Annotated in this window: 82 protein-coding genes; 9 read left to right on the forward strand and 73 right to left on the reverse strand. The window is 28.4% G+C overall.

Annotated features, from left to right (window positions below; all coding sequences use genetic code 11):
* Window positions 1–717 precede the first annotated feature (717 nt).
* Window positions 718–1,725 (reverse strand): hypothetical protein, encoded by a 1,008-nt coding sequence (locus I4U89_RS05245; protein WP_195939008.1) that lies wholly within the window; start codon window positions 1,723–1,725, stop codon window positions 718–720.
* A 173-nt stretch (window positions 1,726–1,898) separates the two neighbouring features.
* Here I4U89_RS05245 and I4U89_RS05250 point away from each other — a divergent pair, with 173 nt between their 5' ends.
* The 3 genes from I4U89_RS05250 (at window position 1,899) to I4U89_RS05260 (ending at window position 4,864) form a co-directional block, all read left to right on the forward strand.
* Entirely contained in the window at window positions 1,899–3,041 is a 1,143-nt protein-coding gene (locus I4U89_RS05250; RefSeq protein WP_195939010.1) for a hypothetical protein, read from the forward strand.
* A 280-nt stretch (window positions 3,042–3,321) separates the two neighbouring features.
* On the forward strand, window positions 3,322–4,074 hold the full coding sequence (locus tag I4U89_RS05255) for an ABC transporter ATP-binding protein (RefSeq protein WP_092925721.1): 753 nt from the start codon (window positions 3,322–3,324) through the stop codon (window positions 4,072–4,074).
* Window positions 4,061–4,864 carry an ABC transporter permease gene (locus I4U89_RS05260; RefSeq protein WP_195939012.1) on the forward strand — a complete coding sequence of 268 codons (804 nt, stop codon included), beginning with the start codon at window positions 4,061–4,063 and terminating at the stop codon, window positions 4,862–4,864. Before I4U89_RS05255 ends, I4U89_RS05260 begins: the two co-directional genes overlap by 14 nt.
* 98 nt (window positions 4,865–4,962) lie before the next feature.
* Here the strand turns inward: I4U89_RS05260 and I4U89_RS05265 are convergent, their stop codons facing one another.
* The 39 genes from I4U89_RS05265 to I4U89_RS05455 all read right to left on the reverse strand — a co-directional run bounded on the left by I4U89_RS05265 (window position 4,963) and on the right by I4U89_RS05455 (window position 44,726).
* Window positions 4,963–7,401, reverse strand: a complete 2,439-nt coding sequence (locus I4U89_RS05265) for a cell wall-binding repeat-containing protein (RefSeq protein WP_195939014.1) — start codon at window positions 7,399–7,401, stop codon at window positions 4,963–4,965.
* Between the two features lie 378 nt (window positions 7,402–7,779).
* Window positions 7,780–9,270, reverse strand: a complete 1,491-nt coding sequence (locus I4U89_RS05270) for a Na+/H+ antiporter NhaC family protein (RefSeq protein WP_195939016.1) — start codon at window positions 9,268–9,270, stop codon at window positions 7,780–7,782.
* Between the two features lie 325 nt (window positions 9,271–9,595).
* A complete protein-coding gene (locus I4U89_RS05275; RefSeq protein WP_166505470.1) occupies window positions 9,596–10,381 on the reverse strand; it encodes an OAM dimerization domain-containing protein in 786 nt (261 codons plus the stop codon).
* A complete protein-coding gene (locus I4U89_RS05280) occupies window positions 10,381–11,958 on the reverse strand; it encodes a lysine 5,6-aminomutase subunit alpha (protein WP_195939018.1) in 1,578 nt (525 codons plus the stop codon). The genes I4U89_RS05275 and I4U89_RS05280 overlap by 1 nt, the downstream gene beginning before the upstream one ends.
* A 57-nt stretch (window positions 11,959–12,015) precedes the next feature.
* Window positions 12,016–13,326: a MutS-related protein gene (locus I4U89_RS05285; RefSeq protein ID WP_243279138.1), complete on the reverse strand. Its 1,311-nt coding sequence runs from the start codon at window positions 13,324–13,326 to the stop codon at window positions 12,016–12,018.
* Window positions 13,327–13,488: 162 nt separating this feature from the next.
* On the reverse strand, window positions 13,489–14,508 hold the full coding sequence (locus I4U89_RS05290) for a hypothetical protein (protein WP_195939020.1): 1,020 nt from the start codon (window positions 14,506–14,508) through the stop codon (window positions 13,489–13,491).
* 105 nt (window positions 14,509–14,613) lie between these two features.
* Window positions 14,614–15,864 (reverse strand): lysine 2,3-aminomutase, encoded by a 1,251-nt coding sequence (gene ablA, locus I4U89_RS05295; RefSeq protein WP_195939023.1) that lies wholly within the window; start codon window positions 15,862–15,864, stop codon window positions 14,614–14,616.
* A gap of 19 nt (window positions 15,865–15,883) precedes the next feature.
* A complete protein-coding gene (locus tag I4U89_RS05300; RefSeq protein WP_195939024.1) occupies window positions 15,884–16,915 on the reverse strand; it encodes a zinc-binding alcohol dehydrogenase family protein in 1,032 nt (343 codons plus the stop codon).
* A gap of 15 nt (window positions 16,916–16,930) precedes the next feature.
* On the reverse strand, window positions 16,931–17,590 hold the full coding sequence (locus I4U89_RS05305; RefSeq protein WP_195939027.1) for a 3-oxoacid CoA-transferase subunit B: 660 nt from the start codon (window positions 17,588–17,590) through the stop codon (window positions 16,931–16,933).
* Window positions 17,591–18,244 carry an acetate CoA-transferase subunit alpha gene (gene atoD, locus I4U89_RS05310; RefSeq protein ID WP_195939029.1) on the reverse strand — a complete coding sequence of 218 codons (654 nt, stop codon included), beginning with the start codon at window positions 18,242–18,244 and terminating at the stop codon, window positions 17,591–17,593.
* 21 nt (window positions 18,245–18,265) lie between these two features.
* Window positions 18,266–19,111 carry a 3-keto-5-aminohexanoate cleavage protein gene (locus tag I4U89_RS05315; RefSeq protein ID WP_195939031.1) on the reverse strand — a complete coding sequence of 282 codons (846 nt, stop codon included), beginning with the start codon at window positions 19,109–19,111 and terminating at the stop codon, window positions 18,266–18,268.
* 22 nt (window positions 19,112–19,133) lie between these two features.
* Window positions 19,134–19,514 (reverse strand): hotdog domain-containing protein, encoded by a 381-nt coding sequence (locus I4U89_RS05320; RefSeq protein ID WP_195939033.1) that lies wholly within the window; start codon window positions 19,512–19,514, stop codon window positions 19,134–19,136.
* A gap of 161 nt (window positions 19,515–19,675) precedes the next feature.
* Entirely contained in the window at window positions 19,676–20,650 is a 975-nt protein-coding gene (locus tag I4U89_RS05325) for an electron transfer flavoprotein subunit alpha/FixB family protein (RefSeq protein ID WP_195939035.1), read from the reverse strand.
* A 58-nt stretch (window positions 20,651–20,708) separates the two neighbouring features.
* The gene (locus I4U89_RS05330; protein WP_195939037.1) at window positions 20,709–21,506 is read right to left on the reverse strand and encodes an electron transfer flavoprotein subunit beta/FixA family protein; all 798 of its coding nucleotides are present in this window, start codon (window positions 21,504–21,506) and stop codon (window positions 20,709–20,711) included.
* A 22-nt stretch (window positions 21,507–21,528) separates the two neighbouring features.
* Window positions 21,529–22,653, reverse strand: coding sequence for an acyl-CoA dehydrogenase (locus I4U89_RS05335; protein ID WP_092925689.1), 1,125 nt, complete (start codon window positions 22,651–22,653; stop codon window positions 21,529–21,531).
* 30 nt (window positions 22,654–22,683) lie between these two features.
* Window positions 22,684–23,868: an acetyl-CoA C-acetyltransferase gene (locus I4U89_RS05340; RefSeq protein ID WP_195939039.1), complete on the reverse strand. Its 1,185-nt coding sequence runs from the start codon at window positions 23,866–23,868 to the stop codon at window positions 22,684–22,686.
* A 59-nt stretch (window positions 23,869–23,927) separates the two neighbouring features.
* Entirely contained in the window at window positions 23,928–24,770 is an 843-nt protein-coding gene (locus tag I4U89_RS05345; RefSeq protein WP_207744115.1) for a 3-hydroxybutyryl-CoA dehydrogenase, read from the reverse strand.
* Between the two features lie 11 nt (window positions 24,771–24,781).
* Complete coding sequence (locus I4U89_RS05350) at window positions 24,782–25,585, reverse strand: enoyl-CoA hydratase-related protein (RefSeq protein ID WP_195939041.1); 804 nt, start codon at window positions 25,583–25,585, stop codon at window positions 24,782–24,784.
* Window positions 25,586–26,198: 613 nt separating this feature from the next.
* On the reverse strand, window positions 26,199–27,641 hold the full coding sequence (gene nhaC / locus I4U89_RS05355) for a Na+/H+ antiporter NhaC (RefSeq protein ID WP_195939043.1): 1,443 nt from the start codon (window positions 27,639–27,641) through the stop codon (window positions 26,199–26,201).
* 192 nt (window positions 27,642–27,833) lie between these two features.
* Window positions 27,834–28,217 (reverse strand): hotdog domain-containing protein, encoded by a 384-nt coding sequence (locus tag I4U89_RS05360; RefSeq protein ID WP_195939045.1) that lies wholly within the window; start codon window positions 28,215–28,217, stop codon window positions 27,834–27,836.
* Between the two features lie 167 nt (window positions 28,218–28,384).
* Window positions 28,385–29,740, reverse strand: coding sequence for a DUF389 domain-containing protein (locus tag I4U89_RS05365; protein ID WP_195939047.1), 1,356 nt, complete (start codon window positions 29,738–29,740; stop codon window positions 28,385–28,387).
* A gap of 127 nt (window positions 29,741–29,867) precedes the next feature.
* Window positions 29,868–30,635 carry a class I SAM-dependent methyltransferase gene (locus tag I4U89_RS05370; protein ID WP_195939049.1) on the reverse strand — a complete coding sequence of 256 codons (768 nt, stop codon included), beginning with the start codon at window positions 30,633–30,635 and terminating at the stop codon, window positions 29,868–29,870.
* Window positions 30,636–30,805: 170 nt separating this feature from the next.
* Window positions 30,806–31,990, reverse strand: a complete 1,185-nt coding sequence (locus I4U89_RS05375) for a sodium ion-translocating decarboxylase subunit beta (protein ID WP_330615526.1) — start codon at window positions 31,988–31,990, stop codon at window positions 30,806–30,808.
* 124 nt (window positions 31,991–32,114) lie between these two features.
* Window positions 32,115–32,498: a biotin/lipoyl-containing protein gene (locus I4U89_RS05380; RefSeq protein ID WP_207744116.1), complete on the reverse strand. Its 384-nt coding sequence runs from the start codon at window positions 32,496–32,498 to the stop codon at window positions 32,115–32,117.
* A gap of 18 nt (window positions 32,499–32,516) precedes the next feature.
* Complete coding sequence (locus tag I4U89_RS05385) at window positions 32,517–32,876, reverse strand: OadG family protein (protein WP_195939051.1); 360 nt, start codon at window positions 32,874–32,876, stop codon at window positions 32,517–32,519.
* A gap of 14 nt (window positions 32,877–32,890) precedes the next feature.
* Entirely contained in the window at window positions 32,891–34,438 is a 1,548-nt protein-coding gene (gene mmdA / locus I4U89_RS05390; protein ID WP_195939053.1) for a methylmalonyl-CoA decarboxylase subunit alpha, read from the reverse strand.
* A 49-nt stretch (window positions 34,439–34,487) separates the two neighbouring features.
* Window positions 34,488–34,898, reverse strand: a complete 411-nt coding sequence (gene mce / locus I4U89_RS05395; RefSeq protein WP_195939055.1) for a methylmalonyl-CoA epimerase — start codon at window positions 34,896–34,898, stop codon at window positions 34,488–34,490.
* A 9-nt stretch (window positions 34,899–34,907) separates the two neighbouring features.
* Window positions 34,908–35,846, reverse strand: coding sequence for a methylmalonyl Co-A mutase-associated GTPase MeaB (gene meaB / locus I4U89_RS05400; protein WP_195939057.1), 939 nt, complete (start codon window positions 35,844–35,846; stop codon window positions 34,908–34,910).
* Window positions 35,847–35,856: 10 nt separating this feature from the next.
* Complete coding sequence (locus I4U89_RS05405; protein ID WP_195939059.1) at window positions 35,857–36,258, reverse strand: cobalamin B12-binding domain-containing protein; 402 nt, start codon at window positions 36,256–36,258, stop codon at window positions 35,857–35,859.
* A 20-nt stretch (window positions 36,259–36,278) separates the two neighbouring features.
* Entirely contained in the window at window positions 36,279–37,949 is a 1,671-nt protein-coding gene (locus I4U89_RS05410) for an acyl-CoA mutase large subunit family protein (RefSeq protein ID WP_195939061.1), read from the reverse strand.
* A 62-nt stretch (window positions 37,950–38,011) separates the two neighbouring features.
* Window positions 38,012–38,542, reverse strand: a complete 531-nt coding sequence (locus I4U89_RS05415) for a 2-oxoacid:acceptor oxidoreductase family protein (protein ID WP_195939063.1) — start codon at window positions 38,540–38,542, stop codon at window positions 38,012–38,014.
* An 18-nt stretch (window positions 38,543–38,560) separates the two neighbouring features.
* Entirely contained in the window at window positions 38,561–39,373 is an 813-nt protein-coding gene (locus tag I4U89_RS05420; RefSeq protein ID WP_195939065.1) for a 2-oxoacid:ferredoxin oxidoreductase subunit beta, read from the reverse strand.
* Entirely contained in the window at window positions 39,355–40,503 is a 1,149-nt protein-coding gene (locus tag I4U89_RS05425) for a 2-oxoacid:acceptor oxidoreductase subunit alpha (RefSeq protein WP_195939067.1), read from the reverse strand. The genes I4U89_RS05420 and I4U89_RS05425 overlap by 19 nt, the downstream gene beginning before the upstream one ends.
* 12 nt (window positions 40,504–40,515) lie before the next feature.
* Complete coding sequence (locus I4U89_RS05430) at window positions 40,516–40,716, reverse strand: 4Fe-4S dicluster domain-containing protein (protein ID WP_243279139.1); 201 nt, start codon at window positions 40,714–40,716, stop codon at window positions 40,516–40,518.
* Window positions 40,717–41,070: 354 nt separating this feature from the next.
* The gene (locus I4U89_RS05435) at window positions 41,071–41,238 is read right to left on the reverse strand and encodes a hypothetical protein (protein WP_195939069.1); all 168 of its coding nucleotides are present in this window, start codon (window positions 41,236–41,238) and stop codon (window positions 41,071–41,073) included.
* Between the two features lie 14 nt (window positions 41,239–41,252).
* A complete protein-coding gene (locus I4U89_RS05440) occupies window positions 41,253–42,776 on the reverse strand; it encodes a polyamine aminopropyltransferase (RefSeq protein ID WP_195939071.1) in 1,524 nt (507 codons plus the stop codon).
* A complete protein-coding gene (locus I4U89_RS05445; RefSeq protein ID WP_195939073.1) occupies window positions 42,776–43,198 on the reverse strand; it encodes a DUF350 domain-containing protein in 423 nt (140 codons plus the stop codon). The genes I4U89_RS05440 and I4U89_RS05445 overlap by 1 nt, the downstream gene beginning before the upstream one ends.
* Before the next feature lie 12 nt (window positions 43,199–43,210).
* Window positions 43,211–44,308 (reverse strand): DUF4178 domain-containing protein, encoded by a 1,098-nt coding sequence (locus I4U89_RS05450; RefSeq protein WP_195939074.1) that lies wholly within the window; start codon window positions 44,306–44,308, stop codon window positions 43,211–43,213.
* A 235-nt stretch (window positions 44,309–44,543) separates the two neighbouring features.
* Window positions 44,544–44,726, reverse strand: a complete 183-nt coding sequence (locus I4U89_RS05455) for a hypothetical protein (RefSeq protein ID WP_195939076.1) — start codon at window positions 44,724–44,726, stop codon at window positions 44,544–44,546.
* Window positions 44,727–44,921: 195 nt separating this feature from the next.
* Between I4U89_RS05455 and I4U89_RS05460 the strand changes: the two genes are divergently transcribed.
* The 3 genes from I4U89_RS05460 (at window position 44,922) to I4U89_RS05470 (ending at window position 48,110) form a co-directional block, all read left to right on the forward strand.
* A complete protein-coding gene (locus tag I4U89_RS05460) occupies window positions 44,922–45,503 on the forward strand; it encodes a DUF2284 domain-containing protein (RefSeq protein ID WP_195939078.1) in 582 nt (193 codons plus the stop codon).
* A 305-nt stretch (window positions 45,504–45,808) separates the two neighbouring features.
* Window positions 45,809–46,699, forward strand: a complete 891-nt coding sequence (locus I4U89_RS05465; RefSeq protein WP_195939080.1) for a TetR/AcrR family transcriptional regulator — start codon at window positions 45,809–45,811, stop codon at window positions 46,697–46,699.
* A complete protein-coding gene (locus I4U89_RS05470; RefSeq protein WP_195939082.1) occupies window positions 46,689–48,110 on the forward strand; it encodes an MDR family MFS transporter in 1,422 nt (473 codons plus the stop codon). Before I4U89_RS05465 ends, I4U89_RS05470 begins: the two co-directional genes overlap by 11 nt.
* Window positions 48,111–48,201: 91 nt before the next feature.
* Here I4U89_RS05470 and I4U89_RS05475 read toward each other — a convergent pair whose 3' ends face one another.
* The 15 genes from I4U89_RS05475 to I4U89_RS05545 all read right to left on the reverse strand — a co-directional run bounded on the left by I4U89_RS05475 (window position 48,202) and on the right by I4U89_RS05545 (window position 63,092).
* On the reverse strand, window positions 48,202–48,684 hold the full coding sequence (locus I4U89_RS05475; protein WP_195939084.1) for a zinc ribbon domain-containing protein: 483 nt from the start codon (window positions 48,682–48,684) through the stop codon (window positions 48,202–48,204).
* Between the two features lie 92 nt (window positions 48,685–48,776).
* A complete protein-coding gene (locus I4U89_RS05480; RefSeq protein WP_195939086.1) occupies window positions 48,777–49,253 on the reverse strand; it encodes a threonine/serine exporter family protein in 477 nt (158 codons plus the stop codon).
* Window positions 49,253–50,041: a threonine/serine ThrE exporter family protein gene (locus I4U89_RS05485; RefSeq protein WP_195939088.1), complete on the reverse strand. Its 789-nt coding sequence runs from the start codon at window positions 50,039–50,041 to the stop codon at window positions 49,253–49,255. The genes I4U89_RS05480 and I4U89_RS05485 overlap by 1 nt, the downstream gene beginning before the upstream one ends.
* Window positions 50,042–50,349: 308 nt before the next feature.
* Window positions 50,350–51,915, reverse strand: a complete 1,566-nt coding sequence (abc-f, locus tag I4U89_RS05490) for a ribosomal protection-like ABC-F family protein (protein ID WP_195939090.1) — start codon at window positions 51,913–51,915, stop codon at window positions 50,350–50,352.
* 444 nt (window positions 51,916–52,359) lie between these two features.
* Window positions 52,360–52,659, reverse strand: coding sequence for a (2Fe-2S)-binding protein (locus tag I4U89_RS05495; RefSeq protein ID WP_195939092.1), 300 nt, complete (start codon window positions 52,657–52,659; stop codon window positions 52,360–52,362).
* A gap of 160 nt (window positions 52,660–52,819) precedes the next feature.
* Window positions 52,820–53,848: an ABC transporter ATP-binding protein gene (locus I4U89_RS05500; RefSeq protein WP_195939094.1), complete on the reverse strand. Its 1,029-nt coding sequence runs from the start codon at window positions 53,846–53,848 to the stop codon at window positions 52,820–52,822.
* A gap of 20 nt (window positions 53,849–53,868) precedes the next feature.
* On the reverse strand, window positions 53,869–54,663 hold the full coding sequence (locus I4U89_RS05505; RefSeq protein ID WP_195939096.1) for an ABC transporter permease: 795 nt from the start codon (window positions 54,661–54,663) through the stop codon (window positions 53,869–53,871).
* An 8-nt stretch (window positions 54,664–54,671) separates the two neighbouring features.
* On the reverse strand, window positions 54,672–55,532 hold the full coding sequence (locus I4U89_RS05510; protein WP_195939098.1) for an ABC transporter permease: 861 nt from the start codon (window positions 55,530–55,532) through the stop codon (window positions 54,672–54,674).
* Entirely contained in the window at window positions 55,522–56,742 is a 1,221-nt protein-coding gene (locus I4U89_RS05515) for an ABC transporter substrate-binding protein (RefSeq protein WP_207744117.1), read from the reverse strand. The genes I4U89_RS05510 and I4U89_RS05515 overlap by 11 nt, the downstream gene beginning before the upstream one ends.
* 180 nt (window positions 56,743–56,922) lie before the next feature.
* Entirely contained in the window at window positions 56,923–57,279 is a 357-nt protein-coding gene (locus I4U89_RS05520) for a hypothetical protein (protein WP_195939100.1), read from the reverse strand.
* Window positions 57,280–57,422: 143 nt separating this feature from the next.
* A complete protein-coding gene (locus I4U89_RS05525) occupies window positions 57,423–58,487 on the reverse strand; it encodes a sulfurtransferase (protein ID WP_195939103.1) in 1,065 nt (354 codons plus the stop codon).
* A 391-nt stretch (window positions 58,488–58,878) separates the two neighbouring features.
* A complete protein-coding gene (locus I4U89_RS05530) occupies window positions 58,879–60,057 on the reverse strand; it encodes an MFS transporter (RefSeq protein WP_195939106.1) in 1,179 nt (392 codons plus the stop codon).
* A gap of 260 nt (window positions 60,058–60,317) precedes the next feature.
* Entirely contained in the window at window positions 60,318–61,076 is a 759-nt protein-coding gene (locus I4U89_RS05535) for a hypothetical protein (protein WP_195939108.1), read from the reverse strand.
* A gap of 199 nt (window positions 61,077–61,275) precedes the next feature.
* Window positions 61,276–62,319, reverse strand: coding sequence for an ABC transporter substrate-binding protein (locus I4U89_RS05540; protein ID WP_195939109.1), 1,044 nt, complete (start codon window positions 62,317–62,319; stop codon window positions 61,276–61,278).
* 125 nt (window positions 62,320–62,444) lie between these two features.
* A complete protein-coding gene (locus I4U89_RS05545; protein WP_195939111.1) occupies window positions 62,445–63,092 on the reverse strand; it encodes a 4Fe-4S binding protein in 648 nt (215 codons plus the stop codon).
* A 280-nt stretch (window positions 63,093–63,372) separates the two neighbouring features.
* On the opposite strand from I4U89_RS05545, the gene I4U89_RS05550 reads away from it, so the two are divergent.
* Window positions 63,373–63,558: a hypothetical protein gene (locus I4U89_RS05550; protein WP_195939113.1), complete on the forward strand. Its 186-nt coding sequence runs from the start codon at window positions 63,373–63,375 to the stop codon at window positions 63,556–63,558.
* Window positions 63,559–63,592: 34 nt separating this feature from the next.
* Here I4U89_RS05550 and I4U89_RS05555 read toward each other — a convergent pair whose 3' ends face one another.
* From I4U89_RS05555 to I4U89_RS05605, 11 genes are all read right to left on the reverse strand, one after another.
* Window positions 63,593–64,450 (reverse strand): kinase, encoded by an 858-nt coding sequence (locus tag I4U89_RS05555; RefSeq protein ID WP_195939115.1) that lies wholly within the window; start codon window positions 64,448–64,450, stop codon window positions 63,593–63,595.
* Window positions 64,451–64,725: 275 nt separating this feature from the next.
* The gene (locus I4U89_RS05560) at window positions 64,726–65,418 is read right to left on the reverse strand and encodes a DUF554 domain-containing protein (RefSeq protein ID WP_195939117.1); all 693 of its coding nucleotides are present in this window, start codon (window positions 65,416–65,418) and stop codon (window positions 64,726–64,728) included.
* Between the two features lie 24 nt (window positions 65,419–65,442).
* Window positions 65,443–65,931 (reverse strand): prolyl-tRNA synthetase associated domain-containing protein, encoded by a 489-nt coding sequence (locus I4U89_RS05565; protein WP_195939119.1) that lies wholly within the window; start codon window positions 65,929–65,931, stop codon window positions 65,443–65,445.
* 51 nt (window positions 65,932–65,982) lie between these two features.
* The gene (locus I4U89_RS05570) at window positions 65,983–67,071 is read right to left on the reverse strand and encodes an SIR2 family protein (RefSeq protein ID WP_195939121.1); all 1,089 of its coding nucleotides are present in this window, start codon (window positions 67,069–67,071) and stop codon (window positions 65,983–65,985) included.
* A 149-nt stretch (window positions 67,072–67,220) separates the two neighbouring features.
* A complete protein-coding gene (locus I4U89_RS05575) occupies window positions 67,221–67,679 on the reverse strand; it encodes a DUF1905 domain-containing protein (protein ID WP_195939123.1) in 459 nt (152 codons plus the stop codon).
* Between the two features lie 25 nt (window positions 67,680–67,704).
* The gene (locus I4U89_RS05580; RefSeq protein WP_195939125.1) at window positions 67,705–68,088 is read right to left on the reverse strand and encodes a VOC family protein; all 384 of its coding nucleotides are present in this window, start codon (window positions 68,086–68,088) and stop codon (window positions 67,705–67,707) included.
* A 348-nt stretch (window positions 68,089–68,436) separates the two neighbouring features.
* Entirely contained in the window at window positions 68,437–69,777 is a 1,341-nt protein-coding gene (locus I4U89_RS05585) for a TldD/PmbA family protein (RefSeq protein WP_195939127.1), read from the reverse strand.
* Window positions 69,778–69,779: 2 nt separating this feature from the next.
* Window positions 69,780–71,171, reverse strand: a complete 1,392-nt coding sequence (locus I4U89_RS05590; protein ID WP_195939129.1) for a TldD/PmbA family protein — start codon at window positions 71,169–71,171, stop codon at window positions 69,780–69,782.
* Between the two features lie 102 nt (window positions 71,172–71,273).
* A complete protein-coding gene (locus I4U89_RS05595) occupies window positions 71,274–72,083 on the reverse strand; it encodes a YjjW family glycine radical enzyme activase (RefSeq protein WP_195939131.1) in 810 nt (269 codons plus the stop codon).
* A 2-nt stretch (window positions 72,084–72,085) separates the two neighbouring features.
* On the reverse strand, window positions 72,086–73,579 hold the full coding sequence (locus I4U89_RS05600) for a YjjI family glycine radical enzyme (RefSeq protein WP_195939133.1): 1,494 nt from the start codon (window positions 73,577–73,579) through the stop codon (window positions 72,086–72,088).
* 27 nt (window positions 73,580–73,606) lie between these two features.
* The gene (locus I4U89_RS05605; protein ID WP_195939135.1) at window positions 73,607–74,302 is read right to left on the reverse strand and encodes a Crp/Fnr family transcriptional regulator; all 696 of its coding nucleotides are present in this window, start codon (window positions 74,300–74,302) and stop codon (window positions 73,607–73,609) included.
* 343 nt (window positions 74,303–74,645) lie between these two features.
* Between I4U89_RS05605 and I4U89_RS05610 the strand changes: the two genes are divergently transcribed.
* Window positions 74,646–75,215, forward strand: a complete 570-nt coding sequence (locus tag I4U89_RS05610; RefSeq protein WP_195939137.1) for an HD domain-containing protein — start codon at window positions 74,646–74,648, stop codon at window positions 75,213–75,215.
* A 120-nt stretch (window positions 75,216–75,335) separates the two neighbouring features.
* On the opposite strand, the gene I4U89_RS05615 is transcribed toward I4U89_RS05610, so the two are convergent.
* Together I4U89_RS05615 and I4U89_RS05620 are read right to left on the reverse strand one after the other, a co-directional pair.
* Window positions 75,336–75,476, reverse strand: a complete 141-nt coding sequence (locus I4U89_RS05615; RefSeq protein ID WP_176698675.1) for a hypothetical protein — start codon at window positions 75,474–75,476, stop codon at window positions 75,336–75,338.
* Window positions 75,477–75,761: 285 nt separating this feature from the next.
* Window positions 75,762–77,003 carry an AraC family transcriptional regulator gene (locus I4U89_RS05620; protein WP_195939139.1) on the reverse strand — a complete coding sequence of 414 codons (1,242 nt, stop codon included), beginning with the start codon at window positions 77,001–77,003 and terminating at the stop codon, window positions 75,762–75,764.
* Between the two features lie 169 nt (window positions 77,004–77,172).
* On the opposite strand from I4U89_RS05620, the gene I4U89_RS05625 reads away from it, so the two are divergent.
* Window positions 77,173–79,428: a glycoside hydrolase family 3 protein gene (locus I4U89_RS05625; RefSeq protein WP_195939142.1), complete on the forward strand. Its 2,256-nt coding sequence runs from the start codon at window positions 77,173–77,175 to the stop codon at window positions 79,426–79,428.
* Window positions 79,429–79,494: 66 nt separating this feature from the next.
* Here I4U89_RS05625 and I4U89_RS05630 read toward each other — a convergent pair whose 3' ends face one another.
* The 5 genes from I4U89_RS05630 to I4U89_RS05650 all read right to left on the reverse strand — a co-directional run.
* The gene (locus I4U89_RS05630; protein ID WP_195939144.1) at window positions 79,495–80,802 is read right to left on the reverse strand and encodes a TRAP transporter large permease; all 1,308 of its coding nucleotides are present in this window, start codon (window positions 80,800–80,802) and stop codon (window positions 79,495–79,497) included.
* Window positions 80,803–80,839: 37 nt separating this feature from the next.
* The gene (locus I4U89_RS05635) at window positions 80,840–81,370 is read right to left on the reverse strand and encodes a TRAP transporter small permease (protein WP_195939145.1); all 531 of its coding nucleotides are present in this window, start codon (window positions 81,368–81,370) and stop codon (window positions 80,840–80,842) included.
* 22 nt (window positions 81,371–81,392) lie between these two features.
* The gene (locus I4U89_RS05640) at window positions 81,393–82,400 is read right to left on the reverse strand and encodes a TRAP transporter substrate-binding protein (RefSeq protein WP_195939147.1); all 1,008 of its coding nucleotides are present in this window, start codon (window positions 82,398–82,400) and stop codon (window positions 81,393–81,395) included.
* Between the two features lie 19 nt (window positions 82,401–82,419).
* Window positions 82,420–83,820: a glucuronate isomerase gene (uxaC, locus tag I4U89_RS05645; protein WP_195939149.1), complete on the reverse strand. Its 1,401-nt coding sequence runs from the start codon at window positions 83,818–83,820 to the stop codon at window positions 82,420–82,422.
* A 165-nt stretch (window positions 83,821–83,985) separates the two neighbouring features.
* On the reverse strand, window positions 83,986–84,438 hold a 453-nt coding region (locus I4U89_RS05650), incomplete at its 5' end, for a mannonate dehydratase (RefSeq protein ID WP_195939151.1).

Genomic DNA, 84,438 nt, shown 5'->3' on the forward strand with positions numbered 1-84,438 from the left:
GGACCTATCTTACCTTCTGGTCCTTGATCTCCCTTTTCTCCTCTTGGTCCCTGTGGTCCTATCTTACCTTCTGGTCCTGGCTCTCCCTTTTCTCCTCTTGATCCCTGTGGCCCTATCTTACCTTGAGGTCCTTGATCTCCTTTTTCTCCTTTTGGCCCTTGTGGACCTATTTTACCTTCTGGTCCTTGATCTCCCTTTTCTCCTCTTGGTCCCTGTGGTCCTATCTTACCTTCTGGTCCTGGTTCTCCCTTTTCTCCTCTTGGTCCTTGTGGTCCTATCTTGCCTTCTGGTCCTGGTTCCCCTTGTTCTCCTCTTGGCCCCTGTGGTCCTACCTTACCTTCTGGCCCTTGTTCTCCTTGTTCTCCTCTTGGCCCCTTTCCTACTATTTCTCTTTTATATTTTTCATACGTACTATCCATAACTTTAGAATTATTACATTCTATATCATTACTTGATGAACTACCGCTGGATGATTTGCCATTTTTCTTATCGTATTTATTTACTTCATAATTATCAACTGATTTTGAATATGAAGCATACCTTTTATATTTATCCAACACGCTCTCCTCCTTACCTACTCTCAATTATATAATATCTTTCTATCACTATAATTTATATGCTATAAATATAATCTTAAATTCTTAAAATATTACTAAAACAAGTATTAATATTTTATATTTATACTTGTTTTTTATATTCTAAATACATCAATTCCTTTTATATGCCAAGTATATTTATATAATTTCTACAGCCATATACAGTTGATACTTTATATTCTTTATCTGCCTCGCAATTTGATTTATAGTAATATCTTATAAAGGGGTACTCCATACCGTCATCATCTATAATAGGCGTATCCCATGATTTACCAAAATCAAAAGATTTACTTATATTTAAATTTCCATATTCTATCCATTGCATATGTAACACATTTTTATGTTCTATTATATGAGGAATATTACAAGCTGAGGATTTATTTACATATACACTGTCATTTATCAATATGCCTTCTTTGTTTAAATCAACTCTTTTATAGATTGGTTGGTATTTACTAGAATTGTTTTCTGAATATGCTATATGGTACGTATTGTTTGTTCCTTTTGTAACTGATAAATGGATTTTTTCTTTGTTTGAATTGGTTATTTGTATTGGATTATACCAAATTGAGTTTTCATGATTTAAAGTACACAAAAATACTTCCTCGTATCCTTTTACTACTTTAAAGTAAAACACACTTATGTTGGTATTATCACATATTACAGTAAAATTATTTATATCTTCATATCCGAATATATCTATAATTGACATTATATCTTCTTTATCTCTTTTTATATTATGAACTAATTTGTATAATTTACTTTTATTATCCTTTAAATAATATATGATATGAATATCTTTACCTATCTTACTTATATATGGAAAGCTTATTGTATATTTAGAATTATCATAATTAATAATACTAGCTTTATTTATTTTATCATTATTTATGTCTATTTTAATTAAGCTTCCTTGCATATCATCATATATTCCATATATATTATCTTGTTTATCTATATCAAACCATATATATGTAATTCCTTTTATATTATCAATTACTTTACTTGAAGATATTAACTCGAAGTTTGAATCAAAATTTGCTATATTAATTCCATTATTAAAAAATATCTTTGATATACACTTATCTGATTTTCTTATTAATATCTCAGTATTTTGTATAAATGTCATTCTACCCCCTCCTTAATAATACTACAATATATTCATATAGATAATATTTATACCTTGTTAAAAAATATTTTATTTAGATACAAGCTGTAACAATTACTCTTTTATTTCATATCATAAGGGTAAGAAGATTAAAATCTTTTTATAAATTAATATAATTGGGAGGATATTTATAGATGGATGACTTTAGAGGTTTGACAACAAAAAAATTTGTGCCATCAGATTATTGTTCTGACGGATGCTGTAAAGGTTTAAAATGGGATTGTAAGGATACATTATGCTACCCAATATTAACTAATAGAATATTTAGCTGTGCAATTTTAAAAAGTGCAACACTATCAACAATTTTAAGAAATGCCACATTTAAAGTAGTAACACCTTTGACTTATGGTTTAGCTGGTGAAAAAGTATGTATAAAAGAAGTAGTAGGTGTTAAATATAAATGCTTAGGTTTAAGAAATAATTATAGCGATGATCCAAAGCACCCTGATGCTATCCTTAAAGAGTGTTTAGACGATGAAGATTTATGTTTTAAACCTATTAGCGGACCTATTTGCTCTTGTAAAGGTCATGGGGGTTCCCCTCAAAAATTATACAACGAATATATATCAAAAGAAAAATTTCAAAAGCACTATTGTATAGATGATATTTGTAATACTAAAGGTTGTGATGATGAATCAGAAGGAATTAAGATAAAAATATATCATAATGATGTAGAATATTACGTATGTGATTTTAAGGTAATAGTAAAGGCTCAATTAAAAGACTGTCCAGATAAAGAGTTTTTAGGTGTATTTGAAATTCCTGGTCTTACAAAGTTAAGTGCTCCTATAGATCTTCATCATCTTAATACAACAGGTTTAGGGCTTTCATCTCCTTATTTCTACGGTAACCTATGTGTTCCTTTTGAAAGAGACTCTTTAATTTACAAAAAATTTGATGGTAAATTTAAGGTAGATTGTGTTACTAGAGCTAGTGAATTATGCCCTATATATAGTTCTTCTAGTTTAGAAAACTCTGAGTCTGATTCTGGTGAATCAGAAAACTCTGAGGTTAGTTCTAGTGAATTAGTAAACCTTAAATCTGGTCCTAATAAATATAAATTTAAAGCTGATATAGTATTATGCTTTAGCCCTAAAGAAACTGTATATACTATAATAAAAGATGTAATAGGTGTAAAAGGAACTCTTGATATAGAATGCGATTGCGATATTTCACAACCTGGTAATAATGATTGTTGTGATAATCACCATGGTTGTCACGATTCAAAACCATGTAAGTGTGGATCTTCTGATACCTATGACGAGATTGAAGATTAATTAATAAAAACTATTAATAGATAATAAAAAGATAGCGTGGTAATTATCACGCTATCTTTTTTATCTATTAAACTATATCTACTAAGAAGTCATAAAATTATTTTTTTGACTTTGCTATATTCACTAATTTACTAGTTATATCTTATATATGTTTAATTAGTCATCTTTATTGAAATATGTTTATGCTTATATAAACTATAAATATTTTAAAATAGGTACAAATCCACTCATACTTTAATAATATAATATATACCAAAAATCTACTTTAGGGGTGAATTACATGAATGAAATTGTAAAAGTTAGCGACCTGTGTCAAACTTTTTACACAAAAGACGGAGAACTAGAAGTTCTAAAAGACATAAGTTTCTCCCTAAACGAAGGACAAATTCTAACTCTACTTGGACCTAGTGGTTCTGGAAAATCAACTATACTAAATATATTAACAAAACTTTTAAAACCTACTAGTGGGGATATTAATATAAATGGAAATATAGGATATATGTTTCAAAAAGACCATTTACTTGAGTGGAGAAATATAATCGATAATATAACAATTGGACTTGAAATCCAAAATATAAAAACTGATAAAAATATATCTCGTATTGAAAATTTATTAAAAACTTATGGTCTTTGGGAATATAGATATATGTACCCAAAAGAACTTTCAGGAGGAATGAGGCAGAGGGTATCTCTTATTCGTACTCTATCTGTAAATCCAGATATATTACTTTTAGATGAACCTTTTTCAGCCCTTGATTACCAAACAAGGATTTTAGTTAGTGATGATGTTTATAAAATAATTAAAAATGAGAATAAGTCTGCTATATTAGTAACTCATGATATAAGTGAAGCTATATCAATGTCAGACAAAGTAGTAGCACTATCTAAACGACCTGCAACTGTTAAAAATGTATATAACATAGACCTAAGACAAAATGAAGATTTAACACCTCTTCAAACCAGAAAAGTTCCTGATTTTCAAAAATACTTTGACATACTATGGAAGGAGCTAGATAGTGATGAGATTAAGTAAAGATTCAGATGGATATAAAAATTACCTAAAAAATGTTAAAAAAGAAAAAACTAAAATTCTTTTATATCAGATATTAATATTTGCAGGATTTTTAATTCTTTGGGAAGTACTTGCTAATCTAAATATAATAAATACATTCCTATTTAGCAAACCTAGTGATATATACTCGCTTTTTATAAGCTATGTTCAAAATGGTCAACTTCTAACTCATGTTGGAATATCAGTATATGAAACTCTACTTGGTTTAGTTATAGGTACAGTGCTTGGAATATTAGTTGCAATAGCACTTTGGTGGTCTGAAAAATTATCAAAAATTTTAGACCCATTTTTAGTTATATTAAATGCTCTTCCTAAAACAGCTCTAGCTCCTATTATTATAGTTTGGGCAGGTGCTGGTATTGAAGGTATTGTAGTTACTGCTGTTACTATATCTGTTGTTGTTACTATACTCTCTGCTTATAATTATTTTATAAATGTTGATGAAGAAAAAATTAAAATGTTAAGAAGTTTTGGTGCTACTAAGTCACAAATATTATTTAAACTCATAATCCCTTCTAATATTGGTAATTTAATAAATCTTACTAAGATAAATATAGGTATGGCTTGGGTTGGTGTTATAGTTGGTGAGTTCTTAGTATCAAGAGCTGGTATTGGTTATTTGATAGTTTATGGAAGCCAGGTATTTAAGTTAGATTTGGTTATGATGGGAGTATTTGTACTTGCTTTTTGTGCTTGGATTATGTATGCTATTTTAAATCTTATAGAAAAGTTTTATAATTCCAGAAGATAAATAATCATGTTTAAATATACCTATTACAAAAACACCTCGTTTCAAAACGAAACGGAGGTGTTTTTATATTTTAGTATAAAATTGTTTAAAGTATATTTTTATCTTTTTATCATATTAGAAACTTCTTTAACTATACCTTCATTTCCATTTCCTCCAACCTGAGTTAGAGATTTTATAGTTTTATTTCCTAAAACTTCTTTTTGTTTATCATTTAATTTATCACTACCTATTAATATAGGAGCATTTTCTTTAGATGCAACAACCCCTAATGCTAGTGCATCTACTAAATCTTGTTCTCTATTCATTCCATTTTTGGCTACAAATAAATTTTTTATTTCTATATCTTTATAGAAGTTATCTATTATCATAGCATTAGTTTCATCTCTGTCTATTCCACCTATTCTTTGTGGATTTGGAAGTGTTTTTGCTATATCTTCTGATATAGATCCTTCTTTTCCTATTACATAAGATTTTGTTATTTGTTCATCCTTTATAAATTCATCAAATACTTTAGTTCCATTAGTATCAGACGCTAATAATATAGGCATATTTTTATTTGCTGCAACTGGTGCTATACTTACTGCATCACTAAGTCCTCTTACCCCATTTACTACTACTACTTCACTTACATCACCTAGTTTTTTAGCTATTTTTAATGAAGTTTCATATCTATCTTTTCCACTTATTCTTTCAGTAGTTAAATTCATAGTTTTAAGTTCATTAACAACATTTTCATTAACAACGCTATCTCCACCTACTATGTATACATTTTTAGCACCTAATCTTTGTATTTCAGCTTTAGTTTCGTTGCATAACTTAGAACTTTCTGTTAATAATACTGGAGCATCCTTAAGTTTTGCAAATGGTGTTGCGCTAAGTGCATCTGACATAGCATTTGAATTTACTAATACAACATTGTCTGCCTTTTCAAATCCACTTAAGCTTATTTTAGTTGCAGTATGATATCTATTTTCCCCAATTAATTTTTCTATTACTGATGTTATTCTACCTTCAACTTTAGGTGATACAGTACCAATTTTCTCTAAATATTTTATTAAAGCCTCATCTAAGCCACTGTATTCGTTTATTATTGGCTCATCGTTAAAACATGGATAATCATCTCCACCAACTGCCATGAAATCGTTAGTAGCTACTGTATATTTTTTATTCATATCTACTTTTTCATTATTTATAGTTATATCTACTACTCTATTTCCTACTTCATTTCTAGGATCTACTACTATTTTCATTCCACCTATATGTGTAAATGAACCTGCTGGTGTTCCATAGTCTTTAACTCCGTGTTCTAATACTTTTTTTATTTGAGCTCCAGTTAATTCTTTTGTTACTATGTAGTTTCCAAAAGGAAGAACTTTTATTACCTCTCCTTTACTTATATCTCCTATATTTATACTATCTCTTATTCCTCCACCATTAGTTATAGCTACATCTGCATTAGTTTCTGAAATCATTGCATCTGTTATAAGGTTTCCTAAGTTAGTTTCTTTAGTTCTAACATTTTCCCTTCTTCCTTCTAAATGAACATCCGTATTCCCTACATTGGCAGATAATATTTTATCTTGAGCTTCTTCTATTTCTTTTATTTTATTTTCAACAACACTATCTGAGGATATCTTACTTGCTTGTTCTTTAGTAATATGACTTGCATTTGCATTAACAACTTCATGCTTTCCATTTACACTAGATACCTCTAACTCTACTTTCCCTATATTCTGCATATATTCTCCAGTACTAACTATTAAAGTATCCTTTACTTTTTTACCATTTGGTAAATTTGAATGGCTATGTCCATCTACTATAACATCTATACCTTTTACTTCATTTGCTATGTCTATAGTTGTCGGATCGCTAGATTCATCTATTCCAACATGTGCAAGCCCTACTATTACTTCTGCACCATTTTTTTCTAGATCCTCAACTTGTTTTTTTGCCATTTGAACTGGATCTTCAAATTTTAATCCTTTAACATTATTAGGATTTGTTTTGTATGCAGTTTCTGGAGATGATAGTCCAAATATACCTAATTTAACTCCATTTATTTCTTTTATAGCATTTGGTGTAAATACACTTTTACCATCTTTAGTTACATTTGATGATAAAACCCTCATCTTTTGTTGTCCATTTGTTAATTCAAGTTTTTTAACAAGTTCTAATAATCTCTCATAACCATAGTTAAAGTCATGATTTCCTGGTGTCATAAAATCATATCCTGCTGCATTCATTAAATCAACTGCATCTTGACCTTTATTTAATGTTACAAATGGTAAACCATGGATTGTATCTCCTGCATCTAATAACAATGAATTTGGAGTTTGTTTTTTTATACTTGATAATACATCTACTCCTATTGTCTTATCATTTTTAACAAATCTACCATGTATGTCATTAGTATGAAGTATTGTTATTTTTTTATTTTCTTCTAATGCCCTTACTTCTGATGGATATAACATTGGTATTGATAATCCTAGTACTAATGCTAATGATGTCACTTTTCTTAAATTTAGTTTTTTACTCATTTTATCCTCCCCAAGATATATGATTATATATTATATAAACTATATAAATATTTTAATAGTTTATAATAAAACTTAATTATATAAGGTAAACTTATATTAAATTTTTATTTTAATTACCATAAGCTTTAACTACTTTTACCCTTTTTTACATATTTTAAATAATTTAATATTCAAATCATTTGTATAATATTTAATTATATAGTATAACATTTTTAATATTTAGTAAACATTTTTCACCTAAATTTGCTAATATTTTGTTTTTTATGCATAATTTCTTTTATATAGTACACTTTTTATCTTTACATTAACAAATGAAAATAAAAAATACCCACTAGGTTATATAACCTAGTGGGTATTTTTTATTTTCATATATTTAACTTATGAATATACAGTCATACTTTCTTTTTCTTCTTTTTGTTTCTTCTTTAATCTAATATTTGGCTCACTTGGTAAACCAAACTTAGGAATAAATTTATCAAGTCCAGTTAATGTTAATATAAGTATAGATCCAACTGTAACGTATGCCATAACATTGTATTTTATTATATCAAATGCTACGAATTGATGAAGTGGATACACAGCTGTTAGTATACCTAAATAGAACCCTATATAAACATGCCATGGTATTAATTGAGAACCAAATACCCCTAGAGAACTAGAAAAAGTAGCATTTCTTAAACGTAGTTGATATAAATCTTCTTCACTACCCTCTACATTATTTTCAACTAATTCTTTAGTTATAGGTCCTACTGTAACAATTTGTGCCATTTCATCTGCAAGTGCAGCATTTCCTACTAAACATAATAAACCATTCATAAACATTAATTGTTTTACATTTCTAGCAAGGAACATAACTAAATTTGATAGTGGTTCAAAAGCCTTCATCTTAGACATTATTCCCCCAAATGCTCCAACCCACATCATCATTACTATAACCCAAGAACCTGCGTCTGCAAATCCACTCATCATCAATTTTAAAAATCCGTTTAAAGAATCTACAGTTCCTGCAAAAATTCCAAATATAAATGATGATACTATACCAACAGATAAACATGCTAATGTAGGTAAACCTTTAATAGCTACTGCTAAAACAAGTAATAATGGTATTGCCATATAGTATGGCACTCCTGTTTTTACTTGATTTAAAAGTTCTACTGCTGATGGTCTTTCAACCCCTAAATCAGTCATTACTTGAGCTGGTATTTGATCTATTGCTAGTGCAGCATTTGCAGATTCTGTTGGTAACCCCATAGACATACTTAATCCATATATAAATATTATAGATATTATTAAGCATACTATAGACCATGGTCCTTGAGATTTGATTCTATCTATTACTTCAACACCTTGCATACCAGAACTTACAACTGTTGTATCTGATATAAGCCCTATATTGTCTCCAAAACAAGCTCCTCCAGCTATAGATGCAGTTGTCAATAATATACTACCACCAACCATATGGTTTAACCATAAAAATATTGGAGCACATGCTGCAAAAGTTCCCCATGAAGTTCCAGTAGCTACTGAAAGTATACCAGTAACTATAAATGCAACAACTGCAACAGTTCTACCTGTTACTCCTAGAGAAAGTGCTATATTAACTATCGAAGCGCCAACTCCTGTAGCCATAAATGCTTCTGCCATAGCATAAGCAAGCATTAATATAAAGAAAACTAAATTTAAATGTTTTACATTGTCAACTGCACAGTCAACTAAATCATTAAATTTAAGCTTATCTGTTATTGATGCTACAATAAATGCATATATTGTAGCTATTGGAGCTGCTATTAAGCAGTCCATACCCGAAATCATTAGACCTGCCAGCATAAATACTGGTGAAAATTTTAATAGTCCAATCCAAAACCCCATAAAATGAGCCCCCTTGATATAATGTATAATTGATAATGTATTTAATTTAGGTTAAACCTAACACTATCCAGTAACTTTTCAGACTTATACATTATATCCTAATGCATAAGTCTGTTAATTTTAACCACAAAGCACTACTTATATTTTGGTTACTTAGAAAATATTGTTACATCCTATAAATAAACATTATACTTATTCTAATTGTCATTATGTTATGTCAGTTTTTGTTTAATTTTATATAACATTTCTATAAATTTTTAATTATTTTCATCAGATGCTGTAGTATAATAATTTCCTCGGTTGATTTATAAATATATGATTTTCATTATACTAAGTTTCTATTTACTAACTCAGTTACAAAGAAACTTCCTACATCTTGTGCAAATTTACCTGGACCAAATCCTGCATCATATCCTAATTCTTTTGCAAGTTCATGACTTATTCTTGGTCCACCACAAAGAAGTACTACTTTATCACGTAAACCTTCAGCTTCTAATAATTCTACTAAGTTAGTTAAGTTTTCTATATGAACATTTTTTTGAGTTACAGTTTGAGAAACTAATAATACATCAGCTTTAAGTTCTACTGCTTTTCTTATAAACTCTTCATTAGGAACTTGACTTCCTAAGTTATAAGCTTCTATTCCTTCATATCTTTCTAGTCCATAGTTTCCTGCATAACCTTTCATATTCATTATTGCATCTATTCCAACTGTATGTGCATCAGTTCCTGTACTTGCACCTACTACTACTATATCTCTTTTTATATTTTCTTTTATATACTCTTCTATTTCATATTTATCCATAGTATCTTCTTGTGCTACTTCTACATGTATATCTTCGTAGTTTACACCTTTTTCTAAACTTCCATATACAACATAGAAAGTAAATTCACTATCAAGTGCTTTATGATGTGCTACATTTATATCACTAAGCCCCATATTTTTAGCTGTAAGTTTTGCTGCTTCTATACCTTTTTCATCATCTTTTATTGGTAATGTAAAACTTACTTGTACTTTAGCATCGTTTAATGTGTCTCCATAAGGTTTTAAATTTTTTAAATCAAGGTTTTTATCATATTCCTTATTGTCCATAGAATATAGTCCGCTCATTAACAATTCCCTCCTAATACTAACTCTTTTTCTAACATTAGTTCTATAAATGGATTGAAGTACATAGCTTCTTTCATAACAACTCCATCAAGACCTTTTCCCCCATCTATTGGTCTTTTTATACCTGCAAATTTACCTTGTTCTAATGTTTTAAATAATCCATCTTTTTCTATTTGAGAAATTAATTCATATGCATTGTTTAAAACTTCATTAACTCTATTACACATTATTCCATCTTTTTTAAACTCTATTTCACTTCCTAGATCTTTCATAGTATTAAATATATACTTAGCATTGTCTATTGAAAGTGCTCTATCTGATATAAATGGAGTATGAATTGCTTCTGTAAGCATTCCTAATAAGTGTAATTTTTGATCTGTCATTATAGTTACCATATTAAATAATGCATCTTGTACTTGACCTTTAAATATATCACCAGTCATAAACTTAGTTGGTGGCATATACTTAAGAGGTGCTTTAGGGAATATTTCTCTAGCCATTTGAGCTTGAGCTAATTCATATAAGAATCCATTTTCAACATCAGGGCTTATTTCAAATGCATGTCCAAGTCCCATTTGTTCTTCAGGCAATCCTGCAACTAATGCAAATTGTTCATTTATAAATTGAGATGCAAGTACAGTATGCGCTTCTTCTACTGCATCTGCTGTTGTTAAGTAGTTATCTTCACCAGTGTTTATTATAACTCCGGCAAATCCATTTATTATTCTTGAGAAGTATTGGTCTATCATTGTTCTTTTCATATTTATATCTCTAAATAATATTCCATATAAAGCATCATTTAGCATAACGTCTAATCTATTTTGTGCTCCTAGTGCTGCTATTTCTGGCATACATAATCCTGAACAGTAGTTGCAAAGTCTTATGTATCTTCCAAGTTCAGCTCCAACCTTATCAAGTGCTTCTCTCATTAATCTGAAGTTTTCACCTGTTGCATAAGTTCCTCCAAATCCTTCAGTCGTAGCACCATATGGAACATAGTCAAGTAAACTTTGTCCAGTTGTTCTTATAACTGCGATTATATCTGCCCCTTGCTTTGCAGCTGCTACAGCTTGAGTTATATCTTCGTATATATTTCCTGTAGCTACTATTACATATAAGTATGGTCCACTTTTATCTCCATACTCATTTAAAAATTCTTCTCTTTTATTTCTATTTGCCTTTATTTGATCTACACTTTGTTTAGCTATTTCATTTATTTTAAGCTTAACATCAAATACATCATGCTCTTTAAGGGCACATAGATCTAATTCTCCTTGTGATACTTTTTGTGCTATCTCTTGTGGAGTAAGTCCTGTATTTATCATAGCATTACCTATATAATAAGCAACTCCCATACCTAAAGAGCCATTGTTTGAGTTTTTGATGCTATCTACAACTACGTTTGGAAGTGGCACACCAAACTCATCTACTCCATCTACGCCAAGTAGTCTAAGTATACTTCTTTCAACTGTTACTGTAGTGTGTTTGTTTATAAATTCTTGTGTATCTAACACTATATTACGCGCTGATTCACGAGCTTTTTCCACTATACTAAAATCTAAATTTAACTTACTCATATTAATCCCCCTTAAGCTTTATTTACTTAGTTTGTCAGCTATATCTACAAGCTTTATTTATTTACTTAGCTTATTAGCTATATCTACTATTTCATTGTCTAATCCTAATAATCTACATATATTTATAGCATCTTTTGGAACTTTAGTTTCTTTACTTACTTTCTCTAATCTGTAATCCATGTATTCTTGAAGTATTTGTACACCTTTTGAACTTTTGCCTACTCCAATCTTTAAATCTATTTGACGTTTTAAACCATCAAAATCTACATTTTTAAGACCTACTACTTGGTAATAGGTAACATCATCTATATTTATGTCATCTAAATGTGTAGATATTAAACTTATAGAATTGTACTTTTTAAAATATTCACATATTGCTTTTAGTAGTAATCTTCCCTCTATCGGATTGGTTCCTCTTGCAAATTCATCTAATGCGATAAATCCATCCCTTAACTTCATAAGTTTTGTTATTTCTTTTAATTTTATGATCTCTGCTCCAAATGTACTTAGACCTTTATTTATATCTTGCATATCATCACTTATTATATATATAAAGTCTAATACACATAAGTTAGCTTCTTTAGCAAATACATAAAATCCACATTGGAATAAATATAGGTTAAGTGCTATGGTTTTCATACTTACACTTTTTCCACCCATATTAGCACCACTTATTATAGTAATTTTTTTATCTATATCTATGCTTATTGGAATATATTCCTTATTTTGTGAACTTAAAATTGTCTGAAGACTTGGATTTATAAGATCTTTAAAGAAAATTTTATTTTCTTTATTTATACTAGGTTTTATAGCATTATACTTAAGTGCTAAATTTGCCTTAGCAATAAGTAAATCTAATTTCCCTATAGATTTTATATTTTCATTTATATCATTTAAATAGTTATACAACTTTTCACTTAGTGCTTTTCTTATTCTTAACTCTTCTTGTTCTTCATTTACAACAATTTCTAGTCTTTCTTGTTTTAATTTTTCTATGTTATCTTTATCAGTTTCTTTAAATATTTGCTTTTCAATATTTAGCTTATTTTGTCTAATATGTAATAACTTTTTACTATATGCACCATATATTTGAAATGTAGTTAAATTTAATTCATCTGGATCTAACATCTTTACAACTACATCTAAGTTTTTAAAGTTTATATAATCTATATTAATATTCAATTTTAAATAGTTTTTTATTATCTCATTAGTATTTATAGCAAAGTTTTTTATTTCAAACAGTTCTATTTCGTCTAATGCATTTTTCTGTTTTAACCTATTTAGAGTATTTGTTATATTTTTAATTTTACAAAACTCATATTGTATATTATCATACACCATGTCATTTTCTTTTAAGCTATTAATCATATTTTCTATATAATTAAGTTCTTTTATTAATTTTTCACTATTTTCTTTTTTATATATTTTTATATTAGCTTTTTCTTTTTCTCCATATGGTGTAATTGTATTTACTTCGTTTATTATAAATGACTTAATATAATCACCTTCTTGTTTATAAAAGCTTAATTTCTAAACATTCATAACATTAAATACTTTTATATTAGTTTTACTTTGTATACTATCTATAAAATATTTATCATCAAAGCTATATCCTTCTATTGATGTTGGGTTTATACTTAATCCTATTAGATTGACTTTATTTATAACCTTAATACTTCCTTTAAGCTTTATAAACTTATCAAATATTTCCTTATCTAAAAATATCTTTGTACTATCGCTGACCAATATAGTTATATTTTTATAGTTATTACCACTTTTTATAAAGTTGTTTATAAAATTATTAGTAACTATTCCATTTACAACTATATACTTAGTATTTTCATCTACACTATCTATAATTTCTTTAGAAGAATTTAGAGTTGTATTTATATTTAGGCATTTGTATGAATAATCTTTATTTACTAAGCTAATCTTATATTCTTTTATATTTTCATAAATTTCATAGAATTTAACATCATTTACTTTTTCAAGATTTAATATATTAGCTTCATATATTATCTTTTCTATTGCCTTATTTATATCTTTATTTATTACAGCTCCACTACAAAATATTGTAGAATCTGTTATAGATGGTGAGCCTAGCGTTTTTCTAGATAAAGCCCCATCAACTATACTTAAGTCTGCACCATAGTGATTTAATCTTTCACATATGTACTTTATTTGAGTGTTTATAGATGGACCTGCAAGTTCTATATATCCATCGCTTAAGGATCTAAATATAACTATATTTCCTAGTGGTGTTGTTATATTTGTAAGTTCTAGAATTTCTTTGGTTATATCACTACTTAAAGCTAAACTATTAGCTGTAGCTATTATAGTATTTTTATTTACATATATTCTAGGTTTATCAGTTTTAGTGACAACATCTACCCCTTCTCCATCTACACCTATTGATGTAAGTCCTAGTATTATATTTTTATTTATACACTCTTTTAATATGTAATTTAAAGTAGTAGTTTTACCTACGTTTTTGTAATTTCCTATAATAGACATACTCTTATATTTTAATATTTCATTTAATATATCCATAATTATATCCTTAAAAATTTAATCTAAGCGATGTAGATTTTAATAATTTTTCTAAAAGATATTATAGGTAATATTACCTATAATATCTTTTAGTGTTAGTTTTTATTAACCTAATTGAGTACTTAACTCTCTTTTCTTTCTATCTAATTCAGTTGGCTCAAGTACCATTCTTTCATTATTTAAAAGACCTGCTACCCCTACCTTATGAACTTCTTTTTCACCTTTGCAAACTTCACATTCACATGTATGCTTATAGTTTGTTGGCTCTGTATAAGTAGTTATAACCCCTTCAAAGTTTCTAAGTATTACTTTATCGTAACTTTGAGATATTACATAGTTTGGCATAACTGGAGTTTTACCTCCACCACCTGGTGCATCTACAACAAATGTTGGTACACAGTATCCTGATGTATGTCCTCTTAATCCTTCTATTATTTCTATACCTTTAGATACTGGAGTTCTAAAGTGCTCTATTCCATTAGATAAATCACATTGATAGATGTAGTATGGTCTAACTCTTATTTTTACTAAATCATTAACTAATTTCTTCATTACGTGCATGCAATCGTTTACCCCACGTAGTAAAACACTTTGATTTCCTAAAGGTATACCTGCATCTGCCATCTTTTTACAAGCTTCTATAGATTCTTTAGTTATTTCATTTGGATGATTAAAGTGAGTGTTTAACCATACTGGATGATATTTCTTAAGCATATTCACTAAATTATCAGTTATTCTTTGTGGCATAACTACTGGAGTTCTACTTCCTATCCTTATTATTTCAACATGTGGTATCTCTCTTAATTTACTTATGATATACTCTAATCTCTCGTCACTCATTAAAAGTGCATCACCACCTGATAATAATACATCTCTTATAACTGGAGTATTTCTTATATATTCTATAGCCTTATCTATTCTATCAACTGGTTGAGCTCCATCATTTTGTCCAGCAAATCTTCTTCTTGTACAGTGTCTACAATACATTGCACATTGATCTGTTATTAAAAGTAATGCTCTATCTGGATATCTATGAGTAAGTCCTGGTACTGGTGAATCTCCATCTTCATGAAGTGGATCATCTAAATCAGCTTCAGAAACTTTAAGTTCACTTGCAACTGGTATAGCTTGCTTTCTTATTGGATCATTTGCATTAGTTGGATCTATTAATGATAAATAGTATGGTGTGATACTCATTCTAAGAGTTTTAAGACATTCCTTAACTCCTTCTTCTTCACTTTCTGTAAGTGGTATATATTTTTTTAATTCTTCAACTGTTGTTATTCTATTTTTTACTTGCCAAGTCCAATCATTCCATAATTCATTGCTAACATCCGTAAATATTTTTCTTTCCATAATCTCCACCCCTTATATTTTATACGTATAATTTTTTGAATATATTTCTTATTGTTTCACTTTCTCTTAAAGCTGCTATTGTAACATCTGCATGACCTTTAGTGTATCCATTTCCTATTATCATATCTACATCTTTACCTACACCTTCAGCTCCAAGTGCTGCTTTTGTAAATGCTGTTGCCATTGAGAAGAAGTATACTACTCCACCATCTCTAACAGGTAGTATTGTGCTCATTTCTGTATTTTGGACATTTACACAGTTTATAGCTAAATCTACCTCTTTTCCTTCATTAACTTCTAATACATTCTTAAGTACTTCATTAGGATTTTGTGCATCTACAGCTATAACTTCATCTACAAGGTTATTTTCTTTTAAGAATGCTTTTTGTTTTTCATCTCTAACAAGTCCTATTACTCTACCATTTTTTCCAGCTTTCTTTTTAGCCTCATAACAGCAAAGCATTCCAGATTTACCAGCAGCTCCAAGTATTAAAACACTATCTCCTTCTTTAACTAACTTTTGTGTTTGAGCAGGAGCTCCGGCAACATCAAGAGCAGCTAATGCTAAGTTTTCTTCCATATCTGTTGGTAACTTTGCATATATACCACTTTCAAATAATATAGCTTTTCCTTTTATTTCAACTCTATCTATATCTGCTTTTATGTCTATTATTTCATCTATTTTTAATGGAGTTAATGATAATGATACAAGCGTAGCTATCTTATCTCCTATTTGTAAATCTGTTTTTCCTACTAAATCAGATCCTATTTTTTCTATTGTTCCTATTAACATCCCACCAGAACCAGTAACTGGGTTTTGCATTTTTCCTTTCTCTTCTACTATTTCTAATATTCTTGACTTTATTTTTTCTATATCATGGTTGCACTCTTCTTCTATTTGAGTAAAGCTTGCTGAATCTATGTTTAAAGCTTGAACATCTATTAATATTTCATTATCATAAATATTCATATCATTGTTTATTTTTTTAGCTGGTTGTGGAAGTACATTTTCTCCTATAACTCTGTGTGTTCCGTATTTACATCCTTTCATGACTAATCCCCCTTATTATACTGTTTGTGCTTGCATATATACTAAATCATCAGATATTATTAAATCTGCATCTGTCATTTCCCTTAATTCTTCAATTGTTACATCTTCACTTATTTCTCTTACAACTAAGCCTTCTTTTGTTACTTCCATAACAGCAAGTTCAGTTATTATCATATCAACTACACCTTTTGCAGTTAATGGAAGAGTACACTCTTTAAGTATCTTAGATTTACCTTTTACAGTGTGTAGCATTGCGACTATAACCTTTTTAGCTCCAACTACTAAATCCATAGCTCCACCCATACCTGGAACCATTTTTCCAGGTACTATCCAGTTAGCTAAATTTCCATGTTGATCTACTTCTAAAGCTCCTAAAACTGTTACATCCACATGTCCTCCTCTTATAAGGCCAAAAGACATTGATGAATCAAAGAAAGCTCCTTCTTCATTTATAGTTACAAATTGACCACCTGCATTAGTTATATATGGATCTACTTCATCTTCATTAGCAACTCTACCCATACCAACCATTCCATTTTCTGATTGGAAAATTACATTTATGCCTTCTTCTATGTAGTTTGCAGTTAATGTTGGAAGTCCTATCCCTAAATTTACTAATTGATTATTTTCAAATTCTTTAGCCACTCTTTTAGCTATAATCTCTTTAGGATTCATTTATTTTGCCTCCTTTATTATGTAATCTACTACTACACCTGGAGTCATTATCATCTCTTTATTTAAACTTCCTACTTCTACTACTTCTTCAGCCTCAACTATTACTAAGTCACTTGCCATAGCTATCATTGGGTTAAAGTTTTTAGTAGTTCCTTTATAAACTGTATTTCCAAATGTATCTACTAGGCTACCTTTCACAAGTGCTATGTCTGCTCTTAATGGTAGTTCTAATAAATATTCTTTGTCATTTACAGTTATCTTTTCTTTATTTTCTTCAACTAAAGTTCCAACTCCTGTTGGAGTTAATATTCCGCCTAAACCAAATCCCCCTGCTCTTACTCTTTCTATAAGAGTTCCTTGTGGAGATAATTCAACTTCTAGTTTACCTTCATTCATTAATCTTCCTGTTTCTGCATTTGTTCCTATATGAGAGGCTATAACCTTTTTAACTTGGTTATTTACTATCAGTCTTCCTATTCCCTTATCCACAAAAGAAGTATCATTTCCTATTATAGTTAAATTTTTAGCACCAGATTCTATCAGTGAATCTATAAGAATTTCCCCTGTTCCACAGCCTAAAAATCCACCTATCATGATAGTCATATCATCTTTAAAAAGATCTTTTAGTGTTTCTAAAGATACAACTTTACTCATTTTAGCTTCCCCCTAAATTGTTTAAGCTTCTTGTGTGCTTAATATATTTGCTTTCAAACCTAGTATTTCACGAGCTTCTTTAGGTGTTGCTACTTCTCTTCCAAGCTCTTTTACTATATTTGCAGCTTTTTTAACTAATTCTCCGTTTGATGATGCTGGGACTCCTTTTTTCATATATACATTATCTTCAAATCCTACTCGAATATGTCCACCTAATAATATACTTAAAGCCACCATATCAAATTGAGATCTTCCTATTCCACTTACTGTAAATGTAGCATTTTCAGGTATGCTTTCTCTCATAAACATTAAATCTCTATAAGTTGCGCTTATACCTCCATTAACTCCCATTACAAAATTAAAGTGCATATTATCATTTATAAATCCTTTTTTGTTAAGCCTAAGAGCCATATCTATCATCCCCTTATCAAATACTTCTATTTCTGGCTTAACATTTAATTCTATCATTTTCTTTCCGAACTCTTTTATAGTATTTTCAGTGTTCACAAAGATTTCATCTCCACCAAAGTTACAAGTTCCGCAATCTAGAGTTGCCATTTCAGGAGATAGATTTACTGGTTGAATTCTTTCTTCATTGCTCATTCCAACTGCTCCTCCAGTTGAAGGTTGAACAATTGCATCAGGACAAGCAACCTTTATAGCTTCTATACATTCTTTAAATCTATTTATATCTTGTGTTGGAGTTCCATCATCTTTTCTTACATGAAGATGTATTATACTTGCTCCAGCATCATAAGCAGACTTTGCTTCTCTTACTATTTCTTTAACAGTATATGGAACATTTGGATTATGTTCTTTTGTTACCTCTGCACCACATATAGCTGCAGTTATTATAACCTTTTGCATATTAAAGTTTCCCCCTAAGTAACTATAATCTTTGTTTGTCTTTAGGCACTACACAAGTTCCACTAGCTTTACATACTACTATTGGATTTTCTAAAACTTCTGCTGCTGATTCATTTATATCAGTTCTTGGTACTATAACTTTTCTAGCTTCAAATATCATCTTTCTTGAGCTATTTCCTACATTAACTATTTCACCAACTGCTTCTATATAATCACCAGCATATACTGGAGCTAAAAACTCTACACTATCATATGCTTTAAATAATCCTTCATCACCATCATTTTGTATTAGTAATTCAGTAGCTACATCTCCAAATAATTGAAGCATTTTAGCACCATCTACTAAATTTCCACCATAATGAGCGTCATTACTTCCCATTCTTATTCTTATCATTGCTTTCATGTGAAAATCCCCCTTTATGTTTGTTTATATATTTAATAACTGGGATAGGCCTTTTTTAGCAACGTACATAGCCGTTTAAGCAACGTGTTGGCGAAGCACTTAAGCGACATGAGCGTAGCGAATTTTTGCTAGACCTACACCAATTAGTAAATTTAAGTTTATTATGCTAATTCTTGTATTAAATTTTTAATAACTTTATTAACATCTCCTACTATAGAAACATCTGCAACTTCAAATATAGGTGCTTCACTATTTTTATTTATAGCTATTATAAATTCAGATTCTTCCATACCAGCCAAATGTTGTATAGCTCCTGATATACCACAAGCGATGTAAAGGTCTGGTCTTACAGTTTTACCAGTTTGTCCTACTTGACGAGCTTTATCAACCCATCCTGCATCAACTACAGCACGAGAAGCACTTACTTCAGCTCCTAATATATCTGCTAATTCATATAAAGCATTCATATTTTCTTTAGAACCTATTCCTCTTCCTGCTGATATAAGTATATTAGCATCTTCTATATTAACTTTCTTTACAGTTTCTTTTATATATTCTAATACTTCTACGTTTTTACCATTTTCACTAAAATCTACTACAAAATCTTCAACATTTCCAGTTCTTGTACTATCTTTTTTTAACTTTTTCATAACTCCTGGTCTTACAGTACTCATTTGTGGTCTATGATTTGGACATATTATAGTAGCCATTATATTTCCACCAAATGCAGGTCTAGTCATTAAAAGTCCACTAGTTTCATCATCTATCTCAAGTGATGTACAGTCTGCTGTAAGCCCTGTTCCAATAGTTGCACTAACTCTTGGTGCTAAATCTCTACCTATTGTAGTCGCTCCTACTAAAACTATTTCTGGATCTTTTTTATTTATAACATCACAAAGTGCTTTAGTGTATGTATTAGTCACATATACATCTAAGTTTTCATCATCTACACAAATTACTTCATCTGCACCATATTGTATAAGCTCTTCACTTAAACTTTTAACATTGTGTCCAAGAAGTACTGCACTTACTTTACTATTTAATTTATCTGCTAACTCTTTACCTCTTCCTATTAATTCCAAAGAAACATTTTGGATCTCACCGCTTCTTTGCTCAACAAAAACCATTACACTCATTATTTTTCCTCCTATAATCACTACTCTTTGAGAAATATTTCGTCAAATTGTTTAGTTTTTAAGCCTTAGCTTCAGTTATTATAAACTTTTCTTTAAGAGCATTTACTATTATTGATGCTCCTTCTTTTTCATCTACATCATAAAGTGTTCCTTTTGCTTTAACGCCCTTAGTAAATGATTTTTTAACTTTTGTTGGAGAACCTTTTAATCCTATCTCTTCTAAACAAACATCTATATCTTTTAAAGTCCAAGTTTCTATTTTATCTTCTCTCATACAATCATATATTCTAGAAACTCTCATATATCTTGGAGTGTTCATTTCTTTTAAAGTAGTTATAAGAAGTGGCATTTTAGCCTTTATAACTTGATATCCGTCTTCAAAAGCTCTATTTACTATTACATGTTCACCTTCTACTTCTAACTTTTCAACATAAGTTATAGATGGTATATCAAGATGATTTGCTATTTGAGGACCAACTTGTGCTGTATCTCCATCTATTGCTTGTCTTCCTGCTATTATTAAATCATAGTCTAGTTTCTTTATAGCTCCTGCTATAGTTTTTGAAGTAGCTAATGTATCAGCTCCTGCAAAAGCTCTATCTGTAAGAAGTATTGCTTTATCAGCACCCATTGCTATTGCTTCTTTTAATGCATTTTTAGCTTGAGGTGGTCCCATTGTTAAAACTGTAACTGTAGCACCCATTTTTTCTTTTAGGTTTACTGCTTCTTCTATTCCTGCTTTATCATCAGGGTTTATAATACTTGGTACACCATCTCTTATTAATGTACCAGTTTTAGGATCTAATTTTACTTCTGTTGTATCTGGTACTTGCTTTACACAAACTAATATATTCATATTCTTTCCTCCTAAAAATTTGCTATTTAAGTAAGTCTGCACTTATAACCATTCTTTGTACTTCACTTGTTCCTTCGTATATTTCAGTTATTTTTGCATCTCTCATCATTCTTTCTATATCATATTCACGAGTGTATCCGTATCCTCCGTGAAGTTGAACTGCTTTAGTTGTAACTTCCATTGCTACTTCAGATGCATAAAGTTTTGCCATAGCAGCATCTACACTATATGGTTTACCTGCATCTTTTTTACTTGCAGCCTTATATACTAAAAGTCTTGCAGCTTCTATTTTAGTTTTCATATTAGCAAGTTCAAATTGAGTATTTTGAAACGCCGATAAACTTCTACCAAATTGCTTTCTTTCTTTTACATAATCAACTGTAACATCTAATGCACCTTGTGCAATTCCTAATGCCTGTGCAGCTATTCCTATACGACCACCATCTAGTGTCTTCATAGCTATCTTAAATCCTTGTCCAACTTTACCTAATAAGTTTTCTTTAGGTATTACACAGTTTTCAAATATAAGTTCACAAGTTGCAGAACCTCTTATACCAAGTTTTTTCTCTTTTTTACCTATTGTAAATCCTTCTGTTCCTTTTTCAACTATGAAAGCTGATATTCCACGAGTTCCTTTTGATTTATCAGTCATAGCCATAACTATATATATATCAGCAGGACCTGCATTAGTTATAAATATCTTAGTTCCATTTAATATATAATTATCTCCATCTAAAACTGCAGTAGTTTGTTGAGCCGATGCATCTGTACCTGCATTAGGTTCAGTTAAACCAAAAGCACCTAATTTTTCTCCTTTTGCAAGTGGAACTAAAAACTTTTGCTTTTGTTCTTCTGTACCAAATTCATATATTGGATTAGCACCTAGTGATGTATGAGCAGATAAAATTACACCTGTAGTTCCACAAGCTTTTGAAAGTTCTTCAACAGCTAATGTGTATCCTAAATAATCTCCGCCTTCTCCACCATATTCTTTTGGAAAAGGTATTCCTAACATCCCGCATTCAGCCATCTTATCAACTGTTGCATATGGGAATTTTTCTTCTTCATCTATTTCATGAGCTATAGGAGCTACCTCATTTACTGTAAACTCTCTATACATTTGTTTTAATAATTCATATTTTTCCATAAATATCTCCCCTCTTTTGAATACACTATATTAGCATTTTTTTATTATTAAACTAGTACCTTGTCCACCACCTATACAAAGTGTAGCAAGTCCTAGGTTAGCATCTTCTCTTTTTTGCATTTCATGTATTAAAGAAACTAATATTCTACATCCACTAGCTCCCACTGGATGACCAAGTGCTATTGCACCACCATTTACATTTACTTTTTCCATATCAAAGTTTAATCCTTTTGATACTGATAAAGCTTGTACTGCAAAAGCTTCATTTGCTTCTATTAAGTCTATATCATCTAAGTTTAAGTTTGCTTTTTGAAGAGCTTTTTCTGTTGATGGAACTGGACCATAACCCATTATAGATGGATCAACTCCTGCTGAAGCATAAGAAACTATACTTGCTAATGGTTTTAATCCTAATTCATCGCACTTTTCTCTACTCATAAGTATAACCATAGCACTACCATCATTTATTCCAGATGCATTTCCTGCACTAACAGTTCCATCTTTTTTAAATGCTGGTCTTAATTTAGATAATCTTTCTAGAGTAGTATTATGCTTTGGATGCTCATCAGTATCAAATACAATAGGATCACCTTTTCTTTGTGGTATTAAAACCTCAACTATTTCATCCTTAAATCTATTGCTTAATTGAGCTTGTTTAGCTTTCTCTTGACTTAAAAGAGCAAATTTATCTTGTTCTTCTCTAGTTATACCAAACTTTTCTGCTAAATTTTCTGCAGTTATCCCCATATGGTAATTATTAAAGGCATCTGTTAATCCATCATTTACTAAAGAGTCAACTATTTTATTATCCCCTAATCCATATCCATATCTACCTCTATTTAATAAATATGGTGCATTACTCATACTTTCACATCCACCAGCAAGTACTACATCACAATCTCCAAGAGCTATAAATTGTGCTGCCATACTAACTGCTCTAAGTCCAGAACCACAAACTTTATTTATAGCAAGTGCTGGAGTTTCTACTGGGACATTAGCTTTTATAGCAACTTGTCTTGCTACATTTTGTCCAAGACCTGCACTTAATACATTTCCTATTAACACCTCATCTATTATTTCAGGATTTATATTAGCTCTTTTTATTGCTTCTTTAGCCGCTATACTTCCTAATTCTACAGAACTTACATCTTTAAGTGCCCCACCTAAAGAGCCTATAGGAGTTCTAACTGCTGATACTATAACAACTTCTCTCATATTCTTCCTCCCTTGACAGTGTCAAATTTTTTTATTTATTTAATGAATTTTATAATTAATTATTGATAATTATAAAATCCTTTTTTAACTTTTCTTCCTAATATTCCACCTCTAACCATTTTTTTAAGAAGTGGATGTGGTCTATATTTTGAATCCCCAAATTCACTATATAGTACTTCCATTATATTTAGGCATACGTCTAAACCTATAAGGTCACCTAACGCTAATGGTCCTATTGGATGATTTGCTCCTAATTTCATTGCATTATCTATATCTTCTGCACTTGCAATACCTTCTGCAAATATTCCTATTGCTTCATTTATCATAGGTACTAGAATTCTATTAACTACAAATCCTGGTGCTTCAGATACACTTACAGGAGTTTTATTTAATTGTTTACATAATTCAAATATTGTATTGTGGGTTTCTTTTGATGTTAGCATACCGTCTATTACTTCTATTAATTTCATAACTGGTGCTGGATTGAAAAAGTGCATTCCTATCACTTTTTCAGGTCTATTAGTGCTTATTGATAGGTCTGTTATCGACAATGATGATGTATTTGTTGCAAATATTGTTTCTTCTTTACATATTTCATCTAGTTCTTTAAGTAATTGTTTTTTGATTTGTATATTTTCAACTATAGCCTCTATTACTAAATCACAATCTTTTGCTTCTTCTAATTCTACAGTTGAATTAAGTCTTTTTAATATTTCATTTTTTTCTTCATGTTTTATCTTCTCTTTTGCTACTTTTCTTTCTAAACTTTTTGTTATTAACTTAATCCCTTTTTCTATACTGTCATTGTTTAAATCTCTAAGTATTACTTGATGTCCATTAGATATAAGTACCTCTGCAATACCACTTCCCATAGTACCGCTTCCTATTACCATTATTTTCATGATATTTCCCCCTATAATGAACTACTTACTTTTTTATCACAATGTATATTAAATTTTGGATCTCTTTTTTCTAAAAATGCACTCATACCTTCTTCTTGGTCATAACTTGCAAAGCATAGCCCAAATAGATAGCTTTCTAGATTTATAGCATTATCTATATCTATTTCATAACCTTTATTTATTGCATTTTTAGCATATCTTACGGCAAGTTGACCTTTAGATGCAATAAGCTTTGCCATATCTATACACTCTTCTAGTAAAGTTTCATGTGATGTAACCTTATTTACTAGATTTATGTTTAATGCATCTTCTGCTTTTATTATTTGTGCACTATATATAAGTTCTTTAGCTTTCCCTATTCCTACTATTCTAGATAACCTTTGAGTTCCTCCAAATCCAGGTAATATACCAAGGTTGACTTCTACTTGCCCAAATTTTGCTTTTGTGCTTGCTATTCTAATATCACAACTCATAGCAATCTCTAATCCTCCACCTAAGCAAAATCCATTTATTCCCGCTATTATAGGTTTCTCACAGTTTTCTATTTTTCTAAATAATTCATTTCCAGTTTTTGAAAACCTTCTTGCTTCTTCAAAATTCATATCTTTCATAGCTTCTATATCTGCCCCTGCTACGAAAGCCCTTCCTTGACCTGTTATTATACCTACATAAATTTCCTCATCTTTTTTGATGATATCAATAGCTCTATCTAATTCTTTTAGTACTTCTTCATTTAAAGAATTCAAATATTCTTCCCTAGCTATCTTGATTATGTATATATTCCCCTCTTTAGTGCAGATTAAATTTTTAAACATATCTTTTCCATCCTTATATCCTATTTACTAATAGTAACACAGATGTCTTATTCCCTCTCTTAGCTATTTACTACTTTAGTAATTTATAATTGTAGTTTTCAACTAAATATTTCCTTATGCTTTTAATATTCTGCATTTATTTCTATATTCCTTCTTTTATTTTTATTTTTTTACATTTTTTTAATTTATAGCTAAAATTTTAGGATAAATATTTTCTTATGTTTATTATATTATATATTTATTTCTATATCCCTTCTTTTATTTTTATTTTTTTACATTTTCTTTTTATATTATATAATATTCTACTTTATTCTTCATATTCCTTCTTTATATTTTACATTTTTTGTATATTATTTTTTTTATATATAAATCAGCATTACATATACTTATAATTATTCATAAGCATAATTTGTTATTAATCAAAAATTTTTATCCTAACGTTTGTTAATAAATTTTACATATATTATTTTTATTATATAAATATTCTTTACTTTTTCTTAGACTCCTTCTTTTTTATAAAAATTTGTCATATAAAGTTTAAAAATAGATTTTTTTTGAAAATTTTCTATTAATACGAAAGAGGCTAATCTTTAATTAAGATAGCCTCTTATGTTTATAGTATACCTTTTTCTATTTCTTCTTTAACTTTTTTCATTTCTTCTTGAGGTAAATTTTCTATAGTTATACCGGTAGATGCATATATTAAAGATATTATAGGATTTATTAAGTTTAAAAATGCAAATGGTAAATAAGCAAATGGATGAATTCCTAAAGTTACCCACATATAAGCACCACATGTATTCCATGGGATAAGTGGTGATGTTAGTGTTCCACTATCTTCTAGTGCCCTTGATAAATTCTTTGGATGATATCCTCTTTTTCTATATTCATTTTTATACATTCTTCCTGGTAAAACTATTGATAGATATTGATCTCCAGTAGCTAAATTTACTCCTATACAAGATACTATAGTAGCTAAAACTAATCCAAAAGAACCTTTTGCAAATTTTAAAAGTGCACTTGATAGTGCCTCTAGCATTCCAGTTTTTTCAAGTAATCCTCCCAAACTAAGTGCACATAATATAAGTGAAACTGTCCACATCATGGAATCAAGACCACCACGACTTAATAATGCATCAACGTCAGCTACTCCTGTTTCTGATACATATCCATAATGAGCAGCTCCTACTATATCAGTTAAGTTAGATCCTTGACAAAAATATGCAAATATTGCCCCTAGTAGTGTTCCTATTAATAATCCTGGTATGGCTGGTACTTTACATATAACAAGTATTATTACTAAAATAGGTGGTATAAATAGTATCGGTGATAAAGTATTATATGAATCACTAAGTGTACCTCTTATAAGTTCAATGTTTGCCATATCAAGTTCTTTACCTGCATATTTCATACCTATTATTCCATAAAGTATAAGTGCTATTATAAGTGCTGGTCCTGTAGTGTATATCATGTGTTTTATATGTTCAAATAACTCTGCTCCTGCCATTGCTGGCGCTAAGTTTGTAGTATCTGAAAGTGGTGACATTTTATCTCCAAAATATGCTCCAGATATTATTGCTCCTGCTACAAGCGGAGCCGGCATTCCAAGACCTTGACCTATACCAATAAGCGCAATTCCAACAGTTCCTGCTGTAGTCCAAGATGAACCAGTAGCAAGTGATACTATCGCACATATTATTGTAGTTGCTGGTAAGAATATTGCTGGTGATAATATTTCAAGACCCCAATAAATCATTGATGGTACTGTTCCACTTAATATCCATGTTCCTATAAGTGTACCTACTATCATAAGTATAAGTATTGCCTGCATTGCCATTTTTATAGTTTCAAGTATTGTTCCCTCTAACTCTTTCCAGCTAAATCCTAGTCTAAATATTCCAACACAACCTACCATAAGTGAACCTATTATAAGTGGTATGTGTGGATCAGCATCGAGTTCTATCAATGAATATGCTAATACTATAACTAAAAGTATTAATGGTATTATAGATTCTATAAGAGTTGCTTTTCTCTGGGTTTTTGGGTTTGCTTTCAAAATATTTCCCCCTTATTTTTATATTTTATTAATCCATATTAAATTTTCTGAAAATTATACCAATTTTTAGTTAGTTTTTAGTATATTCCTATATAATATTTTAATATATACCTCAACGTTTCATTTTCCCTTATAACTTATGAATTCTATATTTACAGACTTTAATAAAATTTATCTGACTAATTTATATTTTCATCTATTTTTTTGTTTATCTTTAGGAACTACACAAGTTCCACTAGCCTTGCATACAACTATAGGTCTTAGTAACACCTCTCCTGATGAATTATTTATGCCTGATACTGATTGTATAACCTTTCTAGCTTCAAAATTCATTTTTCTAGATGTGGTTCCAAAAGATATTAATTCTCCACTAACCTCTATATAATCTCCTGCATATACAGGTGCTAAAAACTCTATATTATCGTAAGCCCTAAATAAGCCTTCATCCCCATCATGCTTTATAAGTATTTCTGCGGCTGCATCTTTAAATAATTTAAGTATCTTTGAACCATCTACTAAGTTTTTGCCATAATTAGCATCATTTGTCCCTATTCTAACTCTTATTAAAGACTTCATTAACTCGTCCCCTTCCTTAATTTAATTTTTGACCTTTAATAAATACTATGAAATAGACTTAGGCATATATTACATAAACAACTATATATTAATTTGTAAAAGATACTACTTTTGTAATATGTAAAAAAGCACTAAAAATCATAATTATAATTTTTAGTGCTTTTTATCTATTGATTTAATTCTTTATTAATGCCTTCTTTTTTATATTTATTGTCAACTTTAGATTCTTTTTCAGTAGAAATCATTTGTACATAAACTTTGACCCTATCCTCTTTAGTTCTAGCTTTAAACCAGTTTTCTATAGTATGTATACTTTCAGTTAAGGTTTCATCATTGGTATATAGTATAAGTACTGGTACTTCTTTTGAACTATTAGTATCACTAGTTACATATCCTGAGTATACCTCTTTTATCTGAGGATAAATAACCTTTATTTCTTTTGATATTTCTTGTACATTTATATCTTCTTTTATGTCTCCTGACTTATTAGATACATTATTATCTTTTATAAATGTATTGTTTTGATTTTTTATATCAGATATGTACTTTTCTATGTCAGATATGCTTCCCTCATCTTGCTTTATTATTAAATCCATATCTTCAAATCCATAATTATGTAAATTATTTTCTAAAGTTTTAAATTTATTTCTTGATATTTTTTCTCCAATTAATGCTAAAGTTATAGTGTTATTTTTTGTATTTATGCTTTTTTCTATTACATATTGATCTTTTAATTCTGCATTAATAAAAGCGTCTAAATTACTTTCATCTATTGTTTCTTGTATCATATTAAGTGCAGAAAATACGCTAGGTATCATAACTATTACAGCTGTAATTAATATAATTCTTTTAACCTTGTGTTGTTTTTCATCATCTAAATTAGTTCTAGCTGGTAAATTTAATGCTTTTGTAACTATAAAAGTTGATGTTATTATAAAAAAGCAATTAATAAAAAATAAATATCCTGCACCAAGAAATATATGATAATTTTTAGTAGCAAGTCCATATCCTGCTGTACAAAGTGGTGGCATAAGTGCAGTGGCTATAGCTACTCCCGGTATTACGTTACTAATTTTATTACGAGTTAGCCCAACCATTCCTGCTATACCACCAACAAAAGCTATTATAACGTCCCATATAGTTGGACTAGTCCTTGCTAATATTTCACTACCTGCTGTTGTTATTGGTGTTATTGAGAAATATAATGTAGATGTTATTATACTTATAAAAACTGATATTGTTAGTATTTTAAAGGCTTCTTTTAATAACTTTAAATTATAAGTACCTACACCATAGCCTATACCTATGATAGAACCCATAAGTGGTGATATAAGCATAGCACCTATTATTACTGCAGTAGAATTCATATTAAGTCCAACAGATGCTATTATTATTGCACATATTAGTATTATAAAGTTTGCACCATGTACATTCATTCCTTCTAATATATTTTCATGTATCTCCTCATTGGTGGCTTGATTTCTAGTAAATTCATATATAAAATTTTCTTTACTAAATTTCATAAATTTCCTCCTAAGCTATATAATGTCCTATTTAATATATTTAAATTTACTATATTATGGTACAATTTGCAAGTAATTAGATTTCTAATATATATTTTATATATTATATATGCTTATGTTATATTATTTATAATTTTATTGCCTTCGTAGCTATATAAGTATCTATATATTTTCCTAATATATCATCTTCTATTTTATCTTCATAAAATCCACATATTACAAAACCGGCTTCAATTTGACCGCCTATTTGACTATAAAGTGTATGTCCAAACTCTAAAGGTTCTTTATTTTTTATAAATTCTTCTAGTTTTTCCTTTGGTAGTTGATTTATATCTGAATAAGGTATAGTATTTGATACTATTAAGTTCCCCTTTTCCCATTCGCATAAGTCAAATATATATACTATAGGATTTGTAAATCCAGCTACTAATACGCCATCCTTTTTAAGTATCCTGTAGCACTCTTTCCAAATCTTTTCTATATTATCTATAAATGTATTTGATACTGGATGAAATATAAAATCAAAGCTTTCATCCTCAAATCTTGATAAATCTCTCATATCACCTTGTTCTAAATCTATTTTAAGATTATCTCTTTTACTTACAAACTCATCTCTTAATAGCTGTTCTTTGCTATTATCAAATACTGTTACCTTTGATCCTAATGCAGAAAATATTGGTCCTTGTTGTCCTCCACCACATGCTAGACAAAGTACCTTTTTACCCTTTATATTCCCTATCCACTCTTTAGGTACTAATTTTGTTGGTGTTAACAATAGTTTGTATTCACCGTTTCTTGCTTTATCTACATCTTCGCTACTTACAGGCATTGTCCACTTATTTCCTCTTTTAACTTCATTATCCCATGCATTACTATTATATTTTAATATATCCATTGATAGTTCTCCTTCATTCTAGTTATTTATAATTTCTATAAGTTAATTATATAGTCCTTTATAGTTTATTGAATCTATATAATTAACTATAAATACTGTATTTGAACTATAAAAGGACATCTCTTTAAATCTTAATATAATTAGAGATATCCTTTTATAACTAAATATATTTATCCAAATAAACTAAGAAGTATTCCTGCTGCTACTGCTGAACCTATAACCCCAGCAACATTTGGTCCCATGGCATGCATAAGTAGAAAGTTACCTGGATTTTCTTCTTGTGCTACTTTATGAGCAACCCTCGCAGCCATAGGAACTGCTGATACTCCAGCTGCCCCTATAAGTGGATTTAATTTATCTTTACTAAATTTATTCATTAGTTTTGCAAATAATACTCCTGAACCAGTTCCAATACTAAATGCTACTATACCTAGTGCAAATATTTTTATAGTCTGCATACTTAAAAATATTTCTGCCTCTGCTGATGCTCCAACTGCTAATCCTAAAAATATAGTTATCATATTCATTAAAGCATTACTTGCAGTATCTGATAATCTATCTGTAACCATACACTCTTTAAGTAAATTACCAAACATAAGAAGTCCTATTAATGTAGCTGCTGATGGCAATAATAATGATACTACTATTGTTACTGCTATTGGAAATATTATCTTTGCTTTTTTAGATACTGGCTTTGATTGTGTCATAACTATGCTTCTTTCTTCTTTAGTTGTTAGTGCTTTCATAATAGGTGGTTGGATAATTGGTACTAATGCCATGTAAGAATATGCTGCAACTGCTATAGGTGCTAAGAGATGCGGTGCTAGTTTTGTTGTTAAATAAATTGCAGTCGGACCATCAGCTCCACCAATTATACCTATTGATGATGCCTCAAGTCCAGTAAAGCCTAAAAGTAGTGCTCCTATAAATGTAAAGAATATACCAAATTGAGCTGCTGCTCCTAATAACATAGTTTTAGGATTTGAAATTAATGGACCAAAGTCTGTACATGCACCTACTCCTAAAAATATTAATGGTGGAAATATTCCAAGCTTTGCTCCTTGGTATAAATAATGTAAAAGCCCTCCTGGTGATTTAGTGGAAATAGTTCCATTTATAGCTTCATTTGTTAATTTTAGATTACTAATTGATGATACTGGCTCGCTCATAACACCTGCTAGTGGTAGGTTTGTAAGCAACATCCCAAAAGCTATTGGTACTAATAATAATGGTTCAAATTCTTTTTCTATTGCTAAGTATAGTAAAACACAAGCAATAAAAATCATAACAATTTGTTGCCATGAGATATTAACAATCCCCATAGATGAAATAAAATTATTTATAACTTCTATCACGGGTAAGTCCCCCTTTTTCTATTATAGGAAATTGTAAATTTCCCTTGTTGTAATAAGTTTAATTTTTATGTAACATAAAATATGCCTTTAGTTAAATCTAAAGTATTTTTGATTATCTTACAAGCTATCCTATAGTTAAAAGTATATCTCCAACGCTTACAGATTCTCCTTTTGATACATTAACAGATGTAACTATACCATCAGAGTCTGACATTATTTCATTTTCCATTTTCATAGCTTCAAGTATCAATAATACTTGACCTTTTTTTACACTATCTCCTACTTTAACTTTAACATCAGATATAGTTCCTGGCATTGGAGCATTTATATTACCAGAACTATTTGAAAATGTAGATGGTGATTCAAATTTATTTTGTTCTTGTGGTGATGGCTGTGCTACTAATGTGCTTTGTGTTGTTTTTAAAACTTGACTTGCTATACTTCCCACTTCTTCTACTTCTACTTCATATGTATTTCCATTAACCGTTATATTATATTTCTTTATCATAATTACCCCCCTGCTACTTTATTTAGTAGTATTTTTAGTCATTCTTTCCCAATTTGTTTTTGAGTTATTAGTTCTAGATATTTTCCTTACTATTATGTTATTTGTACTATTTCCTGTTGAAGTAGCTATTGCTGCAGTTATTACAGATACTAACTCTTCTATATTTTCATCTTTTTTAACTTCTTTACTTTCTATAGTAGTTTCTTTTTGTAATTTTTCACTTTGAAGTGATTTTATTATAGCTGTTATAACTAATAAAACTATAAAAACTACACTCATAGAAATAAATGCTACACTAACACCCGCTACTAAAGCCTCTCCCATTGAGAGTGTTACTGTAGAGTCTTTTAAAGTTTTTAATAATTGACTAATATTCATATATTACCACCTTCCTATAAAGGTATATTTCCATGTTTTTTAGGCGGTCTTTCTTCTCTTTTAGATGATAATGTATCAAGTGCATCTGCTATTCTAATTCTTGAGTACGCAGGTTCAATTACATCATCTAAATATCCTCTTTCTGCTGCTTTGTATGGAGTTGCAAATTCATCACTATATTCCTTTATCTTTATTTCTCTCATTTCTTTAGGATTTTGGGCATTTTTTATATCATTTTTAAATATAATATTTGCTGCACCACTTGGACCCATAACTGCAACTTCAGCACTTGGCCAAGCAAATACCATATCAGCCCCTAAGTCTTTTGAACACATTGCAAGATATGAACCGCCATAGGCTTTTCTAGTTATTAAAGTTATCTTAGGAGTTGTAGCTTCACTATATGCATAAAGCATTTTTGCACCATGTCTTATTATTCCTCCATACTCCTGAGACGTTCCTGGTAAAAATCCTGGTACATCTACTAAAGTAAGTATTGGAATGTTAAATGCATCGCAAGTTCTTATAAATCTTGCACTTTTATCTGACGCATTTATATCAAGTGAACCTGCCATAATCTTTGGCTGATTTGCAATTATACCAATACTTTCTCCGTTTATTCTTGCAAAACCTGTTATCATATTTTGTGCAAAGTACGGTTGAACTTCATAAAAATCACTATTATCTACTATCTCATATATTATTTCTTTCATATCGTATGGCTTATTAGTATCATCTGGTATTATGCTGTTTAATATATCATTTTTTCTATTAGCATCATCTAGGGTATCTATTATCGGGGATTTTTCTGAGTTATTTGATGGTAAAAAACTAAGTAGTCTTCTTATTTGCTCTATACAATCTTTATCATTACTAGCTATAAAATGAGCTACCCCAGAAGTCGTATTGTGTGTTGATGCCCCACCTAAGCTTTCAGCACTTACTTCTTCCCCTGTTACAGTTTTTATAACTTGTGGACCTGTTATAAACATTTGGCTAGTTTTATCTACCATATATATAAAATCTGTCAGTGCTGGTGAATATACCGCTCCTCCTGCACAAGGTCCCATTATTGCAGATATTTGTGGTACTACACCTGATGCTATTGTGTTTTTATAAAATATTTCTCCATATCCAGCTAGTGCATCAACGCCTTCTTGAATTCTAGCTCCTCCTGAATCGTTAAGTCCTACTACTGGAGCCCCAACCTTAAGTGCCATATCCATAATTTTTCCTATTTTTTTAGCATGCATCTCACCTAAAGACCCACCAAGTACTGTAAAGTCTTGTGCAAATGCACAAACAAGTCTTCCATCAACTTTACCATACCCACATATAACGCCTTCACCTGGTGCTTCTTGTTTTTCCATACCAAAATTTGAACATCTATGTTTTACAAATGCATCTAATTCAACAAAAGTATTTTCATCAAATAATAAATTTAATCTTTCCCTTGCAGTTAATTTTCCTGATGCATGTTGTTTATCTATTCTCTTTTGCCCACCTCCTAGCTCTATCTTACTTCTTTTTTCATAAAGTAGATTTAACTTTTCTTGTGACACAAAACCACCCCCAAAACTTTAATTAATGTATTAAATTGCAAAGTTAATTTTATTTTCTTTCACTTAACTCAAGTAATATTCCATCAGTTCCTTTTGGATGGCAGAAAGCTATTTTTGCATTTCCTGCTCCATATCTCGGTACTTCATCTATCATTTTATATCCTTTAGCTTTAACTTCTTCTATTGCTTTTTCTATATTATCTACTCTTATTGCTACGTGTTGTATACCACCATGTCCACCATTTTTAGCTATAAATTTAGCTATAGGTCCATCATCACAAGTTGATTCTAATAATTCAAGTTCAGTATCTCCAACTGGTAAAAATGCCACTTTAACTTTTTGGTCGCTTACAATTTCTATACCTTCACACTTTATCCCTAATACATCTTCATAAAATTTTAAACTTTCTTCTAAGTTATTTACAGCTATTCCCACATGGTCTACTTTTAATATATCCATAGCTTCCTCCTAATCATTAATTATCTTTTCAACTAATATATCGCTAAGAGAATATATATCTATTTCCTTAGTTATAGTTTTTTCTAAAAGCTCATTAATTTCGTTTGTGTATTCTAGTTTTTTAACTAGCTTTGAAATCTTTCTTTGTACTAATTCTTTTACTTCTAATTTATTTCGCTCAAATCTTTTTTCAGTTAATTTCCCACTGCTTTTTAAATAATTTTTATGTTTTTTTATATTTTCAAAAGCAGTTTCTATGCCTTCTCCAGTTTCCGCTACACATAAGTTTACTGGAGGTCTAAAATCCCAATCTTTTTTAAAATCAAGCATCATTTCTATTTCTAAAGCCGTTTTTTTCGCTCCGTCCTTATCAGCCTTATTTATAACAAATATGTCTCCAATTTCCATAACACCAGCTTTTATTGCTTGTATATCATCTCCAAGTCCTGGAACCATAATCATAAGTGTTGTATCAGCATTTTTTACTATATCAATTTCAGACTGTCCAACTCCTACAGTTTCTATAAATATAAAATCACATCCATAAGCATCAAGTATTTTTACAGTAGATTGTGTTGCATTTGATAGACCCCCTAAACTACCTCTTGTCCCCATAGATCTTATAAATACCTCTTTGTCTAAGCTTAAATCATTCATTCTTATTCTATCTCCAAGTATTGCTCCTTTTGTAAAAGGGCTTGTTGGGTCTATTGCAATTATTCCTACTTTCTTTCCTTTACTTCTTATATGTTTTGCTAGTTTATCAGTCATTGTAGATTTACCTGCACCGGGAGGGCCTGTTATTCCTATGACATAAGCCCTTCCAGTATATTTATATATTTCTTTTAGATACTTTTCATATCCATTCATTTCATTTTCTACAATAGTAATAAGCCTAGCACAGTCTCTTTTTTTACCTTCTATAATTTTTCTTACTATATCACTCATAATCTCACCTTTATGCTAATTCTCTTTTAAGATTTTCTTTTATAAATTTTATAGTAACTGTTGTTGGAGTCCCTGGCGTAAATATCTCAGCTATTCCTTTTTCTTTTAAGAAAGGTATATCTTCTTCAGGAATAACGCCTCCACCTATTACCAAAATATCATCTGCTTCTTCAGATTTTAATAACTCTACAACCTTTGGTAATAAATGATTATGTGCACCAGATAGTATGCTCATAGCCACAACATCTACATCTTCCTGAATTGCAGCTTGAACTATTTGATATGGAGTTTGACGAAGGCCTGTGTATATGACTTCCATCCCTGCGTCTCTTAGAGCTCTAGCTATTACTTTTGCACCTCTATCGTGTCCATCTAATCCTGGTTTTGCAACTAATACTCTTATTGGTCTCATTTGTACTCCTCCTTAAATCACTATATCATTGCCGTTTGTTTGTATTCGCCAAATTCAGCTCTCATGACCTTGCATATTTCTCCTAATGTAGCATAACTTTCAACTGCATCTAATATGTATGGCATTACATTTTCATTAGAGTTACAAGCTTTTCTTAAAGCTTCTAAAGTTTTTTGTACTTTTTCATTATTTCTACTCTCTTTTAACTTTCTTATCTTTTCTTTTTGTCTTTCACCAACCATAGGATCAACCTTAAGAAGTCCCTTTGGCGCTTCTTCCTCTATTTGAAATTTGTTTACTCCAACTATGATTCTTTCATTATTTTCTATTTCTTTTTGGTATTTGTATGCACTATCCATTATTTCTTGTTGAATAAATCCCTTTTCTATGGCTTGTGGTGCTCCTCCTAGGTTGTCTATTTTATTTATTAATTCTAAAGCTTTTTGTTCTATATCATTAGTTAAGCTTTCTACATAATAAGAACCAGCTAATGGATCTATGCTATCTGCTACTCCACTTTCATTTGCTACTATTTGTTGTGTTCTAAGTGCTACTCTTACTGAATCTTCTGTTGGTAGGGCTAATGCCTCATCTTTTGAATTAGTATGAAGTGATTGTGTTCCTCCAAGAACTGCGGCTAATGTTTGAATTGCTACTCTTACTATATTATTTTCTGGTTGTTGTGCTGTTAGTGTACAACCTGCTGTTTGGGTGTGAAATTTAAGTGACCATGATTTTGGGTTTTGTGCATTAAATCTTTCTTTCATTATTTTTGCCCATAATCTTCTTGCAGCTCTAAACTTAGCAACTTCTTCTAATAAGTTATTATGTGCATTAAAGAAAAATGATAATCTTGGTGCAAAGTCATCAACATTGAGTCCTGCTTCTATAGCAGAATTAACATAAGCTATACCATCAGCTAAAGTAAATGCTACTTCTTGAACTGCATTTGCTCCAGCTTCTCTTATATGATAACCCGATATACTTATAGTGTTCCATTTTGGTACTTCTTTTGAACAATATTCAAATATATCAGTTATTAGCCTCATAGAAGGCTTTACAGGGAATATATAAGTTCCTCTTGCTACATATTCTTTTAATATATCATTTTGAATAGTTCCTCTTAATTTGTCAGCACTTACACCTTGCTTTTTTGCTACTGCTATATACATTGCAAGAAGTACTGATGCTGGTGCATTTATAGTCATTGATGTTGATACCTTATCTAGAGGAATTGAATCAAATAATATTTCCATATCAGCTAGCGAATCTATGCAAACTCCAACTTTTCCTACTTCTCCTTCAGATATATCATCATCTGAGTCATATCCCATTTGAGTAGGTAAGTCAAATGCTACTGAAAGACCCATGGAACCTTGGTCTATTAAATACTTGTATCTTTGATTTGATTCTTCAGCAGTTGCAAAACCTGCATACATTCTCATAGTCCAAAACTTACTTCTATACATTGTAGGCTGAACACCTCTTGTAAATGGATACTGCCCTGGATAACCTAAATCTTTTTCGTAGTCCACATCCACATCAATTGGTGTATATAGTCTTTTTACTTCTTCTCCTGTATCGAATGTAAATGTTTCTTTTCTTTCTGGAAATTTACTTAAAGTCTTATTAACCTTATTTTCTTCCCATTTTTTAAAGTTTACTTGTATCTCATCTTTGTTATTTGTCATAAGCCCCTCCTTATACCTAATTAACAAAATTAAAATATCTAATATTTTATTAAACTTTTAATTTATTTTCCCAGTGAAATTCCCATTTCAAAAGCTCTTTCATTTAATTCTTCTGTTCCTTTTGGAACTCTACTTAACATAGATTTTTTTACTTGTTCTGTATCTATTTCTGTTATCATATTGCATATAACTCCAAGTGCTACCATATTAGCTACCATTTCTTTTTTTAATTCATACTTACTTTTATATATAATAGGTAATTTTAATACCTTAACTTTATCATTAATTATATCTTTTTCATCAATAGAAGAATCTAAAATTATAATTCCATTATTTTTTACTGTGTGATAATATTCATCAAATGCCTTTTGTGTTAAACATAATAGCATGTCAGCTTTTCTTACCTTTGGAAAATTTATTTCTTCATCACTTACTATTACTTCAGCCTTACTAGCTCCCCCTCTAGCTTCAGGCCCATATGATTGAGTTTGTACTGCATTTAGATTTGAAAGTATAGAGCCTTCTGCAAGTATAATACCTGCTAGAATAAGTCCTTGACCACCAGAACCACTAAGCCTAACTTCTTTTCTCATAATATAATCTCCTTATACTTACTTGAATTTATTTATAATTTTTTCATATTCCTCAGTATACTCTGGCATAACACTATCTTTGAATACTCCATAGAAAGTTTTGTTTTCTAATTTTTCTTTAGGTAATTTATCTTTGAGAGATACATCTACGTAATTTTCTTTTAGTAGGTTCATTAAGGATACTGCTGACCCCTTCTTATTTTTTCTTCCATAGTATGTTGGACATAAACTCATTCCTTCTATTAAAGAAAATCCTTTATGATTTATTCCTTTTTTAATATAATCTATCATTTGCTTAGCATGATATGCTGTAGCCCTTGCAACAAATGTGGCTCCTGCTCCTATTGCTAGCTCACATATATCAAAAGGTCTATCAATATTTCCATATGGAGCTGTTGTAGCTAAATCATTAGTATTAGTAGTTGGAGAGTATTGACCACCTGTCATCCCGTATATATTATTATTAAATACTATTGTCGTTATATCTATATTTCTTCTACAGGCATGTATTAAATGATTTCCACCTATTGCACTACAGTCTCCATCACCAGTTATAACTATAACATGCATATTAGGACTTGCAAATTTTATACCTGTTGCAAATGGTAACGCTCTACCATGAGTAGTATGAAGGGTATTAAAGTTTAAATATCCAGATGCCCTTGATGAACATCCAATACCAGATACTACACAAACATTTTCCTTAATAAGACCTAACTCTTCTATAGCTACAGCTATAGCTCTCATTAATATCCCATGACCACATCCAGGGCACCATATATGTGGTAGTCTCTTTGTTCTAAAATTATTTTCTATGACTGTACTAGGCATCTTTTTACCTCCAATATTTTATCTACAATTTCTTCTGGAGCTATAATATCTCCATTATATTTGTTGATTCCATAAATATTGCAGTCTTTTGAACTTACTCTTTCTACTTCTAATCTTATTTGACCACTATTTAATTCAGGTACATATATATTTTGAACTTGTTTACTTAATTCTCTCACCTTTTCTTCAGGAAATGGCCATACTGTCTTTATACTTAAAAGTCCAACTTTTATTCCTTCTTCTCTTAGAGCATTTACTGCATCTTTGCTACATCTACTCATACACCCAAAAGTAACTATAAGTTCTTCACAATCGTTTGTTTTATATTCATCATATATTAATATATCATCTAAGTTGTCTTCTATTTTTCTCATAAGCCTATCCATTAATATTTTTGCTTTATCTATGCTATTAGTTGGAAACCCTACATCATCATGCATAAGTCCTGTTATATGATATTTATAGCCATCTATGAAATTTGCCATAGGAGGAACTAAGGAATTTGAATCATAAATCTTGTATTCTTTTTTAGAAGCTGTAACTTTTATTCTATCTATTACTTCTAATTCATTTCTTTCTGGTATTTCTACTTTTTCTCTCATATGTCCTATAACTTCATCTAAAAGTAATATAACTGGGGTGCGATATTTTTCTGAAAAATTAAATGCTTTTACTGTCATGTCAAATGTATCTTTAACACTTATTGGAGATAATACTATTATTGGATGGTCACCATGAGTTCCCCACTTAGCTTGCATTAAGTCACCTTGTGCTGGGGATGTTGGAAGGCCTGTACTTGGACCACATCTTTGAACATCAACGACAACACATGGTATCTCAGCTAAACATGCATATCCTATATTTTCTTGCTTTAGAGAAAAACCTGGTCCACTAGTAGCTGTCATTGATTTTAGTCCTGCAATTGATCCACCTATAGTGGCAGCCATAGAGGCTATTTCATCTTCCATTTGAATAAACTTACCTCCTACTCTTGGAAGCATAAACGATGAAATTTCTGCTATTTCAGTAGATGGTGTTATAGGGTATCCTGCAAAAAATTTCATACCTGCATAAAGTGCGCCATGTACACAGGCTTCATTTCCTTGTAATAACTTTACTTTCCTAGACATATTCTCACCTCTTTAATCCTCAGAAGTTTGTGCTATATATATAGCATAATCTGGGCATCTAAGTTCACATAATCCACAAAATATACAATCATTTTCTTTTCGTATTTGTACTTTACTACTTGCTAGTTTTAATACATCCTTTGGACAAAATTCTACGCAGATTCCACAACCTTTGCACCACTTTTCATTTAGCATAAGTTTTTTATCAGGCAATATTATCCCCCCCCTTATAACCTTTATATTTGAAATATTAGATATATATTTTTAATTATCTTTTCAGTTTTTAATCCTCACTCTATTCCTATATATTCTTTTGAATTACTGTATATTCTTTTATTTATAATAAATATACAGTAATTCAAAAGAATACCATCTTAATTTTTATAAAGAAGAATAAAACTTGATATAAGGCAAAATTTGAAATATACTTATAGTAAATTTTTATTTTTATAAAATTAATTAGCTTCTGTTTTTTAGATACTTAGAATCTAAAAAATACCATCAACATAAATTTATGCTAATGGTATTTTTATATGATTAAACTTATACTGTTTTTTACATACACTGCTATTTATTTTCTAATTCATTAACTCTTTTCTCTAAATTAGAAATTCTATTATTTATTAATGCTTTCTTTTCTTTTTGTTTCTTTATAAATCTATATATAGCAATAGGAATCAGTATCCATATTAATGTATTAAATATTTGAAAAAAAAGTTCATATGTAATATACATAAAGTACCTCCACACTAGTTCCAGTTTTTGACTGATTCTTCATAATAATTTATAAGCCTAGGATGAGATAAAGTATTAGTATCTATACTACTACTGTCAATAATTTCATCCTGTGCAAAATTGAACATACTTTCAATAGAGTCCTTATTTAAATACTTAGTACTTATGTTAATTTTAATATTTTCTAAGTTCAAATCTTGTTTTGAACAAAGATTAAATCCCCACTCTCCAAAAGATGGCACTTGAACATGGTATGGATATACATTAAAACCTTCAGACTTTAAAGTCTTATTTATACTCCAAAATGCTTTTTTAGCATAATATGGGCTAGTAGATTGTACTGTCATTACTCCATCTTGAGCTAATGCATTTTTACATAGTCTATAAAATATATTAGTATATAATTTATTTAGACTGTCATTGTTAGGGTCTGGCAAATCAACTATTATAACATCATATACATCTTTAGTATTTTCTAAAAATTCAAAGGCATCTTCATATACCAATTTTACCTTTTCACTAGATAAAGAATTTTTATTAATCTCAGTTACAAGTGGATTAGTTCTACACAAATCTACCATATCTTTATCTATATCAACTAATGTAATATTTTTAACATCATCATACTTTAATAATTCACGAACTGCTAATCCATCTCCACCACCTAGTATTAATACATTTTCATGATTTTTGACTGCTCCCATAGGTATATGCACTAATGCTTCATGATATCTATATTCATCTTTAGATGAAAACTGTATATTTCCATTTAGATATAATCTTAAATCATCTTTGTGTTTTGTCATAACAATCTTTTGGTACTGTGTTTGATTTGATAGTACAACCCTATCACGATATAGTGAATTTTCAATACTACGTGATATATTTTCAGAAAATAATGCTCCTAAAAACATAAATGCTAGTGCTATATATGAAACTATCTTAAATACTTCAATATTTTTTATATAGCTTTTATAATTATGAATTATAACTATAGCTATTACTATGTTTATTGTTCCCACTAAAAAAGATGTAGCAAAATACCCTAGGGTAGGAAGTAAAAATAGTGGAAATGCAAGTGAACCTATAAGCCCCCCTATATAATCAAAGCTAAATACATTTGATAAAGTTACTCTTAAATTGTCACAGTTTTCCTCTATAATCCTTGTAAGTATAGGAATTTCAAGTCCCACCAAAGTTCCTATTAAAACTATCTGTATATACATTATAAATTCACTAGATGCTATATATACATTAGATAAAAATAGTACTAATGAAGATATACCTCCTAGTATACCAACAGCTATTTCAACAAATACAAAAAAATCAAATAAGTTCTTTTTAACATATTTCGAAATATGAGAACCTACTCCCATAGCACACATATAAAGCCCTATTGTTATAGAAAACTGCTTTATACTATCTCCTAGTAAATAGGATCCTACAGCACTTATTAAAAGTTCATAAACTATTGAACAACCTGATATTATAAGTGTTGTTAGCATTAAAAGTTTATAATTAAATTTATAATTTTCCATTACTGTATAGCACCACTAATTAGTATAGAAAGGCCTATAAATATTCCAGAAACCATAAGCCCTGCTGCACTATTTCCATTTCCAATTTCTTCATTTAGATTGTATTTTTTGTTAAATATTAATATTGATAGGTAACCTAATATACAAAGCACTATTCCAAGTACAAAGTATATAACTGTTGAAGTTAAATCTTGTAGTATCGTTGTATTTGCATTTTGGCTAACTGGAGATGCTATAACACTTCTTAAAAGTATACCTACTGCTATTGATGATGCTGCACTTATATATCCTACTGCTTTATTTCCTCTTTTTATTTCTGTTGGAAAGTGACAAGGTATAGCCAAGTCTACTAAAAAGTTTCCAACTAGCATAAGTATAAAACCTATTACTGAATAGATTATCGTTCCTAAAATTCCCTCCATATATTCCTCCTATTATTTTCCACTACTAAGTCCACCACCAGAAGATGGCCTTGAAAATACACTACCTCTTTTAACACTTTGGTTTGAAGTTTGTAATTCTCTATATTTATCATTAAAATCTTGAGATACTACATTTCCTTTATAAGTGTTAAATGGAGATACCCTTCTTTTGTATCTATTGTAGTCATCTCTATAGCCAAAGGTATAATAAAAATCTCTATAGTATGCATTTGATGAAGAATGACTTGTGTTATATAACTCATTATTACTAGCATATATATATTCTCTAGGACATACTTGTATATAGGTCTTATCATCCATACCTACATAAACTACAGCATATTCATCTTTTGTGAGTATGGCTACACTATATTCATCATCGCTACTTTGAACTTCTTCTATTAAAGTTGTTGCTTTGTCTATTATATCCTTTACTGATTCATCCATTGACATAGATGTATAATATACATCAGCTTTTAACTTGCTATCAGCATCAGAAGTTATAGATGTGTAATAAGTATACTTTGATGGCTCATTTTTAAGATAGTTTTGTATAAAATTTTTATCACTTATAGTCATATATACTATTAATATAATTATAGGTATTGAAAGTAATAAAGCATATTTTAGATATGGCACTTTTTTCTGTTCTTTTTTAGGACTACTTTCTTCTTTGTAATTATCTTGTAGTATTTCTATATTATCTACTTCAATACTTTCACAATAAATAACTTCATCCTCCCAAGTTTCTACTGAAAATATTTTTTTAGATTCTTTTTGTTCATATTCTTTAAATACTACTTTTTCATGCAAATCTACATCTGCTTTATAAAAGTTCGTAACTTCTGCTTTTAAGTCTTCTTTTAGTTTGTACCCCGATTGGTATAACGTATTTTCTGATTTTTGATGTGTTTCTTTAAATAAATATAAATAATCATAACTTATTCCAACACTTAGCCATAATACTTTATTACCACTTATAAGTTCATATTCTATAAAGGTTGAATTTTCTTCATCTTTGTATACTATATAGGAATTTATTTTATATACATTAGATTTTATTTTTATCCTTTGCTCTATTTCTAGTTGCCTAAAGTTAGCACTAACCATAATTTCACCTCCCTAATATTACATATTTTTCCATATAATCATTATATCATATAAAAATTTTATTGTTTGAAATTTGTATACAGATTTCACTTCGTAAATAGTCGTATTGACAAATATCTTTTTATAGCCATATATTTGTTATTTAAGTTTTTTAATCTTAGTAATCACCTTAAAATATCCCATATAAGTTTTGCTTATATGGGATATTTTAGTTATAATTATTAAATATTTTGCATTAACTATTTCTACTTCTTTTTTGTCTATGTATATTCTCACCTAATAAACTTTCATCTAGTTTTCCTCTATAATAAGCTATTATAGTTTCTAAATCTATATTAGTTTCTTCCATAATTATTTTAATTTCATATATAGTTGGATTTTCAAACATTTGAAGTATTTCTAATTCCTCTTTAGTCAATTTTAGACCTTCTTTCTTAAATAGTTTTATTTATATATATTTTTAATGACTATCCTTTATGTATTATTCTTATCTACAATTATACTCCTATATATTAATTTAAAACACCTTTATTTTTATTTCTAATCTAGTAGTAGTTGACATAATAAGATTATGGTAATAAACTCTACTTAAAATAATATTTAGGAGCTTATTATGATAAAGTTAAGTTTTAATAAAGATAATAATAATATAAATTTAAAAGCAAATGTATGTGATAATGATATATTAAAAGGCTATATGGACTTCGAGTACTTTACAGGACTTTGTAGAGATGGATGTCCTCACTATAATTTAAGCTATACATGTCCTCCAAATAGTCCAAAATTTACAGAGTACACTAAAGATTATAAATCTTCTTTAGTTATAGCTATGTATATGAATGTTCCTAAAGGTAAAACCATAAGTGAAGTTCATCCCTATTTAAGAAGAATATTATCTGACTTATTAATACCATTAGAGAAAGTGCTTAATGGATTACTTACAGATGGTGGTCGTTGTATATATTGTGAAAAGTGCACATATATAGATAATTTACCTTGCAGATTTCCCGAGAAATTAAGATTTAGTATGGAGGCTATGGGACTTGATTTAGATAAAGTTTGCAAAAATGTACTAAATCATTCTATTATGTGGAATGAAGATGATAAAAATAGTTACTGTACTGTTATGGGCTCTATTAATTTTAATGATATATGTGAAGATAATTTAAGAGATACTATATTAAAGTTAATATAATTAAAATTCCCCAGTGTTTTTTATATCTGGGATTTTAATTATATTTTATTCCTACTGGGAATTTTTATATCACTAAAATAATACGTACTATTACTACCTGTTTCATATTTATAGTATATATTACTATTGTCTAATTCTTTGTATATATTTCGTTCATAAAAATTATGATTAAACATAGCTATATTATTTTATTAACGTTTAATAGTATTAACCCTACAGCTTGACAAAAATAATAAAAATATACATAATAGTACTATAAAGTATCATTCAGTACTTTTTAGTACTATTTTTTTAAGAGGTGATTTATGAGTAGTAAACAAGAAGTTATTATGCAAGTTGCTCAAAAATGCTTTAATAAGCAAGGATTAAAATATACATCAATAGATGATATCGTAAAAGAATGTAAGATATCTAAATCTACATTTTATAAGCATTTTTCAACTAAAGAGGACCTAGTCTGGGAAATGCTAATTTATTCTAACAAAAAATTTTCTAATGCATCTATATTGATAGATACTGATGATAGCAAAACGCCACATGAAAAGTTAAAAGAAAAAATAAAGCTTGTATCAGATTATCTAAAATATAACTATTCTTTTAACTCACATATCCTAGGAGAATTTTCAGAAATTAAAGGTAGTTCTTTAATAGAGATAAGAAATAACTTAAGGTCTAATATAATAAACTGTTATAAAATTCCTTTAATATTAGTTTATGGTGAGGAAATAACTCCTTTTATATGGGAGTTATTATTTGTTATAGATAGTTTAGTTCATGAATTTAATCTTGTAATGAAAATGAATAAAAGAAATATTAGTGAAGAATACATATTCGAGTTTATAACTAGACAAATAGATTTAAATATAAAAAATCTAAGATACAATAAAAGTATTATAAATGAGAGTATTTTTTACTCTATAGATGAAATTGGTGAAAATAATTATAAAGATTCTATAAAAGATGTATTTTTAAATGTAGTATATTCTATAAAGGAATACACTAAGTTAAATGAAAATGAGAAACTCTCTGAAGCAATTATAAAAATAGAAGAAGAATTTAATTTAGGTAACTATAATTCATTGACTATGGATGCTATGATAGCATACTTAGAAAAGCAAGAACCTCTAAGGGAATATGCAGCAAAATTAAGTAGATTAATATCTAAGTTAGGAGAGGATATAATAAATGGAGAATAAAAAATTAAGGAATTTAATAGTTTCAGTACTAATGTTAGGTTCGTTTTTAACAGGACTTAATCAAACTGTACTAACTTCAGCGCTACCGAGTATAATGCATGATTTTTCTGTAAATGCAGATACAGCTCAATGGTTAACATCAATTTATATGCTTGTTTTAGGTATTATGATCCCTGCAACAGCATATTTAATAAGTAACTTTTCAACTAAAAAGCTATATATTAGTGCTATGTTACTATTTTCTATTGGATGTACAATATCTATATTTACAAATAACTTCTCATTGCTAGTAGTATCTAGAGTCTTTCAAGCAATGGCTTCTGGAATAATAATGCAATTAGTTCAAGTTGCAATGCTAAACCTATACCCTAAGGAAGAAAGAGGAGCTGCAATGGGTATGTATGGTTTTGTTGTCGGTGTTGCTCCAGCAATAGGACCAACATTAGCTGGATATGTAATAGATAACTTTGGATGGAGAATTTTATTTTATATTTTGGCATTTATTGCAGTGTTAGATATGATATTTGCACACTTTACATTAAAAAATATTACAGAAATTAAAAAATCTAAACTTGAATTTATATCTCTAATATTATCAACTTTAGGATTTGGAGGATTATTAGCAGGGGTTTCTAATATTGGATCGTATGGAATATCAAATCCTATAACATATATACCAATAGTAGTTGGAATTATATCACTTATACTATTTGTAATAAGACAATACAAGGTTGAGGTACCACTTTTAAACCTTAGAGTATTTAAAAGTAAACAGTTTGTAGTATCAGTTATATTGCTAATGATTACTTATGGAGCATTTACATCTGCAACTATGATTTTATCTTTATATATACAATCAGCAAGAAAGATGTCAGCTATGGTACCAGGATTAATGATGCTTCCAGGTTCAATACTTATGTCTTTATTAAGCCCAGTATCAGGACGTATGCTTGATAAATATGGAGCAAGAATTCCAGTTTTATCAGGATTTTTATGTTTAGGGATAGGTACATTTGCATTTTCAAACTTAAGTGAAACAACATCTATTTTAACATTAACTATTATGTATTCATTTAGAATGCTAGGAATAACATTTTTATTAATGCCAGTTACAACTTGGGGACTTAATTCACTTAAACAATCTGAACTAGCAGATGGTAGTGCTATAAGTTCAACACTTAGACAAGTTTCTGGAGCAATAGGTGCATCTATGCTTATATCTATAATGACACATGTATCAAATAGTAGTTTAAATACGTCTCGAGTTCTTTCTGATATAAAAGGAATGGATGCTGCATTTAGAGTGGCTACTATATTAGTAGTAATTGGATTAATAATTGCAATAATATATGTAAAAGATAATAAGAAAAAATCTAAAAAAGCATGTAACGAGAATTTGGCATTAGAATAAATTATATATTTTATTAACAGTTATAATAAAATATATAAACTTAAATAATAAAAAGATGGTGTCGTAAAATCCGATACCATCTTTTGTGTATTTATTTTAATTTTTCTACTTCTTCTATAGTAAGTCCAGTTTTTTGTGCTATTACTTCAACAGGTAATACATCTAGTAATTCCTTTGCAATTTCTGTAGCCTTTTCTTTTCTTCCTTGTTCTATTCCATTTTTTCCAAGCTCCAAATCCTCTAGAGATTTGTTAATTTCTTCAGGTTTATCATAATTAAAATAATTTCTGTTTTCTAAATCAATAAATTCTATATCATCTACATCTAAAGATACTTTTTCTTTCTTTTCGATTTTTCTTCCGATTTCATTATCTAACTTTCCTACTTTGTTACAGCAATTCATTTTGACAAAGTATGTTTTGTTCCATTTAAAAAGAGGTATGAAGAAAAACATAAAATACCAATATGATATATATACTTCTACATGTCCATACTTTCCACAGCATCTGCATATAGTAAATTCATCAAAATCTAGTTTTTTCTCTTCTTGACTTACACCCATTATAAAAAACATTTGTTTCCTCCAATAGTATTACTGATATTTAGTAATATTATACCAAATTAATTACTTTTAAAATACTAATTCTATTTTTATTGTTAGATAATTTATGAAACCTTATGAATTTCTACTTTTTCTGTTTTTTTACTTAAGTTTTTATAATATGTCCTAAATAAAGAAGAAACTACTATAACACCAAGGGCTATAGAGCCACTTGCAAATAAAACATTAGCTCCTGTGGTAAATGATTCTTGGAAATTTCCTTCTATAACATAATACATTGTGTTGTATAATCCAAGACCTGGAATTAAAGTTATTATTCCTGGAACTACAAATAATATAGTAGGCTTTTTCATCTTTCTTGCTAAGATCTCACATAATAGGGCTGCAATTGATGCTGCTATAAAGTTTGCACTCATCATATCAAAATTAATTCTCATTAAAATTATATATATAGTCCATGATATCATTCCTACAGCACCAGATATATATAGTGTTTTTTTAGGTGCATTTAAAAATACTGCAAAACCAACTGCTGCTAAGTATGAAAATATTATATGTATATACATTGGCATCCAAATCATTATAACAATCCTCCCCATTTTACATATATATTCATTGACATACCAACACCAACTGCAATAGCTGTGGCAATAACTCCTGCATCAATTGCTCTTCCTACCCCTGACATTAACTCCCCTGATACTAAATCTCTTATGGCTTTTATAAAAGGAACTCCTGGTAAAAGTGGCATTATAGATCCTACTATTAGCATCTTTGGCGTATTTAATATACCTAGTTCTACAAGACCTATTCCACAAAATCCTATAATTATAGATGAAATTAATGTTGCAAAAACAGGTATATTTGTTATTTTTTTTACCTTATTATAAGTAATCATAGCTATTACTGATGTTATAAGAGTTAGCATAAATGTTATTACGTTATCTCCTCCAACTAATACGGCAAAACTAGAAGAACCTATTGCAGTCCATATATTTACCTCTCTTTGTGTATGTGGTGATTTATCTTCTAAATTTTTTAATTCTGCTATTGCATCATCTATTGACATATCTATATCATTAACAAATTTTCTTGAAAATTCATTAAGTAAGTCAATTTTATTTAAATTTATACACCTATTTTCTATTACTTTCATAAATGTATATCCATCAAATCTATCATCAGAAACTATAATGGTATTGGGTGCCATAAACACATTTATATGAGAAAATCCTCTAGATTTACAAATTCGTTTTACAGTATCGTCTACTCTGTAAGTTTCTGCTCCATTACTAAGCATTAATTGCCCTATAAATGTGGCTAATCTCAAGACATCCTTTTTGTATTTGTAATTAATACTTTCTGCCATAGTTGACCCCCTCATTTACATATTATTTTTATTAGAAATTAATTATATCACTTCTATTTAGATATATAAAGTAAAATTTTTACACTTTAAAATAATTAATATTTTTAAATATTTTAAAATACTTTTCATTATTATAAATAATTAAATCAGTGAAATTATATTTAAGAATGCTTCATTTCTATTAATAGTTTATTATTATAAAAAAGATAGAGTCGCAAAATACAACTCTATCTTTTTTATAATAATTCAATTTTATTTATCATTAAATAATATAATAAAATTGTAAATACATTTAATATATACTCTTTCTATATTATATCTATAATTTTAGTAGCTATCTTATCCCCAAAACATTTATCATGTTCTACAAAGAGCATAGTGGGTTTTTCTTCAAGAATCATGTTTTCTATTTGTATACGTGAAATTACATCAATAAAATTAAGTGGCTCATCCCAAATATATAGTTGAGCTTGTTCGCACAAACTTGTAGCAATAAGTAGTTTTTTCTTTTGTCCCTCACTCCACTGTTCTATATTCTTTTCAAATTGAATATTATTAACACCTAATTGATTCAAACTACTTTTTAAATGCTGCATATTTATTCTTTTTTTTACGGAAAAATCTTCAATTTTTCCTTTTAAAAAACCTGTTTCTTGAGAAACATATGATATATTATTTATCTTTTCTACATAACCTGTATGATTAATTTCTTCACCCATTAATAACTTTATTAAGCTTGATTTACCGCATCCATTTTTTCCTCTTAGCCAAATACGCTCTCCCGGTTTAATTTTAAAACTTATTGGTTTTTTAAATATTTCATTTTGATATACTATTTGTAAGTCTACTACCTCTAATAACTTATCTGAGCTTGCCTCTATATTGCCTATTTTGAGTTTTTCTACCTGTTCTATATTTTTTAACAATTTAGATTTTTCTTCTATAGCTTTGTTTTGACGTTTTTCTAAAGATTTAGCTCTTTTCATCATCTTTGATGCTTTATGACCAATATATCCCCTATCTACAGGACCACATCCTATTTTGGTGGATTCTAATTTATTAGACCAGTTAGATTTTTGTTTGGCTGCTCCTTTAAGTCTTTTAATATCTTTAAGCAATTTCTCGTTTTCTGCTTTTTCAAACTCATCTCGTCTATCATTATTTAATTGCCATGTAGAGTAATTACCTTTTTGTATGTCTATATTACTTTTATTAATAGATAAAACATGATTAATTACTTTATCTAAAAAATTTCTATCATGTGAAACTAATATAAAACCTTTCTTATTATTTAAATATCTTGCTACACATTCTCTACCCTCTGCATCTAAATGATTAGTAGGTTCATCAATAAGTAAAAAGTTATTTTTTCTAAGAAATAATGCTACTAATAGTAGCTTTGTACGCTCACCAGAACTTAATGTTTTAAAATTTCTATTAAGTATCTCTGGTTCTAACCCGATTTTTCTTACTTCTTTTTCTATCATTTCATTAATAATATATCCATCATATCTTATAAATCTATCTAATACTTCCCCATATTCTTTTATATATTTAATATTACTTGAATATTCTTTTAATTCTTTTTCCCACTTAGTAAAAGGTGCTATTGCCTGTCTCATAACTTCTAAAGCTACTTGATTATCATTATCTACATCCATAGGAAAATAATCAAAGCTTACTGGACTTATTATTTTCCCACTATATTTATATTCTCCTTTTAGTAATTTTAAAAAAGTTGTTTTTCCTCGACCATTTCTACCTATTAATCCAAGTTTCCAGTCTGTATCTATATTTATAGATACATTTTTAAATATATCATCTCCATGATTATCATATTGAAAGCTTAAATTATTTATTTTAATTTGTGCCATAATTATCATCTCCTTTGTTAAGGAAATAAAAAAACTTCCTTAACTTAAATAGTACTTTTACTACTTAAAAGATAAGAAAGTTATTATATTTAAATATTATGACATGCAAATAAAAGCTATGATTGCTTTTATTTGAGTGATTTATTTATAACATTTAATCTTATTCTTAACTTTAAGTAGTTTATAGGGTAGCTTAATAAAACATCTATTTTTGATGCTTTAAAACCTAATTAAACTATATTATTGTTATTTTGAATAAGATTAATTGTTCATTTTATCTAATCACCTCTATATGTATTTTATATTATTATAATATTATGGTAACTTAATTTCAAGTACTCATATGAATTTAAAGGATTCTATAAATTAATTTTTTAAGATTTTAAATTAAAAAAGGATATGTAGTAAAACATATCCCTTAATTATAATAGAATTATAAATTAATTATCTTTTATTTTCTATTATGTTTGATATAATACCTTTACATCTTCCACATCCAGTACCTGCTTTAGTAACTTCTCCAACTTTTTCAACAGTGTCAGCTCCATTTTTTACTGCTTCTACTACTGTCTCTATTGATACATTTTTACATTTGCATGCATTCTTTATAAGAGCCTCTACTTCTTTAAGTTCTTCTTCATTTTCAATAACTATATCAGATATTTTTTTAAGTTCTTCAATAGTTCTAGCTCCCTGTGCTTGAGCCTTTCTAACTTTTGAATATTTTTCCATATCTAGTGCCATATGTATTTCTCCTAACTTTTAAATTTATTACTTAATATATTATATTTATACCCAATATTAATATATAATAAGCAAAATTCTTTAGATTAAATATTTATCTAATATATAGTTTAAAAGTAGATTCCTAACTCTTTGTAATAAACATACTTTATAAATTTCATTAAGTAAAATAAACTACATTCTCTAAATTAAAGTTTATTTTTACATTTTGGTTAACTTCATAAAAATGCTTATTTGAACTAACCTTTATTATTGAATCTAATGTATCTACTTCATAAATTGTATTTTCACCTAAATATGTTTTCTTTTTAATTTTTCCTATGACTCCACTTGGATAATTTTCATTATTAATTTCTATATTTTCCTTAGATATCATAAGTTCTACATTATCTAAACTTTCATTTTTATCAATATCTAAATTTAGCTTAATATATTCATTTTCAAATAATACACTATATATTTTACCACTTATATAATTTCTTTCTCCAAATATATTCGCAACTGCTTTGCTATTTGGTTTTTCATATAAGTTTTTTGGAGTATCAAATTGTTTTATTTCTCCATTTACCATAACTGCTATTTTATCACTCATCATCAAAGCTTCTTCTTTGTCATGAGTTACTAATATTGTAGTTATTTTTAATTTTTTTTGTAAATTTAATACAAACTCTCTCATTTCTTGTCTTAAGTTTATATCTAAATTTGAAAAAGGCTCATCTAAAAGTAGCACCTTTGGATTTATCGCCAAACTCCTTGCTATTGCTACTCTTTGTTTTTGACCTCCCGAAATTTGTGAGGGATACTTTTTTTCATATCCATTAAGTTTTACTAAATTTATTAATTCTTGTACTCTTTTATTTCTCTCAGTTTTTTTTATTTTCCTCATTTTAAGTCCAAACTCGATATTTTCGAACACATTCATATGAGGAAATAACAAATAATCTTGAAATACCATAGCTACATCTCGTTTTCCTGTAGGTGTATTTTTTATACTATTTCCATCAAATAATATATCTCCTTTATCAAAATCAAGTATTCCTGCTATTATTTTTAATGTGGTACTTTTACCACATCCTGATGGTCCTAGTAAAGAAATTATTTCACCTTCATTTATTGATAAATTTATATTTTTTAATACATCTATATTTTTAAAACTTTTATTTAAGTTAACTATTTTAACACTTGACATTGTATTCTCCTTAAATTGGCTTATCCTAAAAAGTAATTGTTTTTATTATCTAAATAATACTTTTTTATTTTTCCTTCTACAAGTATTAGTACCACTACACTTACAATTAAAAATACTAGACTGTATAGTGCTGCTACTGTTCTATCCCCACTTTGTATATATGGAAACATAACCATAGGATATGTAATTATATTTCCTCCTCCTATTAGCATAGTTAAGAAGTATTGACTAAATGAAATTATAAAACACATACTAGATGCGCCTATTATTCCTGGAAGTATTAAAGGAAGTGTTATGTATCTAAATGTATTTATTGAATTTGCTCCTAGAAGCTTTGCTTGTATTTCTAATTTATCTCCTACTAAATTATATACATCAGCTATCATTTTTACTGCATAAGGAATACAAGGAAGTATATTTATAATTATTACTCCTATTATGTTATTTGCTAGACCATTTCTTAAAAAGGTAATGTGAACCCCCATAGCTATAGATATCATAGGTACAATTATTGGTGATAGCACTAAAATTTCAAATAGTTTCTTTCCTTTAAATTCATATATTGATATAGCTTTAGCTGCTGGTATGCTTATTATAATCGTTATTAATATCACTATTATTGATATTAATATACTATTAATTAGTATTTTTATATTATAAGTGTTTAATATATATTCAAATCCTCTTAAAGAATAGTCTGTAGGTATTAGCTTTGGATAAGTCCACCTACTAGTTATTGTCCATATTAATAGTATTGAAATTGGTATTATAAGTACTATTAATAATATATCTAAAATTAATTTTTTACTTTTCATAATTTCACCTATAATTTATACTTATAAATTTTCGAAAAAACTTTGTTATATATTATTAATAAAACAAAACTTATGCCTGATAATATAATATTTATAACCATAGATAATGCCTTTTGGTTAAAATCCGTGCTTATATAATTATTGTAAGCTAATACTGATAATGCTTTAGGTGTACTTGGTCCTATTAAAAATGGTACTTCATATGACCCAAAAGCAAAGGTAAATAATATTATAAATGAAGATATTATAGATGGCATAGCAAGTGGCAAAGTTATATATATAAAACTTTGTAATTTACTAGCACCTAAATTTAGTGCTACTACCTCTAGCTTCTCATTTATATTTCTTAGTATATTATAAGTAGTTATAGCTACAAAAGGTATTCCTTTGTATAAATATACAAGTATTATTCCTATACCATTTTTATCAGATATTAAATTTATAAATTGTGATGAATCAGATATTATACCTAAATTATATAAAAGTCTTGATATTATTCCAGATTGAGAAAATATTGTCACCATAAAAAATACTACTACTATATGTGGAATTATTATCGGCAAGTTTAGCATGGTATTTCTAAAGTTTGAATACTTATCTTGAGCTAGTAAATAGGCTAAGAAAACACCAAGTATTACAGATATTAAGCTTGATATTAATGATGTATTTAAACTAAATAGAAGAGACTTTAAGAAAGAAGTCTCTCTTAAAATCTCTTTATAATAACTAAAATTTATTTCATTAAAACCTATTTGTGGAAAGTATCCTAAACTTTGTAATAGACAATTTATTATTCCACACCCCATTATAAACAACAGAAGTATAGCTGTTGGTGCTATGAGTATATATGGTTTTATTTTATTGTTCACTTTCTAAAACCTCTTTTGTCCATATTTTTTCTATTATTGGAACAAGCTCTGCTCTTAATTCAGGAACAGCATTTTCTATTACTATAATTTCATCACTAAATTTACCTTTTTCACTTTTAGGTATTTTGTTCATATCTAATATTGTTGAATCTCCCCAGTTTTTGCTAAATGTTTTAGAACCTTGTGCATCTATACTCATTAAGTAATCTATTAAAACCATAGCACCAGCTTGATTTTGAGTATTAAATGGTACTGTTAAGAAATGAGTATTGCTTATATTTCCTTTTTCAAATTCTATTATCTTAGTATCAGGACTAAACTCTTTACTTTCTATTTTAGATGGTATTACATTTGGCGAATATGTCATTGTAAAATAAACTTCTTCATCTGAATACATATTATCTAATTGTGAAGTTGTTGAAGGATAAGTTTTACCTTTATTCCATAAGTATGGTTTTATCTCTTTTAAATAGTTAATAGCAGGTTGAATTACTTTTTTTACCTTTTTTTCATCTGCTGGTAAATCTTTTACATTTTCATATCCTACTATATCGTATATTACGTTTCTTACAAAAGCACTACCCGTAAAATCAGGAGGTGCTGGGTATGTAAATTTACCTGGATTTTTCATTATTACTTCTTTTAAATCATTAGTGTTTTTAATTTCTTTATCTACTTTAGAAGCATTTTCTATTATTGTAAATTGTGCTTTACCCCAAGGTGCTTCCATATTGTCTACTTTTGTCCCAAAGTCTGTAGTTATATCTTCTGAAGCTGTGTCTACATATTTATTAAAGTTTGGAAGTTTTTCAGTAAACTTTCCTAATAACAAATTGCTATCTTTTGCAGTTTTAAAGTTCTCTCCATTTATCCAAACTACATCCATATTTCCCTTTAAGTTGTTTGCTTGTTTATCTGATAATAAACTGTTTAATATTTCATCTATATTCATACCTACTCTTTTTACAGTTATATTATACTTTTCTTTCATTTGAGGTATTATGTAAGTATCAAACCATTTATTCATTACTTCATTACCACCATAACCATAGAAATTAACAGTAGTCCCTTTGGCTTCTTCTAATAATTGTTCATATTTTTTATCTGAAACATTTATGTCTTCTGGTTTTGTAGATGGTTTTGAACATCCAATTAAACTTATGGTCATAACTATACTTAAAATACCTGCTATCTTTTTTTTAATTTTCATATTTATCTCCTTTTATATTATTTTATTTTTTATAAATATTATATTATGTTATATATCTGTTTTTTATTTTTTTATATGTATTTAAAAAAGTATTGATGACTTCATCAATACCTTTTTGTAGATATATAGACTATAATTATTTTTACTACTTTCTAAAAATATCTAGCATACCATTTATTTTTAATTTTTATACCAAATAATTCCTATAAAAGTCTTAATAATCTGTATTAATGTCATTAAACCAATCATAAAACTCATATAATAAAATGCTCTTATTTCTTCTGCTGAATATATTAATATAAATCCTGTAAAGAAAAGTACAAATATAACCATAGTAATACTCATAGTAGTCACTATTTTTTTTAACTTTGCTTTTCTCTTTATGTATAGTATTAATACTAATAGCATTAATATTATCAGTGCTATTATGGAAATATATTGTATAGTTTCTATAGGATATTTATTTTCCCAAACATAATTTTTATGTACGACATGTCGTAACATTCCCATCTTCTTATGAGTAAAATAATTTACCATATATGCTCCAATTAAGAGCAAAATTTCTAATATGGTAGTCAGTATATAAAAAATCTTTTTTAATTTTTCCATATAAATATCAACCTCATTATCTATAATTTAAAATAATCACTACAATTATTGCAGTGACTATTTTAAATTATTTATTTTGCAGCTTTATCTGTTGGTAGTTTACCCACTGTAGTATATACACAATTACCACTATTTGGATCTCCTACTTGTACAGGAAGATTATTATGCATTTGCCATTCATTCCAGCCACCATCATAAACAGTCATCTTATTCCATCCTGCATCATAAGCAATTAACCAAGGAACTGATGCTCTCCAACCTGTTCCACAGTAAAATGAAAGTTCATTATTTTTATTTATATCAGAATCTGACCATAACTTTTCCATTTCTTCAGCAGTTATAACAGTTCCATCTTTATGTGTATAATCTTCCATATTGTATGGATTACTTCCTGCATGTCCCCAAACTGCACCTTTAGGTTCACCAGCTCTATCAATATAAGTGTATCCACTTGTTTTACCATCAAATTCTTCTTTACTTCTTATACTTACTAAACGGAAGTTTGAATCATTCTTTAATTTATCTTGAACTTGATCTATAGACATCCAATATTCTGGATGTGCTGGAACAGTTGTTCCAAAATCTTTTGCTGGTGTTGCTTTTTCAACTTTAGTTTCTGTTTGATAACCTGCTTTTTTCCATGCATCAAGTCCGCCATCTAGGACTTTTACATTATCAACACCTGCCCAAAGATATGCATATGCCACTCTACTTACCGCTGAGATATCTGTTCCATATAAGATAACAGTTTTATCTTTTGTAACTCCTAAATCTAACATACCTTTTTCAACTACTTTAGGGTCTGATATGTTCCAAATTGGTTCAGATTCAACACTTGAAGTATCTACATGTAAAGCTCCTGGAAGATGTCCTTTTGTATAAGTTGGACTGTCTTTATAAGTCCCCCATGAAACTTCTAATATAGTATAATTTTTAGACTCTGGTTGATTTCCATCTATTACACTTTGCACCCACTTAGGTGATACAAAGACTTTTTTTGTATCTACCTGCTCTGCCTTTACATCTGATTTAGTTTCTGTTGTTTTTTGAGAATCATTTGAGGGATTGCTACACCCCACCGCCATTGTTGCTATCATTGTGATACCAACTAGCGCACTAATTAATTTTCTTTTCATAATTGTCCTCCGTTACTTTTTATCATCTTCTTAAAATGATAGTGCCTTTAGGTGATCTTAATATCACTCTCAATTGTTTAAACACATAGAAAAATTGCTACCATAAAAATAAATCTAAAAGATTTGAATTTACTGAAATTTGACCTCGATAATTTTATCATAATTCATATAAATCTCCAATACTTATACAAAATTCAAATACTTAATATTTGTATTATTTATATTTTCTATATATTAACATTAGTACATTATTATATTCATCATTCTCAATTAATATTGGTTTACAACTTTTAAATTAATAAAAGCCATGTATATAGAATAAACTTCTATATTCATGGCTTTTATTAGTATTTATCATTTTATATAATTTATTTTGTTTGGCGATTTTAATCTATGCAATAACTTTTTCAGTTTTTTCTTCTAAACACACTCTTGGTACAAGTAAACATACTGTCATACAGCATATCCCACTTAATATAAATGGTAATTTATTACCTATATCAAATATAAATCCAGATGCTAAAGACCCTACAATCATACCAATAGCTTTATATGAGCCTTGTATACCCATTATTTCACCATAATTTTCCCTTGCAAGTTTTGATACTATACTTTGTTGTATAGGAGTAATTAAAGCGCTACTTCCAACGAATACCATTATAAACATAAAGCTAATTAATATGTTGTTAAATAATGATGCTACTATCATACTTATCCCAGATACCATACAAGCTACTATTAGGGTGTATTTTTCATTATATTTTTTACTTAGATATGGATTTATACATAAGTTCATAATTAAAGCTACAACCCCAGCAAATGCCATAACAATACCATTAACTGTAGTTGGCATATTTAGCACTGATTCTATATAATAGTTTATAGTTGAATTGTATGAAGTTGTTGCTATAGTTATTAAAGTCATAACTATCATCATAATACTTAAAGTAGGATTTAATGAAGTTGACTTATTTCCTTTTTTAAGATGTTTAGTATAAATCTCTATTTTACCAAGCTTTTTATCAATAGTTTCATCTAAAACAAAGTATATAACCCCTGCAACTAATAAACATAATATAAACTGAGTTAAAAATGCAAATTTATAACCTAAATTTCCACTAAATCCCCCCATAAGAGCTCCAACAGAACTTGCTATTGATGTAGTCGCTGTGTGATATGACATATATTTTGTTCTTTCTTCTTTTGAAGATATATCACTAACATAAGCTATACAAGTAGTTATAAATGCTACTGACATCGCTCCACCAGTTATCCTAAACATAAGTATAAGTGGTGTACTTTCTATAAATCCAAATCCTAATTGGCTCATACCATAACCAATTACCCCAATAACTAAAAATTTCTTTCTCCCTCTTTGGTCAGATAAACTTCCCCATATAGGTGACATTACAAAATGAGATATTGCCATAGTTGAGTATAGTACTCCAAACATATATGTAGGTAAACTAAGGGCATTTATAAGTGATGGTGTTACAGGATGTGCCATATTAAAGGTTGCCATAGTTATGAAATTTATAAATAATATCTTTCTCATTTTTATCTTGTCCATATTTACTCCTTAAGTCATTTTATTTTAAATCTTAATAATTATATCACAAAAACATATAAATGTGTAAAACATTAAATACTTAAATAAACATATATCATAAAATATTATATTCAAACTCAAAACCTCTGTCATAACACCAAATCAATTTTGTGTTTGTTTATAACATTTAATTTTATATATTCAGAATAATATTTGCTATTTTCTATTTATTCAAATAAAAAATAAAAAGTAGATTATAAATCTACTTTTTGTTTTTTAATCTATTTAAAATATAGTGGTGTTATAACCCCAATTCCAGTTTCAATATCTATTGCAACTGTAATATATTTATTACTTGGTATAATATATCCTGGGAATCTTATACATGAAATAGCCCCTTCTTTAATAAAATAACCTTTATTTAAATTTATTATATAGTTATTATATCCACAATTTTCTGACATAATATTTTTAGCTTCTTCTCTAAATACTTCTGGGTCTAAATTATTATTTTTACAAAACTCGGTTAATCCAATAGCATTTTCAAATTCAACATTATTTAAATGTTGATTAATATCAGAATATATATCTTTAAAATTATTAATAACATCTACTTCAACTTTTTTTATATCTTTACCTCCATGTAAATAAACACTTTCGTTGATATCTAAATTATGTATCATTTCATCTAAACCATATATTTTAACAGTAAATGTTCCGTCTTGACTTTTAAATTCATTTACTTGATATTCATAAGACTTATTTTTTTCATCAATTCTTTCCATTATATATTCTCTTTCTATAGGCATCTTCGAATAATAAGAATATAATTTAGCCACATCTGATATTTCTCCTTTTTCATGAGCTATAGTATCTCTTTCATATTGAACTTTATCATTACTATATCTCGGTAAGTAATACATTTTATAATTTTCTTCTCTTTCAATTTCAGAATCAGCTTCAGATTCACAACCTGTTAAACTACAGATTATTATACTTATGACTAAACTAAATAACATCATTAATTTTATTCTTTTCAAATTTAATACCCCCATTTTAATAATTTATACATTTTAATAGCTCAATATTAATTAATATATATTGATAAGTAGATATGATAAAGATATGTCAAATGTCATAATTTTACTTTGAATATTTATGTATTAAATAAAAATAAAGGAGTGTAGACTTTGTCTACACTCTGAAAGTAGCTAAAATTAGCTACCTTATTTATCTATATTAATCAATACTTTTTATTGCTTTATCTGCAAAGTCGGTAGTTACTATATCACTATATGAAGGTTTTTTATCTAATTCACCAGCTTCAGTCATAACTTCCATTAATTTATTTAAACTTTCTTCTTTTAATGTAGGTTCTTGACACCATGCATCTATTTCTTTATATCTATCAGCAACTGATATTAAATCATCTAAGCTCATATCATCAAAGAATGGTTGCATAGCTTTAGCAATCTCTTCTGATGATGCACTTTGAACCCATAATTGTCCTTTATATACTGCATTAGTAAATCTTTGTATTAAATCTTTATTTTCGCTCATAAAAGACTTAGTAGCACAATATACAGTATATGGAATTTCACCAGAATCTTGACCTACTGATGCTACTATATAACCAGTGCCTTCTTTTTCCATAGCTGTACCTGTTGGCTCAAAAGCAGTTGTAAAATCAGCTTCTCCACCAACAAAAGCTCCAGTCATTACTCCAAACTGCACATCTGTTCTTACATTTACTTCACCAGCTTTTGTATTTTCACCTATTGTAAGTCCATTTTGTTTTAGTACATATTCTAGTGTCATTAAAGGTACTCCACCTTTTCTTCCACCTAGTATTTCTTTTCCTTTTAAATCTTCATATTTAAAATCAGGCATTTCTTCTCTGGCTATTATAAAGCTTCCATCTCTTTTAGTAAGTTGTGCAAAATTTATTGCATAATTTTCTTCTTCTTGATTGTAAACATAAATGGATGCTTCAGGTCCCATAAGACCTACTTGTGCTTCTCCTGATATTAATGCTGCCATAGTTTTATCAGCTCCTTGAGCATTTATAAGGTCTATGTCTATACCTTCTTCTTCAAAGAATCCTTGAGTTATAGCTGCATATTGAGGTGCATAAAATACTGAATGAGCAACCTCAGCTATTGTTACTTTATCTAGTTTTTTCTCACTAGTTTTTTTTCCCTCACTAACATCTTGGCTACATCCTGTTATGCATAATAATCCAACTGCTAGTGAACTTATAAGTGTAACAGCTTTTTTAAACATGATATCCCCCCTATGTTGATATTTGACTACTGATATATAATATTATTTCTTTATTGAAATTGTTACATTGTAATAAATCAACTTTACTTAAGGAGATTTGTTTTAAATTACATTAGCTATATTTTTTAATACTTATTTTCAATAAATTTTTTATTTAACGTATCTTTAATATAATCAATTCCTATGCTATTAATCATTTGAGAAAAACTTTCATATTTATCATAAATATTTTTATAAAAATCTAATAATTTATCTATAAACTCAAGTAACTCATTTTGTGTATTTACTTCAATTATTAATTTATTCTTTATATATATCTTATAATTTGGTTTATCTCTTTCTACTATTTTAAAATGACATCTTTTAATACATTCTCCACATCCTATACATTTTTCTTTATCTATATGAACTTCCCTACAAATTCTTTGCATTGCTCTGCTTTTGCAATTTCTTATAGACGGACATGTTTTGCAGTAAAAACACATACCGTTATGCATACTTACATTTTTCTTTATTAATATGGATAAGTCATACTCATTAATATCAAAATTATCACTACAAGATTCACTTACACTTATATTTATCCTATGGTTTCGCTTTATTTTCTTAGTATTTTTGTCAATCTCTTTATATATCCTATTAACTAAATCAATATCTTCACTCACAGAATATATATATATATTATTAATACAATACATAAAAGATTTTATATATTGGTTGTATGTTTTTAATGTATTATGTTCTTTTAAATATATAGCTTTATTATCTTTCATAAAATACTCCCTCAATCTAGATTATTTATGATTATTAACTTTAAACTCTTTCAGTATAAAGTATATTTTTCTTATTTTCTAATTATGTACTTATGTTTTAAAATAATATATTATTTTTATTAAAATTTGAATCAATTTAGAAGGTGTATAATAAAATAGTTTATATTTATTTTAAAAATTTTTTATATGAATATTTATCTATATATGTATTAATAATAATTATAAGAATATAATAAGTTGGATGTATTAATATCTGACTTTAAATTACGAGGTGCTTATTATGAGATTATCTTTTAAATCATCTAAAAAAAATAGTATATTAAACTTACTAAACTTCAATGATTTTACATATGATAATGATGTTTTATCATATGATGATGAATATTTTGAAGAATACGACTACTATACAAATAGTATTCATGACACAGATTATGGATTTGAAAAAGATGATATCTTATATTATTAATATAAAAAAGGACTAGAATCACCTAGCCCTTTTCTTATGCATTTTCAAAAGTATATATAGCATCTATTCTAGCTGTATATATAGATGAATTGCTACAACCTACATACTTTGCATACTTTTCTATTTTTTCCTTATCTATTTCAAGATTATAAGAATGTTCTTTTAATAGCTGTTTAACATAATTATCCATTAAATAATCTTTATAATCACTTATATCATACCCTAAGTAAGTTGTTAATCTTTCTATTTCTTTATTAAAATCTCCATCTTCTTTTATTAAAAACTTATACACATCTTCTCTATATGGATTTAAATGTATTATTTGTTTAACTATTTGAGCTTCATTTAGTCTAGTTATAAATCCATCTTTGTAATTATTAAATAGTGCATTAGATTTTTGCTTACTTTCTTCATCTATGAAAAGGCCTATTTTATCTACTTTATTTTCTACAAGTGCATCTACTACTGCCATATGTATGTTAAAGCAATCATTATATAAATTCTGAGATAATGATTCTAGTATTGATTTAGTTTCATTATTTTTAAAGTTGTTTCTCTTCCCTTTACTTTTAAATAAATTATTGCACATTCTTTCATAGTTTAAGTATTTTTCACAATAACTTTTTTTAAATACGTCTATGTCTATTGTTATTACATTAAAGCTAATTATAGTTTCTATAGCTTTTTTTAGCCCTTCTTCTATGTATTTATAACCATCATTTTTACAGTACTCTTGTAGATTATTTATATTTTGAATATGTTTAATCCCTTCATTGTAAAAACTTTCACTAACTTCTATAGCATATAGCTTAAATAATCGTCTCACTTTATTGTAATTATCCATTTTTTCATCAAACTCTACAACTGCTCCATTTATATCAAATGTAACCATTTAATTTCCTCCTATCAATATAAAACCTTCTATATTTCTAATATTTGATTTTAAAATTTATTTTCCTTTTAAATACGTAATTTGTCTAACGTTTTATTTTTTCTATTTAAATATATGGTGTTATTTTATATTAATAAGAGGTCTTTAGTAATATTTTGCTAGTACTATATACAAAATTCGATTTTTTATTAAAACAATTAATAATATTTTTTCAAAAACATAAAAAATGAATTATCTTATATCTTAGATAATTCAATCTTTTTACGAAGTATTATTTATATAATATTTATCATACCTGCTATAATAGGTAAAAATACTGCTATAAGTAAATTAGCTACCTTTATATTAGTAACTTTTAACATATTAAGCCCAAGACCTATTATAAGTAAACTACCTATAGCAGTCATAGAATTTATAACAGGTGTTGAAAGTATTCCCGACAAATTAGATGAAAGTATTGTTATAATCCCTTGATATAAAAATACAGATACTGCTGAAAATAAAACACCTATACCAAGAGTTGATGTAAATATAATAGCACTAACACCATCTAATATAGACTTAGCAAATAATGTTTCGTGATTACCACTTAATCCACTTTGAAGGCTGCCAACTATAGCCATAGCTCCAACACAAAATAATAAACTAGCAGATACAAATCCTTCAGATATAGATACAGCTTCTTTTTCTTTACCTTTATTAAACTTTACTTCTAAATAATCTCCTAATTTATTTAGCCATTTGTCTATGTCTATAATTTCCCCTAATAAAGCCCCTAAAGCTATACAAACTATAGTTAAAAGTGTATTTTCTCCTTTAAAGGAACCCTCTATGCCTATGTATATAACACAAAGTGCTAAACCATTCATTACAGTATTATTTATTTTTTCACTTAGTCTTCCCTTGACAATAATTCCTATTATACAACCTAAAACAATAGATATACTATTTACAATAGTTCCTATCATAATATCCCCCCGATATTTTAATCTTTAAACTTCTACAGGTATTAAATTATATCCCATACTATGCACAAACTTTTCAAGACCTTCTAATGATAAATTAACCATCTTTGTATTTATATTAGGATGAAAGTTTAGATTTTGTCCATCTAGTACATCTTTATCTATACATAAGGTTACTTTTTTCTCCTCATCATTTATTATAGAAAATGGATTAACACTACCTGGTGTAAGTTTTAATGTGTCATATAGTCTTTCTGGTGATGCAAAAGATAATCTAGTACTTCCTAATTGTTCTTTTAATATTTTTAAGTCTGCTTTTTTATCATCTCTAACTACTACTAGATAATATCTATCTCCTTTAGAATTTTTTAAAAATAAATTTTTACAATGATTTCCCTTAGCCACATCTTTTATAATTTCTAACTGCTCTGCTGTATATATTGGTTCATGTTCAAATACTTCATACTCAATATTTAAATCATCTAATATTTTGTATACCTTATTTTCTATGTTCATATATTTCTCCTTATATCTTTTGTGATTATATATTATTTATATTTAATTATACTAAATATTAGTAATTTCTTGTAAGTACTTTAATGGATTTCTAGAAAAATCTTGAAAAGATCCTTCTGTATATATCACATCTTCCCCTAAGAATCTTTTATATCTTTTTGCTTCCTTTCTCATAGAGTAATCTTTTTTTCCTTCATGGTTATTAAATACCATAATCTTTAAAGGAGGTTTTTTTCTACTTCCTTGAACTCTTTTTAACATATACTTTATATGTATATCAGAGTCAGGAAAAGAATATCCACAAAATACAAGTATATCCGCGTTTCTTAAATTCTTTTCTACTTCTCTCCAAACATTAGATATATAAACATTTGACATATCTTTAAAATATGTAGGCGGTATTATTATAGGTATAGTAGTTTCACCACACTCTAAACATTTAGCATCTTCTATATTATATAATAATCTCATAACCCCTCCTTCATAAGGAGTTAATGTTAAACTGTTACATATAGGACAATATAGCCAATTTAGCGATCCATGTATTTTATATAGTTTTATAGTTTTTCCAAATGGTTTTCTCCATCCATCTTTTACATAAAAATTAGTAAAGTCAACTCCATAATCTAGCATTATATGATTTTTTTCTTCACTGTATAAAGATGCTATGGTGTTGTCTACATGTATATCATAGTTTGCACTTATAAATGTTGTCTTTTCTATTAAGTTAGCTTTAGATAAATTATCTACTAATAGCTTATGATATTTGTTGTTTCTATTTTCACTTTCATGTATTGCCTTTGCCATTAATAAAATCAAGTATTGTCTTAAAAATCTTATACTATCACTTTTATTACTTAAATTTTCCATACCAAAGTTTTTAAAAGCTTCTCCTCTTTTTTCTGCTAAATCAAGAAGTCCTAGCACTTCTTCAAAGGTTGGAAAGTTTACTTTATCCATATCATCTTTTGTTATATCTATATCAAACATTTGTTTAAAGAATTTGTATAGTTCTTTATTCATGTCACTTTCAAAATCATTATCTTTTAAACTTTTAAAGTAATCTACAAAAAGGTCACTTTGTATTGGCAAATTTTCAGCAGCAGATGCTCCTGCTCCAAGAAATATACTTATATTCATTTTGTCCTCCTTTACTAATTTAAAGTCTTTATTTATTATATTAATTTTTTTAAAATTTATAATTCATCATAAATCTTCTTATTATATAATAGGCTATGTCTATTAAAGTATGTAAAAAACCACCATTAAGGTGGTTATAATTTTACTATTTATAATTTAACATTTGATTTTAATTTTAAAACTGCTTCTCTTATTCTTTTTTCTCTAGTTTCTTGTTTTTTAGCACTTGTTATCCATTGATAGTATTTTTTCTTTGAAGAGTAAGATAAACTTTTATAAAATTTCATAGCATCTTCATTTTCACTAATAGCATTTTTAAAATCATCTGGTAATTCAATTACTCTTTCTTCTTCATCTTTTTCAATTTCAACAAACACTTTATCTAAGGCTTCTTTGCCTATTTCTTTTCTTATCGCTTTAGTTATCCCTATTATATAACATCCTAGACCCATATTTACTATAGACCCTCTATATTTTACTCCATCAAATTTAGCTTTTACTTTTACCCTTTTTGCCTTAAATTCTGCTTCAACATCAAATGGTATTTCAATGAATGTGGCGTCTTTGTCTGGCATTTTCTGTATAACTGCTTCAAACTTATAGCTCATATTACACCCTCCAAACAAAACTATCTTAGTATATATCTTCTCTAACTAGATAATCATTACCATCTTGGTCTTTAAATGAGAACATCTTTCCATAAGGCATTATCATTAGTTCTCCTACTTCGACTTCATTTAATTTCATTTTATTATAAGTATTTTCTATATCACTAGTACTTAAAATTATACTAGGATGATTAACATTTGCTTTTGGATTTTGAGATAGCATTAAATTTTTATCATATATAACAAATGTAGTAAATTCTTCTTCACTTGGTCCAACTTCTAGCCATTTCATAGAAGGACCCATTTGTTTCTCTAATTTAACTATAAAGTTCATTTTGTTGATCCAAAACTCTTTAGCCTCTTCTTGATCATTAGCATATATAGTTATTTTTCCTATTTTGTCTATCATAAACTTGCCTCCTAAATTATTGTAAAAACAATATGTTTAACCTTTTGTTTCAAATTATATAAATTAATTAATGTAATACTATAAAATATACTCTTTTAAAGGTTATATACCCCAAAAAACAAAATGTATATCTTATTATTATTAAAAATTATGCTAACTTTTTATCATTAACTTACATATTTTATATCATAAGTAAATAAATATAGGCTATGGAGATATATCCATAGCCTAAGTTTTTTATCTTATTTATTTTTTATTTATATTTAAGAACTAATTATTTTATATTTAGTTAACTAAAATTAAAATTTATCCTTCATTAAATAAATTATAACATTTTATTACTTATACTTATTTACCAGCTACTGATAACTCTTTAACTATAACAGAAGGAGAGCCAACATTACTCATAGGGAATTTTAAATCACTTCCAACTACTTCTATATCTTTTAATAAGTCAAAATAATTTCCTGCAACAGTTATTTGTTCTATAGGATGAGTCTTAACTCCATCTTTTATATAAAATCCTTTAGCAGCTAATGAAAAATCTCCACTTATTGAGTTAGCTCCAGAGTGAAGTCCTGCTAAATCAGTTATCATTATTCCTTCACCAACTATCTTCATAAGTTCGTCTAAATCCTTATCCCCAGCTTCAATATATAAGTTACTACACTCAACACCTACACTAGATGCAAATGATGCTTTAAATCCATTACCAGTACTCTTAGTATTTGCTTTATTGGCAGTTTTTAAGTTATGAAGTAATGTATTTAATCTACCACTTGATACTAGTTCTTTTTTGTAAGTTGCTACACCTTCATCATCAAAAGGAGTTGATGCTAATCCGTTATCTAAAAGTGGATTATCAACTATAGTTAAAACTTCACTTCCTATAATCTCACCTTCTTTATCCTTAAGAAGAGATAATCCCCTTTGTGCAGCATCTGCACTAAATGTATTTGAGAAAGTTTCAAGAAGTGATGCCATAGCATCTTTATATAATATAGTTTTATATTTTTTAGATTCTATACTACTTCCATTTAATTTACTTATAGCTTCATTAACACCATCTTTAGCTATTTGTTTTGGATTTAATTTTTCTATTGAATCAACTATATCATACCCTATACCATCTTGTTTTTGACCTTTGTCATTGACAACAGGAACAACGTAAGCCATTAGTATATTACTTTTATTATTAAGTTCTAATCCATTAGTGTTATATATACTATGACTAGACGAACTATATGATATTTTACAACCATTTATATTAACAACCTTATCGTAAGACTTAGCTTCTTTTTCTATGTTAAGCACCAAATCTATCATTTTAGCTGGATCTATGTTTTCTAAATCTTCACTGTAAGTTTTAACATCACTATAATTCTTGTCACCTTTATATATAAATTGAATATCATCACTTTCTACATTTAAAGCACTTTCCTTAGCATTTTTTATAAGCATATTTAAAGCATCAAAGTCTAATATTTCAGTAAAAGAATATCCCATTTTGCCATTTATTAATCCTCTAAAAGAAAGTCCCTTAGATTTTTCTAAGTTGTACTTTTCAACTTCGCCTTCATAAACACTTATACTTAAGCTTTCTCCTTGTGTGTAATATATTTCGCACTCACTAAATCCAGCTTCTAATCCTTTTTTAAGTAACATTTTTCTAAAAGCATTAAATTCCATAATTATTCCTCCTCTCTTCCACCAACTGTTATTTCTCTTACTCTTATCATTGGCTGACCTACGTTAGTTGGTATACTTCCAGAAGACGAACCACACATACCTTGTGCTTGTTTTAGATTGTTTCCAACCATATCTATATTCATTAAAACTTCGCTACCTTTTCCTATTAAGCTAGCACCTCTTACAGGTTCTACTATTTCACCATTTTTAACTAAATATCCTTCAGATACTGAGAAGTTAAATTCACCAGTTACAGGGTTTACTGAACCTCCCCCCATTTTTTTTGCATATAGTCCATTGTCTATAGATTTTATTATTTCTTTAGGATCATCAGTACCATTTGCTATATAAGTATTAGTCATTCTTGAAGTAGGTGCAAATTTATAACTTTGACGTCTGCTACTTCCAGTAGCTTTCATATTCATTCTTCTACCGTTTAATTTATCTATCATATATGATTTTAGTATTCCATTTTCTATTAACACATTCTTTTTAGTAGGATTTCCTTCATCATCAATATTTGCTGAACCCCAATGATTAGTTAGTGTTCCATCATCTATTGCAGTTACCTTAGTTGATGCTATTTGCTCACCTAACTTATTTGAAAATACAGAGTTTCCTTTAGCAACAGAAGTAGCCTCTAGTGAGTGTCCACAAGCCTCATGGAATATTACTCCACCAAATCCATTGTCTATTGCTACCGTCATTTTACCTGCTGGGCAATTTTTAGCATTTAGCATTGTTACTGCTACACGAGATGCTTCTTTTGCGTAGTATTCTGGGTCTATTTTTTCAAATAACTCAAATCCATAACTTCCACCTGGACCTTCAAAACCTGTTTGATTCTCAGTTTCATTAGATGCCACAGAGTTTATAGATAGTCTAGTTCTTATTCTTCTATCTTCTACATATAGTCCTTCTGTATTTGCTATTAATACTTGTTGGTCTTTATCTAAATATCCAACACTTACTTGAGATATTAAGCTATTATATGATTTAGCGCTTTTATAAGCTCTTTTCATAACATCTATTTTTTTATTGTATCCTACAGAGTCTGGATGTATTTTTATAGGGTTTATATCAGTTATAACTTTAGTGTTATTTAAAGTTATGCTTATATTTTCTTTTAAACTACCTAATGCTAAAGCTGCTTTATAAGCTGTATCTAAAAGTGAATTTAGGCTATTGTCATTAGTATAGGCATATACACTTTTTAATCCTTTAAATATTCTAATTCCTATACCGTAACTTCTTCCACCTAATGCATTTTCTATTTTTTCATCTATTAAACCTATTGAGTTGGTTATAGTGTCTTCTTCAAATATTTCAGCAAAATCAGCACCTGTTATTAGGCACTTTTCTAGTACCTTGGTTGCTATTTCTTTAGATAACATAATTTTCCTCCTATTTCTTTATTTAATTATATTATATATATAAAAACACCCGTATACAATGTATACGAGTGTCCTATATTTACATGATTTATTTATATATTATTAACAATAACGATTTCTAATTTCTATATACTTATTTATTTCTTCTTCACTAGGTCCTTTTTCACCATGAAAGTCTAGTCCTTCTTTTCTAACTCCATATTTTCTATATGCATTAAACTTATACTTGCACTTGTCTTTAATAATCTTTGAAACTTCTCTTACAGTTTCTTCATTGTTTAGATTAGGAGCTATAACAGTTCTAACTTCGTAAAGTTTATCTATGCTCAAAAGATATTTTAAGTTTTTTAACACTATATTATTACTTACTCCTGTAACTTTAATATGCTCATCTTCATCAATACTTTTAATATCTAGCATAAATTTATCAGTTAAATCAACAAGTTCTTTATGATCTGTTAAGTCTATGCTTCCATTAGTATCTACAAAACAAGTAAGGTTTAATTCATCTTTAATCTTTTTAAATAGCTCTATTAAAAATTTTGAATTAAGGGTGCATTCACCGCCACTTACTGTTATTCCTTGAATAAATGGGCTTATTTCTTTAATTTCTTCAAAAAGTTTATCTACTGAGTAGTCTTTAGTCTTTGGGCTTGATAAGTAATTACATGTTCTGATACAATCATCACATCCTACACATTTTTTATCATCCCAAACTACTTTATCATTTACCTTACTTAGTGCATCTACTTTGCAAGTTAAAATACACTTCCCACAATGTATACACTTATTTATAGTTTCTGGATTATGACAATAAGTACATTTGAAACTACACCCTTGAAAAAATATAGCTGTTCTATTTCCTGGTCCATCTATACAAGAAAAAGGAATAATTTTGTTAACTAGTGCCATAATTAAGCCCTACGCTTTCTATCAAAAGCTTTAGAACCATGCTTTGCATTCATACCAAATACTGTTGCATTATTTTTAACTGCATTCCCACTTTCAAGTTGATTAACTTCTGATTTTTTAACTAAATATCCTGTAACACGAACTACATCACTACTATCTGAATAAGCTGATATATATCTTATTCCAGTTTTAAACGCTCCATCTATAACATTAACTATCGCTTCTGGGTTATCTTTATATGTATCTTCAAACACAAATATATCACCTATTCCATTGAAAAAGTACTTATGATATGGCGCTGATTGTATAATATGTTTAAATAGTTCAGGTTCTTCTCCTACTGGAATTCTACATCCTGGTGATATACCTGTATCTGTATCTATTCCAACTTGAGCGTGCATTAAGTGTTGACCATCAAAACAACCTGTATACTTTGATTTATGTGAAGTTACTATAGAGTTAATCTTTTCTATTATTCTTAATCCTAATTCATTAGCTTCTTTTGAATATCCAAATCTATCATCTTGATTAGTTGCATTTAATAAATGATTTACAGCTTCAGCAAGTCCAACTATACCAAACATTCCCGAGAATAAATCTTTTTTGATAAATCCTTCTAATACAAGGAAGTTTGATTTGAAAAATGCTGCTTCTTCTACTAAAAATCTTATTCTCTCATCTATATACTCAAGCATCTTTTGTGTAACAAAAGGTATTTTATTTTCTATAAAATCATCAACAGAACTTGATTCTTCTGCTAATCTACTAAGTACTAGCCTAACTAAGGTATATCCACCTCCACCTATTAAAAATCCATTATAACAACTTGCAAGTGCGTATTTTTCAGTGCCAAAATCTACAACATCCATCTTATGATTTGCAAAGCTTGGCTTAGCCGTAGATAATGCTGTTTGTGCACATATATTTATAAAGTCTTTTGATGTTAAGTCTTTATCGTATTTAACTGTTAAATTTGGCACTGCACATTGTAACTCTCTCATAGCTTTAAGTATAAGCCTACCAGCTTTAGTATCTATTGGACCTATGTTTGCATGAACAAATGAATCAGTAAGTGTTCTATCTATATGTTTTAAATATAATTTTATAGCCTTGTAAGCTTCTTCTTCATCTTTTACAAAAGGCTCTAAAAGTTCATCTATATTCCCTAAATATACTGGATATGATGTTATTGATGGAACATGCTTGTAAAATATTAATAAGTTATTAGTTGCTTCCCATATATCATTAGGTACATCAAGATCTAAAAACTTACACCCTTCTTTCATTAATTTTTCATAATCTGGTATAACATATCTTGGTCTATATGGAGCATTTCCTTCAAACATTGTGCATATTATATTTTTTTCTAGCAAAGGTTTAGTTTCTTCATCTACATTTAATACATTAAGAGTACTTTCTCCTTGACCTGCTAGCTGTAGTACTTGTTGATTATAAGTTAAAGTTTCATTTTTTATAATGTTTAGTGCTTGATTCATAGATTTCCCCCCTATAATTTATATTAATTATTTACTTTTAATTGAATCTAGTTTATTTAATAATTTATAAAACTGCTCTTTATTTATTGATATATATTTTCTATTTACACAAATTAATTTTTCTTCTTTTAATTCTTTTAAATTTCTATTTATTGTTCTTATAGAAAATCCTAATACTGAGCCTATTTCTTCTCTTGTTTTATAAATATATACAACATCTTTTTCTTCACTTTCAAATATATCTATTAAGTAATTTATTAATGAATATATTGCTGGATATGCCAAAACTTCTCCTTTGTTTAGAGATTGTTCATACATACTTTTTGATACAAAGTGTAATACTTTTAATGTTAAATCTTGGTCTAAATTAATCCATTTTATAAAATTACTTGCAGAAATTTTGAGCATTATACAATCTGTTATGGTTTTAAGCGTTGATGAATAAGCTTGTTTATTTGCCATAATTTCCATAACACCTATATATGCTATAGAATCTACATCAGCAAAACTATATACAAATCCATTTTCAAATTCATTTCTAACTTGCATTTTTCCATTAAGACTTATATATATGTCTTTTATATTTTCGCCTTTTAGTGCTACTATTTTTTCCTTTTCAATTTTTATAATTTCACATTTGTTTTTTATGTTATTAGGTATTTTACTTATAAATTCTTTTATATGTTTATCTTCTATATAATTAGAGAATACGCTATCTTGCATATTTTAAATTTCTCCTAACAATTTAACTTTTATTTTATTTTATCATTCTTTTACAAAAGTAAAAGGACATATGTCCCTTTAGATTTTAAATAATGATTACAATAATACCTATATTAAAAGAAATACGATTAGAAATAGATTTATTAAACTTACTTTAGACAATGTATTTCACTTTAAGTTTAATGAAACTATTTTATAATTGGAAAATAATTAAATATTGTATATAATATAATCAAAGTTCGCAATTGTTATATAATATGAAATAAAGATATTTTAGATATCATATAGATAAATATGAACTTGTTATAATATTTCATAAATAAAAATTCTAGGGGGACTTCGTATGAATACAGCAACATTTCTAGAAATATTAACAGTAGCAGAAAAACTAAAATGCAATACGAGACATTCATGGACATCGAGCGGACGCCATGAAAGTGTAGCAGAACATAGCTGGCGTATTGCATTAATGGCATTATTAATGCGTGATGAATTTCCAGAAATTGATATGGATAAGGTAATTCGTATGTGTTTGATTCATGATTTAGGGGAAGCCTTTACTGGTGATATTCCTGCTTTTGACAAGAAAGAAGAAGATAGTGAAAAAGAGGATGAGATATTTTTTAAGTGGATTGCAACTTTCCCTACTCCTTATCGTGAGGAATTCACAGATCTTTTAAAAGAAATGAATGAACGTAAAACTGATGAAGCAAAGCTTTACAAAGCATTAGATAATTTAGAAGCAGTCATTCAGCACAACGAGGCGGATATTAGTACTTGGATTCCGCTAGAATATGACTTACAGTTTACTTATGGTGCAGATAAGGTTAATTTCTCTCCTTATTTAAAAGAGCTTAAGAAAGAAATAGACAAAAAAACTACAGAAAAAATAGCTCAAAAGAATGAAGCTTAGTTATTTAAAATAAAGGCTATGTTAGCTAACTTTGTTATAAATAGCAATTTAAAATAACTCTATCTTAGTCATTGAAATATTAAATATACTAAGATAGAGTTATTTTCTAATTTATTAATATTATTTTTTAATATCTTCTGTTGTAAGTATTGCTTTTTTATCTATACCTGAATATTGATAACCTGTAACTTTAATTCCAACAAACCCAACTAATACTGCTAATGCTATTCCTATGATTATTTTTTTACCTTTTGATTTCATTTTTTATCCCCCATGATATATATTTCCTTGAATTATTTTTCAGTTATAAAATAGTTATATAAAGTATACAACTATACTATACACTTAACTTGTCCTTTAAATTATTTATCATTGACATAGTCTCATGATTTCCGCCTTTATCTGGATGATGTTTATGGCTTAATAATTTAATGGCTTCTTTTAGTAGTTTCTTTTCTTCTGTATTTATATCTAATTTTTGTCATTACAAAAAATAAATTTAAATTATCTATATTTAGTTATTTGATTAAATTTTATTATAATTTACTATAGCCTACCAAAGTCTCTAAATTTTTTAGGTGTCATTTCTGTAAACCTTTTAAATATTTTAGTAAAGTAGCTTTGATCGTTAAAATGTAGTAATACAGATATTTCTAAAATCGAATAGCCATCTGATAAAAGTAACCTTTTTGCCTCTTCAATTTTTTCTTTTAAAATATATTCACTTATAGTAATACCCATCTCTTTTTTAAAAAGCCTAGATATATAGCTAGGATTAAAATTAATATGTTCACAAATATCCTCTAAAGATAGATTACTATATAAATTTTGATATATAAAAGAAATGCAAGCTAGTATTGGACTTGAAAAATTACTATTTTTTAAAATACGAACTCTATCTGCAAAATCACAAGCCATAGTTATTCTCAAATTATTCAAATCATTAAGTGCATTAAGCTCCTCAATATGTTGAATATAAGAATCACTAAGTGTATATGCAACTTCAGGATTCATTCCACCAGAAATTGCAGCACGAGTTACTAAGGTAGCGGTAGTAATTAATAAGTTTTTAACTGATCTTATTGAGTTATTCTTAGCTAAAATACCATAATTCCCATTTACAGGATCACCCAAAACTTTAATTAGTTTATCTTTGTTCCCAGTTCTTATACAGTCCATAATTGCCTCTTCATACACAAATGAATGATGAAAAACATCATTTTGCCTAGCTAAAGTGGCTATATTTTCAAAGTTACTAGAAATATTACTGACTATATCATTGTTATAAGAATTTATTTGTATAACATCATCAAAATTTAACTTTTTATTGTAAATTAGATAATAAGATAAAATACTTGTATTTATAAATGTATTAAAGTCTATAATTTGTAAAGAATTATAATAATTTAATAAAATATTCTTTTCTTCAAGGGTTATATTATGTTTAAAAATATTATCTATATTATCAAATTCAATTGGCTCATAAAGGCAAGGTCCAATAATAAAAGTACCAATAAATTCATTATCAATACAAAGTCCAATAGATATTAAATTTTCCATATACTCTGTAGATTTAATTACAGGAACAGGTGTAAATGTATTTAAGTTAAAAACTTCTGAAATAGATTTTTTTAATCTATCATCAATTATACATAGATTATTCTTACTCTTTGTAGAGTACTTCAATGAACCATTTTTACTAAAAAAATATAAAGGTATTTTTAAAGTGTCAAATATAATATTACAAATAAAATTTATATCATTATACATTTCTGTTTTTGAAATCATATAAAATCTCCTTTAGTCAAAATAGTAATAAAAAAGTAAAAATAACACAAAAAATATACTATTATTATTGATAATATATTATATATAACTAAACAATCAAGTCATACTTGATAGATATTTAAAATAATCATCAATAAGGTAAATCAAAATAAAAAGGGGAATTATAACTATGAAAAAATGGAAGGAAATAAAAAAACATGGATATAATATTATCTTAAATGAAGGTGGTCAAAATATAGCTTATTCACCAAACTCAGGAGTTAAAATAATTGAAGAAGATGGATATGCTTTTAAAAACCTAAGTAAAAGTGGAAAATTAGAAAAATATGAAGACTGGAGATTGCCAGTAGAAGAAAGAGCTAAAGATTTAGCATCAAAAATGAGTATAGAGCAAATAGCAGGGCTAATGCTTTATAGTGCACATCAATCTATTTCAACTAAAGATGACTTTTTCTCTAAGGCATTTGCAGGTACATATAATGGTAAAAAACTAGAGGAATGTGATGCTAAAATAACTGATTTAACTGATCAACAAAAGAATTTCTTATTAAATGACAACTTAAGACATGTATTAATAACAGTAGTAGACGATGCTAAGACTTCTGCTGTGTGGAATAACAATGTACAAGCTTTTGTAGAAAAAATAGGATTAGGAATACCAGTAAATACAAGTAGCGATCCAAGACATGGTGCAAGTGCAGATACAGAATTTAATGCAGGTGCAGGTGGTGATATTTCAAAATGGCCAGAGCCACTAGGTCTTGCCGCTACTTTTGATAGTGAATTAGTTAGAAATTTTGGACATATAGCAGCTAAAGAATATAGAGCTTTAGGAATAGCTACAGCTTTATCTCCACAGGTAGATATAGCAACAGAACCAAGATGGATGAGATTTAATGGTACTCTTGGAGAAGACCCAATTTTATCAAGAGATTTAAGTGAGGCATATTGTGATGGCTTCCAAACTTCATATGGTGAAAATGAGATAAATGATGGTTGGGGATATGATAGTGTAAATGCAATGGTTAAACATTGGCCAGGTGGAGGTAGTGGAGAAAGTGGTAGAGATGCTCACTATGCTTATGGTAAGTTTGCTGTATATCCAGGAAATAACTTTGATGAACATCTAATACCTTTTACAGAAGGTGCATTTAAATTAAAAGGAAAAACTAAAAAAGCTTCTGCTGTAATGCCATACTACACTATATCTTATAACCAAGATAAGAAAAATGGTGAAAATGTAGGTAACTCATATAATAAATATATAATAAATGATTTATTAAGAGATGAATATAAATACGATGGAGTTGTATGTACAGACTGGCTAATTACTAAAGATAATCACGTAGTTGATGCCTTCATATCAGGAAAGTGTTGGGGTGTTGAAACTCTTTCAGAAGATGAAAGACATTACAAAGCACTTATGGCTGGTGTTGACCAATTTGGAGGAAATAATGAAGTTCAACCAGTACTTAATGCATATGAAATAGGTGTTAAGGAACATGGAGAAAAATTTATGCGTGCTAGATTTGAAAAATCAGCAGTTAGGTTACTACTTAATATTTTCAGAACAGGATTATTTGAAAATCCATATGTAGATGTAGATAAGTCTCAAGAATTAGTAGGTAATCCTGAGTTTATGCAAGCTGGATATGATGCACAATTAAAATCATTAATTATGTTAAAAAATAAAAATAACGTACTTCCAATAAATAAAAGAAAAAAAGTATATATTCCAAAAAGAAGAATAAAAGAAAGTAAGGACTGGTTTGGTAATGTAATACCTGCTAGAGAAATTAATCCTGTTAGTAAAGTTATAGTAGAAAAATACTTTGATGTTGTAGATGATGCAAAAGATGCTGATTTTTCAATAGTATTTATAGAATCTCCTAAAACTGTTGGATATACAAAAGAAGAAGGATACTTACCAATAAGTTTACAATATAGACCATACACTGCAGTAAATGCAAGAGAAACAAGTATTGCAGGAGGTGACCCATTAGAATCATCAACTAATAGATCTTACTTAGGAAAGACCAACTTTGCTAGTAATGAATCAGATTTAGATATAATACTAGAAACAAGAAAAGCTATTGGTAAAAAACCTGTAATAGTATCTTTAAATATGACAAATCCAACTATAGTAGGAGAATTTGAGCAATATGTAGATGGAATAATCACAGACTTTGGAGCACAAACACAAGCTATAATGGATATAATTAGTGGAAATGTAAATCCAAGTGGATTATTACCATTTAATATGCCTGCTAATATGGAAACTGTAGAGGCTCAATATGAAGATGTTCCTCATGATATGAAGTGTTATGAAGATGAATTAGGAAATGTATATAAATTTGCATATGGCCTTGATTTTAATGGAGTTATAAATGACAGCAGAGTAGCAAAATATAAAATAAATAAGTAATTTAATATTTATAAATAAAAAACCTCGACAAGACATTTATGTATTGTCGAGGTTTTTATGATGGGTCTAAATCATTTTCATAAGTTTTGGTATAAATAAACTTATTTCTGGTATAAATGTTACTAACATAAGTACAACCAATATACCTACATAGAATGGTAATAAATATTTTATTACATCTTCTAGTCTTGTTTTACCTACTTTACATCCAATAAACAGTGTATTTCCAACTGGCGGTGTTATATTACCTATACATAAGTTAAATATAAGCATTATACCAAATTGGACAGAGTCCATTCCAAAGTTTTTAGCTATTGGTAAAAATATTGGTGTAAATATTAATATTGCTGGAGTTAAGTCCATAAATGTACCAACTATTAATAATATTAAGTTCATTATTAGTAATATTACAACTGGATTTGAAGATATTCCTAATAATAATTCTGTTATTGCACTTGGAATATTTGTAAATGCCATAACCCAAGACATTATTGATGATACCCCTATTAAGAATATTATTATCCCTGTCATTTCAACTGTTTCTAGTAATATTCTAGGCATATCTTTTACTTTTATAGATTTGTAGAAAAAGAATGATAATATGAAAGAATATACAACTGCAACAGCTGCTCCTTCTGTAGCTGTGAATATCCCACCTACTATCCCACCTATTATTACAAATATTAAGGCTAAACTAGGAAGTGCATCTATAAATATTTTCATAGCTTCACCAAAGCTTATCTTATATTTAGTTGAATACTTATACTTTTTCGCAAGTATAAATGCTACTACCATTACTGATAATCCCCATAATATTCCTGGTATATATCCAGCCATAAATAATGCTGCTACTGATGTTCCTCCACTTACTAATGAATATATTATAAGTGAGTTACTCGGAGGAATTAAAAGCCCAGTTGGTGCAGATGCTATATTAACTGCCGCACTATAGTTTTTATTATAACCTTCTTTTTCTTGAAGTGGAGACATTGTTCCACCAATTGCAGCAGCTGCTGCAACCGAAGAACCACTTACTGCTCCAAATAGCATGTTCCCTACTACATTTGTATGTGCTAAAGATCCTGGTAATTTACCACTTAATACTTTTGCAAAGTTTACTAATTTTAATGCGATACCACCGTTGTTCATTATTATCCCTGCTAATACGAAAAATGGTATTGCTAATAATGAAAAACTACTTATTCCCGTAAATATTCTTTGTGCCCCAGTTAGTACTGCTACATCCCATGATAATGTAGTTAATATTCCAAATATAGATGCTACACCTATAGTTACAGATATTGGTATTCCTAATAAAAGCAGTATAGGAAACGCAATAGCTATAGCTGAACCTGCTTGAAATGCTAATTCCATAATCTTATCTCCCTTGGATTAATTATATTTTTTATTTCTATGCAACGTTTTTATTCTTTCTGTTTGATTGAGTTACCCCTTTATTTGATTGAGCCATCTCTTCCTTTAAAGCAATTAAGTTTAATATATTGTAAATAATCGTTATTACTCCTGATAATGGTAATGCTAGATATATATATCCCATAGATATTCCTAATGATGGTGATATTTGCCCCATAGCTAACATACTTATTTGAACTCCACCTAATACTAAAACTAATGCTGAGAATATCATTACTACCAATTCTGTCATTACATTTAATATCATTTTTACTTTAGGACTTTTTGATTCAAGTTTTTGTCTAAAAAACACCATAGTCATATGATCTTTTTTACCAAATACATAAGCTGAACCTAATAAAGCCATCCATACAAATGAATATATTAGTAAATCTTCTGATACTGTACTTGGATTATTTAGAACATAACGAGTTATTATTTGCCAAGTACCTAAAACTACCATAAATGCTAGTAGTGTCATACATATGACTTCTATTACTTTGTTTAACATATTTCTTAACTTATTCATCTTCGTTCCCCCCTACTAGTATTTATTTACTTGTTGGTGCTTTTGCTTGTATTTTATCGTATATAACTTTTACTTCTTTGTCATTTTCAGTCATTTCTTTATGAAGTGGTAAAACTTTTTCTTTAAATGGTTCTATATCTGGGTAGTAGAATTTAACCCCCATCTTTTTTGATTGTTCTACTGCTTCACTTACTTTATCTTCCCAAGCATCAACTTGGAATTTGTTTATTTCATCAGCCGCATCTAATATTATATTTCTATGTTCTTCACTTAAATTATCTAATAACTTAGCATTCATTATTAATATGTCTGGAATCATACCATGTTGGTTATATGAATAATATTTTGCAACTTCTCCATGCTTATTATTAGTAAGCGCTAATTCATTATTTTCAGCTCCATCTATAACTTTTTGTTGAAGAGCAGTATAAACTTCTCCGAAACTCATTGGTGTAGCTGAACCACCTAACAATTCCATCATCCTTATGTTTGTTTGACTTTGTTGTACTCTTATTTTCTTCCCTTTTAAATCTTCTGGCTTCATTACAGGCTTATCTGTTGTATACATATTTCTTGAACCTGCATCAAACCATGTAAGACCAACGAATCCAGATTCCCTAGTTGATTCATATATATCTCCCATTATATCTTTGTCATTCATTACAGAATGATAATGTTCTTTACTATTAAATAAGTATGGAAGGTTAAATACGCTATATGATTTATTAAAACTTTCAAGCAAACTTATACTTCCAACAGCTATATCTATAGCTCCAGTTTGAGTAAGTTCTACCGACTCACGCTGTCCACCTAACAACTCATTTGGGTATACTTGTATATCTATCTCATTATTAGTTTTATCTTCTACAATTTTTTCAAACTCTTTTAGTGCTAAGTGTATTGGATGTTCCTCACCTTGGTTGTGAGCAACCCTCATAACCCTTGCTTCATTACCTTTACTTGAACTACATCCAACTACCGATAAACTAGCTATAGCTGCAAGTAAAATCACCTTAATCCTCTTATTCATATATAAATTCCCCCTAGGATTATTTTATAAAATATTTTTTAGCGTTGTTGTAACATATATCTTCTACTATATTGCCTAATATTTCTAAATCATATGGATATTCTCCATTTTCAACTAACTTTCCTAAATAATTGCAAAGAATTCTTCTAAAATACTCATGTCTTGTAAATGATAAGAAACTTCTTGAATCTGTAAGCATTCCTACAAATTTACTAACTAAACCTAATTGTGAAAGTGCTATAAGCTGTCTTTCCATTCCATCCTTTTGATCATTAAACCACCATCCAGATCCAAATTGGATTTTCCCTGCAACTTGTCCGCCTTGGAAGTTTCCAATCATAGTTCCTAATACTTCATTATCTTTTGGATTTAAACAATAAAGAATAGTTTTAGGTAACTTATCTTCTACATCTAAGCTATCTAATAACCTTGATAAAGAATAAGCGATTTCCCCATCGTCAATACTATCAAATCCTGCATCTGCTCCAACAGAATTAAACATTCTAGTATTATTATTTCTAAGTGCCCCTATATGAAGTTGCATTACCATATTTCTTTCACTATACATTTTCCCTAATTCTATTAATGTAAATGTTGTGTATTTTTGAGCATCTTCTATGCTTATTTCTTCTCCCGCTAAAACTTTAACAAATATGCTTGCAACTTCCTCTTTGTTAGTAGGTTTAAAATAAACTCTTTCTAAACTATGGTCTGTTATATTGCAACCATTGTCTACAAAGTAATTTAACCTTTTTTCTAATATTTCTATTAATTTATCATAATCTTTAATTTCTGTATCTTCTGTTTTCCCTAATAACTTTATGTAATCACAAAAATCTTTATTTTGTATTTTTAATGCTCTATCTGGTCTAAATGTAGGTCTTACATCACACTCAAAACTATCATCAGCATTAATTTCTTTATGATATTTTAAATCATCAACTGGATCATCTGTAGTTCCTATATAAACTACATTAGATATACTTATTAATTTCCTAGCAGTTAAATTCTTCTTTGCTATAGCATTATTGCATTTTTCCCAAATATCTTTTGCAGTCTTTGCACTTAAAGTCTCTTCAACATCAAAGTATCTTTTAAGTTCTAGATGTGACCAATGATATATAGGATTTCCGATTAAATAAGGCATCATATTTGCAAATTCATAGAATTTTTCAAAATCACTAGCATCACCAGTTATATATTTTTCATCTATTCCAAAACTTCTCATGGCTCTCCACTTATAATGATCATGGTATAACCACATTTGAGTTATATTTTCATATGTCTTATCTTCTGCTATTTCAACTGCTGGCAAGTGACAGTGGTAATCAAATATCGGCATTTTTGAAGCATTATTATAATATAAGATTTTAGCTATCTCATTTGATAATATAAAATCTTGATCCATAAACTTTTCCATAACGTTCTCCTAAATTAATATTTTTAATATCGTTTTCTTACTACATTAAATATTAACATGCATCTTAATATTATCCAAGATATCTCATTATTTTACTTTTTATGCTATTTTTTATAAAGAGTGTTTCGAAATAAAATTTATTTCAAAACACTGCTTTTATTTTCATTATTTATTTTTATTTATAGCTTCTATTAACCCGTTTATATAAACTGCTCCTAGTGCTCTATCATATAGCCCATATCCTGGTCTTCCTGTTTCTCCCCATATCATTCTACCGTGGTCTGGTCTATATGGTCCTTTAAAGTCATAATCACAATATGCTTTTACTATTTCATAAAAATCAAGTGATCCACACTCAGATAAGTGAGCTACTTCATTAAAGCTACTTTCTCCTGTTATTAAAACATTTCTTAAATGAGCAAAGTTTATTCTATTTTTTTCTTTCCCAAAGTATTCAACCATTTTTACTACATCATTAGTACTTGTACATCCAAGTGATCCTGTACATAAAGTTATACCATTGTATTCACTGTCATAAAGATTTATAAATCTTTCTAAGTTTTCAAAGTTAGTTATTATTCTTGGAAGTCCAAATATACCCCATGGTGGATCATCTGG

Origin of the sequence: Romboutsia sp. 1001713B170131_170501_G6 (genome assembly GCF_015668195.1) — a bacterium.
Taxonomy (GTDB): Bacteria; Bacillota; Clostridia; order Peptostreptococcales; family Peptostreptococcaceae; genus Romboutsia_C.

Coding starts and splice junctions, on each gene's coding strand:
- I4U89_RS05245 (WP_195939008.1), bottom strand. CDS start 1,725: ATGACATTTATACAAAATACTGAGATATTAATAAGAAAATCAGATAAG.
- I4U89_RS05250 (WP_195939010.1), top strand. CDS start 1,899: ATGGATGACTTTAGAGGTTTGACAACAAAAAAATTTGTGCCATCAGAT.
- I4U89_RS05255 (WP_092925721.1), top strand. CDS start 3,322: ATGAATGAAATTGTAAAAGTTAGCGACCTGTGTCAAACTTTTTACACA.
- I4U89_RS05260 (WP_195939012.1), top strand. CDS start 4,061: ATGAGATTAAGTAAAGATTCAGATGGATATAAAAATTACCTAAAAAAT.
- I4U89_RS05265 (WP_195939014.1), bottom strand. CDS start 7,401: ATGAGTAAAAAACTAAATTTAAGAAAAGTGACATCATTAGCATTAGTA.
- I4U89_RS05270 (WP_195939016.1), bottom strand. CDS start 9,270: ATGGGGTTTTGGATTGGACTATTAAAATTTTCACCAGTATTTATGCTG.
- I4U89_RS05275 (WP_166505470.1), bottom strand. CDS start 10,381: ATGAGCGGACTATATTCTATGGACAATAAGGAATATGATAAAAACCTT.
- I4U89_RS05280 (WP_195939018.1), bottom strand. CDS start 11,958: ATGAGTAAGTTAAATTTAGATTTTAGTATAGTGGAAAAAGCTCGTGAA.
- I4U89_RS05285 (WP_243279138.1), bottom strand. CDS start 13,326: ATGATTAATAGCTTAAAAGAAAATGACATGGTGTATGATAATATACAA.
- I4U89_RS05290 (WP_195939020.1), bottom strand. CDS start 14,508: ATGGATATATTAAATGAAATATTAAAATATAAGAGTATGTCTATTATA.
- ablA (WP_195939023.1), bottom strand. CDS start 15,864: ATGGAAAGAAAAATATTTACGGATGTTAGCAATGAATTATGGAATGAT.
- I4U89_RS05300 (WP_195939024.1), bottom strand. CDS start 16,915: ATGAAAGGATGTAAATACGGAACACACAGAGTTATAGGAGAAAATGTA.
- I4U89_RS05305 (WP_195939027.1), bottom strand. CDS start 17,590: ATGAATCCTAAAGAGATTATAGCTAAAAGAGTGGCTAAAGAATTTGAA.
- atoD (WP_195939029.1), bottom strand. CDS start 18,244: ATGAGTAAAGTTGTATCTTTAGAAACACTAAAAGATCTTTTTAAAGAT.
- I4U89_RS05315 (WP_195939031.1), bottom strand. CDS start 19,111: ATGCAAAAGGTTATAATAACTGCAGCTATATGTGGTGCAGAGGTAACA.
- I4U89_RS05320 (WP_195939033.1), bottom strand. CDS start 19,514: ATGAAAGCAATGATAAGAATAAGAATGGGAAGTAATGACGCTCATTAT.
- I4U89_RS05325 (WP_195939035.1), bottom strand. CDS start 20,650: ATGAGTGTAATGGTTTTTGTTGAGCAAAGAAGCGGTGAGATCCAAAAT.
- I4U89_RS05330 (WP_195939037.1), bottom strand. CDS start 21,506: ATGAATATATTAGTTTGTGTAAAGCAAGTACCAGATACAACAGAAGTA.
- I4U89_RS05335 (WP_092925689.1), bottom strand. CDS start 22,653: ATGGAAAAATATGAATTATTAAAACAAATGTATAGAGAGTTTACAGTA.
- I4U89_RS05340 (WP_195939039.1), bottom strand. CDS start 23,868: ATGAGAGAAGTTGTTATAGTATCAGCAGTTAGAACTCCTATAGGCTCT.
- I4U89_RS05345 (WP_207744115.1), bottom strand. CDS start 24,770: ATGAAAATAATGGTAATAGGAAGCGGTACTATGGGAAGTGGTATTGCA.
- I4U89_RS05350 (WP_195939041.1), bottom strand. CDS start 25,585: ATGTTTAAAAATTTAATCTGCACTAAAGAGGGGAATATATACATAATC.
- I4U89_RS05360 (WP_195939045.1), bottom strand. CDS start 28,217: ATGAAGTCTTTAATAAGAGTTAGAATAGGGACAAATGATGCTAATTAT.
- I4U89_RS05365 (WP_195939047.1), bottom strand. CDS start 29,740: ATGAAATTTAGTAAAGAAAATTTTATATATGAATTTACTAGAAATCAA.
- I4U89_RS05370 (WP_195939049.1), bottom strand. CDS start 30,635: ATGGATATATTAAAATATAATAGTAATGCATGGGATAATGAAGTTAAA.
- I4U89_RS05380 (WP_207744116.1), bottom strand. CDS start 32,498: ATGATAAAGAAATATAATATAACGGTTAATGGAAATACATATGAAGTA.
- I4U89_RS05385 (WP_195939051.1), bottom strand. CDS start 32,876: ATGAATATTAGTCAATTATTAAAAACTTTAAAAGACTCTACAGTAACA.
- mce (WP_195939055.1), bottom strand. CDS start 34,898: ATGGATATATTAAAAGTAGACCATGTGGGAATAGCTGTAAATAACTTA.
- meaB (WP_195939057.1), bottom strand. CDS start 35,846: ATGAGTGATATAGTAAGAAAAATTATAGAAGGTAAAAAAAGAGACTGT.
- I4U89_RS05405 (WP_195939059.1), bottom strand. CDS start 36,258: ATGAGACCAATAAGAGTATTAGTTGCAAAACCAGGATTAGATGGACAC.
- I4U89_RS05410 (WP_195939061.1), bottom strand. CDS start 37,949: ATGACAAATAACAAAGATGAGATACAAGTAAACTTTAAAAAATGGGAA.
- I4U89_RS05415 (WP_195939063.1), bottom strand. CDS start 38,542: ATGAGAAAAGAAGTTAGGCTTAGTGGTTCTGGTGGTCAAGGACTTATT.
- I4U89_RS05420 (WP_195939065.1), bottom strand. CDS start 39,373: ATGCCTAGTACAGTCATAGAAAATAATTTTAGAACAAAGAGACTACCA.
- I4U89_RS05425 (WP_195939067.1), bottom strand. CDS start 40,503: ATGTCTAGGAAAGTAAAGTTATTACAAGGAAATGAAGCCTGTGTACAT.
- I4U89_RS05435 (WP_195939069.1), bottom strand. CDS start 41,238: ATGTATATTACATATGAACTTTTTTTTCAAATATTTAATACATTAATA.
- I4U89_RS05440 (WP_195939071.1), bottom strand. CDS start 42,776: ATGGAAAATTATAAATTTAATTATAAACTTTTAATGCTAACAACACTT.
- I4U89_RS05445 (WP_195939073.1), bottom strand. CDS start 43,198: ATGGAGGGAATTTTAGGAACGATAATCTATTCAGTAATAGGTTTTATA.
- I4U89_RS05450 (WP_195939074.1), bottom strand. CDS start 44,308: ATGGTTAGTGCTAACTTTAGGCAACTAGAAATAGAGCAAAGGATAAAA.
- I4U89_RS05460 (WP_195939078.1), top strand. CDS start 44,922: ATGATAAAGTTAAGTTTTAATAAAGATAATAATAATATAAATTTAAAA.
- I4U89_RS05465 (WP_195939080.1), top strand. CDS start 45,809: ATGAGTAGTAAACAAGAAGTTATTATGCAAGTTGCTCAAAAATGCTTT.
- I4U89_RS05470 (WP_195939082.1), top strand. CDS start 46,689: ATGGAGAATAAAAAATTAAGGAATTTAATAGTTTCAGTACTAATGTTA.
- I4U89_RS05475 (WP_195939084.1), bottom strand. CDS start 48,684: ATGTTTTTTATAATGGGTGTAAGTCAAGAAGAGAAAAAACTAGATTTT.
- I4U89_RS05480 (WP_195939086.1), bottom strand. CDS start 49,253: ATGATTTGGATGCCAATGTATATACATATAATATTTTCATACTTAGCA.
- I4U89_RS05485 (WP_195939088.1), bottom strand. CDS start 50,041: ATGGCAGAAAGTATTAATTACAAATACAAAAAGGATGTCTTGAGATTA.
- abc-f (WP_195939090.1), bottom strand. CDS start 51,915: ATGGCACAAATTAAAATAAATAATTTAAGCTTTCAATATGATAATCAT.
- I4U89_RS05495 (WP_195939092.1), bottom strand. CDS start 52,659: ATGGCACTAGATATGGAAAAATATTCAAAAGTTAGAAAGGCTCAAGCA.
- I4U89_RS05500 (WP_195939094.1), bottom strand. CDS start 53,848: ATGTCAAGTGTTAAAATAGTTAACTTAAATAAAAGTTTTAAAAATATA.
- I4U89_RS05505 (WP_195939096.1), bottom strand. CDS start 54,663: ATGAAAAGTAAAAAATTAATTTTAGATATATTATTAATAGTACTTATA.
- I4U89_RS05515 (WP_207744117.1), bottom strand. CDS start 56,742: ATGAAAATTAAAAAAAAGATAGCAGGTATTTTAAGTATAGTTATGACC.
- I4U89_RS05520 (WP_195939100.1), bottom strand. CDS start 57,279: ATGGTAAATTATTTTACTCATAAGAAGATGGGAATGTTACGACATGTC.
- I4U89_RS05525 (WP_195939103.1), bottom strand. CDS start 58,487: ATGAAAAGAAAATTAATTAGTGCGCTAGTTGGTATCACAATGATAGCA.
- I4U89_RS05530 (WP_195939106.1), bottom strand. CDS start 60,057: ATGGACAAGATAAAAATGAGAAAGATATTATTTATAAATTTCATAACT.
- I4U89_RS05540 (WP_195939109.1), bottom strand. CDS start 62,319: ATGTTTAAAAAAGCTGTTACACTTATAAGTTCACTAGCAGTTGGATTA.
- I4U89_RS05545 (WP_195939111.1), bottom strand. CDS start 63,092: ATGAAAGATAATAAAGCTATATATTTAAAAGAACATAATACATTAAAA.
- I4U89_RS05550 (WP_195939113.1), top strand. CDS start 63,373: ATGAGATTATCTTTTAAATCATCTAAAAAAAATAGTATATTAAACTTA.
- I4U89_RS05555 (WP_195939115.1), bottom strand. CDS start 64,450: ATGGTTACATTTGATATAAATGGAGCAGTTGTAGAGTTTGATGAAAAA.
- I4U89_RS05560 (WP_195939117.1), bottom strand. CDS start 65,418: ATGATAGGAACTATTGTAAATAGTATATCTATTGTTTTAGGTTGTATA.
- I4U89_RS05565 (WP_195939119.1), bottom strand. CDS start 65,931: ATGAACATAGAAAATAAGGTATACAAAATATTAGATGATTTAAATATT.
- I4U89_RS05570 (WP_195939121.1), bottom strand. CDS start 67,071: ATGAATATAAGTATATTTCTTGGAGCAGGAGCATCTGCTGCTGAAAAT.
- I4U89_RS05575 (WP_195939123.1), bottom strand. CDS start 67,679: ATGAGCTATAAGTTTGAAGCAGTTATACAGAAAATGCCAGACAAAGAC.
- I4U89_RS05580 (WP_195939125.1), bottom strand. CDS start 68,088: ATGATAGACAAAATAGGAAAAATAACTATATATGCTAATGATCAAGAA.
- I4U89_RS05585 (WP_195939127.1), bottom strand. CDS start 69,777: ATGGAATTTAATGCTTTTAGAAAAATGTTACTTAAAAAAGGATTAGAA.
- I4U89_RS05590 (WP_195939129.1), bottom strand. CDS start 71,171: ATGTTATCTAAAGAAATAGCAACCAAGGTACTAGAAAAGTGCCTAATA.
- I4U89_RS05595 (WP_195939131.1), bottom strand. CDS start 72,083: ATGGCACTAGTTAACAAAATTATTCCTTTTTCTTGTATAGATGGACCA.
- I4U89_RS05600 (WP_195939133.1), bottom strand. CDS start 73,579: ATGAATCAAGCACTAAACATTATAAAAAATGAAACTTTAACTTATAAT.
- I4U89_RS05605 (WP_195939135.1), bottom strand. CDS start 74,302: ATGCAAGATAGCGTATTCTCTAATTATATAGAAGATAAACATATAAAA.
- I4U89_RS05610 (WP_195939137.1), top strand. CDS start 74,646: ATGAATACAGCAACATTTCTAGAAATATTAACAGTAGCAGAAAAACTA.
- I4U89_RS05615 (WP_176698675.1), bottom strand. CDS start 75,476: ATGAAATCAAAAGGTAAAAAAATAATCATAGGAATAGCATTAGCAGTA.
- I4U89_RS05620 (WP_195939139.1), bottom strand. CDS start 77,003: ATGATTTCAAAAACAGAAATGTATAATGATATAAATTTTATTTGTAAT.
- I4U89_RS05625 (WP_195939142.1), top strand. CDS start 77,173: ATGAAAAAATGGAAGGAAATAAAAAAACATGGATATAATATTATCTTA.
- I4U89_RS05630 (WP_195939144.1), bottom strand. CDS start 80,802: ATGGAATTAGCATTTCAAGCAGGTTCAGCTATAGCTATTGCGTTTCCT.
- I4U89_RS05635 (WP_195939145.1), bottom strand. CDS start 81,370: ATGAATAAGTTAAGAAATATGTTAAACAAAGTAATAGAAGTCATATGT.
- I4U89_RS05640 (WP_195939147.1), bottom strand. CDS start 82,400: ATGAATAAGAGGATTAAGGTGATTTTACTTGCAGCTATAGCTAGTTTA.
- uxaC (WP_195939149.1), bottom strand. CDS start 83,820: ATGGAAAAGTTTATGGATCAAGATTTTATATTATCAAATGAGATAGCT.